The 112,312-nt window shown below is 50.1% G+C and carries 105 protein-coding genes, 39 pseudogenes and 2 riboswitches (1 of these 146 only partly in view); of the genes and pseudogenes, 76 read left to right on the top strand and 68 right to left on the bottom strand.

The window, feature by feature from the left end:
* Positions 1 to 97 precede the first annotated feature (97 nt).
* Positions 98 to 1,672, top strand: coding sequence for a peptide ABC transporter substrate-binding protein (locus ACQGXV_RS32095; RefSeq protein WP_440867758.1), 1,575 nt, complete (start codon positions 98 to 100; stop codon positions 1,670 to 1,672).
* A gap of 43 nt (positions 1,673 to 1,715) precedes the next feature.
* Here ACQGXV_RS32095 and uspF read toward each other — a convergent pair.
* Positions 1,716 to 2,150: pseudogene (gene uspF / locus ACQGXV_RS32090) on the bottom strand (universal stress protein UspF).
* Positions 2,151 to 2,404: 254 nt separating this feature from the next.
* Between uspF and zntB the strand changes: the two are divergent.
* Positions 2,405 to 3,384 (top strand): annotated as a pseudogene (zntB, locus tag ACQGXV_RS32085) (zinc transporter ZntB).
* 274 nt (positions 3,385 to 3,658) lie between these two features.
* On the opposite strand, the gene ttcA reads toward zntB, so the two are convergent.
* Both ttcA and ACQGXV_RS32075 read right to left on the bottom strand, forming a co-directional pair.
* The gene (ttcA, locus tag ACQGXV_RS32080) at positions 3,659 to 4,591 is read right to left on the bottom strand and encodes a tRNA 2-thiocytidine(32) synthetase TtcA (protein WP_440864287.1); all 933 of its coding nucleotides are present in this window, start codon (positions 4,589 to 4,591) and stop codon (positions 3,659 to 3,661) included.
* Positions 4,592 to 4,992: 401 nt separating this feature from the next.
* Positions 4,993 to 6,392, bottom strand: a pseudogene (locus tag ACQGXV_RS32075) (IS256 family transposase).
* Between the two features lie 403 nt (positions 6,393 to 6,795).
* Here ACQGXV_RS32075 and ACQGXV_RS32070 point away from each other — a divergent pair.
* Both ACQGXV_RS32070 and ACQGXV_RS32065 read left to right on the top strand, forming a co-directional pair.
* Positions 6,796 to 7,813: pseudogene (locus ACQGXV_RS32070) on the top strand (IS5 family transposase).
* Positions 7,810 to 8,947, top strand: a pseudogene (locus ACQGXV_RS32065) (IS3 family transposase). The pseudogenes ACQGXV_RS32070 and ACQGXV_RS32065 overlap by 4 nt, the downstream one beginning before the upstream one ends.
* Before the next feature lie 220 nt (positions 8,948 to 9,167).
* Here ACQGXV_RS32065 and ACQGXV_RS32060 read toward each other — a convergent pair.
* The 4 genes from ACQGXV_RS32060 to ACQGXV_RS32045 form a co-directional block, all read right to left on the bottom strand.
* Positions 9,168 to 9,428 carry a hypothetical protein gene (locus ACQGXV_RS32060; RefSeq protein ID WP_440864286.1) on the bottom strand — a complete coding sequence of 87 codons (261 nt, stop codon included), beginning with the start codon at positions 9,426 to 9,428 and terminating at the stop codon, positions 9,168 to 9,170.
* A 6-nt stretch (positions 9,429 to 9,434) separates the two neighbouring features.
* Positions 9,435 to 9,632 (bottom strand): transposase, encoded by a 198-nt coding sequence (locus ACQGXV_RS32055; protein WP_440864285.1) that lies wholly within the window; start codon positions 9,630 to 9,632, stop codon positions 9,435 to 9,437.
* Positions 9,629 to 9,916 (bottom strand): transposase, encoded by a 288-nt coding sequence (locus tag ACQGXV_RS32050; protein WP_440867757.1) that lies wholly within the window; start codon positions 9,914 to 9,916, stop codon positions 9,629 to 9,631. The genes ACQGXV_RS32055 and ACQGXV_RS32050 overlap by 4 nt, the downstream gene beginning before the upstream one ends.
* 123 nt (positions 9,917 to 10,039) lie before the next feature.
* Positions 10,040 to 10,309, bottom strand: a complete 270-nt coding sequence (locus ACQGXV_RS32045; RefSeq protein ID WP_440864284.1) for a hypothetical protein — start codon at positions 10,307 to 10,309, stop codon at positions 10,040 to 10,042.
* 86 nt (positions 10,310 to 10,395) lie between these two features.
* On the opposite strand from ACQGXV_RS32045, the gene ACQGXV_RS32040 reads away from it, so the two are divergent.
* Genes ACQGXV_RS32040 through ACQGXV_RS32030 form a run of 3 tightly spaced genes read left to right on the top strand, consistent with a single transcriptional unit; the run spans position 10,396 to position 11,389 of the window.
* On the top strand, positions 10,396 to 10,710 hold the full coding sequence (locus ACQGXV_RS32040) for a helix-turn-helix domain-containing protein (protein ID WP_440864283.1): 315 nt from the start codon (positions 10,396 to 10,398) through the stop codon (positions 10,708 to 10,710).
* Positions 10,674 to 10,802, top strand: coding sequence for a hypothetical protein (locus ACQGXV_RS32035; RefSeq protein WP_440864282.1), 129 nt, complete (start codon positions 10,674 to 10,676; stop codon positions 10,800 to 10,802). The genes ACQGXV_RS32040 and ACQGXV_RS32035 overlap by 37 nt, the downstream gene beginning before the upstream one ends.
* A complete protein-coding gene (locus tag ACQGXV_RS32030) occupies positions 10,793 to 11,389 on the top strand; it encodes a transposase family protein (protein ID WP_440864281.1) in 597 nt (198 codons plus the stop codon). Before ACQGXV_RS32035 ends, ACQGXV_RS32030 begins: the two co-directional genes overlap by 10 nt.
* A 418-nt stretch (positions 11,390 to 11,807) precedes the next feature.
* Here the strand turns inward: ACQGXV_RS32030 and ACQGXV_RS32025 are convergent.
* A pseudogene (locus tag ACQGXV_RS32025) lies at positions 11,808 to 12,826 on the bottom strand (IS110 family transposase).
* Positions 12,827 to 13,458: 632 nt separating this feature from the next.
* On the opposite strand from ACQGXV_RS32025, the gene topA reads away from it, so the two are divergent.
* From topA to ACQGXV_RS31995, 6 genes and pseudogenes are all read left to right on the top strand, one after another.
* Positions 13,459 to 16,050: a type I DNA topoisomerase gene (gene topA / locus ACQGXV_RS32020; RefSeq protein WP_440864280.1), complete on the top strand. Its 2,592-nt coding sequence runs from the start codon at positions 13,459 to 13,461 to the stop codon at positions 16,048 to 16,050.
* A 322-nt stretch (positions 16,051 to 16,372) separates the two neighbouring features.
* The gene (cysB, locus tag ACQGXV_RS32015) at positions 16,373 to 17,347 is read left to right on the top strand and encodes an HTH-type transcriptional regulator CysB (RefSeq protein ID WP_440864279.1); all 975 of its coding nucleotides are present in this window, start codon (positions 16,373 to 16,375) and stop codon (positions 17,345 to 17,347) included.
* 30 nt (positions 17,348 to 17,377) lie between these two features.
* Positions 17,378 to 18,388 (top strand): alpha/beta hydrolase family protein, encoded by a 1,011-nt coding sequence (locus tag ACQGXV_RS32010; protein ID WP_440864278.1) that lies wholly within the window; start codon positions 17,378 to 17,380, stop codon positions 18,386 to 18,388.
* Between the two features lie 80 nt (positions 18,389 to 18,468).
* A pseudogene (gene tnpA, locus ACQGXV_RS32005) lies at positions 18,469 to 19,091 on the top strand (IS66-like element accessory protein TnpA).
* Positions 19,088 to 19,435, top strand: a complete 348-nt coding sequence (tnpB, locus tag ACQGXV_RS32000) for an IS66 family insertion sequence element accessory protein TnpB (protein ID WP_440867330.1) — start codon at positions 19,088 to 19,090, stop codon at positions 19,433 to 19,435. Before tnpA ends, tnpB begins: the two are co-directional and overlap by 4 nt.
* Before the next feature lie 19 nt (positions 19,436 to 19,454).
* Positions 19,455 to 19,655: pseudogene (locus tag ACQGXV_RS31995) on the top strand (IS66 family transposase); the annotation flags it as partial.
* Positions 19,656 to 19,897: 242 nt separating this feature from the next.
* Here the strand turns inward: ACQGXV_RS31995 and ACQGXV_RS31990 are convergent.
* Positions 19,898 to 20,866, bottom strand: coding sequence for an IS3 family transposase (locus ACQGXV_RS31990; protein ID WP_440864277.1), 969 nt, complete (start codon positions 20,864 to 20,866; stop codon positions 19,898 to 19,900).
* 270 nt (positions 20,867 to 21,136) lie between these two features.
* Between ACQGXV_RS31990 and istA the strand changes: the two are divergent.
* The 7 genes and pseudogenes from istA to ACQGXV_RS31955 form a co-directional block, all read left to right on the top strand.
* A pseudogene (istA, locus tag ACQGXV_RS31985) lies at positions 21,137 to 22,024 on the top strand (IS21 family transposase); the annotation flags it as partial.
* A pseudogene (locus ACQGXV_RS31980) lies at positions 22,021 to 22,446 on the top strand (ATP-binding protein); the annotation flags it as partial. The pseudogenes istA and ACQGXV_RS31980, both read left to right, overlap by 4 nt.
* 35 nt (positions 22,447 to 22,481) lie before the next feature.
* Positions 22,482 to 22,847: an IS630 transposase-related protein gene (locus tag ACQGXV_RS31975; protein WP_440862584.1), complete on the top strand. Its 366-nt coding sequence runs from the start codon at positions 22,482 to 22,484 to the stop codon at positions 22,845 to 22,847.
* Entirely contained in the window at positions 22,771 to 23,304 is a 534-nt protein-coding gene (locus ACQGXV_RS31970; RefSeq protein WP_440867179.1) for an IS630 family transposase, read from the top strand. The genes ACQGXV_RS31975 and ACQGXV_RS31970 overlap by 77 nt, the downstream gene beginning before the upstream one ends.
* 15 nt (positions 23,305 to 23,319) lie before the next feature.
* Positions 23,320 to 23,478, top strand: coding sequence for a hypothetical protein (locus ACQGXV_RS31965; RefSeq protein ID WP_440864276.1), 159 nt, complete (start codon positions 23,320 to 23,322; stop codon positions 23,476 to 23,478).
* Between the two features lie 38 nt (positions 23,479 to 23,516).
* Positions 23,517 to 23,699, top strand: a pseudogene (locus tag ACQGXV_RS31960) (IS3 family transposase); the annotation flags it as partial.
* Positions 23,700 to 23,735: 36 nt separating this feature from the next.
* Positions 23,736 to 24,359: pseudogene (locus ACQGXV_RS31955) on the top strand (IS5 family transposase); the annotation flags it as partial.
* Between the two features lie 36 nt (positions 24,360 to 24,395).
* On the opposite strand, the gene ACQGXV_RS31950 reads toward ACQGXV_RS31955, so the two are convergent.
* Entirely contained in the window at positions 24,396 to 25,607 is a 1,212-nt protein-coding gene (locus ACQGXV_RS31950; RefSeq protein ID WP_440864275.1) for an IS256 family transposase, read from the bottom strand.
* A gap of 93 nt (positions 25,608 to 25,700) precedes the next feature.
* On the opposite strand from ACQGXV_RS31950, the pseudogene ACQGXV_RS31945 reads away from it, so the two are divergent.
* Positions 25,701 to 25,853 (top strand): annotated as a pseudogene (locus ACQGXV_RS31945) (transposase); the annotation flags it as partial.
* A 72-nt stretch (positions 25,854 to 25,925) separates the two neighbouring features.
* Here ACQGXV_RS31945 and ACQGXV_RS31940 read toward each other — a convergent pair.
* Complete coding sequence (locus ACQGXV_RS31940; RefSeq protein WP_440863224.1) at positions 25,926 to 26,849, bottom strand: IS5 family transposase; 924 nt, start codon at positions 26,847 to 26,849, stop codon at positions 25,926 to 25,928.
* 224 nt (positions 26,850 to 27,073) lie between these two features.
* Between ACQGXV_RS31940 and ACQGXV_RS31935 the strand changes: the two genes are divergently transcribed.
* The 4 genes from ACQGXV_RS31935 (at position 27,074) to ACQGXV_RS31920 (ending at position 29,912) form a co-directional block, all read left to right on the top strand.
* Entirely contained in the window at positions 27,074 to 27,421 is a 348-nt protein-coding gene (locus ACQGXV_RS31935) for a hypothetical protein (protein WP_440864274.1), read from the top strand.
* Complete coding sequence (locus ACQGXV_RS31930) at positions 27,414 to 27,953, top strand: phospholipase D family protein (RefSeq protein WP_440864273.1); 540 nt, start codon at positions 27,414 to 27,416, stop codon at positions 27,951 to 27,953. The genes ACQGXV_RS31935 and ACQGXV_RS31930 overlap by 8 nt, the downstream gene beginning before the upstream one ends.
* Before the next feature lie 291 nt (positions 27,954 to 28,244).
* Positions 28,245 to 28,961: an Rpn family recombination-promoting nuclease/putative transposase gene (locus ACQGXV_RS31925; protein WP_440864272.1), complete on the top strand. Its 717-nt coding sequence runs from the start codon at positions 28,245 to 28,247 to the stop codon at positions 28,959 to 28,961.
* A gap of 399 nt (positions 28,962 to 29,360) precedes the next feature.
* Positions 29,361 to 29,912, top strand: coding sequence for a DNA-3-methyladenine glycosylase (locus tag ACQGXV_RS31920; protein WP_440867756.1), 552 nt, complete (start codon positions 29,361 to 29,363; stop codon positions 29,910 to 29,912).
* Positions 29,913 to 29,987: 75 nt separating this feature from the next.
* On the opposite strand, the pseudogene ACQGXV_RS31915 reads toward ACQGXV_RS31920, so the two are convergent.
* The 8 genes and pseudogenes from ACQGXV_RS31915 to ACQGXV_RS31880 form a co-directional block, all read right to left on the bottom strand.
* A pseudogene (locus tag ACQGXV_RS31915) lies at positions 29,988 to 32,227 on the bottom strand (Tn3 family transposase); the annotation flags it as partial.
* 93 nt (positions 32,228 to 32,320) lie between these two features.
* Entirely contained in the window at positions 32,321 to 32,854 is a 534-nt protein-coding gene (locus tag ACQGXV_RS31910; protein WP_440862665.1) for an IS630 family transposase, read from the bottom strand.
* Complete coding sequence (locus tag ACQGXV_RS31905) at positions 32,778 to 33,143, bottom strand: IS630 transposase-related protein (RefSeq protein ID WP_440862584.1); 366 nt, start codon at positions 33,141 to 33,143, stop codon at positions 32,778 to 32,780. The genes ACQGXV_RS31910 and ACQGXV_RS31905 overlap by 77 nt, the downstream gene beginning before the upstream one ends.
* Positions 33,144 to 33,180: 37 nt before the next feature.
* Positions 33,181 to 33,836, bottom strand: a pseudogene (locus ACQGXV_RS31900) (helix-turn-helix domain-containing protein); the annotation flags it as partial.
* A gap of 154 nt (positions 33,837 to 33,990) precedes the next feature.
* Positions 33,991 to 34,725: pseudogene (locus ACQGXV_RS31895) on the bottom strand (DUF4158 domain-containing protein); the annotation flags it as partial.
* A 2-nt stretch (positions 34,726 to 34,727) separates the two neighbouring features.
* Positions 34,728 to 35,025, bottom strand: a pseudogene (locus ACQGXV_RS31890) (IS5 family transposase); the annotation flags it as partial.
* 40 nt (positions 35,026 to 35,065) lie between these two features.
* Entirely contained in the window at positions 35,066 to 36,040 is a 975-nt protein-coding gene (locus ACQGXV_RS31885) for an IS30 family transposase (RefSeq protein ID WP_440864271.1), read from the bottom strand.
* Positions 36,041 to 36,126: 86 nt separating this feature from the next.
* Positions 36,127 to 36,384 (bottom strand): annotated as a pseudogene (locus ACQGXV_RS31880) (IS5 family transposase); the annotation flags it as partial.
* 56 nt (positions 36,385 to 36,440) lie between these two features.
* On the opposite strand from ACQGXV_RS31880, the pseudogene ACQGXV_RS31875 reads away from it, so the two are divergent.
* The 3 genes and pseudogenes from ACQGXV_RS31875 to ACQGXV_RS31865 form a co-directional block, all read left to right on the top strand.
* Positions 36,441 to 36,791: pseudogene (locus tag ACQGXV_RS31875) on the top strand (transposase); the annotation flags it as partial.
* A 30-nt stretch (positions 36,792 to 36,821) separates the two neighbouring features.
* Positions 36,822 to 37,167, top strand: a pseudogene (gene msrB, locus ACQGXV_RS31870) (peptide-methionine (R)-S-oxide reductase MsrB); the annotation flags it as partial.
* A gap of 70 nt (positions 37,168 to 37,237) precedes the next feature.
* On the top strand, positions 37,238 to 37,531 hold the full coding sequence (locus tag ACQGXV_RS31865) for a YeaC family protein (protein ID WP_440864270.1): 294 nt from the start codon (positions 37,238 to 37,240) through the stop codon (positions 37,529 to 37,531).
* Positions 37,532 to 37,562: 31 nt separating this feature from the next.
* On the opposite strand, the pseudogene pncA reads toward ACQGXV_RS31865, so the two are convergent.
* From pncA to ACQGXV_RS31840, 5 genes and pseudogenes are all read right to left on the bottom strand, one after another.
* Positions 37,563 to 38,231, bottom strand: a pseudogene (gene pncA / locus ACQGXV_RS31860) (bifunctional nicotinamidase/pyrazinamidase).
* 38 nt (positions 38,232 to 38,269) lie between these two features.
* On the bottom strand, positions 38,270 to 38,554 hold the full coding sequence (locus ACQGXV_RS31855; RefSeq protein ID WP_440864269.1) for an integrase core domain-containing protein: 285 nt from the start codon (positions 38,552 to 38,554) through the stop codon (positions 38,270 to 38,272).
* A gap of 79 nt (positions 38,555 to 38,633) precedes the next feature.
* Entirely contained in the window at positions 38,634 to 39,395 is a 762-nt protein-coding gene (locus ACQGXV_RS31850) for a DDE-type integrase/transposase/recombinase (RefSeq protein ID WP_440864268.1), read from the bottom strand.
* Positions 39,392 to 39,565 (bottom strand): hypothetical protein, encoded by a 174-nt coding sequence (locus ACQGXV_RS31845; RefSeq protein ID WP_440864267.1) that lies wholly within the window; start codon positions 39,563 to 39,565, stop codon positions 39,392 to 39,394. The genes ACQGXV_RS31850 and ACQGXV_RS31845 overlap by 4 nt, the downstream gene beginning before the upstream one ends.
* Positions 39,566 to 39,655: 90 nt before the next feature.
* On the bottom strand, positions 39,656 to 39,736 hold the full coding sequence (locus ACQGXV_RS31840) for an IS3 family transposase (protein ID WP_439292210.1): 81 nt from the start codon (positions 39,734 to 39,736) through the stop codon (positions 39,656 to 39,658).
* Positions 39,737 to 39,780: 44 nt separating this feature from the next.
* Between ACQGXV_RS31840 and ACQGXV_RS31835 the strand changes: the two genes are divergently transcribed.
* Positions 39,781 to 40,314, top strand: coding sequence for an IS630 transposase-related protein (locus tag ACQGXV_RS31835; protein ID WP_440864266.1), 534 nt, complete (start codon positions 39,781 to 39,783; stop codon positions 40,312 to 40,314).
* On the opposite strand, the gene ACQGXV_RS31830 is transcribed toward ACQGXV_RS31835, so the two are convergent.
* Positions 40,266 to 41,240 (bottom strand): IS30 family transposase, encoded by a 975-nt coding sequence (locus tag ACQGXV_RS31830; protein ID WP_440862690.1) that lies wholly within the window; start codon positions 41,238 to 41,240, stop codon positions 40,266 to 40,268. The two genes, ACQGXV_RS31835 and ACQGXV_RS31830, sit on opposite strands and share 49 nt — an antisense overlap.
* A 199-nt stretch (positions 41,241 to 41,439) precedes the next feature.
* Positions 41,440 to 42,651 carry an IS256 family transposase gene (locus ACQGXV_RS31825; protein WP_440864265.1) on the bottom strand — a complete coding sequence of 404 codons (1,212 nt, stop codon included), beginning with the start codon at positions 42,649 to 42,651 and terminating at the stop codon, positions 41,440 to 41,442.
* Between the two features lie 29 nt (positions 42,652 to 42,680).
* Between ACQGXV_RS31825 and ACQGXV_RS31820 the strand changes: the two genes are divergently transcribed.
* Complete coding sequence (locus ACQGXV_RS31820) at positions 42,681 to 43,025, top strand: transposase (RefSeq protein WP_440864264.1); 345 nt, start codon at positions 42,681 to 42,683, stop codon at positions 43,023 to 43,025.
* Positions 43,026 to 43,189: 164 nt separating this feature from the next.
* Entirely contained in the window at positions 43,190 to 44,401 is a 1,212-nt protein-coding gene (locus ACQGXV_RS31815; protein ID WP_440862551.1) for an IS256 family transposase, read from the top strand.
* Between the two features lie 25 nt (positions 44,402 to 44,426).
* Here the strand turns inward: ACQGXV_RS31815 and ACQGXV_RS31810 are convergent.
* Positions 44,427 to 44,740: pseudogene (locus ACQGXV_RS31810) on the bottom strand (transposase); the annotation flags it as partial.
* A gap of 502 nt (positions 44,741 to 45,242) precedes the next feature.
* Here ACQGXV_RS31810 and sppA point away from each other — a divergent pair.
* From sppA to ACQGXV_RS31790, 4 genes are all read left to right on the top strand, one after another.
* Positions 45,243 to 47,093 (top strand): signal peptide peptidase SppA, encoded by a 1,851-nt coding sequence (gene sppA / locus ACQGXV_RS31805; protein WP_440867755.1) that lies wholly within the window; start codon positions 45,243 to 45,245, stop codon positions 47,091 to 47,093.
* 73 nt (positions 47,094 to 47,166) lie between these two features.
* Positions 47,167 to 48,186: an asparaginase gene (gene ansA / locus ACQGXV_RS31800; protein ID WP_440864263.1), complete on the top strand. Its 1,020-nt coding sequence runs from the start codon at positions 47,167 to 47,169 to the stop codon at positions 48,184 to 48,186.
* A 349-nt stretch (positions 48,187 to 48,535) separates the two neighbouring features.
* Positions 48,536 to 48,775 (top strand): transposase, encoded by a 240-nt coding sequence (locus ACQGXV_RS31795; protein WP_440864262.1) that lies wholly within the window; start codon positions 48,536 to 48,538, stop codon positions 48,773 to 48,775.
* Positions 48,772 to 49,206, top strand: a complete 435-nt coding sequence (locus tag ACQGXV_RS31790; protein WP_440864261.1) for a helix-turn-helix domain-containing protein — start codon at positions 48,772 to 48,774, stop codon at positions 49,204 to 49,206. The genes ACQGXV_RS31795 and ACQGXV_RS31790 overlap by 4 nt, the downstream gene beginning before the upstream one ends.
* Before the next feature lie 331 nt (positions 49,207 to 49,537).
* Here the strand turns inward: ACQGXV_RS31790 and ACQGXV_RS31785 are convergent, their stop codons facing one another.
* The 3 genes and pseudogenes from ACQGXV_RS31785 to ACQGXV_RS31775 all read right to left on the bottom strand — a co-directional run.
* Positions 49,538 to 49,936, bottom strand: coding sequence for a transposase family protein (locus ACQGXV_RS31785; protein ID WP_440864260.1), 399 nt, complete (start codon positions 49,934 to 49,936; stop codon positions 49,538 to 49,540).
* A complete protein-coding gene (locus ACQGXV_RS31780) occupies positions 49,888 to 50,382 on the bottom strand; it encodes a helix-turn-helix domain-containing protein (RefSeq protein ID WP_440864259.1) in 495 nt (164 codons plus the stop codon). Before ACQGXV_RS31780 ends, ACQGXV_RS31785 begins: the two co-directional genes overlap by 49 nt.
* Before the next feature lie 264 nt (positions 50,383 to 50,646).
* Positions 50,647 to 51,393, bottom strand: a pseudogene (locus ACQGXV_RS31775) (IS5 family transposase); the annotation flags it as partial.
* A 28-nt stretch (positions 51,394 to 51,421) separates the two neighbouring features.
* On the opposite strand from ACQGXV_RS31775, the gene ACQGXV_RS31770 reads away from it, so the two are divergent.
* Together ACQGXV_RS31770 and ACQGXV_RS31765 are read left to right on the top strand one after the other, a co-directional pair.
* The gene (locus ACQGXV_RS31770) at positions 51,422 to 52,243 is read left to right on the top strand and encodes an IS630 family transposase (protein WP_440864258.1); all 822 of its coding nucleotides are present in this window, start codon (positions 51,422 to 51,424) and stop codon (positions 52,241 to 52,243) included.
* Between the two features lie 25 nt (positions 52,244 to 52,268).
* Positions 52,269 to 52,808, top strand: coding sequence for an IS30 family transposase (locus tag ACQGXV_RS31765; RefSeq protein WP_440867754.1), 540 nt, complete (start codon positions 52,269 to 52,271; stop codon positions 52,806 to 52,808).
* Between the two features lie 19 nt (positions 52,809 to 52,827).
* Here the strand turns inward: ACQGXV_RS31765 and ACQGXV_RS31760 are convergent, their stop codons facing one another.
* From ACQGXV_RS31760 to ACQGXV_RS31745, 4 genes and pseudogenes are all read right to left on the bottom strand, one after another.
* Positions 52,828 to 53,361: an IS630 family transposase gene (locus ACQGXV_RS31760; RefSeq protein ID WP_440867276.1), complete on the bottom strand. Its 534-nt coding sequence runs from the start codon at positions 53,359 to 53,361 to the stop codon at positions 52,828 to 52,830.
* Positions 53,285 to 53,533, bottom strand: coding sequence for an IS630 transposase-related protein (locus tag ACQGXV_RS31755; protein WP_440867753.1), 249 nt, complete (start codon positions 53,531 to 53,533; stop codon positions 53,285 to 53,287). Before ACQGXV_RS31755 ends, ACQGXV_RS31760 begins: the two co-directional genes overlap by 77 nt.
* A 183-nt stretch (positions 53,534 to 53,716) precedes the next feature.
* Positions 53,717 to 53,848, bottom strand: coding sequence for an IS630 transposase-related protein (locus tag ACQGXV_RS31750; protein ID WP_440864257.1), 132 nt, complete (start codon positions 53,846 to 53,848; stop codon positions 53,717 to 53,719).
* 35 nt (positions 53,849 to 53,883) lie between these two features.
* Positions 53,884 to 54,069 (bottom strand): annotated as a pseudogene (locus tag ACQGXV_RS31745) (transposase); the annotation flags it as partial.
* A 187-nt stretch (positions 54,070 to 54,256) separates the two neighbouring features.
* Here ACQGXV_RS31745 and ACQGXV_RS31740 point away from each other — a divergent pair.
* The 10 genes and pseudogenes from ACQGXV_RS31740 to ACQGXV_RS31695 all read left to right on the top strand — a co-directional run bounded on the left by ACQGXV_RS31740 (position 54,257) and on the right by ACQGXV_RS31695 (position 59,797).
* Entirely contained in the window at positions 54,257 to 54,451 is a 195-nt protein-coding gene (locus tag ACQGXV_RS31740; protein ID WP_440864256.1) for a hypothetical protein, read from the top strand.
* A complete protein-coding gene (locus tag ACQGXV_RS31735; RefSeq protein WP_440864255.1) occupies positions 54,411 to 54,656 on the top strand; it encodes a helix-turn-helix domain-containing protein in 246 nt (81 codons plus the stop codon). The genes ACQGXV_RS31740 and ACQGXV_RS31735 overlap by 41 nt, the downstream gene beginning before the upstream one ends.
* Positions 54,592 to 54,747, top strand: coding sequence for a hypothetical protein (locus ACQGXV_RS31730; protein WP_440864254.1), 156 nt, complete (start codon positions 54,592 to 54,594; stop codon positions 54,745 to 54,747). The genes ACQGXV_RS31735 and ACQGXV_RS31730 overlap by 65 nt, the downstream gene beginning before the upstream one ends.
* Positions 54,748 to 54,768: 21 nt before the next feature.
* The gene (locus ACQGXV_RS31725; RefSeq protein ID WP_440864253.1) at positions 54,769 to 54,933 is read left to right on the top strand and encodes a hypothetical protein; all 165 of its coding nucleotides are present in this window, start codon (positions 54,769 to 54,771) and stop codon (positions 54,931 to 54,933) included.
* Positions 54,934 to 55,052: 119 nt separating this feature from the next.
* Positions 55,053 to 55,340 carry a transposase family protein gene (locus ACQGXV_RS31720; protein WP_440864252.1) on the top strand — a complete coding sequence of 96 codons (288 nt, stop codon included), beginning with the start codon at positions 55,053 to 55,055 and terminating at the stop codon, positions 55,338 to 55,340.
* Between the two features lie 175 nt (positions 55,341 to 55,515).
* Positions 55,516 to 56,428: pseudogene (locus ACQGXV_RS31715) on the top strand (IS5 family transposase).
* Positions 56,429 to 56,558: 130 nt separating this feature from the next.
* Positions 56,559 to 56,726, top strand: coding sequence for a hypothetical protein (locus ACQGXV_RS31710; protein ID WP_440864251.1), 168 nt, complete (start codon positions 56,559 to 56,561; stop codon positions 56,724 to 56,726).
* Between the two features lie 265 nt (positions 56,727 to 56,991).
* Positions 56,992 to 57,543 (top strand): NAD(P)H nitroreductase, encoded by a 552-nt coding sequence (locus ACQGXV_RS31705; protein ID WP_440867752.1) that lies wholly within the window; start codon positions 56,992 to 56,994, stop codon positions 57,541 to 57,543.
* Between the two features lie 2 nt (positions 57,544 to 57,545).
* Complete coding sequence (locus ACQGXV_RS31700) at positions 57,546 to 59,474, top strand: DNA topoisomerase III (RefSeq protein WP_440864250.1); 1,929 nt, start codon at positions 57,546 to 57,548, stop codon at positions 59,472 to 59,474.
* A complete protein-coding gene (locus tag ACQGXV_RS31695; RefSeq protein ID WP_440864249.1) occupies positions 59,471 to 59,797 on the top strand; it encodes a DUF1496 domain-containing protein in 327 nt (108 codons plus the stop codon). The genes ACQGXV_RS31700 and ACQGXV_RS31695 overlap by 4 nt, the downstream gene beginning before the upstream one ends.
* Before the next feature lie 37 nt (positions 59,798 to 59,834).
* Here ACQGXV_RS31695 and xthA read toward each other — a convergent pair whose 3' ends face one another.
* A complete protein-coding gene (gene xthA, locus ACQGXV_RS31690; RefSeq protein ID WP_440864248.1) occupies positions 59,835 to 60,644 on the bottom strand; it encodes an exodeoxyribonuclease III in 810 nt (269 codons plus the stop codon).
* 141 nt (positions 60,645 to 60,785) lie between these two features.
* Positions 60,786 to 60,878, top strand: a riboswitch (glycine riboswitch).
* Positions 60,879 to 60,987, top strand: a riboswitch (glycine riboswitch).
* 22 nt (positions 60,988 to 61,009) lie between these two features.
* On the opposite strand from xthA, the pseudogene ACQGXV_RS31685 reads away from it, so the two are divergent.
* From ACQGXV_RS31685 to ACQGXV_RS31675, 3 genes and pseudogenes are all read left to right on the top strand, one after another.
* Positions 61,010 to 61,141, top strand: a pseudogene (locus ACQGXV_RS31685) (TRIC cation channel family protein); the annotation flags it as partial.
* Between the two features lie 205 nt (positions 61,142 to 61,346).
* Positions 61,347 to 62,270 carry an IS5 family transposase gene (locus ACQGXV_RS31680; protein ID WP_440864247.1) on the top strand — a complete coding sequence of 308 codons (924 nt, stop codon included), beginning with the start codon at positions 61,347 to 61,349 and terminating at the stop codon, positions 62,268 to 62,270.
* Between the two features lie 180 nt (positions 62,271 to 62,450).
* Positions 62,451 to 62,720 (top strand): annotated as a pseudogene (locus ACQGXV_RS31675) (hypothetical protein).
* A gap of 72 nt (positions 62,721 to 62,792) precedes the next feature.
* On the opposite strand, the gene dsbB reads toward ACQGXV_RS31675, so the two are convergent.
* Entirely contained in the window at positions 62,793 to 63,323 is a 531-nt protein-coding gene (gene dsbB, locus ACQGXV_RS31670; protein WP_440864246.1) for a disulfide bond formation protein DsbB, read from the bottom strand.
* 219 nt (positions 63,324 to 63,542) lie between these two features.
* Complete coding sequence (gene nhaB, locus ACQGXV_RS31665) at positions 63,543 to 65,081, bottom strand: sodium/proton antiporter NhaB (RefSeq protein WP_440864245.1); 1,539 nt, start codon at positions 65,079 to 65,081, stop codon at positions 63,543 to 63,545.
* A gap of 231 nt (positions 65,082 to 65,312) precedes the next feature.
* Here nhaB and fadR point away from each other — a divergent pair.
* The 4 genes and pseudogenes from fadR to ACQGXV_RS31645 form a co-directional block, all read left to right on the top strand.
* Positions 65,313 to 65,821: pseudogene (gene fadR / locus ACQGXV_RS31660) on the top strand (fatty acid metabolism transcriptional regulator FadR); the annotation flags it as partial.
* Positions 65,822 to 66,011: 190 nt separating this feature from the next.
* Positions 66,012 to 66,620, top strand: a pseudogene (locus tag ACQGXV_RS31655) (IS3 family transposase); the annotation flags it as partial.
* Positions 66,621 to 66,923: 303 nt separating this feature from the next.
* Complete coding sequence (locus ACQGXV_RS31650; RefSeq protein WP_440864244.1) at positions 66,924 to 67,328, top strand: helix-turn-helix domain-containing protein; 405 nt, start codon at positions 66,924 to 66,926, stop codon at positions 67,326 to 67,328.
* Positions 67,280 to 67,612, top strand: coding sequence for a transposase family protein (locus ACQGXV_RS31645; RefSeq protein ID WP_440864243.1), 333 nt, complete (start codon positions 67,280 to 67,282; stop codon positions 67,610 to 67,612). The genes ACQGXV_RS31650 and ACQGXV_RS31645 overlap by 49 nt, the downstream gene beginning before the upstream one ends.
* A 13-nt stretch (positions 67,613 to 67,625) precedes the next feature.
* Here the strand turns inward: ACQGXV_RS31645 and ACQGXV_RS31640 are convergent.
* Positions 67,626 to 68,501 (bottom strand): annotated as a pseudogene (locus tag ACQGXV_RS31640) (IS256 family transposase); the annotation flags it as partial.
* 212 nt (positions 68,502 to 68,713) lie between these two features.
* Between ACQGXV_RS31640 and ACQGXV_RS31635 the strand changes: the two are divergent.
* Positions 68,714 to 69,925 (top strand): IS256 family transposase, encoded by a 1,212-nt coding sequence (locus ACQGXV_RS31635; protein ID WP_440862551.1) that lies wholly within the window; start codon positions 68,714 to 68,716, stop codon positions 69,923 to 69,925.
* Here the strand turns inward: ACQGXV_RS31635 and ACQGXV_RS31630 are convergent.
* The 10 genes and pseudogenes from ACQGXV_RS31630 to ACQGXV_RS31585 all read right to left on the bottom strand — a co-directional run bounded on the left by ACQGXV_RS31630 (position 69,922) and on the right by ACQGXV_RS31585 (position 74,368).
* On the bottom strand, positions 69,922 to 70,734 hold the full coding sequence (locus tag ACQGXV_RS31630) for a transposase family protein (protein WP_440864242.1): 813 nt from the start codon (positions 70,732 to 70,734) through the stop codon (positions 69,922 to 69,924). The genes ACQGXV_RS31635 and ACQGXV_RS31630 overlap by 4 nt on opposite strands.
* An 82-nt stretch (positions 70,735 to 70,816) precedes the next feature.
* Positions 70,817 to 71,062 (bottom strand): annotated as a pseudogene (locus ACQGXV_RS31625) (transposase); the annotation flags it as partial.
* Between the two features lie 174 nt (positions 71,063 to 71,236).
* Positions 71,237 to 71,401 carry a hypothetical protein gene (locus ACQGXV_RS31620; protein ID WP_440864241.1) on the bottom strand — a complete coding sequence of 55 codons (165 nt, stop codon included), beginning with the start codon at positions 71,399 to 71,401 and terminating at the stop codon, positions 71,237 to 71,239.
* 4 nt (positions 71,402 to 71,405) lie between these two features.
* Positions 71,406 to 71,627, bottom strand: coding sequence for a hypothetical protein (locus ACQGXV_RS31615; protein ID WP_440864240.1), 222 nt, complete (start codon positions 71,625 to 71,627; stop codon positions 71,406 to 71,408).
* 120 nt (positions 71,628 to 71,747) lie between these two features.
* On the bottom strand, positions 71,748 to 72,539 hold the full coding sequence (locus tag ACQGXV_RS31610) for an IS30 family transposase (protein ID WP_440864239.1): 792 nt from the start codon (positions 72,537 to 72,539) through the stop codon (positions 71,748 to 71,750).
* Positions 72,430 to 72,693 carry a hypothetical protein gene (locus tag ACQGXV_RS31605; protein WP_440864238.1) on the bottom strand — a complete coding sequence of 88 codons (264 nt, stop codon included), beginning with the start codon at positions 72,691 to 72,693 and terminating at the stop codon, positions 72,430 to 72,432. The genes ACQGXV_RS31610 and ACQGXV_RS31605 overlap by 110 nt, the downstream gene beginning before the upstream one ends.
* An 86-nt stretch (positions 72,694 to 72,779) precedes the next feature.
* Positions 72,780 to 73,181 (bottom strand): annotated as a pseudogene (locus tag ACQGXV_RS31600) (cob(I)yrinic acid a,c-diamide adenosyltransferase); the annotation flags it as partial.
* Positions 73,171 to 73,311 (bottom strand): hypothetical protein, encoded by a 141-nt coding sequence (locus ACQGXV_RS31595; RefSeq protein WP_440864237.1) that lies wholly within the window; start codon positions 73,309 to 73,311, stop codon positions 73,171 to 73,173. The gene ACQGXV_RS31595 and the pseudogene ACQGXV_RS31600, both read right to left, overlap by 11 nt.
* 13 nt (positions 73,312 to 73,324) lie before the next feature.
* The gene (locus ACQGXV_RS31590; protein WP_440867751.1) at positions 73,325 to 74,086 is read right to left on the bottom strand and encodes a YciK family oxidoreductase; all 762 of its coding nucleotides are present in this window, start codon (positions 74,084 to 74,086) and stop codon (positions 73,325 to 73,327) included.
* A 90-nt stretch (positions 74,087 to 74,176) separates the two neighbouring features.
* Complete coding sequence (locus ACQGXV_RS31585; RefSeq protein WP_440864236.1) at positions 74,177 to 74,368, bottom strand: hypothetical protein; 192 nt, start codon at positions 74,366 to 74,368, stop codon at positions 74,177 to 74,179.
* Between the two features lie 31 nt (positions 74,369 to 74,399).
* On the opposite strand from ACQGXV_RS31585, the gene sohB reads away from it, so the two are divergent.
* The 3 genes from sohB (at position 74,400) to mobC (ending at position 77,568) form a co-directional block, all read left to right on the top strand.
* Positions 74,400 to 75,446 carry a protease SohB gene (gene sohB / locus ACQGXV_RS31580; RefSeq protein ID WP_440864235.1) on the top strand — a complete coding sequence of 349 codons (1,047 nt, stop codon included), beginning with the start codon at positions 74,400 to 74,402 and terminating at the stop codon, positions 75,444 to 75,446.
* 97 nt (positions 75,447 to 75,543) lie between these two features.
* Complete coding sequence (locus ACQGXV_RS31575) at positions 75,544 to 76,518, top strand: IS30 family transposase (RefSeq protein WP_440862690.1); 975 nt, start codon at positions 75,544 to 75,546, stop codon at positions 76,516 to 76,518.
* A gap of 303 nt (positions 76,519 to 76,821) precedes the next feature.
* Positions 76,822 to 77,568 carry a MobC family replication-relaxation protein gene (gene mobC / locus ACQGXV_RS31570; protein WP_440864234.1) on the top strand — a complete coding sequence of 249 codons (747 nt, stop codon included), beginning with the start codon at positions 76,822 to 76,824 and terminating at the stop codon, positions 77,566 to 77,568.
* A 216-nt stretch (positions 77,569 to 77,784) separates the two neighbouring features.
* On the opposite strand, the gene ACQGXV_RS31565 is transcribed toward mobC, so the two are convergent.
* From ACQGXV_RS31565 to ACQGXV_RS31550, 4 genes and pseudogenes are all read right to left on the bottom strand, one after another.
* Positions 77,785 to 78,600: an ABC transporter permease gene (locus ACQGXV_RS31565; protein WP_440864233.1), complete on the bottom strand. Its 816-nt coding sequence runs from the start codon at positions 78,598 to 78,600 to the stop codon at positions 77,785 to 77,787.
* Positions 78,601 to 78,613: 13 nt separating this feature from the next.
* Positions 78,614 to 79,444, bottom strand: coding sequence for an ABC transporter ATP-binding protein (locus ACQGXV_RS31560; RefSeq protein ID WP_440864232.1), 831 nt, complete (start codon positions 79,442 to 79,444; stop codon positions 78,614 to 78,616).
* Positions 79,431 to 80,456 (bottom strand): ABC transporter substrate-binding protein, encoded by a 1,026-nt coding sequence (locus ACQGXV_RS31555; protein WP_440864231.1) that lies wholly within the window; start codon positions 80,454 to 80,456, stop codon positions 79,431 to 79,433. The genes ACQGXV_RS31560 and ACQGXV_RS31555 overlap by 14 nt, the downstream gene beginning before the upstream one ends.
* 187 nt (positions 80,457 to 80,643) lie before the next feature.
* A pseudogene (locus tag ACQGXV_RS31550) lies at positions 80,644 to 81,878 on the bottom strand (IS3 family transposase).
* Positions 81,879 to 81,932: 54 nt separating this feature from the next.
* Between ACQGXV_RS31550 and ACQGXV_RS31545 the strand changes: the two are divergent.
* A pseudogene (locus tag ACQGXV_RS31545) lies at positions 81,933 to 82,836 on the top strand (IS256 family transposase); the annotation flags it as partial.
* 268 nt (positions 82,837 to 83,104) lie between these two features.
* Complete coding sequence (locus ACQGXV_RS31540; protein WP_440864230.1) at positions 83,105 to 83,251, top strand: hypothetical protein; 147 nt, start codon at positions 83,105 to 83,107, stop codon at positions 83,249 to 83,251.
* A gap of 41 nt (positions 83,252 to 83,292) precedes the next feature.
* On the opposite strand, the pseudogene ACQGXV_RS31535 reads toward ACQGXV_RS31540, so the two are convergent.
* Positions 83,293 to 84,214, bottom strand: a pseudogene (locus tag ACQGXV_RS31535) (IS5 family transposase).
* Positions 84,215 to 84,290: 76 nt separating this feature from the next.
* On the opposite strand from ACQGXV_RS31535, the pseudogene ACQGXV_RS31530 reads away from it, so the two are divergent.
* The 4 genes and pseudogenes from ACQGXV_RS31530 to ACQGXV_RS31515 form a co-directional block, all read left to right on the top strand.
* Positions 84,291 to 84,617 (top strand): annotated as a pseudogene (locus tag ACQGXV_RS31530) (DDE-type integrase/transposase/recombinase); the annotation flags it as partial.
* A 159-nt stretch (positions 84,618 to 84,776) separates the two neighbouring features.
* Positions 84,777 to 85,046: an integrase core domain-containing protein gene (locus tag ACQGXV_RS31525; protein WP_440867750.1), complete on the top strand. Its 270-nt coding sequence runs from the start codon at positions 84,777 to 84,779 to the stop codon at positions 85,044 to 85,046.
* 171 nt (positions 85,047 to 85,217) lie between these two features.
* Positions 85,218 to 85,766, top strand: a complete 549-nt coding sequence (locus ACQGXV_RS31520; protein ID WP_440864229.1) for a YniB family protein — start codon at positions 85,218 to 85,220, stop codon at positions 85,764 to 85,766.
* A gap of 175 nt (positions 85,767 to 85,941) precedes the next feature.
* Positions 85,942 to 86,841 (top strand): transposase family protein, encoded by a 900-nt coding sequence (locus tag ACQGXV_RS31515; RefSeq protein WP_440864228.1) that lies wholly within the window; start codon positions 85,942 to 85,944, stop codon positions 86,839 to 86,841.
* A gap of 37 nt (positions 86,842 to 86,878) precedes the next feature.
* On the opposite strand, the gene ACQGXV_RS31510 is transcribed toward ACQGXV_RS31515, so the two are convergent.
* From ACQGXV_RS31510 to ACQGXV_RS31490, 5 genes are all read right to left on the bottom strand, one after another.
* Entirely contained in the window at positions 86,879 to 87,712 is an 834-nt protein-coding gene (locus ACQGXV_RS31510; protein ID WP_440864227.1) for a fructosamine kinase family protein, read from the bottom strand.
* Positions 87,713 to 87,880: 168 nt separating this feature from the next.
* Positions 87,881 to 88,735 (bottom strand): metal ABC transporter permease, encoded by an 855-nt coding sequence (locus tag ACQGXV_RS31505; RefSeq protein WP_440864226.1) that lies wholly within the window; start codon positions 88,733 to 88,735, stop codon positions 87,881 to 87,883.
* A complete protein-coding gene (locus ACQGXV_RS31500; protein ID WP_440864225.1) occupies positions 88,732 to 89,595 on the bottom strand; it encodes a metal ABC transporter permease in 864 nt (287 codons plus the stop codon). Before ACQGXV_RS31500 ends, ACQGXV_RS31505 begins: the two co-directional genes overlap by 4 nt.
* A 5-nt stretch (positions 89,596 to 89,600) precedes the next feature.
* On the bottom strand, positions 89,601 to 90,482 hold the full coding sequence (locus tag ACQGXV_RS31495) for a manganese/iron ABC transporter ATP-binding protein (RefSeq protein ID WP_440864224.1): 882 nt from the start codon (positions 90,480 to 90,482) through the stop codon (positions 89,601 to 89,603).
* Positions 90,479 to 91,399 carry a metal ABC transporter substrate-binding protein gene (locus ACQGXV_RS31490; protein ID WP_440867749.1) on the bottom strand — a complete coding sequence of 307 codons (921 nt, stop codon included), beginning with the start codon at positions 91,397 to 91,399 and terminating at the stop codon, positions 90,479 to 90,481. Before ACQGXV_RS31490 ends, ACQGXV_RS31495 begins: the two co-directional genes overlap by 4 nt.
* Before the next feature lie 828 nt (positions 91,400 to 92,227).
* Here ACQGXV_RS31490 and ACQGXV_RS31485 point away from each other — a divergent pair.
* The 3 genes and pseudogenes from ACQGXV_RS31485 to rlmA form a co-directional block, all read left to right on the top strand.
* Entirely contained in the window at positions 92,228 to 92,323 is a 96-nt protein-coding gene (locus ACQGXV_RS31485; RefSeq protein WP_440867748.1) for a DUF2627 domain-containing protein, read from the top strand.
* Positions 92,324 to 92,385: 62 nt separating this feature from the next.
* Entirely contained in the window at positions 92,386 to 92,595 is a 210-nt protein-coding gene (gene cspE / locus ACQGXV_RS31480; protein ID WP_440864223.1) for a transcription antiterminator/RNA stability regulator CspE, read from the top strand.
* Between the two features lie 108 nt (positions 92,596 to 92,703).
* A pseudogene (rlmA, locus tag ACQGXV_RS31475) lies at positions 92,704 to 93,324 on the top strand (23S rRNA (guanine(745)-N(1))-methyltransferase); the annotation flags it as partial.
* On the opposite strand, the gene mntP reads toward rlmA, so the two are convergent.
* The 6 genes and pseudogenes from mntP to manX all read right to left on the bottom strand — a co-directional run bounded on the left by mntP (position 93,323) and on the right by manX (position 99,189).
* On the bottom strand, positions 93,323 to 93,883 hold the full coding sequence (gene mntP, locus ACQGXV_RS31470; protein ID WP_440864222.1) for a manganese efflux pump MntP: 561 nt from the start codon (positions 93,881 to 93,883) through the stop codon (positions 93,323 to 93,325). The pseudogene rlmA and the gene mntP sit on opposite strands and share 2 nt — an antisense overlap.
* Before the next feature lie 458 nt (positions 93,884 to 94,341).
* Entirely contained in the window at positions 94,342 to 94,791 is a 450-nt protein-coding gene (locus ACQGXV_RS31465; protein ID WP_440864221.1) for a DUF986 family protein, read from the bottom strand.
* Between the two features lie 281 nt (positions 94,792 to 95,072).
* Positions 95,073 to 96,186 (bottom strand): annotated as a pseudogene (locus ACQGXV_RS31460) (IS110 family transposase).
* A gap of 287 nt (positions 96,187 to 96,473) precedes the next feature.
* Positions 96,474 to 97,316, bottom strand: coding sequence for a PTS mannose transporter subunit IID (locus ACQGXV_RS31455; RefSeq protein ID WP_440864220.1), 843 nt, complete (start codon positions 97,314 to 97,316; stop codon positions 96,474 to 96,476).
* Between the two features lie 14 nt (positions 97,317 to 97,330).
* The gene (locus ACQGXV_RS31450) at positions 97,331 to 98,131 is read right to left on the bottom strand and encodes a PTS mannose/fructose/sorbose transporter subunit IIC (RefSeq protein ID WP_440864219.1); all 801 of its coding nucleotides are present in this window, start codon (positions 98,129 to 98,131) and stop codon (positions 97,331 to 97,333) included.
* 104 nt (positions 98,132 to 98,235) lie between these two features.
* Positions 98,236 to 99,189, bottom strand: coding sequence for a PTS mannose transporter subunit IIAB (gene manX / locus ACQGXV_RS31445; RefSeq protein WP_440864218.1), 954 nt, complete (start codon positions 99,187 to 99,189; stop codon positions 98,236 to 98,238).
* Positions 99,190 to 99,791: 602 nt separating this feature from the next.
* Between manX and ACQGXV_RS31440 the strand changes: the two genes are divergently transcribed.
* A complete protein-coding gene (locus ACQGXV_RS31440) occupies positions 99,792 to 101,342 on the top strand; it encodes a TerC family protein (protein ID WP_440864217.1) in 1,551 nt (516 codons plus the stop codon).
* A gap of 83 nt (positions 101,343 to 101,425) precedes the next feature.
* Here the strand turns inward: ACQGXV_RS31440 and ACQGXV_RS31435 are convergent, their stop codons facing one another.
* Positions 101,426 to 102,790, bottom strand: coding sequence for an L-serine ammonia-lyase (locus ACQGXV_RS31435; protein ID WP_440864216.1), 1,365 nt, complete (start codon positions 102,788 to 102,790; stop codon positions 101,426 to 101,428).
* Between the two features lie 272 nt (positions 102,791 to 103,062).
* On the opposite strand from ACQGXV_RS31435, the gene ACQGXV_RS31430 reads away from it, so the two are divergent.
* Complete coding sequence (locus ACQGXV_RS31430; RefSeq protein ID WP_440864215.1) at positions 103,063 to 103,428, top strand: IS630 transposase-related protein; 366 nt, start codon at positions 103,063 to 103,065, stop codon at positions 103,426 to 103,428.
* Positions 103,352 to 103,885 (top strand): IS630 family transposase, encoded by a 534-nt coding sequence (locus tag ACQGXV_RS31425; protein ID WP_440867747.1) that lies wholly within the window; start codon positions 103,352 to 103,354, stop codon positions 103,883 to 103,885. The genes ACQGXV_RS31430 and ACQGXV_RS31425 overlap by 77 nt, the downstream gene beginning before the upstream one ends.
* A 28-nt stretch (positions 103,886 to 103,913) precedes the next feature.
* Here ACQGXV_RS31425 and ACQGXV_RS31420 read toward each other — a convergent pair whose 3' ends face one another.
* On the bottom strand, positions 103,914 to 104,531 hold the full coding sequence (locus tag ACQGXV_RS31420) for a CoA pyrophosphatase (RefSeq protein ID WP_440864214.1): 618 nt from the start codon (positions 104,529 to 104,531) through the stop codon (positions 103,914 to 103,916).
* Positions 104,482 to 105,909, bottom strand: coding sequence for an aminodeoxychorismate synthase component 1 (gene pabB, locus ACQGXV_RS31415; RefSeq protein ID WP_440864213.1), 1,428 nt, complete (start codon positions 105,907 to 105,909; stop codon positions 104,482 to 104,484). The genes ACQGXV_RS31420 and pabB overlap by 50 nt, the downstream gene beginning before the upstream one ends.
* A gap of 126 nt (positions 105,910 to 106,035) precedes the next feature.
* On the opposite strand from pabB, the gene ACQGXV_RS31410 reads away from it, so the two are divergent.
* Positions 106,036 to 106,221, top strand: coding sequence for a YoaH family protein (locus ACQGXV_RS31410; protein WP_440864212.1), 186 nt, complete (start codon positions 106,036 to 106,038; stop codon positions 106,219 to 106,221).
* Positions 106,222 to 106,273: 52 nt separating this feature from the next.
* Here the strand turns inward: ACQGXV_RS31410 and ACQGXV_RS31405 are convergent, their stop codons facing one another.
* Entirely contained in the window at positions 106,274 to 106,621 is a 348-nt protein-coding gene (locus tag ACQGXV_RS31405) for a RidA family protein (protein WP_440864211.1), read from the bottom strand.
* A gap of 193 nt (positions 106,622 to 106,814) precedes the next feature.
* On the opposite strand from ACQGXV_RS31405, the gene ACQGXV_RS31400 reads away from it, so the two are divergent.
* The 5 genes and pseudogenes from ACQGXV_RS31400 to rnd form a co-directional block, all read left to right on the top strand.
* Positions 106,815 to 108,740 carry an ATP-dependent DNA helicase gene (locus ACQGXV_RS31400; RefSeq protein WP_440867746.1) on the top strand — a complete coding sequence of 642 codons (1,926 nt, stop codon included), beginning with the start codon at positions 106,815 to 106,817 and terminating at the stop codon, positions 108,738 to 108,740.
* A gap of 72 nt (positions 108,741 to 108,812) precedes the next feature.
* A complete protein-coding gene (tsaB, locus tag ACQGXV_RS31395; RefSeq protein ID WP_440864210.1) occupies positions 108,813 to 109,514 on the top strand; it encodes a tRNA (adenosine(37)-N6)-threonylcarbamoyltransferase complex dimerization subunit type 1 TsaB in 702 nt (233 codons plus the stop codon).
* 66 nt (positions 109,515 to 109,580) lie between these two features.
* Positions 109,581 to 110,150: a Slp family lipoprotein gene (locus tag ACQGXV_RS31390; RefSeq protein WP_440864209.1), complete on the top strand. Its 570-nt coding sequence runs from the start codon at positions 109,581 to 109,583 to the stop codon at positions 110,148 to 110,150.
* 176 nt (positions 110,151 to 110,326) lie between these two features.
* Positions 110,327 to 112,020: pseudogene (gene fadD, locus ACQGXV_RS31385) on the top strand (long-chain-fatty-acid--CoA ligase FadD).
* Positions 112,021 to 112,142: 122 nt separating this feature from the next.
* Positions 112,143 to 112,312, top strand: partial view of a ribonuclease D gene (gene rnd / locus ACQGXV_RS31380; protein WP_440864208.1) — the start only. The gene runs 958 nt beyond the window's last position; the window shows 170 of its 1,128 coding nt (coding positions 1-170); it begins with the start codon at positions 112,143 to 112,145; its stop codon lies beyond the right edge, outside the window.

The raw sequence follows: 112,312 nt of genomic DNA, 5'->3' as shown, positions 1-112,312 counted from the left end.
TACCGTAACCTGATGATGGATGAGGTGAATGAAGATGCAATACCATAATAATACCGGGCTGAAACGGGGCCTGCTGGCGGTCATCTTGGGCACGACAATGGGCAGTGCCGTGGCGGCCAACGTGCCTGCTGATGCGGTATTGGCGGATAAACAGGAAATTGTTCGCCATATCAAGGATGAACCCGCCTCTTTGGACCCGATTAAAGCGGTCGGTTTGCCTGAAGCTCAGGTGTCGCGCGATCTGTTTGAAGGACTGCTGAATCAGGACGCACAAGGCCGAGCGATCCCCGGCGTTGCGTTGCGTTGGCAAACCAATGACAACCGAACCTTTCTGTTTACGCTGCGTGATGATGCGCGCTGGTCGAATGGCGATCCGGTGACCGCTCAGGATTTTGTCTACAGTTGGCGGCGTCTGGTTGATCCCGCCAATTCCTCGCCGTTTGCCTGGTTTGCCCGTCTGGCGGGGATTGTGAATGCTGAGCAGATCATTGCCGGGACTCAGCCGCCAGATCAGTTAGGCGTGACGGCGGTGGATGCGCATACGCTACGCGTGCAATTGACTAAGCCAGTACCTTATTTTATCAATCTTGTCGGCAATTTCAGCCTGTTTCCGGTGCACCAGAAAACCATTGAGCAATTTGGCAATGATTGGACTAAACCGGGCAATCTGGTGGGTAACGGCGCATTCGCGCTAAAAGAGCGCGTGGTCAACGAGAAGCTGGTGCTGACACCTAACCCTTACTACTGGGATCGTGCCAACACCCGTTTGACCAAAGTGACGTTTGTGCCCATCAATCAGGAATCCAACGCCACCAAGCGCTATCTGGCGGGGGATATCGATATCACCGAATCTTTCCCGAAACAGATGTACCAGAAGCTGCTCAAGGACGTGCCGGGACAGGTGTACACGCCAGAGCAGTTGGGAACGTACTACTACGCCTTTAACACCCAGCGTGCGCCGACCAATGATGCACGCGTACGTCGGGCGCTCTCCTATGCGATAGACCGTAAGATCATTGCCGAAAAGGTGCTGGGCACTGGAGAAAAACCGGCCTACCGCTTCACCCCTGATGTGACCGCCGGGTTTACGCCGGAGCCTAACCCATTACAGCACTACTCGCAGGAAGAGTTGGACATGCAGGCTAAAGCGCTGATGGCAGCGGCAGGGTATGGGCCCGATCGTCCCCTGACGCTCTCGCTGTTGTATAACACGGCGGAAAACCATCAGAAAATTGCTATCGCTATCGCGTCGATGTGGAAGCAAAAGCTGGGCGTTAATGTGAAGTTGACTAATCAGGAGTGGCAAACCTATATCAATAGCCGCAATAGCGGTGATTTTGATGTGATCCGCGCATCCTGGGTAGGCGATTACAATGAGGCCTCAACGTTTCTGTCCTTGCTGACGTCCACTCACAGCGGAAATATTGCGCGTTTTCACAGTGCGGATTACGATCGCGTGGTCAATGATGCCAGCATGAAAACCGATGCGGCGGCGCGCAACACGCTGTATAACCAGGCCGAAAATCTGCTGCTGGACGCCGCGCCTATCGCCCCTATCTATCAATATACCAACGGGCGTTTGATCAAACCGTGGGTAAAAGGCTATCCGATCGCCAATCCCGAAGATGTGGCATACAGCCATACCCTCTACATCCTGAAACATGGATCGTGATGGTCAGCGATTAGGCAGCCCGTTTTGCGCGGGCTGCCTACGGCTAGCGAACGACAAGCACCGAACAGGTGGTGTGTCGTACCACGGCGGCCGCGTTGGAGCCCAGTAAAAAGGTTGTGGCACTGTGACGGTGGGAGCCTATGATGATGAGGTCAGCATCGAGTGAGTCAGCAAGCTTCAGGATTTGCTACTTGGGCGTACCGGTCATGATGTGCGGCATTATCCTGTCTTCCGGCAGGTTAAAACGTTTGATGACCTCGGTAAATGCCGCGCTGGTGTTGCGTTTCATCTCCTCGATATCGGGCAGCCCGGCAGGATAGGTAACACCAAGGGTGGTGTAATAGGGGTACGAAGGGATTACGGTAAGAAAGTGCACGTAGGTGTCATGCAGCTTGGCCAACGCTTCTACGTGCGCAACAACGCGTTGCGTTAGTTCATTTTCAGATATGTCGATGGGAACGAGCACGGTCTTATACATATCACCTCCTGTTCATCATCTTATGTGGAAACAAGAGCTCATTGATACTGTAGCGGGTTTTAGCAAACCGGCAGTGATATGTGTCAAAAATGTGCTATTCAACGATAACGTAAATGCGCAACGATCGGGAGCGATTTTGTTACTGATTGAATTTGCGAAAAATCTAATTATCACTAGGCTTTAGCTGTTGTAAAACCGTTATGGTATGGCCGTCATTGTGATGGGGTAGCGTAAAGGCCGTGGGAGAGAAAAACATGAAGCCGTTTGAAGGAAAAGTATTGCAGGATTCAGAGGCGGTTCATGCCTGCCAGTTGGATGGGAAGGGCGGAATCAAGCCGATTTCGGCTTACGGGGTGGTTGATAGCGCCAATCCTTGCTGGCTGCATTTGGATTATAGCCTGCCCGGCAGTGCGCGTTGGTTAAATGAAACCCCGCTGCTACCTGATGGCATTCGTAACTTACTGGCCGGAGAAAGTGCGCGTCCACGGGTTACGAGCTTGGGCGAGGGGACGCTCATTACGCTGCGCAGCATCAATCTCAATGCCGATTCACGCCCTGACCAGTTTGTGGCCGGGTCTTTATTACGGATACGCTGATTATCTCAACGCGTCGTCGTAAAATTGCCGCCATCAATGATGTGCTAACGGATTTGCAAGAGGGCAACGGCCCAACTGACAGCGGTAGCTGGCTGGTTTCCGTGGCGGAAGCACTGACGGACCAAACCAGTGAGTTTATCGACGACTTGCATGAAAAAATCATCGATCTGGAAGACGATCTGCTGGAGCAGAAAATTCCGGCGCGCGGTATGCTGGCATTGATTCGCAAGCAACTGATTGTGCTACGGCGTTACATGACACCGCAGCGCGACGTTTTTTCCCGTCTTTCAGGCGAGCGCCTGGCCTGGATGGGCGATGGCGATCGCCGCAGGATGCAGGAAATTGCTGAACGCCTTGGGCGCGGGTTGGATGATTTGGACGCCAGCGTAGCCCGCACAACTGTACTGGCTGATGAAATTACTTCACAGATGACAGAGGCGCTGAATCGACGTACTTACAGCATGTCCTTGTTGGCCATGATATTTTTGCCAACCACTTTCTTAACCGGGCTGTTTGGGGTCAATCTGGGCGGGATCCCTGGCGGTGGTTCATCCATGGGATTTATCACCTTCTGCGTTATGTTGATCGTCTTGGTGGGGGGCGTTGCCCTGTGGTTAAAGCGCAGTAAATGGCTATGAAATTTTCCAATGTGTTACTGCGTCTGCTATCACAATATGTTGAGTGTCTTCAAAAAAAATTGAATATATTGAGAAATATCAACATTTCATGCACTCAGGTACGGCACTATCACTCTCGCAGGTGAATGCAACGTCAAGCGATGGGCGTTGCGCTCCATATTGTCTTACTTCCTTTTTTGAATTACTGCATAGCACAATTGATTCACACCATGCCGACGTTTATGTCGGCATTTTTTTTGCCTGAAGCTCAGGTGGGCACCGTAGTACCCTGGTCTTATTTGATTTCGATAACGTTGAGGCGCTCAGGTTCGGCAACGGCATCGTCTTCGGGTTGCCAACCGACCGGCTGGAGCGGAAGCGTTTCACGATCAAACGCTAAATCCCCACCGTCAATCACTTCACTGCCATGCTGGATCCCCTTGAAATCGAAAAGGTGATGGTCGGCCAAATGGGAAGGCACAACGTTTTGCATGGCCGTGAACATCGTCTCAATACGGCCGGGATGACGTTTATCCCAATCGCGCAGCATGTCTTTAATCACTTGACGTTGCAGATTAGGCTGCGATCCGCACAGGTTGCAGGGGATAATCGGAAACGCGCGCGCTTCGGCAAAACGTTCAATATCTTTTTCGCGACAGTAGGCCAGTGGGCGGATCACCACGTGTTTGCCGTCGTCACTCATCAGCTTTGGTGGCATCCCTTTTAACTTGCCGCCGTAAAACATGTTGAGAAACAGCGTTTGCAGCATATCGTCGCGGTGGTGACCCAGCGCAATTTTGGTGGCTCCCAGCTCGGTAGCCGTGCGGTAGAGAATACCGCGACGCAGTCGCGAACAGAGGGAGCAGGTGGTTTTCCCCTCAGGGATTTTTTCTTTCACAATGCCGTAGGTGTTCTCTTCGACAATCTTGTATTCAACGCCCAGGCTGTCCAGATACTGCGGCAAAACATGCTCAGGGAAACCCGGCTGTTTCTGATCGAGATTGACGGCCACCAGTGAAAAATTCACGGGGGCGCTCTGTTGCAGATTACGCAGTATTTCCAGCAGCGTGTAACTGTCTTTACCGCCGGAGAGACACACCATAATGCGGTCACCCTCTTCAATCATATTGAAGTCAGCGATCGCTTCGCCCACGTTACGACGCAAACGCTTTTGCAGTTTGTTGAGGTTGCATTGCTGTTTTTGATTAATTTTTTGATTTTCTTGCATTTAATTTCTTTTCCATGCCCTTGAGGGGCACCACAGGGGCAAATTGATTCACTGGGAAAGCCGTTTACTCGGCATTCCGACCCGATCTGCATTCAGGTCTTCTATCCATTTGCGGTAGAGTTGATACACCTATTGTGCATTTTCACGCCTCCTCTGAGTAGTGTAAACGAGGGGGAACTCTTGCACAAAGTCGCCTGCATGAATAAGTATGGCGCGTATGGTACGGATTACGGCGACGAATACCAGATCGTTTTACTGTTGAGGTCAATCATTGTGCAATCGATGAGAAGGCGTCACCGGGGTTCTACATGCAGTGATCCCAATGCTCCCTGTAAGCGCAGGTCGAATCGCCGAAAACACACGAGAGTCTGTAAAGAATTTCGTGTAAATGGCTCCATCGCTTAACCGGAAATCCGATCTCCATACATCAACATGAATTGGCTCATAGCCGGTTTCCAGTCTCTGATTGGTAGGGTCCATTTAGCCGAGATATTATGCAAGGCTAGATAGAATAATTTTAGCACCGAGTCATCCGTTGGAAATATTCGTCGCGTTTTCGTTATCTTGCGCAATGAAGCATTTAACGACTCTATCGCGTTGGTGGTGTAGATATAGCCAAGCGACATTATTTTGATAACAGCCAGCTATGCTTCTTTGCCGCATATCAGGGCATAGGATGTAATCATTTTTAAGTCGGTTGGCTATAACCTTGCGGATCTCCGGCGGAAAATCAAAAATGACGATGAGACGTTCCCAATTATTTCTCCACGATGGGCTGATCGTCGGGAACTGTTCATCCCATTTGGCCGCGAAGGCATCCAGGGCCTCTTCAGCGCCCTCTAGCGTTGCGGAACTATAGATAGTGCGGATGTCAGCAGCAACGGCTTTACGCTCTTTCCAGCCGACGTAGCGCAGCGAGTTCCGCACCTGATGCACGATGCAGAGCTGTACCCGCGCATGCGGGTAAACAGCTTCAATGGCATCAGGAAAGCCCTTCAGGCCATCGCAGCAGGCGATGAAGATGTCCTGTAGCCCACGATTTTTCAGTTCTGTCATTACAGATATAGCCAACCGACTTAAAAATGATTACATCCTATGCCCTGATATGCGGCAAAGAAGCATAGCTGGCTGTTATCAAAATAATGTCGCTTGGCTATAACCAGAACTTGGCCCCCTCGGTTTTGGCTATCCATAGCCCCAGCAGCTCTTTTTCGCCCTGGCCGTTGATGCCTATAGCCAAGTAAACAGACTTGTTGGTCACGGCTCCGCCGTCCTGGCTTTTGACCACAATACAGTCAAGGTAAACAATGGGATAAAACGCATCCAGCGGCCGTTGCTGCCAGCGCTTAACGTCATCCATCACGGCATTGGTCACTTGAGAAATGAAGCCAGCGGAAACATCGACCCCGTAGACTTCTTTAAAGTGAGCCTGAATATCACGGGTTGATAGCCCTCTGGAATAGAGAGAAATAATGCGGTCATCGAAGCCGTTAAGCTGCTTTTCGTGCTTACCGATCAGTGTAGGCTCGAAGGTACTGTTGCGGTCGCGCGGAATATCGAGCTCGAGCGCCCCATTTTGACTACGTACGCTCTTGGATGTCTTGCCATTGCGGGAGTTGCGTGAATTATTACCAGCCGGGTCATGCTTAGCATACCCAAGGTGTATCTCCATCTCAGCTTGAAGAACCCGTTCCGCCAGTCTTTTAGTCAGCTGCTTGAGTAGTCCTGATTCACCCAGAAGCTCCTGAGGGGAGTGGCAATCCTGAAGCAGTTGGTCAATAAGTTCGTTGCTGATAGGCATTTTTTGTCCTCTGAAGGTTTTCCTCAAAATGCCATTTACACAGATCTTTTTACACTCTCACACACGATGCGCTTCCATTACATCCCGACCCACCTTGAGCGCAGATGTAACGGCATTTGCTAAAATATTACTCTGTCTCGTAGTCTTTCAATTTTACCAAACAACTGGATTTGGTTTCATAGTTATAACATTTCTGTATGTAAGTGTCAGGGTTCTCCTCCAAGGGATAGGGGATACATAAACTATTTTTTGGGTGCAGCTATGAAGTTGCGTATTTTTCACTTGTTGCTTAATCTTAAGCTTCCCGGTGTCAATGTTTCTTTTGGGGGCTTTGTTGAATAAATCGAACTTTCAGGGGATCGCCGGATCAAAGCACTATCATCGCTCCCGATAGCAGCTCCCCATGGCAAAGCAAAAGTTTAAAATCACCAACTGGCCCACCTACAACAAAGCACTCAGACAACGCGGCTCCCTGACGGTCTGGCTTGATGAGTCCGCCATCGCTGCATGGACTGACAGTGCTTCGCCTGAAGGTCGTGGTCGGCCGCTTTACTACACCGATATGGCTGTTACCACGGTTTTGATGATAAAGCGCGTGTTTAACCTGTCGCTCCGGGCATTACAGGGCTTTGTCGACTCGGTTTTTACACTGATGAGCCTGCCACTGCGCTGCCCGGACTACTCTCTGGTCAGTCGGCGGGCAAAAACCGTCAGTATCAGCATAAAAACGCCAACGCGTGGTGAAATCTCGCATCTGGTCATCGACAGTACCGGTCTGAAGGTCTTTGGCGAAGGTGAATGGAAAGTCATGCAGCATGGGGCTGACAGACGAAGAGTATGGCGCAAGCTTCATCTGGCAGCAGACAGTGCGACGCATGAGATTATCTGTGCCGACTTATCGCTCAGCGGAACGACAGATGCGCAGGCACTGCCGGGCCTGATTAACCAAACCCACCGAAAAATCAGGGAAGTGTCAGCAGACGGTGCTTATGACGCCCGTTACTGCCACGATGCGTTGCTAAGAAAGAAAATCAGGCCCCTTATCCCGCCGCGAAGCGGAGCCAAATACTGGCCGGACAAGTATAGCCAACCGACTTAAAAATGATTACATCCTATGCCCTGATATGCGGCAAAGAAGCATAGCTGGCTGTTATCAAAATAATGTCGCTTGGCTATACCATGAACGTAACCATGCGGTGGCGAATCAGCGTCTGAGCGGGAGTAATGATATGTGGAAAAAGAAAGTGGGTTATCACCGGCGTTCAGTGGCAGAAACAGCGATGTTGCGCATAAAAACTTTGCTGGGTGGCCATCTGAGCCTGCGTGACTATGAGGCTCAAGTAGGTGAAGCCATAGCGATGGTCAAAGCGCTGAACCGTATGACGTTGTTGGGTATGCCACACAGCGTCAGGATAGGATAACAGGTGTAGCAGAGGGAGTCATCCTGTCGGCTAATTCTGATTTATTCAACAAAGCCGCCATGAACGTCAGTCTTTCAGCGATTAGCGGGTGGGTAAGAGCCCTTCGTTTAGAACGTCAAGGGAAAACATCGCCTGGTCTGCCATTAACACCTGAACAAATTGAGTTCAGAGAAATGAAGAAAAAATCCACCGACTGGAAATGGAGAATGCCATCTTAAAAAAGGCTACTGCGCTCTTAATGTCCGACTCACTGAAAAATTCTCGGTAGTTGAAAAGCTAAGAGCGCTTTATCCAGTGAAAGCGTTGTGTCGTATTTTTAATGTTCACCGAAGCAGTTATCGCTATTGGTGTCGACCTAAGGAGCCAGATATTGAGCGGACGATAAAACGTAGCCTGGTCAGCGAAGCGTGGAACGTTAGTGGCGGGTCTGCGGGCGCAAGGACTATCGCCACGATGGTTACCAATACGCACGACGTGAAACTTGGGCGGTGGTTAGCGGGTAAGTTGATGAAAGAATTAACCCTCGTTAGTTGCCAAACAAGAAAACATCAATACAACCGCGGTGGAAATGAACGTATTGATATTCCAAATCTGCTCAATAGGCAGTTCGCTGTTACCAAGCCTGACCAGGTTTGGTGCGGCGATGTAACCTATATTTGGACAGGCGACCGATGGGCGTATCTGGCGGTGGTATTAGATTTATTTGCCCGAAAACCCGTGGGTTGGGCAATGTCGTTTTCGCCAGATTCAGAATTAACAGCCAAAGCACTAGAAATGGCTTGGGAACTGCGTGGGCATCCCAAACAAGTCATGTTTCATAGTGACCAAGGAAGCCATTACACCAGTCGTCAGTATAGGCAGGCATTGTGGCGTTATCAGATGACCCAAAGTATGAGTCGCAGAGGAAATTGTTGGGATAATAGTCCGATGGAGCGATTCTTCCGTAGTCTGAAGACTGAATGGGTGCCAACGACTGGCTACCAAAGCTTTAGTACTGCTCAATCATCCATTATTCGCTACATAACCCATTATTATAGCGATGTCAGACCTCACTGGTATAACGGTGGGTTAACACCAAATGAATCAGAACGGCTGTTCCATCAACAGTCAGGTAGGGTGGCCAAATTTAGTTGACCACTACAATCCTGCCAGCAACGCTCGCTCAGCACGGTCCGCTTCAGAAACTCTGCCGCATACTCACCGCTTTCAGCCAGGTGCACCTCGTGACCCACGATTTTGCGGCTGAACACGTCTTCTATCAGATATAGCCAACCGACTTAAAAATGATTACATCCTATGCCCTGATATGCGGCAAAGAAGCATAGCTGGCTGTTATCAAAATAATGTCGCTTGGCTATACAGGTAGAACCAGTGCCCGGCCGTCAGCGATTTTAACCAGGTTATGTCCCATGACCACACCTGTCTGGCGGCTGTCGCCTTCCAGGTCGACAGTGGTTTGCTCTGCCGGGCCCCGGTGCGTGGTTTCACCCGCCCGCCGCAGCACCCGGTAGAACGTTGATTCGCTGGCGATATAGCGCTTCTCATCAGCCAGCACCGGAACGATTTGCGATGGCGGCAGGCTGGCGAACCGGGGTTCATGGCAGATGGCCAGCACCTGCTGTTACTCTTCAGCACTGAGCTTGTTTTTCGGTGCCGGCTGTGGCGTCGAGGTTCGCCGATCGTCCGGTATCTGCTGCCAGCGTTGCAGGGTCCGTTCACTCAGCCCAACGCAGCGACAGGCCTCGCTCAGTCGGGCCCCGCCAGCGACGGCTTCCTGTACCATCGCCATCAACTGTAGCCTGCCGGCAGTGCGCGTCATTCGGCCTCGTTTTCTTCGTCGAACAACGCCTTCAGCTTTTTTTCCAGGAGCAACAGCGCGGCAGCTTCGGCAAGCGCTTTATTCTTACGGGCAATTTCACGGTTAAGTTGTTGGTTTTCTTTTCTTAATCGTTTTATTTCGGCTTGTTCTTCACGCTGACCGGGTTGCATTAACTCGTCCTTCCACTGCTGAAGTTGCTCAGGATACAGGCCCTTACGGCGACAGTATTCAGCGGCTTTGTTGAATAATTTAACGTTTTGATTTACAACTTCTTTAGGTGGGATGCATGTACAGAAAATGTATTTTGTTAGAGCGATAAATCAAATAGTTAGCACAATAAAAAGCATTACGGTAGTAAAATTCAGTCGTTAAAATTTTATAATACCCATTTAAATCAGTATTTTAAATTATTCAACAAAGCCGTATTCAGCTACAGCGTGGGCAGAAAGCGGGGCCGTTTCAACCAGTACAGCAAAACGCGCTTCCTGAGACCACTCACCGGGAGGTGTTTTCTCTGCGGATACAGGCAGAGTGGAAATACCCGCCTCTGAGCGCCAGTGGTAAATCGTTTTTATCGGGATCGCCTCCTGGCGTGATAACTGGCTGACGGGTTGATTATGCGGTGGAAGCATTCTGGCGATCACAGCCGCTTTACGCTCAGGTGAATAGATTTTCATTAAACTAGTTGCTGAATAGAGACTTGCATTTTTTGTCAGGCTATTGAGAATAAAAAGAGGTTTAACTTAGAGAATAAAGGTTTGAAATGATCAACAAAGAGCGGTTGTTACGAGATAATCGTTTATGTAAAGCAATCATTGGATTATCAGTCGAAGAATTGAAAAATTTAGCCGCTGAATTTTCAGTTTGTTATTTGATTTATCGGAAAAAGAATCGAAAAGATCACGAGCGGCAGATGGGTGCAGGGCAGAAAGGATTTATCCCAACCCCATTAGATAAACTGCTTTTTATTTTATTGTATTTAAAATGTTATCCGACCTATGATTTGCAAGGACTTCTTTTTGGTTTAGATAGAACACGGGTATGTCGCTGGGTAAAAATATTATTGCCGGTTTTATAGCCAACCGACTTAAAAATGATTACATCCTATGCCCTGATATGCGGCAAAAAAGCATAGCTGGCTGTTATCAAAATAATGTCGCTTGGCTATAGAGATGACCTTGGGGCGAGAATGTGTTTTGCCCGCTCGTCAAATTCGCTCTGCTGAGGAATTTTTTCGCGCCTTTCCTGGAGTTAAAGACGTCTTTATTGATGGGACAGAGCGACCTGTCCAAAAGCCTAAGAATCTGCGTCGGCGAAAAAAAATGTATTCGGGAAAGAAAAGACAGACCACTCGAAAAGGGCTTATTATGACTGACGAAACAAGGCAAATTGGATTTATCCCCATGAGCAAAAATGGGCGCCGTCACGATAAACGCTTACTCGATAAAGTCGATATAATTCGCCATATTCCTCCTGAGGTAACCATCTGGGCAGATACCGGTTTTCAAGGTATAGATAAACAGCATCCTAATACACAAATCCCAAAAAAAGGAACTCGAAAAAGACCTTTATCGCCTGAACAAAAACAAGAAAATAAAATAATCTCGGGCATCCGTATTACAGTTGAACACGCCATCGCGGGTATCAAGCGCCTCGGTTGCATGACCCAAATTTTACGGAATCGTAGACCCTTTATTGATGATACCTTCTTACTCCTTAGCGCCGGTCTTTGGAATTTCCATCTCAGAACAGCGTAAAATTTACTTCAATCACCGAAACACCCTTATTTCACTATTAAGCAACACGCTTAGTGTCGTCTCCAGCCCCTCAGATTTTTTTCACTCAGAGGCTACAACTACCCTGACATGGGGGGATGGCCACGTTGTCTGACATGGTGTTACTATATGAACGCATCCCGTTTGCAAAGCATTCGTTGTGTTGACATTGACGGTAGGTTGCAGCTCTATATTCGGCCTTGTTGCAGCCGCTGCTGCGGGCCTCGATGAGATTCGCTGACTCAGACCTCATTCTCCTGGCGAGCTTTAAGCTCAACACACCATTCAGGTTTAGTGAATCACGGTCTTACCTGTCGTTGTCATCACTACGGCTGCCCTAGCAACCTTTCAGCATTCACCCTTCTATTAAAAGAGTTAATGTTTTGCCAGTATCTGTCGTTCAGAACGGCCTGACACTGACGTGTTTTTTGTCGTAAGTTCGGCTATGTGCCACCAGGGCCCACACCGTGCGCGCTATCTTGTTAGCCATCCCCACCACCGCAACGCTGGTTGTCCGTCTTTTCAGCAGCTCCGTAACCCACGGGTTCGGCTCTTTCGCCAGCAGCGTCGCAGCCCTGGCTCCGTGGATAAACAGCGTCCGCAGATAAGCATCGCCGCGTTTACTGATGCCCAGAAGCCTCACTTTGCCGCCGGTGCCTGTTTGCTTTGGCACCAAGCCGATGTAGGCTGCGAACTCCCGTCCTGATCGGAAGACTCCCGCATCTCCCATGATGGTAATTGCTGCGGTGGCAACCAGTGGGCCAACACCTGGAATGTCCATAATCCGCCGACAGACCTCATTCTGTTTCGCCCAAGTGGCAAGCTGTTTTTCGATACCCTCTATCTGCATATCCAGGTCATTGAGGCGCCGATGCTGGTCTTCAAACTGGTAGATCAGGAACGGTGGCAGTTTTTCCTTAAGTCGCTCAAGCACCTCTGGCATCGCCTTGTCCAGTGACGCCCGGCCTTTACGCACAGTTTCGCCGAACTCCAACAGCAATCCGTGCAGCGCGTTGATTTGCGCGGTGCGGAACTTCACTAACTGGCGGCGCATTTTGTGCAGCGACAGTACTGCCTGCTGTTCCTCAGTTTGACGGCAACGGCTTTAGCTGGCTGCTGGACCGCCATCCAGATAGCACGGGCATCCATCACGTCATTTTTATTGCCCATCACGAAGGACTTGACGAATTTGCCCTGGAGTAGTCTGACCTTATGCCCCAGTTTTTCCAGCTCCCGCGCCCAGTACTGGGAACCGCCGCAAGCTTCCATGCCAATCAGGCAAGGCTCCCGATTGCTGAAGTATTCCAGCAGCGCGTCGCGCTTTATCTGTTTATCGATGACTTCACCGGTATGTTCATTAATGAAGTGAACCTGCATCAGATGTTTTGCGATATCGACGCCAACAGGGGTATATTTCATGTCGTGGATCCTCCAGTTATCAGGGAGCTTTATGCATCCCGTGTTGGGCACAATGATGCCGTAAGTCTGCGAGGATCCACACCTTACCTGCCGAACCCTTCGCTGCTCTCAAATGTGTGGGATGCGTTCATCTCATTCCCCAGCTTAAACTCATGGCGCTATTCTAACGCCACCCTGACGGCATGCGCTTGCGTTTTTTTTCTGAAGCGTTGAAAACAGATTGATAAGACGACGTAATTTTTTTGAAGACTATGCCGTTTTCAGCCGATAACGATGAGCAACAGAGGTTGGCGAAAACCGCGTTTCCATGCTAATTAGGTTGCGTGGCGGCATTTATCAGGTAGAGTGTGGGATTTTGTATCGTTAAGCGGAAAAAATTCTTTACGGTGTTGCGGCAGCATGAGCGGCACCGCGGGCAGTTAACCGTCATTAAAGCAAAAAAACGTTGATGTTCATGTGGTTATGGAATGGTTTATTGACCGTTACGTACTCTTGAATCTCCACGTAGTGAAGCTGGAAGTACGCGAACAGGCGTAGCGGTAGAGAATAAATGACGTATATGCCCCTTGAAAAAGGGACCAGACGCCCTCAACAACACGTTAATATGAAGCATTCGGTAGGTAACAATACATATGGGTAAAGCTCTCGTCATAGTTGAGTCCCCGGCCAAAGCCAAAACAATCAACAAATATCTGGGCAATGACTACGTGGTGAAATCGAGCGTCGGTCATGTGCGTGATTTGCCGACCAGCGGTTCTGCGGCGGCAAAGAAGAGCGCTGAGCCTGGTAAAGCGAAAAAAGCCGGCAAAAAAGATGAGCGCACCGCGCTGGTCAATCGTATGGGCGTCGATCCGTACCACGGCTGGCAGGCTGATTACGAAATATTGCCCGGCAAAGAGAAAGTGGTCTCTGAACTGAAAACGCTGGCGGCCAATGCCGACCACGTCTATCTCGCAACCGACCTTGACCGCGAAGGTGAAGCCATTGCCTGGCACCTGCGGGAAATCATTGGTGGGGATGAAGGCCGTTTCAGCCGCGTGGTGTTCAATGAAATCACCAAGAACGCAATCAAGCAGGCATTTGAAAAACCAGATAAATTAAATATCGATAGGATCAATGCGCAGCAAGCACGGCGTTTTATGGACCGTGTCGTGGGCTACATGGTTTCTCCACTGTTGTGGAAAAAGATTGCCCGTGGGCTGTCTGCTGGCCGTGTACAGTCCGTTGCGGTACGTCTGGTGGTGGAGCGCGAACGCCAAATCAAAGCCTTCATCCCGGAAGAGTACTGGGAACTGCATGCAGATTTACAGTCATCAAATGCCGCATTGCAAATGCAGGTGACGCATTTTGATGGCAAACCGTTTAAGCCGGTCAATAAAGCGCAAACCGCAGCGGCGGTCAGTGTGCTGGAGGCCGCGCGTTATGTGGTTGCAGAACGCGAAGACAAGCCGACCAGCAGCAAACCGGGGGCTCCTTTCATCACCTCCACGCTGCAACAGGCGGCAAGCACCCGCTTGGGATTTGGCGTTAAAAAAACCATGATGATGGCGCAGCGTCTGTACGAAGCGGGCTATATCACCTATATGCGTACCGACTCAACCAACCTGAGTCAGGATGCGCTGACCATGGCGCGCGATTACATTGCGTCCAGCTTTGGTAACGCTTACTTGCCGGAGAGCGCGAACCTTTACAGTAGTAAAGAAAACTCTCAGGAAGCGCATGAAGCTATCCGCCCCTCAGATGTTGCCGTTCTGGCCGATGCGCTGAAGGATATGGAAGCGGATGCCCAGAAACTCTACCAGTTGATCTGGCGTCAATTTGTTGCTTGCCAAATGACGCCGGCCAAATATGACTCAACAACGCTGTCGGTGAATGCTGAAGGTTATCAGTTGCGTGCCAAAGGGCGCACCCTGCGTTTTGACGGCTGGACCAAAGTGATGCCGGCGCTGCGTAAAGGTGATGAAGACCGTACGCTGCCGACCGTTGAGGTAGGGGAAGTGATGACCCTGGATAAATTGCTGCCGAGCCAGCACTTTACCAAACCACCTGCACGTTATAGCGATGCCTCGCTGGTAAAAGAGCTTGAAAAACGCGGCATTGGTCGTCCGTCAACTTACGCCTCTATCATTTCAACCATTCAGGATCGTGGCTATGTGCGGGTTGAAAACCGCCGTTTCTACGCGGAAAAAATGGGTGAAATTGTCACCGACCGTCTGGAAGAAAATTTCCGTGAGTTGATGAACTACGATTTTACTGCGCGTATGGAAAGCAGCCTCGATCAGGTCGCCAACAACCAGGCGGAATGGAAAGGGGTGCTGGATGAGTTTTTTGCCGAATTCAGCCAGCAGTTAGAAAAAGCGGAAATGGATCCGGAAGTCGGGGGTATGCGCCCCAATGCCATGGTGCTGACTACCATCGATTGCCCTACCTGTGGACGTAAAATGGGGATTCGCACCGCTAGCACTGGCGTGTTCCTCGGTTGTTCCGGCTATGCGTTGACACCAAAAGAGCGTTGCAAAACCACCATCAACCTGATCCCTGAAGCCGAAGTGTTGAATGTGTTGGATGGGGATGAGGCGGAAACTAATGCCCTGCGTGCCCGTCGTCGTTGTGGTAAGTGCGGTACGGCTATGGACAGCTACCTGATCGATAACCAGCGCAAGCTGCACGTGTGCGGCAATAACCCGGCATGTGATGGCTACGAGATCGAAAACGGTGAGTTTCGAATTAAGGGCTACGACGGTCCGGTTGTGGAGTGCGATAAATGTGGTTCCGACATGCACCTGAAAATGGGGCGTTTTGGTAAATACATGGCCTGCACCAACGAAGGCTGCACCAATACCCGCAAGATTTTGCGCAATGGTGAGGTCGCGCCGCCGAAGGAAGATCCGGTTCCTTTACCCGAACTGCCTTGTGAAAAATCCGATGCATACTTTGTGCTGCGTGACGGCGCGGCTGGGGTCTTCCTGGCTGCCAATACATTCCCTAAATCGCGAGAAACCCGCGCGCCGTTAGTGGAAGAACTGGTGCGATTCCGCGATCGCCTGCCGGAAAAACTGCGTTATCTGGCCGATGCGCCAGTGGAAGATGCCGAGGGTAACAAAGCGGTGGTTCGCTTTAGTCGTAAAACCAAGCAGCAATACGTTGCGTCGGAGAAAAACGGTAAGGCGACGGGCTGGTCTGCATTCTATGTAGACGGCAAATGGACCTCTGAGAAAAAATAATTCGCTGCCATGTGAATAAAAGCCAGCCTTTTGGGCTGGCTTTTTTGATCTGGGTAGGAAGATAGCGATCTAGGTGAGAGGATCACGCCGCCGTGCGCTAGAATGAGCGCCCTCACTCAGCTCAGGTTGAGGGCGCTATTTTTATCGATGTAAAGATAATAGTTATATAAAAATATTTTTTTATGATTAAATGACCTTAATATGATGAAATAACCGTCTGCTTTTCATGGCACTGCAAATGTTGCGGCACCATGAAAAAGTAAAGCAACGATAGATAATTTATTCGTGCCTGATGCACATGCTCAATAACATGGGATGACATATGAAATTGCAACAGCTTCGTTATATCGTTGAAGTTGTTAATCATAACCTGAACGTTTCCTCAACGGCTGAGGGTTTGTATACCTCGCAGCCGGGGATCAGTAAACAGGTGAGAATGCTGGAAGATGAGCTCGGAATTCAAATCTTTGCGCGCAGTGGTAAACACCTGACTCAGGTAACGCCTGCAGGCCAGGAAGTTGTGCGAATCGCCCGGGAAGTGCTTTCCAAGGTAGATGCCATTAAGGCAGTAGCCGGAGAACACACCTATCCTGATAAAGGTTCGCTCTATGTAGCGACCACGCACACGCAGGCGCGCTACGCACTGCCGGATGTCATCAAAGGTTTTATTGAGCGCTATCCTCGCGTTTCACTGCATATGCATCAGGGGTCGCCAACGCAGATAGCCGAAGCGGTCGCGAAAGGGACGGCAGATTTTGCCATCGCCACTGAGGCGCTGCATCTGTATGACGATTTGATCATGCTGCCGTGCTACCACTGGAATCGCGCGGTAGTGGTGAAACCCGATCATCCGCTGGCAACGAGAAAAAATATCACCATTGAAGAGCTGGCAGCGTATCCGATCGTTACCTACACCTTCGGCTTTACCGGCCGTTCTGAGCTGGATACCGCATTCAACCGCGCAGGGTTGACGCCGCGCATCGTGTTTACCGCCACGGATGCCGACGTGATCAAAACATACGTGCGTCTGGGATTAGGCGTTGGTGTTATTGCCAACTTGGCCGTCGATCCGCGCACGGAGACCGATCTGGTGACCATTAACGCCAATAGCATTTTCAGCTACAGCACCACCAAGATCGGGTTTCGCCGCAGTACCTTCCTGCGCAGCTACATGTATGATTTCATTCAGTGCTTTGCGCCGCACCTCACGCGTGATGTGGTGGATTCTGCCATTGCCCTACGTTCAAATGAAGAAATTGAAGCTATGTTCAAGGATATAACGCTGCCAGTAAAATAGTTTCGATTATCCACCAAAGAGGTACATGGCATGATCAAGCTTGTGCTATCAGTGGTAGCCTTTGCACTAATAGTAATATCAGGCATCGTGTTGCATGGCCTCTCTGCTTTTGAACTCCCTGAACGCGCCCAGCAGACCTTATCGTTTTCGCTGGGCTATACCCACCTTGAAGGCACGCTGTTGCTGCCTGATAACGCACAAAATCCGCCCGTGGTGTTGCTGGTGCACGGCGACGGTGCTCAGGATCGCTGGTCTGACGGCGGTTACCTTCCGCTGGTAAATGCTCTGGTTGCCCAAGGGATTGGCGTCTTTTCCTGGGATAAACCCGGCGTAGCGGCCAGTAGCGGTGAGTGGCTGGCACAAACGTTGGGCGATCGCGCGGATGAAGCGGTTGCCGCTCTGCATGCGTTGCGTACGCGGACAGAATTGAAAGGGAGTCGTCTGGGATTTCTCGGTTTTTCTCAAGTCGTATGGGTGGTACCCAATGCCAGTCAGCGCGCTGCGGCAGATTTTATCGTGTTGATTGGCCCCGCGATAAACTGGCGCGAGCAAGGCTTCTACTACCTGCAGCAGCGTTTAGCGGCAAAAGGGGCAGAGCCGTCGGCGATTGCCGCTGCCATCGCGAGAGAACGCACGGCCTATTCGCAACGCTTTACGCCTCAAACGGTGATGCAACCTTGCACGTCGAGTTGCACGCGCGACGATTTTGAGCGGCGGAATGCGTTATCGGATGCACGTCAGGACATTGCCGCACAGCGTGTGCCGGTGATGGTGCTGATGGGGGCACAGGATCTCAATGTTTCCACGACGGAAACGTTAACGGTGTGGAGCCGATTACTGCCGGAGGCAACCTCCCGTTGCTTGCGCGAAGTCAAAGATGCCACCCACGGTTTGCTGCGCGCCAAATGGTTTAATTATCAGTTGAGCGAACAATGGCCGCGCTGGACGCAGTGGGGATTTTTAGCCGCGGGGCAGTCTGCCTACGCGCCCGGTGCCCTGGACGCGATCGCAGAATGGATTTTGGTGAGACGTTGCTGGTAAGCGTCTCATCTGAACCGTCTGTCCTGTGACCGTCCGTTCCGGGAAAATAGTGTCCATCATTTTTTAATGGACACTATCCCATGAAACACCGGACATGGATCCTTGAAGCACTCCGCCTCCATTTTGATGAAAAGCTGCCGCGTATTGAGGCAGGCAGACGGCTCGGCATTCCCAAAACCACAGTATGTGAGCTGTTCGCTCGCTTCAGTAAGGCCGGGCTGCCCTGGCCCCTGCCGGCCAGGATCAGCGCCCGGAGTCTGGAGAAGCGTCTTTACCGGCCGGCATCACGTAAAGCCGCCGTTCTGCCCGCAGCACCGGAGCCGGCTGAGACACCCGCACCCCGCAGGCGGCCACGTCGCCCCAACTTCCCCCGTGACTTCAAGATTTCCCTGGTGGAGCAGTCGATGCAGTCCGGCGTCAGCGTGGCACAGCTGGCCCGCGAAAATAACATCAATGACAACCTGCTGTTCAACTGGCGGCGTCTTTATCAGCAGGGGCTGCTCGCTGCACCATCAGGCGCTCCGGCGATGCTGCCGGTCACGCTCACTGCAGAAGGTGGCTGTCACCCTTTGCGCCCTGCCGTTCAGACCGGAGATCCTGTTGCGAGCTGGTTCTGCCCGCAGGGACGCTTCGTATCAGTGGAAAGCTGACGCCGGAGATGCTGCAGACGCTCATCCGGGAAATGCAGGGAGGATGCCGGTGATATCACTCCCTGCGGGAGCCCGCATCTGGCTGGTTGCCGGCGTCACGGACATGCGGAACGGCTTCAATGGCCTTGCTTCCAGGGTGCAGAACACGTTACGGGATGACCCGTTCAGCGGCCACCTGTTTATCTTCCGCGGCCGGCGCGGTGACATGATAAAAGTGCTGTGGGCGGACCGGGACGGTCTGTGCCTGTTCATCAAACGCCTGGAGCGGGGGCGCTTCGTGTGGCCGGTGACGCGTGACGGTAAGGTTCATCTGACGCCGGCACAGCTGTCCATGCTGCTGGAAGGCATTAACTGGAAACATCCGCAGCGGACGGAACGCCCTGGTCTGAGAATATAACCTGCTGTAAAGTGGGGTTATGGACACCTCATACACCGATGAAAATGCCCGTCTCAGGGCGCAGCTGCTGGAGCCGCAGACCACCATCCGCAAAATGGCGGAGTATAACCGCCTGCTCTCGCAGCGGGTGGCGGCCTACGCCAGCGAAATCAACCGGCTGAAGGTGCTGGTCGCGAAGCTGCAGCGCATGCAGTTCGGGGCTTTGTTGAATAATTTAAGACACTGATTTATATAAGCATTATAAAATTTCAACGACTAATTTTTCCTCTCGGAATGCTTTTTATTGTGCTAACTATTTGATTTGTCGTTCTAACAAAATACATTCTCTGTAAATGCATGCTAACTAAAGAAGATGTAAATCAAACGGTTAAATTATTCAACAAAGCCGCAGTTCGGTAAAAGCTCCGAAAAGCTGCGTGAGAAAACGGCGCGTCAGGTGCGCGAGGCCGAAGAGTGTAGTGGTCAACTAAATTTGGCCACCCTACCTGACTGTTGATGGAACAGCCGTTCTGATTCATTTGGTGCTAACCCACCGTTATACCAGTGAGGTCTGACATCGCTATAATAATGGGTTATGTAGCGAATAATGGATGATTGAGCAGTACTAAAGCTTTGGTAGCCAGTCGTTGGCACCCATTCAGTCTTCAGACTACGGAAGAATCGCTCCATCGGACTATTATCCCAACAATTTCCTCTGCGACTCATACTTTGGGTCATCTGATAACGCCACAATGCCTGCCTATACTGACCACTGGTGTAATGGCTTCCTTGGTCACTATGAAACATGACTTGTTTGGGATGCCCACGCAGTTCCCAAGCCATTTGTAGTGCTTTGGCTGTTAATTCTGAATCTGGCGAAAACGACATTGCCCAACCCACGGGTTTTCGGGCAAATAAATCTAATACCACCGCCAGATACGCCCATCGGTCGCCTGTCCAAATATAGGTTACATCGCCGCACCAAACCTGGTCAGGCTTGGTAACAGCGAACTGCCTATTGAGCAGATTTGGAATATCAATACGTTCATTTCCACCGCGGTTGTATTGATGTTTTCTTGTTTGGCAACTAACGAGGGTTAATTCTTTCATCAACTTACCCGCTAACCACCGCCCAAGTTTCACGTCGTGTGTATTGGTAACCATCGTAGCGATAGTCCTTGCGCCCGCAGACCCGCCACTAACGTTCCACGCTTCGCTGACCAGGCTACGTTTTATCGTCCGCTCAATATCTGGCTCCTTAGGTCGACACCAATAGCGATAACTGCTTCGGTGAACATTAAAAATACGACACAACGCTTTCACTGGATAAAGCGCTCTTATCGCTGAAAGACTGACGTTCATGGCTTTCGCGGCTTCCTGGTAGGTATAATTTTGGTCAAGGACTAATTTGGCGGTTTCACATTTAAATTCAGCAGTAATTATTTTACTCATTTTGGCACCTATAAAAATTATGAGGTAAGCATATCACCTCTACTTAGGTGGCCAAATTCAGTATACCACTACACTCTGGCGATGGTAGCTTGGTTGACACCTTCACCACGCCGCTTTTCGATGTAGAACCGTTCTTTCTGAGTCAGATGTTTTCCCTGCATGCAACAGGCTCTCCAGTATGGCCAGAACGGTGATTTTATCCGACTCTGGCAAGTGGGTCACTTTGTTGCGTTTCGAGTGGGAATGGGGCCACTACCGGTGGCTGACATGCGTTACAAGCCGCGTATGCCTAGAACATGCAAGCTTGACCCGTTCAAGCCGTATGTTCTCGAGCGCGTTGCTGCTGCCAGACCACAGTGGATACCGGCCAGTGTGCTGCTGCGCGAGATAGGCCAACGGGGATATGATGGCGGCTATAGCATGCTTACCGCATTTCTACACCCCATGAAGCAGCCCGTTACTGAGGCGGTCACGCGCTTTGAGACCGAACCCGGCGTACAGATGCAGGTTGATTTCACCATCGTCAGGCAGGGCCATAACCCGTTGCTGGCCTTCGTCGCTACGCTGGGCTGGAGCCGGGCGACTTTCGTCAAGTTCTACAGCAACCAGGAGTCCGCCGCCTGGTGTGACGGCATTGAGTCTGCACTTAAGTTCTTTGGCGGAACTCCGCATCAGTTGCTGTTCGACAACGCCAAGGCCATCATTATTGAGCGTGATGTCTACGGGCCCGGCAAGCATCGCTGGAACCCTCAGTTGATGCAACTGGCTGAGAAGTATGCCTTTACGCCTAAAGTTTGCCGTCCCTACCGCGCCAAGACTAAGGGCAAGGTCGAACGCTTCAACCATTACCTCAAGAACAGCTTTGTTGTGCCGCTTGCCGCCACGTTTCGCCAGGCTGGGCTGATACTGGACGTCCCCGCGGCTAATGCACGCATTGGTGAGTGGTGGATCACCGTTGCCAACACCCGTAAACATGGCACCACCGGTATTCCGCCTGAACAACGCATGCCGCGTGAGCGGGCTGCGTTGTTGCCATTGCCGAAGATAACACTGGCATTGCCTCCACCGGTACCGGCGAGTTGCTCGCGCCCCATACCCACAGAGAGTCTCCAGCACCCGTTGGCTACGTATCAGGCGCTACTGGAGGTAGAAGCATGAACCTCCAGCATGATCGTATCGCAGCGCTCTGCGAGCAGCTTAAGCTCGATAGATTACCGGCTGAGTGGCCCGCCGTTGCTCAGACGACGATCGACAGCAACGGCACTCATGCCGACTTCCTTGAAGCTGCTTTACAGCTTCAGCATGATGTGCTGAACGAACGGCGCCGGCAGACTATTTTGCGTTTATCAGGCCTACCGGTGATCAAGACGCTGGAGCAGTTTGATTTCGCCTTTGCGAGTGGCGTACCTCGCAGTCAGATCCAGGAGTTGGCCGGGCTGGCGTTTATCGAGCGTCAGGAGAACCTGGTCTTGCTGGGTCCGTCCGGGGTAGGTAAAAGGCACCTGGCGACAGCACTCGGCTACAGAGCCGCGATGGCCGGAATGAGTATTCGGTTCGTCACAGCCGCAGATCTGATGCTATAGCTAAACGACTTAATTTTGATTACATTATTTAAATGAGCTATTCAATTGATTTTAGACGTAAAGTGATATCTACACGGAAAAACGAAGGGTTGAGTATCCGAGAAACAGCGAAGCAATTTCGGATTGGCCCTGCCTCTGTATCGCGTTGGATTAATCAAATAGAGTCAAAAGCATCGACCACGCGTCAGCGAAAGATCGATAAATCCGAGTTGATAAAAGATGTTGAACAATATCCAGATGCTTACCAAAAAGAACGTGCAGAGCGTTTTGGCGTTTGTCAGAAGGCCATTTGGCAAGCGCTTAAAAAGCTGGGATTGACCTATAAAAAAAACTCTACGTCATCCGAAAGCCGACGAAAACGCCCGGCAGGGATTTCAACAAAAAAAACAACAGTATGAAAAAGAAGGTAAACCTATTGTTTTTATTGATGAAAGTGGTTTTTCACACGATACCCCACGGACTCACGGCTATTCCCCAAAAGGTCAACGGTGTTTTGGCCTGAAGAACTGGGGAGCTAGGGGAAGAACAAATGTTATCGGCGCTTTATTAGGCACAACGCTGTTTGCTATCGGATTATTTGATATCAATATTAACAGCGATGTTTTCTATGCCTGGGTCACACAAGTCCTTATCCCAGTACTCCCTAAAAACAGTGTAATCATGATGGACAATGCCACTTTTCACAAAAAACATAATATTCAACAAGTCATCATCGATGCAGGGTATATGGTGGAGTATTTGCCTACATATTCGCCAGATCTTAACCCAATTGAGCATAAATGGGCACAAGCAAAAAGCAAAAAAAGAGAGATGGGTTGCGATACAGAGAGTTTGTTCTCAGTCCATATGGTGTAATCAAAATTAAGTCGCTTGGCTATACGACGTTTTTACCCAAAGGGAACAGACTTCAGTCAGGTCAGTCATCGTAAGATTGCCGAACTCGAACACATACTCAATACAAGGGGCAGAAAATCGCTGGGCTATCGTTCCCCCAATGAGGTATTTTTAACGCACTTACTGGTGGCATAAGCCTCTACCGTTTTGTTGCGTTTCGAGTGGGAATGGGGCTCCGGTATGTCACGCCGGGCCAGCGGCACAGAGGCGAAGACAGCCAGTTGCTGGTAAAGCGAAAATCGGTGTATGAGGCAGCAAAAATGCAGAACCCGCATCGTTGGTCAGGGCCAACAAGAAACTGGGAGCGGCAGGACGAAGTGTGGCTAAATCCGGAACGGGAAAAACAGGCCGTATGAATCAACTGGGGCGACAACTACCTTTACACGCACCGTTCAGGTGCCCCATGGCGTGATTTACCTGAACGTTACGGCCCATGGAAAACCGTTTATAACCGTTTCAATAGATGGTCAAAGTCTGGAGTTATTAACATTATTTTTAATAGGTTACTTTCATTTCTTGATGCTCATGGACTTGTTGACTGGTCAGCCACTGCGCTGGATGGCAGCAATATCCGTGCGTTCAAATGTGCGGCTGGCGCTCAAAAAAACATCCCGATATTACCAACGATAACAGCCTGGGTCGCTCACGAGGTGGTTATGGCACCAAAATCCACATGGCGACTGACGGAAGCGGCATACCGCTAAATATAGCCAACCGACTTAAAAATGATTACATCCTATGCCCTGATATGCGGCAAAGAAGCATAGCTGGCTGTTATCAAAATAATGTCGCTTGGCTATATCGTACTGAGTGCTGTGCAGGCTCACGAAAGCCTGTTCGCGTTACGACTCCTGGACGGCATTGGCGTGCAACGGCAGAACGGTAGCATGAAGCGTCGTGGTCATGCGGTACTGGCTGACAAAGCCTACTCTGGCAATGCACTCCGTAACGAGTTGAAAAGAAAAGGGATAAGAGAGGTTATTCCCCGAAAATCAAATGAAAAACTGGCTTCAGAGAGTCTGTAAAGAATTTTGTGTAAATGGCTCCATTGCTTAACCGGAGATTCGTTCTCCATACATCAACATGAATTGGCTCATAGCAGGTTTCCAGTCTCTGATTGGCAAGGTCCATTTAGCAGAGATATTATGCAAGGCTAGATAGAGTAATTTTATCACCGAGTCATCCGTTGGAAATATTCGTCGCGTTTTCGTTATCTTGCGCAATGAAGCATTTAACGACTCTATCGCGTTGGTGGTGTAGATAACCTTGCGGATCTCCGGCGGAAAGTCAAAAATGACGATGAGACGTTCCCAATTATTTCTCCACGACGGGCTGATCGTCGGGAACTGCTCATCCCATTTGGCCGCGAAGGCATCCAGGGCCTCTTCAGCGCCCTCTATCGTTGCGGAACTATAGATGGTGCGCAGGTCAGCAGCAACGGCCTTACGCTCTTTCCAGCCGACGTAGCGCAGCGAGTTCCGCACCTGATGCACAATGCAAAGCTGTACCCGCGTATGCGGGTAAACAGCTTCAATGGCATCAGGAAAGCCTTTCAGGCCATCGCAGCAGGCGACGAAGATGTCCTTTAGCCCACGATTTTTCAGTTCTGTCATCACAGATAACCAGAACTTGGCCCCCTCAGTTTTGGCTATCCATAGCCCCAGCAGCTCTTTTTCGCCCTGGCCGTTGACGCCGAGGGCCACATAAACAGACTTGTTGGCCACGGCTCCGCCGTCCTGGCTTTTGACCACAATACAGTCAAGGTAAACAATGGGATAAAGCGCATCCAGCGGCCGTTGCTGCCAGCGCTTAACGTCATCCATCACAGCATTGGTCACTTGAGAAATGAAGCCAGCGGAAACATCGACCCCGTAGACTTCTTTAAAGTGTGCCTGAATATCACGGGTTGATAACCCTCTGGAATAGAGAGAAATAATGCGGTCATCGAAGCCGTTAAGCTGTTTTTCGTTCTTACCGATCAGTGTCGGCTCGAAGGTACTGTTGCGGTCGCGCGGAATATCGAGCTCGATCTCCCCATTTTGGCTACGTACGCTCTTGGATGTCTTGCCATTGCGGGAGTTGCCTGAATGATTACCTGCCGGGTCATGCTTAGCATACCCAAGGTGCATCTCCATCTCAGCTTGAAGAACCCGTTCCGCCAGTCTTTTAGTCAGCACCTTGAGTAGGCCTGATTCACCCAGCAGATCCTGAGGGGAGTGACAATCTTGAAGCAGTTGGTCAATAAGTTCGTTGCTGATAGGCATTTTGTTATCCTTTGAAGGTTTTCCTCAAAATGCCATTTACACAGATTATTTTACAGTCTCGCTTCAGATGGACGCTCACAACTTTATCGTGATGCTTATCGCCGTCGCAACGTTGTAGAAAGATGTTTTGGCCGTTTAAAGGAATATAGACGGATTGCCACACGTTATGAATAAACGGCAAGAAACTATCTAGCAATGGTGAAACTGGGCTGCATCCGCTTGTTTTACGCCCGGTTACGTAATTAAGGGACACAGCCTAGCCGGCTTTGTTGAATAAATCAGAATTAGCCGACAGGATGACTCCCTCTGCTACACCTGTTATCCTATCCTGACGCTGTGTGGCATACCCAACAACGTCATACGGTTCAGCGCTTTGACCATCGCTATGGCTTCACCTACTTGAGCCTCATAGTCACGCAGGCTCAGATGGCCACCCAGCAAAGTTTTTATGCGGAACATCGCTGTTTCTGCCACTGAACGCCGGTGATAACCCACTTTCTTTTTCCACATATCATTACTCCCGCTCAGACGCTGATTCGCCACCGCATGGTTACGTTCATGGTACTTGTCCGGCCAGTATTTGGCTCCGCTTCGCGGCGGGATAAGGGGCCTGATTTTCTTTCTTAGCAACGCATCGTGGCAGTAACGGGCGTCATAAGCACCGTCTGCTGACACTTCCCTGATTTTTCGGTGGGTTTGGTTAATCAGGCCCGGCAGTGCCTGCGCATCTGTCGTTCCGCTGAGCGATAAGTCGGCACAGATAATCTCATGCGTCGCACTGTCTGCTGCCAGATGAAGCTTGCGCCACACTCTTCGTCTGTCAGCCCCATGCTGCCTGACTTTCCATTCACCTTCGCCAAAGACCTTCAGACCGGTACTGTCGATGACCAGATGCGAGATTTCACCACGCGTTGGCGTTTTTATGCTGATACTGACGGTTTTTGCCCGCCGACTGACCAGAGAGTAGTCCGGGCAGCGCAGTGGCAGGCTCATCAGTGTAAAAACCGAGTCGACAAAGCCCTGTAATGCCCGGAGCGAAAGGTTAAACACGCGCTTTATCATCAAAACCGTGGTAACAGCCATATCGGTGTAGTAAAGCGGCCGACCACGACCTTCAGGCGAAGCACTGTCAGTCCATGCAGCGATGGCCGACTCATCAAGCCAGACCGTCAGGGAGCCGCGTTGTCTGAGTGCTTTGTTGTAGGTGGGCCAGTTGGTGATTTTAAACTTTTGCTTTGCCATGGGGAGCTGCTATCGGGAGCGATGATAGTGCTTTGATCCGGTGATCCCCTGAAAGTTCGATTTATTCAACAAAGCCAGCCTAGCCTTGCATAATATCTCGGCTAAATGGACCCTACCAATCAGAGACTGGAAACCGGCTATGAGCCAATTCATGTTGATGTATGGAGATCGGATTTCCGGTTAAGCGATGGAGCCATTTACACGAAATTCTTTACAGACTCATCATGACCGGCATTCTCTGGTTGTGGTTTGCTTTGCGAATCACACTTGCGAATATGCTGCATATAGCCACGGTCACATTCTTTTCCTTTTTACATGCGTTTAAGGGATTTATTTTTGTGATTGGCGGATTGGGTTGCATTATCATGTATTATCATCTTGATAAGCATTTTACGGCACCTGATAACTATACCATTCCCTTTTTTGTGGGGCTTTGGGTGATGGCTTGTGCAGGTGAGGCGATAACGTCAATGCTTCACTATGTGATGCCTTTTCACCGACTCCTTGCGGTTTTGCTCAGAGAAGAAGAAAATAGCGACTCTCACTATCAAGGTGCTGCTAACGATGAGTAAACCAGTAAAAGTAACCGCTGCAATTTTTTCATTATTTCTGACCTTCACATCTCCGCTTTCAGCCAGTACGAGTATTCAGGATGTGGAAGTGGGTTTTTCACCAGGGAGGACGGCAAAGGAGATAGTTTTGACTGCCATTGAAGAGGCGAAAACATCGATTGATATTGCCGCCTATTCATTTACCAGCAAGCCGATTGCATTAGCCCTTGTTGACGCCCAACAGCGAGGCGTCAATGTCCGTGTGGTTGCCGATAAGAAATCGAACGGCGGAAAGTATACCGCTGTGACCTATCTGGCAAATCACCGCGTACCAGTAAGACTCAATGACAAGTATGCGATTATGCACAACAAGTTTATGATTGTGGATGGCCATTCCATCGAAACGGGCTCGTTTAATTACACAAAAAGTGCCGCATTTCGTAACGCGGAAAATGTGATTTACCTGCGTAACCGACCAGACATTGCAGAAAAGTACACTCGAGAATTTAATCGATTATGGAGCGAAGCAATGGACACAAAACCCACATATTAATGCACGATGCAGGATATGCGTAGCGTCCCAAAATGTGCCATTTTCCGACGCTACGCCCGCCGCTACACGGGGTTCTTGGGGGTAAAAATAGTTAAACATCAAAAATACGTCACTTTTACAACAAAAAAATTAGCTGTACGTTTTTAGTACGTCATTATTACATCGTAATATGACTTTTATGTCATTTTTACACCAAAAATGCATCACTTTGAAAAGGCTGATATGAAGCGATGAAAATGCTAAGATTCAGAGTAACCGATGAGCAATATCAAGAATTAAAAACGATAGTCCATGAAAAAGGCTGTCGTAGTGCTAACTTGTGTTGTCGAACATCAGAGCAGACCTGAAAAACTGATGGCATTTAGGCTTTTAAGGTATGCGGTTGCTGCCATGCTGCGGCACCTTGAGCAGGGCAACAACACCTTGCCAGTGGTGATAGCGATGTTGTTTTATCAAGGTAAAACTTCGCCGTATCCCTACAGTACCCATTGTCTGGATTGTTTTGCTGATCCGGAACTGGCAAAGTCGGTTTATATGCAGGCATTTCCTCTGGTTGACGTGACGGCCATCCCGGACGAGGAGATTGTCACACATCGACATGTTGCCCTGATGGAACTGGTGATGAAGCATATCCGTACCCGCGATATGCTAGAGTTAAGTCATGAGATAGCATCCTTGCTCAATCAGTGGGTATTGCAGCCGGAGCTATTTCGAGGATTAATATGTTATATTGTAAAACGAGGAAATACTTCTGATGCAAAGCAATTTTTGCATCAGATTGCGGAAACAGCAACTGATTATCGGGAGGTTGTGATGACCATTGCAGAGCAGTTACGGCAAGAGGGCGAGAAACTTGGTGAACAGAGGGGTATAGAAAAAGGCATTCATCTAGGCGAACAGCGAGGCATAGAAAAGGGCATAGAAAAAGGTAGGCAAGAATCTGCCAGAACCATAGCGCGCCAGCTTCTGGCCAACGGCGTTGATCGGGCGATTGGCTTTGTTGAATAATTTAACCGTTTGATTTACATCTTCTTTAGGTAGAATGCATGTACAGAGAATGTATTTTGTTAGAACGACAAATCAAATAGTTAGCACAATAAAAAGCATTACGGCTGGAAAACTTAGTTGTTGAAGTGTTATAATAATTATGTAAATCAGCATGTTAAATTATTCAACAAAGCCCGGGCGATTGTCAAAATGTCTACTGGGGTGTCTGATGCTGAGATTAATGCACTGATGGATTAATCGATGTCGAGTAATACTATTTTAGGCTTTGTTGAATAATTTAACATGCTGATTTATATAAGCATTATAAAATTTCAACGACTAATTTTTCCTCTCGGAATGCTTTTTATTGTGCTAACTATTTGATTTGTCGTTCTAACAAAATACATTCTCTGTACATGCATTCTACCTAAAGAAGATGTAAATCAAACGGTTAAATTATTCAACAAAGCCACTATTTTACCTCGCTCATTTTATGAGCGTGCTACGCTTTGTGTAGCAAAGGATTTGTTGGGAAAAGTTTTAAAATTTGCTGACTATTACGGGGTTATCAATGAAGTCGAAGCCTATGTAGGGCAGGATGATCCGGCCTGCCATGCCGCGAGAGGTTTCACGCCAAGAACAGCGGGCATGTTTGGTGCTGCCGGGTTTTCCTATGTTTATCTTATCTACGGTATGTATCATTGCCTGAATATTGTGACCGAGCGTGAAGGATTTCCAGCGGCAGTTTTAATTCGTGGCATTGATTTATACAAACCTACAGTTCTTTCTTTTAATGGGCCGGGTAAACTCTGTAAAAAATTACATATCACGAAAAATAATAACCAGGTTGATTTAACACAATCTCATGATTTTTGTGTTTACGATTCGACGGATAAGCCAGAATATATGGCGACGCCAAGAATAGGCATAAAAGTTGGCACCGATAAATTGTGGCTCTTTAAGTCAATGTAAACACCACTAAGTATGGCCCTCAAAATACACCTACCTCTATTAGGGGTCGCCTCAGAAAACGGAAAATAAAGCACGCTAAGCAAGTTGTAGTGGTCGTAGCGGCCTGAACTTACCTGCACCGATCTTGACACTATTGCGCCACAGGTAATCCCCTGTGAGGTTAATGTGCTCCCAGCCTAGCGGCGACAGATATTGTAATAACGCATCATCGACGGCATGCCCCTTGGCTCGTAATCCATTAGTCACCCTTTCCAGATAGACGGTATTCCATAGCACGATGGCGGCAGTCACCAGGTTAAGACCACTTGCCCGGTAACGCTGTTGCTCAAAACTGCGGTCACGGATCTCCCCTAATCGATTGAAAAACACTGCACGAGCCAAGGCGTTACGAGCCTCCCCCTTATTTAGTCCAGAATGTGCGCGCCGGCGGAGCTCAACACTTTGCAGCCACTCCAGGATGAACAGTGTGCGCTCGATACGCCCCAACTCGCGCAGGGCGACCGCCAGGCCATTTTGCCGGGGGTAGCTGCCAAGCTTTCTCAGCATGAGTGAGGCCGTTACCGTACCTTGCTTTATTGAGGTAGCCAGCCGCAAAATTTCGTCCCAATGGGTGCGGATGAGCTTGATATTTAGCGTCCCGCCAATCATTGATTCCAATCCCTCGTAGGTGGCATAACTCTTTGGAATGTAGAGCCTAGTCTCACCCGGATCACGGATGCGCGGGGCGAAACGAAACCCTCAACAGGTGCATCAACGCAAAAACGTGATCAGTGAAGCCTGCCGTGTCGGTGTAATGATCTTCGATCCGTAGGTCAGATTCATGATATAGCTAAGCGACATTATTTTGATAACAGCCAGCTATGCTTCTTTGCCACATATCAGGGCATCGGCTGTAATCATTTTTAAGTCGGTTGGCTATAGAGCAGCCCTTCAAGCACGTAAGTTGAGTCGCGCACACCGACATTGACTACCTTGGTATGAAATGGTGCATACTGGTCGGAGATGTGGGTGTAAAAGGTCCGTCATGGACGACTACCATATTTCGGGTTGATGTGCCCCGTGCTCTCAGCCTTGTTGCCAGTGCGAAAATTCTGACCGTCAGACGAGGACGTGGAACCATCGCCCCAGTGCTTGGCAAACGGATACCGGTACTCGGCATTGACCAGCTCGGACAAGGCCGAACCATAGGTTTCGTCGCGGATATGCCAGGCTTGCAGCAAAGCAAGCTTGGCATAGGTCGTTCCTGGACACGATTCCGCCATCTTGGTCAGCCCCAGATTGATCGCGTCGGCCAAGATCGCAGTCAACAACAGGTTCTTGTCCTTAGCCTGGTCACCAGATTTCAGGTGCGTGAAGTGCCTGGTAAAACCTGTCCATTCGTCCACTTCAAGCAGCAATTCAGTGATCTTAACGTGCGGTAGGATCATTGCTGCCTGAGCGATAAGAAGCTGCGCAGTATCGGGTACTACTGCATCCAGCGGCGTGATCTTTAGGCCTGAGGCAGTGATGATGGCATCCGGTAACTTATTAGCTAGCGCCATGCGGTTGACAGTAGCGAGCTGCGTTTCCAACTGCGTCAACCGTTCATTCAAATACTGTTCACAGTCGGTAGCTACAGCCAGCGGCAATTCATTGACCAGCTTTAGACTGGCGAATTTCTTGGGTGGTATAAGGTAGTCCTCGAAGTCCTTGAACTGGCGCGATCCCTGTACCCAGATGTCACCAGAACGCAATGCATTCTTCATTTCCGACAGCGCACATAGCTCGTAGTAACGCCGGTCGATGCCAGTTTCGGTTATCACCAGTTTCTGCCAGCGTGGCTTGATGAAATCGGTCGGCGCATCAGCAAGTACTTTTCGGACGTTGTCATTGTTCATACTGCGCAACACTTCTATAGCTTCCAGTACACTCTTGGCAGCCGGTGCAGCCCGTAACTTAAACGCGGTAAGGAAGGCTGGTGCGTAACGGCGTAGTGTGGTGTAGCTCTCGCCGAGACGGTGCAGGAAGTCGAACTCTTCTGGCTGCGCGAGCGTTTGTGCTTCTGTAACGCTCTTGGCGAAGGCTTCCCAGGATATTACTGTCTCGATGGCAGCAAACGGATCATCACCTGCTTGCTTGGCGTTGATCAACACTTGGCCGATACGACTGAGCAGGTGTACCTTGTCATTGATCGCCTTCCCAGATGCCTGGAACTGTTTCTGATGTCGCTTTTTGGCATCATTGAACAGCTTGCCCAGGATGCGGTCATGCAGATCAATAATTTCATCTGTAACGGTGGCCATCCCATCGATGGCTAGCGCAACCAAGGTAGCATATAGCTAAACGACTTAATTTTGATTACATTATTTAAATGAGCTATTCAATTGATTTTAGACGTAAAGTGATATAGCCAAGCGACTTAATTTTGATTACACCATATGGACTGAGAACAAACTCTCTGTATCGCAACCCATCTCTCTTTTTTTGCTTTTTGCTTGTGCCCATTTATGCTCAATTGGGTTAAGATCTGGCGAATATGTAGGCAAATACTCCACCATATACCCTGCATCGATGATGACTTGTTGAATATTATGTTTTTTGTGAAAAGTGGCATTGTCCATCATGATTACACTGTTTTTAGGGAGTACTGGGATAAGGACTTGTGTGACCCAGGCATAGAAAACATCGCTGTTAATATTGATATCAAATAATCCGATAGCAAACAGCGTTGTGCCTAATAAAGCGCCGATAACATTTGTTCTTCCCCTAGCTCCCCAGTTCTTCAGGCCAAAACACCGTTGACCTTTTGGGGAATAGCCGTGAGTCCGTGGGGCATCGTGTGAAAAACCACTTTCATCAATAAAAACAATAGGTTTACCTTCTTTTTCATACTGTTGTTTTTTTTGTTGAAATCCCTGCCGGGCGTTTTCGTCGGCTTTCGGATGACGTAGAGTTTTTTTTATAGGTCAATCCCAGCTTTTTAAGCGCTTGCCAAATGGCCTTCTGACAAACGCCAAAACGCTCTGCACGTTCTTTTTGGTAAGCATCTGGATATTGTTCAACATCTTTTATCAACTCGGATTTATCGATCTTTCGCTGACGCGTGGTCGATGCTTTTGACTCTATTTGATTAATCCAACGCGATACAGAGGCAGGGCCAATCCGAAATTGCTTCGCTGTTTCTCGGATACTCAACCCTTCGTTTTTCCGTGTAGATATCACTTTACGTCTAAAATCAATTGAATAGCTCATTTAAATAATGTAATCAAAATTAAGTCGTTTAGCTATAGAACTTGACGAAAGTCGCCCGGCTCCAGCCCAGCGTAGCGACGAAGGCCAGCAACGGGTTATGGCCCTGCCTGACGATGGTGAAATCAACCTGCATCTGTACGCCGGGTTCGGTCTCAAAGCGCGTGACCGCCTCAGTAACGGGCTGCTTCATGGGGTGTAGAAATGCGGTATAGCCAAGCGACATTATTTTGATAACAGCCAGCTATGCTTCTTTGCCGCATATCAGGGCATAGGATGTAATCATTTTTAAGTCGGTTGGCTATAAGCATGCTATAGCCGCCATCATATCCCCGTTGGCCTATCTCGCGCAGCAGCACACTGGCCGGTATCCACTGTGGTCTTGCAGCAGCAAAGCGCTCGAGAACATACGGCTTGAACGGGTCAAGCTTGCATGTTCTAGGCATACGCGGCTTGTAACGCATGTCAGCCACCGGTAGTGGACTACGGATATATAGCCAAGCGACATTATTTTGATAACAGCCAGCTATGCTTCTTTGCCGCATATCAGGGCATAGGATGTAATCATTTTTAAGTCGGTTGGCTATATCGTCGAACGGTCTCGCGGGAGCATGAAAGCTGCCGCGCGATGGCGCGGATGGACATGCCTTGACGGTGTAAAACGTGAATCTCCACTCTGGTCTCCAATGTCATCATTGGCAGTGCCTTAAAACTGCCATTTTTACCCTAGGTGGGTCAGATTTATAGCCAAGCGACATTATTTTGATAACAGCCAGCTATGCTTCTTTGCCGCATATCAGGGCATAGGATGTAATCATTTTTAAGTCGGTTGGCTATACATCGGCAGGTGGGCCAGTTTTACATCGGTAGCGACATAGCGGCGTTGTGGCTCGAATTTGGCCAAATCTGCTGGGGTCATCTGTCCGCCCTCACGGGCGATCTTGAGCAATCGGTTTTGGTGAATCAGACGATCGACACCAATAGGCAGCTCAAGTGCCTGCCATACTTTGAGTCGTTCAATATGTTCCAGCACGTGCCGCGAATTGGGTTTAACTGGTGAAAGGCGAAGCCAAGCGAGAGTGGTCGTCTTGTTGTTGTCTCGAAGCTTAAGCAGATTGTCGAGGCGTTGGCGATGCGAGTCTGACAGCGGGGCGGTCAAGGTGTCGTAGATACGCCGGTTTGCACGGGTGAGAGTTTCGGCACACGCTCTCTCGACAGCATTGATGGCTGGCAGAATGATCGATCTCTGCCGCAGATTGTCGATCAAAGCATTAACCATCACAATACCTTTATCGGTTTGCATGGCCATCTCGGTCATTGTGTGGACGACCTGCCGATAGTGATTCATAGTGAACGGCTGAAAGCCGAACATCGTTTGCAATTCGACCAGGTGTTCGCGTCGGGTCTGCTCCCGAAGCCCGTACTCGTTCCAACTTTCGATACTGACCTTGAGCTGGTCGGCAACCAGCTTCAACAATGGCGGAAATGGCAACTCATCGTTGGCAAGGACGATGCCGGGAAAGCGCAGGTAACAGAGTTGCACAGCAAAACCCAAGCGGTTGGCTGAACCACGCTTCTGCCGGATTTACCACGACGCTTCATGCTACCGTTCTGCCGTTGCACGCCAATGCCGTCCAGGAGTCGTAACGCGAACAGGCTTTCGTGAGCCTGCCCAGCACTCAGTACGATATTTAGCGGGATGACGCTTCCGTCAGTCGCCATGTGGATTTTGGTGCCATAACCACCTCGTGAGCGGCCCAGGCCGTTATCGTTGGTAATTCGGGATGTTTTTTTGAGCGCCAGCCGCACATTTGAGCGCACGGATATTGCTGCCATCCAGCGCAGTGGCTGACCAGTCAATAAGTCCATGAGCATCAAGAAATGAAGCCCCATTCCCAGTCGAAACGCAACAAAACGGTAGGGCATTATGCCGCCTGTAAGTGCGTTAAAAATACCTCATTTGGAGAACGATAACCCAGCGATGTTCGGCCTCGCGTATTGAGCAGGTGTTCGAGTGCTGCAACCTTGCGATGGGTGACATAATTGAAGTCCATTCCCTTCGGGTAAAAACGCCGTATCAGCCCGTTGGTATGCTCATTCAACCCGCGTTCCCAGGAATGATATGGCCGGGCAAAGTAGACCGGTGCCCCCGTGACTTTTGTAATTTCCCCGTGCTGGGAAAATTCAGAACCGTTGTCAGCAGTCAGGGTTTTAAACTCGCAGAAGGTATTGGCAACGATGTCCCTGGAGGCCGCTACCACTGTCTCTGCTCGCTTGTTGGGCAGTTTGCGAATGATGACCAGCTTGACGGCTTTATCGACCACCGTCAGCAGGAATGATTTCTGATCTTTGCCAAAGATGGTGTCAATCTCGAAATGCCCGGGTTCCTGCTTGAGGTCAGCAACGGCCGGCCGCTGCTCAATGCCAACACGGTTGGGAATAGGACCGCGTTTGTTCTCATCGGTCTGATAGTTATACCGTTTACCCCGATGAGGGAGCTGCTGATACAGCTCACCGCCGGCCCGGCGCTCCTGCTGGATATAGCGATAGAGCGAGTTCTTGCTGACGGACAGGCCAAATTCCAGGACCAGGCGCCCACTGATGACCTCAGGTGAGGTGTGGGTAGACAGCGCCGTTCTGATAAAGTCCTGAATGTGCGGTTCAAGCTGGTTAATCACGCCGTCCGGCCGTGTTTTCTGCCGCCGCCCTCTGGCCAACGTTTCGGCCCTTCTGCAGGAATAGACCCCGTTGAAAGCGGCGTCGGTATTGCGTCTGAGTTCCCTGCTGATGGTAGAACGAGGAAGCTCCAGTTCCCGGGCGATGGTGGCCTGGTTAACCCCATCACCACGCCGCTTTTCGATGTAGAACCGTTCTTTGTGAGTCAGATGTTTTCCCTGCATGCAACGGGATCTCCAGTAGGGCCAGAACGGTGATTTTATCCGACTCTGGCCAGTGGGTCACTTTGTTGCGTTTCGAGTGGGAATGGGGCAAGTAACCTATTAAAAATAATGTTAATAACTCCAGACTTTGACCATCTATTGAAACGGTTATAAACGGTTTTCCATGGGCCGTAACGTTCAGGTAAATCACGCCATGGGGCACCTGAACACAGTATCCAGAACATGCCGTTGACGATTTTGCGATGTTCTGCCCATGGCCGGCCTGCCTGAGGAGATTTCAAAACGGTTGGTAACAAGGGCTCAATGATTGCCCATGCTTCATCAGAAAGATCGTAGCGAGCCATAATCCAAAGTGTCTTAGAAACAGATGGATACTATAGCTCAAGCAATTAAGGGACACAGCCTAGAGGGCGCTGAAGAGGCCCTGGATGCCTTCGCGGCCAAATGGGATGAGCAGTTCCCGACGATCAGCCCATCGTGGAGAAATAATTGGGAACGTCTCATCGTCATTTTTGATTTTCCGCCGGAGATTCGCAAGGTTATCTACACCACCAACGCGATAGAGTCGTTAAATGCTTCATTGCGCAAGATAACGAAAACGCGACGAATATTTCCAACGGATGACTCGGTGCTAAAATTATTCTATCTAGCCTTGCATAATATCTCGGCTAAATGGACCCTACCAATCAGAGACTGGAAACCGGCTATGAGCCAATTCATGTTGATGTATGGAGATCGGATTTCCGGTTAAGCGATGGAGCCATTTACACGAAATTCTTTACAGACTCGCACTGAGCCTGCCTATTCAGGCAAACTGTTGCATAATAAGCGCACCGGGGTGTATCACTGCCTGCTTTTGCCAAAGCGCACTGTTTTACTCTGACAACAAATATGACTCTGGATGCGGCTGGCCCAGCTTTGATCGGCCCGTGTCGAAGGGGGCAATTCGCTATCTGGAAGATTTTTCGCATAGCATACACCGTATCGAAATTCGCTGCGGTAAATGCGATGCCCATTTGGGGCATGTGTTTCCCGATGGTCCGCAAACCACCGGTGAGCGTTACTGCGTTAACTCGGCCTCGTTGAGTTTTATCGATGGCAGCGACGGTGAGAAAGTGGATGGCTGACGGTTTAGACGATAGCTCAAGCTAAAACGTTTCAGCTTGCTGGGTTCTGATTTAAAATAGCAATGACAGGATGGCAATCACGATGCTCGACAAACAGCTTGATGAGGTTGTGACGGCGCTGACGCCGGACATCTACCAACGCCTGGCAACCGCCGTGGTGCTGGGGAAATGGCCAGATGGCGTGCCGTTGACGCCGGAGCAAAAAGAAAATTGCCTGCAAATGGTGATGCTATGGCAATCGCGCCATAACGTGGAAGCGGAACACATGACCATCAATACCGACGGCGAGTTGGTGATGAAAAGCAAGCAAGAGCTGAAGCAGGCGTTTGCCATCGACAACCTGATTCAGCGAGAACGCCAGTAAGCGATGCCCCTGGAGGCACAGGGGCTCGGTGTTATGCAGGGTGGTGCGCTGAGGTCGCGCTAAAGTCAGTCAGGCTAATACGGCGCGCTCCGTGAGCCACCATATAGACCAACGCTGCTTCACTGTCACCCGGTTGGAGATTTACCCCGCGACAACCTTCTTAAACGATCTGCACGTCATACCCGAGTGCCAGTGCATCAAGCACGGTAAATTTCACGCAGTAGTCCGTTGCCAGCCCCATAATGGTCAACTGCATGATACCGCGTTGGCGTAACAGGGCATCCAGTGCGGTGGCGGCGCGTTTGCCGTTGTCGAAAAAAGCGCTGTAGCTGTCAATATCAGGCTGAGTGCCTTTCTGTATCACCGCATCAAACGCCCCACGCTCAAGGCGCGCATGAAATTCTGCGCCATGCGTGCCCTGTACGCAGTGCACTGGCCACCATGTTTGCGCTAATCCTGCCAGTTCGCCACGCTCTCCCACGACAGCGTGCGGATGGTTGGCTGCGAAGCTCAGATGATTGGCCGGGTGCCAATCCTGGCTGGCGATGACCGGCATTCCTGCACGCTGCGCCACCGCTATCGCGGCGTTGGCAACATCGATGGTGATGTCACCTTCTGCGACAGGCAGTGCGCCGTTCGGACAAAAATCATTCTGCAAATCAATCAACAGCAGGGCATGGTTTGTGACGACAGGGGCCATGGCAGGTGCGTGTCAAGGTAGTTGTCGCCCCAGTTGATTCATACGGCCTGTTTTTCCCGTTCCGGATTTAGCCACACTTCGTCCTGCCGCTCCCAGTTTCTTGTTGGCCCTGACCAACGATGCGGGTTCTGCATTTTTGCTGCCTCATACACCGATTTTCGCTTTACCAGCAACTGGCTGTCTTCGCCTCTGTGCCGCTGGCCCGGCGTGACATACCGGATACCGCTATGGCGATGTTCCTCGTTGTACCAGCCGACGAAGGTTTCCACCCAGGCTCGCGCATCTTCCAGCGTTGCAAAGCCTTTTTCAGACCATGCAGGCACGTATAGTCAAGCGACATTATTTTGATAACAGCCAGCTATGCTTCTTTGCCGCATATCAGGGCATAGGATGTAATCATTTTTAAGTCGGTTGGCTATATTTCAGCATCCTGAACAGCGATTCCACGTGGGCGTTGTCGTTGCTTACCCGCGGCCGACTGTGTGACGGGGTTATCTTCAGCTCCGCAAGCTTCACCTGCAGCACCTGTGACTTCATCGGTGCACCGTTATCCGCATGCAGTACCAGCGGCTCCTGCCAGCAGCGCTCGCTCAGCACCGTTCGCTTCAGCAGTTCTGCTGCATACTCGCCGCTTTCGACCGGGTACACCTCATAACCCACTATTTTGCGACTCAACACATCTTCTATGAGATACAGGTAGAACCAGTGACCCGCCGTCAGCGACTTCAGCCAGGTGATGTCCCACGACCACACCTGGTTCGGCGCGATCGCCTTCCATGTCGACAGCGGTTTACTTTGCGGGGCCTGCTGACGCCCGCGATGACTGACCTCTCCGGCACGGCGCAACACCCGGTAAAACGTCGATTCACTGGCAACGTAACGCCCCTCATCGGCTAGTGCCGGTACGATTTGCGCCGGCGACAGACTGGCGAATCGTGGCTCATGGCAGATGGCCAGCACCTGCTGTTCCTCTTCAGCACTGAGCCTGTTTTTCGGCATCGGCCGTGATGCCGTCGGTCGCCTGTCGTCAGGACTTAGCCTCCAGCGCTGGAACGTCCGCTCGCTAATACCTACAGACCTGCAGGCATCGCTTTGCCGGACGCCGGCAGTGGCAGCCTCCTCCAGCATCTTCATCAGCCGTAACCTGTCGGCTGTGCGCGTCATTCGACCTCGCGTTCTTCGTCGAAGAACGCCTTGAGCTTTTTTTCCAGGATGAGCAGTGCCGCCGCTTCGGCGAGGGCTTTGTCCTTGCGGGCTATTTCACGATTAAGCTGCTGAATTTCTTTTTGCTGTTTCTTTATTAAGGCTCTTTCTGCACGCTGACCTGGCTGCATAAACTCGTCCTTCCACTGCTGAATCTGTTCAGGATAGAGGCCTTTACGGCGAAAGTATTCTGATCTGGCCCAGACTTGGTGGACACGCCCTTAAGAGAGGACTTGTCGTTCAAATACCATCGGGCTGACATAGCCCAGCGTGCTATGCCGCCGTTTCTGATTGTAATCCACCTCAATGTATAGCTAAACGACTTAATTTTGATTACATTATTTAAATGAGCTATTCAATTGATTTTAGACGTAAAGTGATATCTACACGGAAAAACGAAGGGTTGAGTATCCGAGAAACAGCGAAGCAATTTCGGATTGGCCCTGCCTCTGTATCGCGTTGGATTAATCAAATAGAGTCAAAAGCATCGACCACGCGTCAGCGAAAGATCGATAAATCCGAGTTGATAAAAGATGTTGAACAATATCCAGATGCTTACCAAAAAGAACGTGCAGAGCGTTTTGGCGTTTGTCAGAAGGCCATTTGGCAAGCGCTTAAAAAGCTGGGATTGACCTATAAAAAAAACTCTACGTCATCCGAAAGCCGACGAAAACGCCCGGCAGGGATTTCAACAAAAAAACAACAGTATGAAAAAGAAGGTAAACCTATTGTTTTTATTGATGAAAGTGGTTTTTTACACGATGCCCCACGGACTCACGGCTATTCCCCAAAGCCCCATTCCCAGTCGAAACGCAACAAAACGGTAGGGCATTATGCCGCCTGTAAGTGCGTTAAAAATACCTCATTTGGAGAACGATAACCCAGCGATTTTCGGCCTCGCGTATTGAGCAGGTGTTCGAGTGCTGCAACCTTGCGATGGGTGACATAATTGAAGTCCGTTCCCTTCGGGTAAAAACGCCGTATCAGCCCGTTGGTATGCTCATTCAACCCGCGTTCCCAGGAATGATATGGCCGGGCAAAGTAGACCGGTGCCCCCGTGACTTTTGTAATTTCCCCGTGCTGGGAAAATTCAGAACCGTTGTCAGCAGTCAGGGTTTTAAACTCGCAGAAGGTATTGGCAACGATGTCCCTGAAGGCCGCTACCACTGTCTCTGCTCGCTTGTTGGGCAGTTTGCGAATGATGACCAGCTTGACGGCTTTATCGACCACCGTCAGCAGGAATGATTTCTGATCTTTGCCAAAGATGGTGTCAATCTCGAAATGCCCGGGTTCCTGCTTGAGGTCAGCAACGGCCGGCCGCTGCTCAATGCCAACACGGTTGGGAATAGGACCGCGTTTGTTCTCATCGGTCTGATAGTTATACCGTTTACCCCGATGAGGGAGCTGCTGATACAGCTCACCGCCGGCCCGGCGCTCCTGCTGGATATAGCGATAGAGCGAGTTCTTGCTGACGGACAGGCCAAATTCCAGGACCAGGCGCCCACTGATGACCTCAGGTGAGGTGTGGGTAGACAGCGCCGTTCTGATAAAGTCCTGAATGTGCGGTTCAAGCTGGTTAATCACGCTGTCCGGCCGAGTTTTCTGCCGCCGCCCTCTGGCCAACGTTTCGGCCCTTCTGCAGGAATAGACCCCGTTGAAAGCGGCGTCGGTATTGCGTCTGAGCTCCCTGCTGATGGTAGAACGAGGAAGCTCCAGTTCCCGGGCGATGGTGGCCTGGTTAACCCCATCACCACGCCGTTTTTCGATGTAGAACCGCTCTTTGTGAGTCAGATGTTTTCCCTGCATGCAACGGGATCTCCAGTAGGGCCAGAACGGTGATTTTATCCGGGTCTGGCCAGTGGGTCACTTTGTTGCATTTCGACTGGGAATGGGGCAAAAGGTCAACGGTGTTTTGGCCTGAAGAACTGGGGAGCTAGGGGAAGAACAAATGTTATCGGCGCTTTATTAGAGTCTGTAAAGAATTTTGTGTAAATGGCTCCATTGCTTAACCGGAGATTCGTTCTCCATACATCAACATGAATTGGCTCATAGCAGGTTTCCAGTCTCTGATTGGCAAGGTCCATTTAGCAGAGATATTATGCAAGGCTAGATAGAGTAATTTTATCACCGAGTCATCCGTTGGAAATATTCGTCGCGTTTTCGTTATCTTGCGCAATGAAGCATTTAACGACTCTATTGCGTTGGTGGTGTAGATAACCTTGCGGATCTCCGGCGGAAAGTCAAAAATGACGATGAGACGTTCCCAATTATTTCTCCACGACGGGCTGATCGTCGGGAACTGCTCATCCCATTTGGCCGCGAAGGCATCCAGGGCCTCTTCAGCGCCCTCTAGCGTTGCGGAACTATAGATGGTGCGCAGGTCAGCAGCAACGGCCTTACGCTCTTTCCAGCCGACGTAGCGCAGCGAGTTCCGCACCTGATGCACAATGCAGAGCTGTACCCGCGTATGCGGGTAAACAGCTTCAATGGCATCAGGAAAGCCTTTCAGGCCATCGCAGCAGGCGACGAAGATGTCCTTTAGCCCACGATTTTTCAGTTCTGTCATCACAGATAACCAGAACTTGGCCCCCTCAGTTTTGGCTATCCATAGCCCCAGCAGCTCTTTTTCGCCCTGGCCGTTGACGCCGAGGGCCAGATAAACAGACTTGTTGGCCACGGCTCCGCCGTCCTGGCTTTTGACAACAATACAGTCAAGGTAAACAATGGGATAAAGCGCATCCAGCGGCCGTTGCTGCCAGCGCTTAACTTCATCCATCACAGCATTGGTCACTTGAGAAATGAAGCCAGCGGAAACATCGACCCCGTAGACTTCTTTAAAGTGTGCCTGAATATCACGGGTTGATAACCCTCTGGAATAGAGAGAAATAATGCGGTCATCGAAGCCGTTAAGCTGTTTTTCGTTCTTACCGATCAGTGTCGGCTCGAAGGTACTGTTGCGGTCGCGCGGAATATCGAGCTCGATCTCCCCATTTTGGCTACGTACGCTCTTGGATGTCTTGCCATTGCGTGAGTTGCCTGAATGATTACCAGCCGGGTCATGCTTAGCATACCCAAGGTGCATCTCCATCTCAGCTTCAAGAACCCGTTCCGCCAGTCTTTTAGTCAGCACCTTGAGTAGGCCTGATTCACCCAGCAGATCCTGAGGGGAGTGACAATCTTGAAGCAGTTGGTCAATAAGTTCGTTGCTGATAGGCATTTTGTTATCCTTTGAAGGTTTTCCTCAAAATGCCATTTACACAGATTATTTTACAGTCTCCTTTATTAGGCACAACGCTGTTTGCTATCGGATTATTTGATATCAATATTAACAGCGATGTTTTCTATGCCTGGGTCACACAAGTCCTTATCCCAGTACTCCCTAAAAACAGTGTAATCATGATGGACAATGCCACTTTTCACAAAAAACATAATATTCAACAAGTCATCATCGATGCAGGGTATATGGTGGAGTATTTGCCTACATATTCGCCAGATCTTAACCCAATTGAGCATAAATGGGCACAAGCAAAAAGCAAAAAAAGAGAGATGGGTTGCGATACAGAGAGTTTGTTCTCAGTCCATATGGTGTAATCAAAATTAAGTCGCTTGGCTATAGCGATAACTGCTTCGGTGAACATTAAAAATACGACACAACGCTTTCACTGGATAAAGCGCTCTTAGCTTTTCAACTACCGGAGACTGTAAAATAATCTGTGTAAATGGCATTTTGAGGAAAACCTTCAAAGGATAACAAAATGCCTATCAGCAACGAACTTATTGACCAACTGCTTCAAGATTGTCACTCCCCTCAGGATCTGCTGGGTGAATCAGGCCTACTCAAGGTGCTGACTAAAAGACTGGCGGAACGGGTTCTTGAAGCTGAGATGGAGATGCACCTTGGGTATGCTAAGCATGACCCGGCTGGTAATCATTCAGGCAACTCACGCAATGGCAAGACATCCAAGAGCGTACGTAGCCAAAATGGGGAGATCGAGCTCGATATTCCGCGCGACCGCAACAGTACCTTCGAGCCGACACTGATCGGTAAGCACGAAAAACAGCTTAACGGCTTCGATGACCGCATTATTTCTCTCTATTCCAGAGGGTTATCAACCCGTGATATTCAGGCACACTTTAAAGAAGTCTACGGGGTCGATGTTTCCGCTGGCTTCATTTCTCAAGTGACCAATGCTGTGATGGATGAAGTTAAGCGCTGGCAGCAACGGCCGCTGGATGCGCTTTATCCCATTGTTTACCTTGACTGTATTGTTGTCAAAAGCCAGGACGGCGGAGCCGTGGCCAACAAGTCTGTTTATCTGGCCCTCGGCGTCAACGGCCAGGGCGAAAAAGAGCTGCTGGGGCTATGGATAGCCAAAACTGAGGGGGCCAAGTTCTGGTTATCTGTGATGACAGAACTGAAAAATCGTGGGCTAAAGGACATCTTCGTCGCCTGCTGCGATGGCCTGAAAGGCTTTCCTGATGCCATTGAAGCTGTTTACCCGCATACGCGGGTACAGCTCTGCATTGTGCATCAGGTGCGGAACTCGCTGCGCTACGTCGGCTGGAAAGAGCGTAAGGCCGTTGCTGCTGACCTGCGCACCATCTATAGTTCCGCAACGCTAGAGGGCGCTGAAGAGGCCCTGGATGCCTTCGCGGCCAAATGGGATGAACAGTTCCCGACGATCAGCCCGTCGTGGAGAAATAATTGGGAACGTCTCATCGTCATTTTTGACTTTCCGCCGGAGATCCGCAAGGTTATCTACACCACCAACGCGATAGAGTCGTTAAATGCTTCATTGCGCAAGATAACGAAAACGCGACGAATATTTCCAACGGATGACTCGGTGATAAAATTACTCTATCTAGCCTTGCATAATATCTCTGCTAAATGGACCTTGCCAATCAGAGACTGGAAACCTGCTATGAGCCAATTCATGTTGATGTATGGAGAACGAATCTCCGGTTAAGCAATGGAGCCATTTACACAAAATTCTTTACAGACTCAACTACCGAGAATTTTTCAGTGAGTCGGACATTAAGAGCGCAGTAGCCTTTTTTAAGATGGCATTCTCCATTTCCAGTCGGTGGATTTTTTTCTTCATTTCTCTGAACTCAATTTGTTCAGGTGTTAATGGCAGACCAGGCGATGTTTTCCCTTGACGTTCTAAACGAAGGGCTCTTACCCACCGGCTAATCGCTGAAAGACTGACGTTCATGGCTTTCGCGGCTTCCTGGTAGGTATAATTTTGGTCAAGGACTAATTTGGCGGTTTCACATTTAAATTCAGCAGTAATTATTTTACTCATTTTGGCACCTATAAAAATCATGAGGTAAGCATATCACCTCTACTTAGGTGGCCAAATTCAGTATGCCACTACACACAGCCGCTTTACGTTCTGGCGAATAGCTTCCCATGAACAGCTTCTCCAGCCCCCTAGATTTTTTTCACTCAGAGGCGACAACTACCCTGACATGGGGGGACACGCGTTTTCCCCCTGAAATGCCATTACCGGATTCTGCGCGTTATTATTCATCTCTAGCCCACACGCCGCTATTCCTCCTCCGGCGGTCTTCACATCACGCCCTGCGAAAAAATGTTGCCGCTCAAGCAATCGCTTTTCTTTACAAAATAGACACATTTTTATCAACGAAGGGTACTAATGAAGTTGGCATTTTCCTATACGCTCATTAGGATAGAGAGTAAGTTCGCTCTTATTAGCGTGAATGTCGCGGGGCAACCCTTTACTGCTCGCTTTGCCATCAAAAGGAACAGCGGCAGGTATTATGTTTGGCGTTTTTGGAGATAACATGCGCACACTGTGGCGAATCTTTAGCGGACTCTTCAAGTGGACTTGGCGTCTGCTCAATTTCACCCGTGAGTTTATTCTTAATTTGTTTCTGATTGTGTTGATTTTGGGGGGGGTCGGCATTTATTTGCAGTTCAAAAATGCACCAGCTCAAACACCTGAGGGCGCTCTGCTCGTTGATATCACCGGCGTTGTCGTCGATAAACCGACGGTTAATAATGAACTGCGCCAGTTAGGTAGAGAATTTTTTGGTGCTTCCAGCAATCGTAGTCAGGAAAATTCGCTGTTTGATATTGTTAATACGATTCGTCAGGCCAAAACCGACAGTAATATTACCGGTATGGTGCTCGATCTGAGCGATTTCGTCGGTGCCGACCAACCCTCTCTACAATATATCGGCAAAGCATTGCGTGAATTCCGCGACAGCGGCAAGCCCATTTTTGCTATCGGTGACAGTTACAGCCAAACGCAATACTATCTGGCCAGTTTCGCAACCAGCCTTTCACTCACCCCGCACGGTAACGTCGATCTGCGCGGTTTCGCCACCAATGGCCTCTATTACAAATCGCTGTTGGAAAACCTGGATGTGACCAGTCACGTATTCCGCGTTGGTACTTATAAGTCAGCGGTAGAGCCTTTCATGCGTGATGGTATGTCCCCTGAAGCGCGCGAAGCCGATATGCGCTGGGTGGGTGGATTGTGGCAAAACTACCTCAATACGGTTGCCGCAAACCGCCAAATTACGCCGCAACAGTTGTTCCCCGGTGCCAGCGCAATTATTGCGGGTCTTCAGGCCGTGCAAGGCGATCCGGCACGCTATGCGCTGGAAAACAAACTGGTGGACGAAGTGGCATCACGTTCGGTCATCGAACAGAAGCTGGTGAAAACCTTCGGTTGGGACACCAAAAATCAGAGTTTCAACTACACCAGCATTTACGACTACACCGAGAAACCGACCACTCAAAGCGGCGCTGAAATCGCGGTGATTTTTGCCAGTGGCGCCATTGTTGACGGTCCGGAAACCCCGGGAGTGGTCGGTGGCGATACCACGGCGGCTCAAATTCGTCAGGCCAGATTGGATCCTAAAATCAAAGCGATCGTGCTGCGCGTCAATAGCCCCGGCGGCAGCGTAACCGCCTCAGAGAAGATTCGCGCTGAGCTGATGGCGGTACGCCTGGCGGGCAAACCGATCGTGGTATCCATGGGCGGTATGGCCTCCTCCGGTGGCTACTGGATCTCCACGCCTGCGAACGCGATTATCGCCAGCCCGTGCACCTTGACCGGCTCGATTGGGATATTTGGCGTGATCACTACCTTTGAAAATACCCTTGGGTCTATTGGCGTGCATACCGATGGCGTGGCAACCTCACCGTTAGCGGATCTCAGCATCACCAAAACGCTGCCGCCCGAGTTTGCTCAGATGATGCAAATCAGCATCGAGCGTGGTTATAAAAACTTTGTCGATCTGGTTGCACAGTCACGCAAGAAAAGCCCGGAAGAGATTCATAAAATCGCCCAGGGGCACGTTTGGACCGGTGATGATGCCAAGACCAACGGGTTGGTCGATCAGTTGGGTGACTTCGACGACGCCGTCAAAAAAGCCGCTGAATTGGCAAAGCTGGGCCAATACCAGCTCAACTGGTTCGAAGAACAGCCAAGCCTGCTGGATATGATGCTAAACCGCGTCAACGCCGCCGCCCACGCATGGTTACCTGACCGACTTCAGGCCATGCTACCTGCGCCAGTAGCGCAGTTTGCTGAGGTGGTGCAAGCACAACCGGCATTGCTCAACACGTTTAACGATCCGCAGCATCGCTATGCGCTATGCATGGCCTGCGGTGAAGTAAAATAAGACATCGTCACACAGGATTCTCCCTTAGCCCGGCTTATGTCGGGCTGTTTTTCATATTTTAAATAAGAACAGCATGCAAAAGAAATCCATTTATGTCGCGTATACCGGCGGTACGATTGGTATGCAACGTTCCGCCAATGGTTACATTCCAGTCTCAGGTCACCTGCAACAGCAACTGGCCAACATGCCGGAGTTTCATCGCCCGGAAATGCCTGATTTTACCATCCATGAATATGACCCACTGATTGACTCCTCCGACATGACCCCTGCAGATTGGCAGGCTATCGCGGAGGATATTCAACAACATTATGATGAGTACGATGGCTTCGTAATTCTGCACGGCACCGATACCATGGCCTTCACAGCTTCTGCCCTCTCCTTCATTATGGAGAATCTAGCCAAGCCGCTCATTGTGACAGGGTCACAAATCCCGTTGGCAGAATTGCGTTCAGATGGGCAAACCAACCTGCTTAATGCACTGTACGTCGCGGCTAATCATCCGGTGAATGAAGTCAGCCTGTTCTTCAATAACAAGCTGCTGCGCGGTAACCGCACCACCAAAGCCCATGCCGACGGCTTCGATGCGTTCGCCTCTCCCAATTTTCCGACGCTGCTAGAGGCCGGTATTCATATACGCCGCCTGGTGCCAGCGCAGTCGGAAACCTCCAGCGCCCCGCTGATCGTTCATCCGATTACCCCGCAACCGATCGGTGTGATCACCGTCTATCCGGGGATCTCAGCGGACGTAGTGCGTAACTTCCTGCGCCAGCCGGTCAAGGCGCTGATATTGCGCTCTTATGGTGTGGGTAACGCGCCGCAAAGCCCGGCGCTGCTGGACGAGCTGCGTCAGGCATCGGCGCGCGATATTGTGGTGGTTAACCTCACCCAGTGCATTTCCGGACGGGTGAATATGGAAGGTTACGCCACCGGCAATGCGCTGGCGCAGGCTGGCGTGATCAGCGGTTTCGATATGACGGTGGAAGCCGCACTGACTAAACTGCATTATCTGCTGAGCCAACCTGGTTTAACCCCTGATACCATTCGCCAGCTAATGCAACAAGACCTGCGCGGCGAACTGACTCAGGACGCATAACCCGAATGCTGGAGCGAGCTGCCACCCCCCATGTCAGGGTAGTTGTCGCCTCTGAGTGAAAAAAATCTAGGGGGCTGGAGAAGCTGTTCATGGGAAGCTATTCGCCAGAACGTAAAGCGGCTGTGATCGCCAGAATGTTGCCGCCGCATAGTCAGTCTATTTACCAGATATCCCGCCTGGAAGGCATTCCCGCCTGGAAGGCATTCCCGCCAATACGCTTTATGGCTGGCGGTCTCAGGCTGGAATTCCGACTCAGTCGGCAGCCAGTGAGAGTAAACTCCACCTGGAGTGGTCTCAGGATGCGCGCTTCGCCGTTATCGTTGAAACCGCGCCGCTTTCTGCTCATGCTGTGGCTGAATACTGTCGCCGTAAAGGCCTCTATCCTGAACAGATTCAGCAGTGGAAGGACGAGTTTATGCAGCCAGGTCAGCGTGCAGAAAGAGCCTTAATAAAGAAACAACAAAAAGAAATTCAGCAGCTTAATCGTGAAATAGCCCGCAAGGACAAAGCCCTCGCCGAAGCGGCGGCACTGCTCATTCTGGAAAAAAAGCTCAAGGCGTTCTTCGACGAAGAACGCGAGGTCGAATGACGCGCACAGCCGACAGGTTACGGCTGATGAAGATGCTGGAGGAGGCTGCCACTGCCGGCGTCCGGCAAAGCGATGCCTGCAGGTCTGTAGGTATTAGCGAGCGGACGTTCCAGCGCTGGCGGCTAAGTCCTGACGACCGGCGACCGACGGCATCACGGCCGATGCCGAAAAACAGGCTCAGTGCTGAAGCGGAACAGCAGGTGCTGGCCATCTGCCATGAGCCACGATTCGCCAGTCTGTCGCCGGCGCAAATCGTACCGGCACTAGCCGATGAGGGGCGTTACGTTGCCAGTGAATCGACGTTTTACCGGGTGTTGCGCCGTGCCGGAGAGGTCAGTCATCGCGGGCGTCAGCAGGCCCCGCAAAGTAAGCAGCTGTCGACATGGAAGGCGATCGCGCCGAACCAGGTGTGGTCGTGGGACATCACCTAACTGAAGTCGCTGACGGCGGGTCACTGGTTCTACCTGTATCTCATAAAGCGTGTTGCTTAATAGTGAAATAAGGGTGTTTCGGTGATTGAAGTAAATTTTACGCTGTTCTGAGATGGAAATTCCAAAGACCGGCGCTAAGGAGTAAGAAGGTATCATCGGCTTTGTTGAATAATTTAAGATACTAATTTATATAAGCATTATAAAATTTCAACGACTAATTTTTCCTCTCGGAATGCTTTTTATTGTGCTAACTATTTGATTTGTCGTTCTAACAAAATACATTCTCTGTAAATGCATTCTAACTAAAGAAGATGTAAATCAAACGGTTAAATTATTCAACAAAGCCGGTATCATCAATAAAGGGTCTACGATTCCGTAAAATTTGGGTCATGCAACCGAGGCGCTTGATACCCGCGATGGCGTGTTCAACTGTAATACGGATGCCCGAGATTATTTTATTTTCTTGTTTTTGTTCAGGCGATAAAGGTCTTTTTCGAGTTCCTTTTTTTGGGATTTGTGTATTAGGATGCTGTTTATCTATACCTTGAAAACCGGTATCTGCCCAGATGGTTACCTCAGGAGGAATATGGCGAATTATATCGACTTTATCGAGTAAGCGTTTATCGTGACGGCGCCCATTTTTGCTCATGGGGATAAATCCAATTTGCCTTGTTTCGTCAGTCATAATAAGCCCTTTTCGAGTGGTCTGTCTTTTCTTTCCCGAATACATTTTTTTTGCCGACGCAGATTCTTAGGCTTTTGGACAGGTCGCTCTGTCCCATCAATAAAGACGTCTTTAACTCCAGGAAAGGCGCGAAAAAATTCCTCAGCAGAGCGAATTTGACGAGCGGGCAAAACACATTCTCGCCCCAAGGTCATCTCTAAAACCGGCAATAATATTTTTACCCAGCGACATACCCGTGTTCTATCTAAACCAAAAAGAAGTCCTTGCAAATCATAGGTCGGATAACATTTTAAATACAATAAAATAAAAAGCAGTTTATCTAATGGGGTTGGGATAAATCCTTTCTGCCCTGCACCCATCTGCCGCTCGTGATCTTTTCGATTCTTTTTCCGATAAATCAAATAACAAGCTGAAAATTCAGCGGCTAAATTTTTCAATTCTTCGACTGATAATCCAATGATTGCTTTACATAAACGATTATCTCGTAACAACCGCTCTTTGGGCTTTGTTGAATAAATCAGAATTAGCCGACAGGATGACTCCCTCTGCTACACCTGTTATCCGGCTTTGTTGAATAATTTAACATGCTGATTTACATAATTATTATAACACTTCAACAACTAAGTTTTCCAGCCGTAATGCTTTTTATTGTGCTAACTACTTGATTTGTCGTTCTAACAAAATACAGTCTCTGTACATGCATTCTACCTAAAGAAGATGTAAATCAAACGGTTAAATTATTCAACAAAGCCCTGTTATCCTATCCTGACGCTGTGTGGCATACCCAACAACGTCATACGGTTCAGCGCTTTGACCATCGCTATGGCTTCACCTACTTGAGCCTCATAGTCACGCAGGCTCAGATGGCCACCCAGCAAAGTTTTTATGCGGAACATCGCTGTTTCTGCCACTGAACGCCGGTGATAACCCACTTTCTTTTTCCACATATCATTACTCCCGCTCAGACGCTGATTCGCCACCGCATGGTTACGTTCATGGTACTTGTCCGGCCAGTATTTGGCTCCGCTTCGCGGCGGGATAAGGGGCCTGATTTTCTTTCTTAGCAACGCATCGTGGCAGTAACGGGCGTCATAAGCACCGTCTGCTGACACTTCCCTGATTTTCCGGTGAGTTTGGTTAATCAGGCCCGGCAGTGCCTGCGCATCTGTCGTTCCGCTGAGCGATAAGTCGGCACAGATAATCTCATGCGTCGCACTGTCTGCTGCCAGATGAAGCTTGCGCCACACTCTTCGTCTGTCAGCCCCATGCTGCCTGACTTTCCATTCACCTTCGCCAAAGACCTTCAGACCGGTACTGTCGATGACCAGATGCGAGATTTCACCACGCGTTGGCGTTTTTATGCTGATACTGACGGTTTTTGCCCGCCGACTGACCAGAGAGTAGTCCGGGCAGCGCAGTGGCAGGCTCATCAGTGTAAAAACCGAGTCGACAAAGCCCTGTAATGCCCGGAGCGACAGGTTAAACACGCGCTTTATAGCTAAACGACTTAATTTTGATTACATTATTTAAATGAGCTATTCAATTGATTTTAGACGTAAAGTGATATCTACACGGAAAAACGAAGGGTTGAGTATCCGAGAAACAGCGAAGCAATTTCGGATTGGCCCTGCCTCTGTATCGCGTTGGATTAATCAAATAGAGTCAAAAGCATCGACCACGCGTCAGCGAAAGATCGATAAATCCGAGTTGATAAAAGATGTTGAACAATATCCAGATGCTTACCAAAAAGAACGTGCAGAGCGTTTTGGCGTTTGTCAGAAGGCCATTTGGCAAGCGCTTAAAAAGCTGGGATTGACCTATAAAAAAACTCTACGTCATCCGAAAGCCGACGAAAACGCCCGGCAGGGATTTCAACAAAAAAAACAACAGTATGAAAAAGAAGGTAAACCTATTGTTTTTATTGATGAAAGTGGTTTTTCACACGATGCCCCACGGACTCACGGCTATTCCCCAAAAGGTCAACGGTGTTTTGGCCTGAAGAACTGGGGAGCTAGGGGAAGAACAAATGTTATCGGCGCTTTATTAGGAACAACGCTGTTTGCTATCGGATTATTTGATATCAATATTAACAGCGATGTTTTCTATGCCTGGGTCACACAAGTCCTTATCCCAGTACTCCCTAAAAACAGTGTAATCATGATGGACAATGCCACTTTTCACAAAAAACATGATATTCAACAAGTCATCATCGATGCAGGGTATATGGTGGAGTATTTGCCTACATATTCGCCAGATCTTAACCCAATTGAGCATAAATGGGCACAAGCAAAAAGCAAAAAAAGAGAGATGGGTTGCGATACAGAGAGTTTGTTCTCAGTCCATATGGTGTAATCAAAATTAAGTCGCTTGGCTATATATCCTGCAGGAGAGACAGGCTGGCGGGGAGCTATATCAGCAACTTCCTCATCGGGGAAAACGTTACAGGTACAATGCCGAAAACCTCAAATCAGGCCCTATTCCCAACCGTGTTGGTATTGAGTATCGCCCAGCTCAAGCCGAGCTTAAACAGGAGCCTGGCCACTTCGAAATTGACACTATTTTTGGCAAAGACCAGAAGTCATTCTTGTTAACCATCGTAGATAACGCATTGAAAACCGTCATCATTCGCAAACTGCCTAATAAGCGTGCGGAGACTGTGGTTGCTGCTTTCAGGGACATTGAAGCTAATACCTTTTGCAAGTTTAAGACCCTAACAGCTGATAACGGCCCTGAATTCGCTCTGCACGAGCAAATTACTCAAATCACAGGGGCGCAGGTCTACTTTGCCCATCCTTATCATTCCTGGGAGAGGGGCTTGAATGAGCACACCAACGGGCTGATACGACGTTTTTACCCAAAGGGAACAGACTTCAGTCAGGTCAGTCATCGTAAGATTGCCGAACTCGAACACATATAGCCAAGCGACTTAATTTTGATTACACCATATGGACTGAGAACAAACTCTCTGTATCGCAACCCATCTCTCTTTTTTTGCTTTTTGCTTGTGCCCATTTATGCTCAATTGGGTTAAGATCTGGCGAATATGTAGGCAAATACTCCACCATATACCCTGCATCGATGATGACTTGTTGAATATTATGTTTTTTGTGAAAAGTGGCATTGTCCATCATGATTACACTGTTTTTAGGGAGTACTGGGATAAGGACTTGTGTGACCCAGGCATAGAAAACATCGCTGTTAATATTGATATCAAATAATCCGATAGCAAACAGCGTTGTGCCTAATAAAGCGCCGATAACATTTGTTCTTCCCCTAGCTCCCCAGTTCTTCAGGCCAAAACACCGTTGACCTTTTGGGGAATAGCCGTGAGTCCGTGGGGCATCGTGTGAAAAACCACTTTCATCAATAAAAACAATAGGTTTACCTTCTTTTTCATACTGTTGTTTTTTTTGTTGAAATCCCTGCCGGGAGTTTTCGTCGGCTTTCGGATGACGTAGAGTTTTTTTTATAGGTCAATCCCAGCTTTTTAAGCGCTTGCCAAATGGCCTTCTGACAAACGCCAAAACGCTCTGCACGTTCTTTTTGGTAAGCATCTGGATATTGTTCAACATCTTTTATCAACTCGGATTTATCGATCTTTCGCTGACGCGTGGTCGATGCTTTTGACTCTATTTGATTAATCCAACGCGAGGCTTTGTTGAATAATTTAAAATACTGATTTAAATGGGTATTATAAAATTTTAACGACTAAATTTTACTACCGTAATGCTTTTTATTGTGCTAACTATTTGATTTATCGCTCTAACAAAATACATTTTCTGTACATGCATCCCACCTAAAGAATTTGTAAATCAAAACGTTAAATTATTCAACAAAGCCCCAACGCGATACAGAGGCAGGGCCAATCCGAAATTGCTTCGCTGTTTCTCGGATACTCAACCCTTCGTTTTTCCGTGTAGATATCACTTTACGTCTAAAATCAATTGAATAGCTCATTTAAATAATGTAATCAAAATTAAGTCGTTTAGCTATATCATCAAAACCGTGGTAACAGCCATATCGGTGTAGTAAAGCGGCCGACCACGACCTTCAGGCAAAGAACTGTCAGTCCATGCAGCGATGGCCGACTCATCAAGCCAGACCGTCAGGGAGCCGCGTTGTCTGAGTGCTTTGTTGTAGGTGGGCCAGTTGGTGATTTTAAACTTTTGCTTTGCCATGGGGAGCTGCTATCGGGAGCGATGATAGTGCTTTGATCCGGCGATCCCCTGAAAGTTCGATTTATTCAACAAAGCCCAGAAAGTGGCCAATCTGGCCTCATTAAACTAGTTGCTGAATAGAGACTTGCATTTTTTGTCAGGCTATTGAGAATAAAAAGAGGTTTAACTTAGAGAATAAAGGTTTGAAATGATCAACAAAGAGCGGTTGTTACGAGATAATCGTTTATGTAAAGCAATCATTGGATTATCAGTCGAAGAATTGAAAAATTTAGCCGCTGAATTTTCAGCTTGTTATTTGATTTATCGGAAAAAGAATCGAAAAGATCACGAGCGGCAGATGGTTGCAGGGCAGAAAGGATTTATCCCAACCCCCATTAGATAAACTGCTTTTTATTTTATTGTATTTAAAATGTTATCCGACCTATGATTTGCAAGGACTTCTTTTTGGTTTAGATAGAACACGGGTATGTCGCTGGGTAAAAATATTATTGCCGGTTTTAGAGATGACCTTGGGGCGAGAATGTGTTTTGCCCGCTCGTCAAATTCGCTCTGCTGAGGAATTTTTTTCGCGCCTTTCCTGGAGTTAAAGGCGTCTTTATTGATGGGACAGAGCGACCTGTCCAAAAGCCTAAGAATCTGCGTCGGCGAAAAAAAATGTATTCGGGAAAGAAAAGATAGACCACTCGAAAAGGGCTTATTATGACTGACGAAACAAGGCAAATTGGATTTATCCCCATGAGCAAAAATGGGCGCCGTCACGATAAACGCTTACTCGATAAAGTCGATATAATTCGCCATATTCCTCCTGAGGTAACCATCTGGGCAGATACCGGTTTTCAAGGTATAGATGGCTTTGTTGAATAATAGGGAATAATGCTGTTATGACACGCCTTTTTTGGATTAAAATGCTGATCGCTCCGGGATGCATCACTACGCTCTGGATGTAACATACTGATTTTACCTCAAGGGAATCCGCAGCCTTTATGGCTGCGCAGAATAATATCTATTTATTCAACAAAGCCGGTATAGATAAACAGCATCCTAATACACAAATCCCAAAAAAAGGAACTCGAAAAAGACCTTTATCGCCTGAACAAAAACAAGAAAATAAAATAATCTCGGGCATCCGTATTACAGTTGAACACGCCATCGCGGGTATCAAACGCCTCGGTTGCATGACCCAAATTTTACGGAATCGTAGACCCTTTATTGATGATACCTTCTTACTCCTTAGCGCCGGTCTTTGGAATTTCCATCTCAGAACAGCGTAAAATTTACTTCAATCACCGAAACACCCTTATTTCACTATTAAGCAACACGCTTATTGACTGAGCAGGACATCGCGTCGCCGGTATCGGGTATTCCCGTAGGGCTTTGTTGAATAAATCGAACTTTCAGGGGATCGCCGGATCAAAGCACTATCATCGCTCCCGATAGCAGCTCCCCATGGCAAAGCAAAAGTTTAAAATCACCAACTGGCCCACCTACAACAAAGCACTCAGACAACGCGGCTCCCTGACGGTCTGGCTTGATGAGTCCGCCATCGCTGCATGGACTGACAGTGCTTCGCCTGAAGGTCGTGGTCGGCCGCTTTACTACACCGATATGGCTGTTACCACGGTTTTGATGATAAAGCGCGTGTTTAACCTGTCGCTCCGGGCATTACAGGGCTTTGTCGACTCGGTTTTTACACTGATGAGCCTGCCACTGCGCTGCCCGGACTACTCTCTGGTCAGTCGGCGGGCAAAAACCGTCAGTATCAGCATAAAAACGCCAACGCGTGGTGAAATCTCGCATCTGGTCATCGACAGTACCGGTCTGAAGGTCTTTGGCGAAGGTGAATGGAAAGTCAGGCAGCATGGGGCTGACAGACGAAGAGTGTGGCGCAAGCTTCATCTGGCAGCAGACAGTGCGACGCATGAGATTATCTGTGCCGACTTATCGCTCAGCGGAACGACAGATGCGCAGGCACTGCCGGGCCTGATTAACCAAACCCACCGAAAAATCAGGGAAGTGTCAGCAGACCGCCCGTTACTGCCACGATGCGTTGCTAAGAAAGAAAATCAGGCCCCTTATCCCGCCGCGAAGCGGAGCCAAATACTGGCCGGACAAGTACCATGAACGTAACCATGCGGTGGCGAATCAGCGTCTGAGCGGGAGTAATGATATGTGGAAAAAGAAAGTGGGTTATCACCGGCGTTCAGTGGCAGAAACAGCGATGTTCCGCATAAAAACTTTGCTGGGTGGCCATCTGAGCCTGCGTGACTATGAGGCTCAAGTAGGTGAAGCCATAGCGATGGTCAAAGCGCTGAACCGTATGACGTTGTTGGGTATGCCACACAGCGTCAGGATAGGATAACAGGTGTAGCAGAGGGAGTCATCCTGTCGGCTAATTCTGATTTATTCAACAAAGCCTTCCCGTAGGCGCCTTTGCCCTGCGCGAAACGGGCGATCCAGATTTCATTTTTGCCGAAGACGGTAGGGTGAACATGCGCGGTATTGCACCTGTTAACGCACAAGAAGAAAAAGGCATTATTCGTATCGGCCACAATAAGGGCGGTGCGTTTGCCTTTCGTCGCGCAGGAAACGTTAAGTTAATTGGCCTCGACTTTTGGAATCAACTAAAGGTGTATCACTTGCGTCACGACACGAAGTGATCGCAGCGCGGCACTGAGCGTGCTCCCGGTCAGGGTTCGAATGCGCAGGCAGCCGTTCACGCTGGCCCATCACCCTACGTCAACCGTCTGAACAGTGTCGAAAACAATCAGAATCTCCCCGCATTATCACCGGCATCCGCTATGATAGGATTTGCCACAAAACCGTTACTGACGCACCGTGAGTTGTGATACCGTGGCGCGCATTAACAGGCGATGGCAACGCTTGGCGCTATTTTTCATGCAGGCCGTTAACAGGAGAAAAAGGATGTATGCACTGGACTTGTTACTCAACCGCCGTTCTGCCTCGCGTTTGGCTGCTCCGGCACCGCAAGGCGACGCGTTAGCCAACATTATTCATGCCGGTATGCGCGCGCCCGATCACGGCACCCTGCAACCGTGGCGTTTCGTGATTGCACAGGACGAGGGATTGGCCCGTTTGAGTGAGGTTTTATACGCCGCGGCCCAACAGGAAGGTCTTGACGCGGCTGCTCAAGATAAAGCCCGTCAGGCCCCGTTTCGCGCGCCAATGGTCATCACCGTGATTGCACACTGCGAAGATAATCCCAAAGTGCCCAAATGGGAGCAGGTGGTTTCCGCGGGCTGCGCGGTGCAAGCGATGCAAATGGCTGCACTGGCGCAGGGTTTCAACGGTATCTGGCGCAGCGGTCTGTGGACTGAGCACGAACAGGTCCGTGAAGCCTTTGGTTGCCGCGAACAAGATGAAATTGTCGGGTTTCTCTATTTGGGAACACCGCAACTGAAAGCGTCCACTACGGTTGTGCCGTTGGACACGGAAAAATTTGTTCGCTATTTCTGATAATGCGCCTGTTTATTGCTGAAAAACCCAGCCTCGCCAGAGCGATAGCCGATATCTTGCCTAAACCGCATCGGCGAGGTGACGGTTACATCGCCTGCGGTTCACAGGATGTTGTTACCTGGTGCGTCGGGCATCTACTCGAGCAGGCTCAGCCTGATGCCTATGATGCCCGCTACGCGCGCTGGTCGTTGGCCGATCTGCCGATTATCCCCGAAAAATGGCTGTTGATGCCGCGTCCCTCAGTGAGCAAGCAACTGAATGCCATCAAGAAGCTGTTGGGGGAGGCGACGGAGGTGATCCACGCCGGTGACCCGGATCGCGAAGGGCAACTGCTGGTGGATGAAGTGCTGGAGTATCTGGCGCTGGCGCCGGAAAAACGTCAGCAGGTGCGGCGCTGCCTGATCAACGATCTCAACCCGCAGGCGGTGACGCGAGCTGTCGAACGTCTACGCGATAACCGCGACTTTGTATCGCTGTGCGTATCGGCGCTGGCGCGTTCGCGGGCTGACTGGCTTTACGGCATCAATATGACCCGCGCCTACACGCTGTTGGGGCGCAATGCCGGTTATGACGGCGTGCTCTCCGTCGGTCGGGTGCAAACGCCGGTGCTGGGGCTGGTGGTGCGTCGCGATGAAGAGATCGAAAATTTCGTCGCCAAGGATTACTTTGAGGTCAAGGCGCATATTGTCACGCCTGCCGATGAACGTTTTGTGGCGCTGTGGCAACCGAGCGAATCTTGTGAGCCGTATCAGGATGAAGAAGGGCGCCTGTTGCACCGGTCTTTGGCTGAGCATGTGGTTAAGCGCATTGCTGGACAGCCTGCCGCCGTAACGGATTACAGCGATAAGCGCGAATCGGAAACGGCACCGCTGCCATATTCTCTCTCCGCTTTGCAGATCGAAGCTGCCAAACGCTTTGGCCTTAGCGCTCAACAAGTGCTGGACACCTGCCAGCGCTTGTATGAAACCCATAAACTGATTACCTATCCGCGTTCCGACTGCCGTTACCTGCCTGAAGAGCATTTTGCCGGGCGTCATGCGGTTATCAATGCGATTACGGTGCATGCGTCGGGGCTATTACCGCAACCGGTCGTCAACCTTGAACGTCGTAACCGCTGTTGGGATGACAGCAAAGTTGATGCGCACCATGCGATTATTCCCACCGCGCGCAGCGCCAGTGTATCGCTGAGTGAGAACGAGCGTCAGGTGTATGGGCTGATTGCCCGGCAGTATCTGATGCAGTTTTGCCCTGATGCGGTGTTTCGTAAATGCGTCATTACCCTCGATATTGCCGGGGGAAAATTTATTGCCAAAGCCCGTTTTCTTGCCGATGCAGGCTGGCGTGCGCTACTGGGCGCTAAGGAACGCGACGACGAAAACGATGGCTTGCCGCTACCGGTGGTCGCCAAAGGGGATGTACTGCTGTGTGAAAAAGGTGAAGTGGTGGAGCGGCAAACCCAGCCTCCACGTCCGTTTACCGATGCCACATTGCTTTCTGCCATGACCGGTATTGCCCGTTTTGTGCAAGACAAAACGCTGAAGAAAATATTGCGTGAAACTGATGGCCTCGGTACCGAAGCCACGCGTGCAGGCATTATTGAGCTACTCTTTAAACGAAGCTTTCTGTTTAAAAAAGGGTGTTACATTCATGCCAGCGAAGCGGGGCGTGCGCTGATTCATGCACTACCGCCTAGCGCAGCGTTGCCGGATATGACCGCCAATTGGGAAGCCACGTTGACGCTAATCAGTGAAAAACAGCGTCGTTACCAGGATTTTATGCAACCGCTCACTGAAACTTTGAGTGGATTGATAGCGCAAGCGCGACAAAACCGGTCCGCATCAGCGTTTCGCGGGCTGCAAGCACCACAAAAAACGCAGAAAAAAACACGTAAACCCACGGCGAAAAAGGCCGCGAAGGAGCAGAACGGATGAAATCATCACAGGTGATGTTGTTTGTCGGCGCGCTGGTTTCTCTGCCCGTGTGGGCGCAATCTACAGCGACGACCATGCCCTCGCGGGGCAACACGGATATTGTGGTTGGTTTACCGCCCAGTGTTATCTGGGGCGATAACAATGGTTCGACGCGGCGAGAGCCGCAAAACAACTGTATGCGTTGCTGTGTGTTTGAGAACCTTAATTACACTGAAGGCGCTGTGGTGCGAACGGAAGGGGTGTTGTTACAGTGTACGCGTGACAGGCAAATGCTGGGGACGAATAATCTGATCTGGCAAGTGCTCAAACAGCAATGGTTTTAGAGATGGGGCAGCCGTGAGCGGCTGCCCGTGCAGGGTGTCAGAGCCCGGAGAACGTGGCCCAAATTGGCGCGTGGTCAGAGGGTTTTTCCATGCCGCGGATATCGTAATCAATATCACTGGCCGTGCAGTGCGTCGCCAATGCATGACTGGCGAGAATCACATCGATGCGCAGGCCGCGATTATCGTCAAATCCGGCAGAACGGTAGTCAAACCAAGAATAGCGATCGGTACTGTCCGGCGCCAGCGCGCGGAAAGTATCGACCAATCCCCATCCCAGTAAGCGCGCCATCCATTCCCGCTCTTTGGGTAAGAATGAACACTTACCGGTGCGCAGCCAGCGCTTACGGTTTTCTTCACCAATGCCAATATCCAGATCCGTCGGGCTGATATTGATATCCCCCATGACGATCAGCGGTTGCTCCGGGGTGTGATGCTGTGTCAGATAGGTCTGCAAGTCGGCATAAAAGCGGGTTTTGGCCGGGAATTTCACCAGGTGGTCGCGACTCTCTCCCTGCGGGAAATAGCCATTGATAACGGTCAGCGTACCGGCGGACGTAGCGAAATCTGCCATAATGATGCGCCGCTGCGCATCGGGTTCATCGCTGGGAAAGCCGTAGCGCACGGCAATCGGCGTCTCTTTACACAGCAAGGCGACGCCATAATGGCCTTTTTGCCCGTAGTAGTAGACCTGATAGCCCAGCTTTCGGATCTCTTCGAAGGGAAACATATCATCGTGCACTTTTGTTTCCTGCAAGCCAATGATATCCGGCTGATGCTGGGCGATGATTGCGGCCAGTTGGTGAGGACGGGCGCGCAGCCCATTGATATTAAAAGAAACAACTTTCATCGTCACTGCCATGTCAGGAAATCGTGACGCTGATGGTATCAGAAAAAACAGGCAAAAGTCACGCCAGAGGCGCCCGGCGGATGATATCGCGGTCTGTCGAGCGAACGGAAGGTTGAAGTAGCGATAGTAAGCCTTTATACTTCGCAGCTCGCAGGAGAGAGGACCGCGCAACGAGCGACCCGCCGAAGGCGCAAACTCCCATAATCGCTCAGGCCACCTTACTGCACTTTGTTGATACGCCGACTGGAGAGCGGTGCGCGCGCGGTTTCTGCGTAGCCACCCACCGAAGGGGCAAGCGGCGTAAGCTGCATAAACTCTCAGGTAAAATGGATAGGGGGAGAGGCACATTTCACAGGAAAATTTGTGTGCTTACTTACATCTATCTAATCGCAATTACCGCAGAAGGCATGTCTGGCGCATTGGCCGCCGGACGCAGGAACATGGATATTTTCGGTGTGGCGATGATCGCCTTTATTACCGCGCTGGGTGGTGGCACCGCCCCATTCCCACTCGAAACTCAACAAAGTGACCCACTTGCCAGAGTCGGATAAAATCACCGTTCTGGCCATACTGGAGAGCCTGTTGCATGCAGGGAAAACATCTGACTCAGAAAGAACGGTTCTACAGGCTTTGTTGAATAAATCGAACTTTCAGGGGATCGCCGGATCAAAGCACTATCATCGCTCCCGATAGCAGCTCCCCATGGCAAAGCAAAAGTTTAAAATCACCAACTGGCCCACCTACAACAAAGCACTCAGACAACGCGGCTCCCTGACGGTCTGGCTTGATGAGTCGGCCATCGCTGCATGGACTGACAGTTCTTCGCCTGAAGGTCGTGGTCGGCCGCTTTACTACACCGATATGGCTGTTACCACGGTTTTGATGATAAAGCGCGTGTTTAACCTGTCGCTCCGGGCATTACAGGGCTTTGTCGACTCGGTTTTTACACTGATGAGCCTGCCACTGCGCTGCCCGGACTACTCTCTGGTCAGTCGGCGGGCAAAAACCGTCAGTATCAGCATAAAAACGCCAACGCGTGGTGAAATCTCGCATCTGGTCATCGACAGTACCGGTCTGAAGGTCTTTGGCGAAGGTGAATGGAAAGTCAGGCAGCATGGGGCTGACAGACGAAGAGTGTGGCGCAAGCTTCATCTGGCAGCAGACAGTGCGACGCATGAGATTATCTGTGCCGACTTATCGCTCAGCGGAACGACAGATGCGCAGGCACTGCCGGGCCTGATTAACCAAACCCACCTAAAAATCAGGGAAGTGTCAGCAGACGGTGCTTATGACGCCCGTTACTGCCACGATGCGTTGCTAAGAAAGAAAATCAGGCCCCTTATCCCGCCGCGAAGCGGAGCCAAATACTGGCCGGACAAGTACCATGAACGTAACCATGCGGTGGCGAATCAGCGTCTGAGCGGGAGTAATGATATGTGGAAAAAGAAAGTGGGTTATCACCGGCGTTCAGTGGCAGAAACAGCGATGTTCCGCATAAAAACTTTGCTGGGTGGCCATCTGAGCCTGCGTGACTATGAGGCTCAAGTAGGTGAAGCCATAGCGATGGTCAAAGCGCTGAACCGTATGACGTTGTTGGGTATGCCACACAGCGTCAGGATAGGATAACAGGTGTAGCAGAGGGAGTCATCCTGTCGGCTAATTCTGATTTATTCAACAAAGCCGTCAAAACCAGCAGACCTGCCCTAATGTAGCCGAAGTAGCGTTAATTTATTCTGATAAACTTGTCGGCATGCACGGACGTTAGCTACATTTTTAGTTGGTGTGATTAACGGTGAGTGAGGTCTGATGCTTTGGTTAGAACGAGGGTTATATCTGCGAAATACAGGAGTTAGACAACGGCCCCAGACCGCTACCGCTACCGCTGCAAAGCGGATTTTCGGTAGGCACCGCGTACTGGGATGCTTTAATCCTTCTGAAACCTCAGATGCCTATTACATATTGGCAAACGATCGCGATGAGATATGGTTTATTTGCAACCGGCATGTGCGCGTGGTGACATTGGACGCATCGCATAAAGCGTTCAGGTATTCGCTAGACCTCTCGCTTCACCACTGAAGTCGCGCACGGCCGACGAGGCCTTAGACGTGTATGAAGCCAGATGGCGCAGGCCATCTGGCAACAACAGGATTAGCGGCTAAACAGATCGCGACGTTTAGGCTTGAACGGCTGGGCAATCAGCACCAGTACGCCCATCACCAGAAACGCACCGAAAATCACCAGCATCCACTGTGGCATAACCAGTGACAGGAACTGCCATTGGCGCTCGGCACAGTCACCGGAAGCAACGAACACGGAGGGCAGCCACTTGTCCAGCGGCAGCCATGACGGGAAGTTGACAAAGAAGTCACACACGGCAAACGGTGAAGGATGCAGCATGACATTGGTGTGCTCCCAGGCGAGCTTTAATCCTTCGACTGCACTGTAGATCCATAGGAAAATTGCTGGATAGCGCAGCTGCGTCGCGGGTGCGATAGCCCCCAGCAACCCGGCACCCATCACGCCGAACAGTGCGCTGCGCTGGTAGATACACAGCACACAAGGTTTGAGCAACATGACATGCTGAAAATAAAGCGCGACCAATTCAAAGGCAAACGCCGTCAAAGCCATTAACAGCCAGGCACCGCGCCCACGTGAGCAGCGGTTAAGAAATCGCAACATAACGAATATTCCATGCTAAAAAAAATGATCGATTTGGCGGCAAAGACGGTACAGGCAATGACGCCATCATTTCACTGAGCAAAACGTAACAATCTATTTATTTGATACTCTTTATATATCATTTTTGCGATTGCCATCCTTTGACGCATAGCACGCTACGGTTAAGCGTTGTAACCCGTTCACTATACACGATAGTTGTGCGTAGCGATGCGTCTGTGTTTACAGTTTTGGTAGCGCTATCCACTGCCATTCAGTAAACAGTTCAGTTGCAGGCACTAACGCGAAGGCAACGCACAGCCAGCCTACCAGCGTCATTACTATCGTATAGGGCAGTGCCATGATCACCATTCTGCCATAAGAAAGTCGAATGAGCGGTGCCAGGGCCGAGGTCAGCAAAAAGAGAAAGGCGGCCTGTCCGTTGGGTGTCGCGACTGAAGGCAGGTTAGTACCGGTGTTGATCGCTACGGCTAACAGTTCAAACTGTTCCTGTGAGATGTGGCCTTGTTCAAAGGCCTGATGCGCCTCGTTGATATAAATAGAGCCGACGAACACATTGTCAGAAATAGAAGAGAGCAGGCCATTAAACAGATAAAACAGCGTAAGCTGGTTTTGCTCCGAGCCCTGAAGCACAAACTGAATCAGCGGTGTGAACAGTTGCTGGTCAATAATCACCGCAACAATGGCAAAGAACACGGTAAGCAATGCCGTAAAAGGCATCGCATCCTGAAAGGCTTTGCCGATGGAGTGTTCTTCTGTAATGCCGCAAAACGAGGTAACCAGAATAATAACGCTCAGTCCGATTAAACCGACTTCTGCCAGGTGAAATGCCAGGGCTGCAATCAACCAGATGCCAATAACGCCCTGAATCCACAGCATAGTACGCTCTTGCGGTGCCCGTTCGGCGCTGGTCTTACGCTCGTAATCTTCCAGCACCTGACGCACGGTATCCGGCAGTGCGACGCCATAGCCGCAAATTTTTACATGCTCTACCAGAATGCAGGTAGCGATACCGCACAGGAATATCGGAACGGTAACTGCCGACATACGCAAGAAGAAGCTGGCGAAATCCCAGCCAGCGGTTTTCGCAATAATCAGGTTTTGTGGCTCACCGACCATGGTCATCACGCCGCCAAGAGCTGTACCCACGCCCGCATGCATCAATAAACTGCGTAGAAAGGCGCTAAATTGTTCCAACGTTTGCGCCTGCTCGTCGGTGATCGACTGGGACTGTTGATCCAGCCCGTTGATGTACCGGTGGTAAATATCATAAAACCCGGTGGCAACGCCAATCACCACCGCAATGACGGTCAAGGCATCCAAAAAAGCAGACAGAAATGCGGCCGCCAGGCAGAAGGCGATTGAAAGCAGCGCCTTGGAACGGATGCGCAACAACAGTCGAGTCAACACGAACAGCAACAGCGGCTTCATAAAGTAGATGCCCGCAACCATAAATATCAGCAGTGTGATGACGGGAATATTGCGAGAAACCTCATGCCAGATCTGCTCTGGACTTGTCATGCCGATAAACACCGCCTGCAGAGCCAGTAGTCCGCCGGGCTGGAGCGGATAGCATTTCAGGGCCATACCCAGAGTAAAAATAAACTCTGCGGCCAGTAACCAGCCCGCTAAAAAAGGACTGACCAAAAAAAACACCAAGGGATTGAGGATGAGGAAACCCAGCAGGGTTAATTTATACCAGCCGGGGCATTGCCCCAGAAAATTATTTTGCAGTGCGCGTCTTATCGACATGTCCGTCATTATGTTTACGGTTCCCTTATTGTCTAACAGTGTGAAATCTGAGTTACCGTTCACTTACGGTAAACGACCGGGTCAATACTAAGCCCAATGCAGTGACTTTTAAATAAATGAGCGGGTGAAGTGTCACAGTTTCTGTCGGAATTCTGTTTTTGTCTCCATGCCACGCTATGTCATAGCGGACTGCTCTGGTATGATGAGTCCGCTTTTATATCGCAATGGAACATCACACACATGGTTATCAAGGCGCAAAGTCCTGCTGGATTCGCGGAAGAATATATTATCGAAAGTATTTGGAATAATCGTTTTCCTCCCGGTTCAATCTTACCTGCGGAACGTGAGTTATCGGAACTGATCGGGGTACCACGTTGCGCGAGGTGCTACAGCGCCTGGCTCGTGATGGCTGGCTGACGATTCAGCATGGTAAACCCACGAAAATCAACAATTTTTGGGAAACATCCGGGCTGAACATCCTTGAAACACTGGCGTGACTCGATCACGACAGCGTCCCGCAGTTGATTGATAATCTGCTGGCTGTGCGCACCAACATTGCCGCGATTTTTATTCGTACTGCGCTGCGTCAACATCCTGATAAGAGCCAAGAAGTATTAATACAGCGGGCCAGTGTCGAAGACAACGCCGATGCATTTACACAACTGGATTATGCAATTTTCCGTGGATTGGCGTTTGTTTCCGGTAACCCGATTTATGGATTGATTCTTAACGGGTTGAAAGGGCTGTATGGCTTTGTTGAATAATTTAAGATACTGATTTATATAAGCATTATAAAATTTCAACGACTAATTTTTCCTCTCGGAATGCTTTTTATTGTGCTAACTATTTGATTTGTCGTTCTAACAAAATACATTCTCTGTAAATGCATTCTAACTAAAGAAGATGTAAATCAAACGGTTAAATTATTCAACAAAGCCCAACGGTGCCCGCAGGCTGCGCCTGGACCTGCAGGATGCCGGTTATCATTACAATCGCAAAACCATCGCTGCCAGCCTGCGCCGGCAGGGGCTGAAGGCGAAAGCGGCAAAAAAATTCAGGGTGACAACAGATTCGAAGCATAATCGTCCGGTGGCGCCGAATCTGCTACAGCAGGATTTCACAGCATCAGCCCCGAACCAGAAATGGGTCGGTGACATCACTTACTTATGGACGGAAGCGGGTTGGGTTTATCTGGCTGTAATAATTGATTTATTTTCACGAGCCGTTGTGGGATGGTCAATGTCGGTAAGGATGAAGTCGGGCCTGGTCTGCGATGCCCTGCAGATGGCCCTGAGCCGACGGGGTTCCCCAGAGGGCGTCATCGTCCACTCGGATCGTGGCAGTCAGTACTGTTCTGATGATTATCAGAAGTTAATTAAAATCAGTAAATTAACATGTAGCATGAGTGGAAAAGGCAACTGTTATGATAACGCGTGTGCTGAAAGTTTTTTTCACAGTTTGAAGGTGGAGCTGATCCACGGCGAACACTTTCCTGACCGGGAAACCATGAAATCTGAGGTGTTTAACTACATTGAGGTGGATTACAATGGCTTTGTTGAATAATTTAACCGTTTGATTTACATCTTCTTTAGTTAGAATGCATTTACAGAGAATGTATTTTGTTAGAACGACAAATCAAATAGTTAGCACAATAAAAAGCATTCCGAGAGGAAAAATTAGTCGTTGAAATTTTATAATGCTTATATAAATCAGTATCTTAAATTATTCAACAAAGCCGATTACAATCAGAAACGGCGGCATAGCACGCTGGGCTATGTCAGCCCGATGGTATTTGAACGACAAGTCCTCTCTTAAGGGCGTGTCCACCAAGTCTGGGCCAGATCATGTTATTTGATTTATCGGAAAAAGAATCGAAAAGATCACGAGCGGCAGATGGGTGCAGGGCAGAAAGGATTTATCCCAACCCCATTAGATAAACTGCTTTTTATTTTATTGTATTTAAAATGTTATCCGACCTATGATTTGCAAGGACTTCTTTTTGGTTTAGATAGAACACGGGTATGTCGCTGGGTAAAAATATTATTGCCGGTTTTAGAGATGACCTTGGGGCGAGAATGTGTTTTGCCCGCTCGTCAAATTCGCTCTGCTGAGGAATTTTTTCGCGCCTTTCCTGGAGTTAAAGACGTCTTTATTGATGGGACAGAGCGACCTGTCCAAAAGCCTAAGAATCTGCGTCGGCGAAAAAAATGTATTCGGGAAAGAAAAGACAGACCACTCGAAAAGGGCTTATTATGACTGACGAAACAAGGCAAATTGGATTTATCCCCATGAGCAAAAATGGGCGCCGTCACGATAAACGCTTACTCGATAAAGTCGATATAATTCGCCATATTCCTCCTGAGGTAACCATCTGGGCAGATACCGGTTTTCAAGGTATAGATAAACAGCATCCTAATACACAAATCCCAAAAAAAGGAACTCGAAAAAGACCTTTATCGCCTGAACAAAAACAAGAAAATAAAATAATCTCGGGCATCCGTATTACAGTTGAACACGAGTCTGTAAAGAATTTCGTGTAAATGGCTCCATCGCTTAACCGGAAATCCGATCTCCATACATCAACATGAATTGGCTCATAGCCGGTTTCCAGTCTCTGACTGGTAGGGTCCATTTAGCCGAGATATTATGCAAGGCTAGATAGAATAATTTTAGCACCGAGTCATCCGTTGGAAATATTCGTCGCGTTTTCGTTATCTTGCGCAATGAAGCATTTAACGACTCTATCGCGTTGGTGGTGTAGATAACCTTGCGAATCTCCGGCGGAAAATCAAAAATGACGATGAGACGTTCCCAATTATTTCTCCACGATGGGCTGATCGTCGGGAACTGCTCATCCCATTTGGACGCGAAGGCATCCAGCGCCTCTTCAGCGCCCTCTAGCGTTGCGGAACTATAGATAGTGCGGAGGTCAGCAGCAACGGCTTTACGCTCTTTCCAGCCGACGTAGCGCAGCGAGTTCCGCACCTGATGCACGATGCAGAGCTGTACCCGCGTATGCGGGTAAACAGCTTCAATGGCATCAGGAAAGCCCTTCAGGCCATCGCAGCAGGCGATGAAGATGTCCTGTAGCCCACGATTTTTCAGTTCTGTCATTACAGATAACCAGAACTTGGCCCCCTCGGTTTTGGCTATCCATAGCCCCAGCAGCTCTTTTTCGCCCTGGCCGTTGATGCCTAGAGCCAAGTAAACAGACTTGTTGGTCACGGCTCCGCCGTCCTGGCTTTTGACCACAATACAGTCAAGGTAAACAATGGGATAAAACGCATCCAGCGGCCGTTGCTGCCCGCGCTTAACGTCATCCATCACGGCATTGGTCACTTGAGAAATGAAGCCAGCGGAAACATCGACCCCGTAGACTTCTTTAAAGTGAGCCTGAATATCACGGGTTGATAGCCCTCTGGAATAGAGAAAGCGTGTTGCTTAATAGTGAAATAAGGGTGTTTCGGTGATTGAAGTAAATTTTACGCTGTTCTGAGATGGAAATTCCAAAGACCGGCGCTAAGGAGTAAGAAGGTATAGCCAAGCGACTTAATTTTGATTACACCATATGGACTGAGAACGAGACTGTAAAATAATCTGTGTAAATGGCATTTTGAGGAAAACCTTCAAAGGATAACAAAATGCCTATCAGCAACGAACTTATTGACCAACTGCTTCAAGATTGTCACTCCCCTCAGGATCTGCTGGGTGAATCAGGCCTACTCAAGGTGCTGACTAAAAGACTGGCGGAACGGGTTCTTGAAGCTGAGATGGAGATGCACCTTGGGTATGCTAAGCATGACCCGGCTGGTAATCATTCAGGCAACTCACGCAATGGCAAGACATCCAAGAGCGTACGTAGCCAAAATGGGGAGATCGAGCTCGATATTCCGCGCGACCGCAACAGTACCTTCGAGCCGACACTGATCGGTAAGCACGAAAAACAGCTTAACGGCTTCGATGACCGCATTATTTCTCTCTATTCCAGAGGGTTATCAACCCGTGATATTCAGGCACACTTTAAAGAAGTCTACGGGGTCGATGTTTCCGCTGGCTTCATTTCTCAAGTGACCAATGCTGTGATGGATGAAGTTAAGCGCTGGCAGCAACGGCCGCTGGATGCGCTTTATCCCATTGTTTACCTTGACTGTATTGTTGTCAAAAGCCAGGACGGCGGAGCCGTGGCCAACAAGTCTGTTTATCTGGCCCTCGGCGTCAACGGCCAGGGCGAAAAAGAGCTGCTGGGGCTATGGATAGCCAAAACTGAGGGGGCCAAGTTCTGGTTATCTGTGATGACAGAACTGAAAAATCGTGGGCTAAAGGACATCTTCGTCGCCTGCTGCGATGGCCTGAAAGGCTTTCCTGATGCCATTGAAGCTGTTTACCCGCATACGCGGGTACAGCTCTGCATTGTGCATCAGGTGCGGAACTCGCTGCGCTACGTCGGCTGGAAAGAGCGTAAGGCCGTTGCTGCTGACCTGCGCACCATCTATAGTTCCGCAACGCTAGAGGGCGCTGAAGAGGCCCTGGATGCCTTCGCGGCCAAATGGGATGAACAGTTCCCGACGATCAGCCCGTCGTGGAGAAATAATTGGGAACGTCTCATCGTCATTTTTGACTTTCCGCCGGAGATCCGCAAGGTTATCTACACCACCAACGCAATAGAGTCGTTAAATGCTTCATTGCGCAAGATAACGAAAACGCGACGAATATTTCCAACGGATGACTCGGTGATAAAATTACTCTATCTAGCCTTGCATAATATCTCTGCTAAATGGACCTTGCCAATCAGAGACTGGAAACCTGCTATGAGCCAATTCATGTTGATGTATGGAGAACGAATCTCCGGTTAAGCAATGGAGCCATTTACACAAAATTCTTTACAGACTCTGTTCACTGTAATACGGATGCCCGAGATTATTTTATTTTCTTGTTTTTGTTCAGGCGATAAAGGTCTTTTTCGAGTTCCTTTTTTTGGGATTTGTGTATTAGGATGCTGTTTATCTATACATTGAAAACCGGTATCTGCCCAGATGGTTACCTCAGGAGGAATATGGCGAATTATATCGACTTTATCGAGTAAGCGTTTATCGTGACGGCGCCCATTTTTGCTCATGGGGATAAATCCAATTTGCCTTGTTTCGTCAGTCATAATAAGCCCTTTTCGAGTGGTCTGTCTTTTCTTTCCCGAATACATTTTTTTTCGCCGACGCAGATTCTTAGGCTTTTGGACAGGTCGCTCTGTCCCATCAATAAAGACGTCTTTAACTCCAGGAAAGGCGCGAAAAAATTCCTCAGCAGAGCGAATTTGACGAGCGGGCAAAACACATTCTCGCCCCAAGGTCATCTCTAAAACCGGCAATAATATTTTTACCCAGCGACATACCCGTGTTCTATCTAAACCAAAAAGAAGTCCTTGCAAATCATAGGTCGGATAACATTTTAAATACAATAAAATAAAAAGCAGTTTATCTAATGGGGTTGGGATAAATCCTTTCTGCCCTGCACCCATCTGCCGCTCGTGATCTTTTCGATTCTTTTTCCGATAAATCAAATAACAAGCTGAAAATTCAGCGGCTAAATTTTTCAATTCTTCGACTGATAATCCAATGATTGCTTTACATAAACGATTATCTCGTAACAACCGCTCTTTGTTGATCATTTCAAACCTTTATTCTCTAAGTTAAACCTCTTTTTATTCTCAATAGCCTGACAAAAAATGCAAGTCTCTATTCAGCAACTAGTTTTTTAAAGTGTGCCTGAATATCACGGGTTGATAACCCTCTGGAATAGAGAGAAATAATGCGGTCATCGAAGCCGTTAAGCTGTTTTTCGTTCTTACCGATCAGTGTCGGCTCGAAGGTACTGTTGCGGTCGCGCGGAATATCGAGCTCGAGCGCCCCATTTTGGCTACGTACGCTCTTGGATGTCTTGCCATTGCGGGAGTTGCCTGAATGATTACCTGCCGGGCCATGCTTAGCATACCCAAGGGCTTTGTTGAATAACTTAAGATACTGATTTATATAAGCATTATAAAATTTCAACGACTAATTTTTCCTCTCGGAATGCTTTTTATTGTGCTAACTATTTGATTTGTCGTTCTAACAAAATACATTCTCTGTAAATGCATTCTAACTAAAGAAGATGTAAATCAAACGGTTAAATTATTCAACAAAGCCATACCCAAGGTGCATCTCCATCTCAGCTTCAAGAACCCGTTCCGCCAGTCTTTTAGTCAGCACCTTGAGTAGGCCTGATTCACCCAGCAGATCCTGAGGGGAGTGACAATCTTGAAGCAGTTGGTCAATAAGTTCGTTGCTGATAGGCATTTTGTTATCCTTTGAAGGTTTTCCTCAAAATGCCATTTACACAGATTATTTTACAGTCTCTGGGGGAACGATAGCCCAGCGATTTTCTGCCCCTTGTATTGAGTATGTGTTCGAGTTCGGCAATCTTACGATGACTGACCTGACTGAAGTCTGTTCCCTTTGGGTAAAAACGGGCTTTGTTGAATAATTTAAGATACTGATTTATATAAGCATTATAAAATTTCAACGACTAATTTTTCCTCTCGGAATGCTTTTTATTGTGCTAACTATTTGATTTGTCGTTCTAACAAAATACATTCTCTGTAAATGCATTCTAACTAAAGAAGATGTAAATCAAACGGTTAAATTATTCAACAAAGCCGTAAAAACGTCGTATCAGCCCGTTGGTGTGCTCATTCAAGCCCCTCTCCCAGGAATGATAAGGATGGGCAAAGTAGACCTGCGCCCCTGTGATTTGAGTAATTTGCTCGTGCAGAGCGAATTCAGGGCCGTTATCAGCTGTTAGGGTCTTAAACTTGCAAAAGGTATTAGCTTCAATGTCCCTGAAAGCAGCAACCACAGTCTCCGCACGCTTATTAGGCAGTTTGAGAATGATGACGTTTTTCAATGCTTTATCTACGATGGTTAACAAGAATGACTTCTGGTCTTTGCCAAAAATAGTGTCAATTTCGAAGTGGCCAGGCTCCTGTTTAAGCTCGGCTTGAGCTGGGCGATACTCAATACCAACACGGTTGGGAATAGGGCCTGATTTGAGGTTTTCGGCATTGTACCTGTAACGTTTTCCCCGATGAGGAAGTTGCTGATATAGCTCCCCGCCAGCCTGTCTCTCCTGCAGGATATAGCGATATAGCGTATTCTTGCTGACAGATATACCGAATTCCAGGTGCAAACGGCCACTGATGATTTCAGGTGAAGAGTGAGTGGAAAGCGCCTGCCTGATGAAGTTCTGAATGTGTGGCTCCAACGGGTAAAAAGCATTGTTTGGCAGAGGCTTATGACGGCGTTTCCGGGCCAGAGTGTTCGCCCTTCTACAGCAGTAGACACCATTGAAAGTAGGGTCGGTATTGCGTCTGAGTTCCCTGCTGATGGTCGAGCGAGGCAGAGCAAGCTCTCTGGCGATGGTATAGCCAAGCGACATTATTTTGATAACAGCCAGCTATGCTTCTTTGCCGCATATCAGGGCATAGGATGTAATCATTTTTAAGTCGGTTGGCTATAGCTTGGTTGACACCTTCACCACGCCGCTTTTCGATGTAGAACCGTTCTTTCTGAGTCAGATGTTTTCCCTGCATGCAACAGGCTCTCCAGTATGGCCAGAACGGTGATTTTATCCGACTCTGGCAAGTGGGTCACTTTGTTGCGTTTCGAGTGGGAATGGGGCGCTCACTACCTTTTCAAGTGCCAGATAGTCATAGCTCACCATGTAGGTCAACTCATCCAGGATCACCAGATCGAGCGAGGCATCGGACAACATGCGTTTGCCGTGTTGCCAGACGGCCTGCGCTGCTAGCGTATCGCCGGTGCGATCCTGCGTATCCCAGGTAAACCCTGTTGCCATCACCTGAAATTCAACTCCGTGATCGGCGAGCAGATTACGCTCGCCGTTAGGCCATTCACCTTTGATAAATTGAATCACGCCGACGCGCAGGCCATGTCCTACCGCGCGTGTCGCGGTGCCAAAGGCCGCAGTGGTTTTTCCTTTGCCATTACCGGTGAAAACCATCAGGATGCCGCGCACCTCGTTGGCCGCCGCAATATAGCCAACCGACTTAAAAATGATTACATCCTATGCCCTGATATGCGGCAAAGAAGCATAGCTGGCTGTTATCAAAATAATGTCGCTTGGCTATACGTTCGTCAACCTGTTGTTTCAGCTTTTTCTGGCGCTGCTTGTGGCGATCGTTATCCATTGTTGAGGCTCCCTTATACGGCTGGAGCGGGCTTTCTTCCCGGCTGTGCGTCGAAACTCATCCCGGTTTTGCGTTTGCTGTCATCGCCCATTAAATAAAGGTAGAGCGGCATAATCTCAGCTGGGGTTTTGAGGCGTTGGGGATCTTCATCCGGGAACGCGCTGGCGCGCATTGCGGTGCGTGTTCCCCCCGGATTGATACAGTTAACGCGTAAATGTTGGTTGCGATACTCATCTGCTAATACCTGCATTAGCCCTTCTGTGGCGAATTTGGAAACTGCATAGGCTCCCCATTCTGCACGGCCCACGCGACCCACGCTGGAACTGGTGAATACCAAAGAGGGGCTGGTTGCTTTTAGCAACAGGGGTAACAATGCCTGCGTCAGCATAAAGGTGGCATTCACGTTAACTTGCATCACCTGATGCCAGGTCGCCGGATCCTGTCCAGCGATCGGTGCGATATCTCCGAGCAACCCCGCGTTATGCAGCACGCCGTCAAGGTGCGTTATCTGTTTTTCCAGATCAGTTGCCAGTGCAGTGCAAGCCTGTTCAGTTAGCGTCAATAAATCGCAGGGCACAATAAGCGAATGCGTCCCCGTTTCACGCAGGATTTCTGCTTGCACATCCTGTAATTTATGCTCGGTGCTCCCCAACAGGATCAGCCGGGCACCGTGGCGTGCGTAGGTGATCGCGGCTTCACGCCCGATACCATCGCCCGCGCCGGTGACCAGAATAAGGCGGTGTTTGAGAAGGTCATTCATAGGTTGATAATGCACGGTGCTTTCCTCTATACGCCGCAAATCCTAAGACGTAACGGCAGTTATGCCTCAATGCTACAGTGAATTCAATGCGCGTCGGGCGCATTCTTAGGCCTCTGCGGTAAAAAACAGCAACAGGCGTAAAAAACCATGAATAACATCGCCATATTTCACGCCATAAGTTAGGCTGTCTTTTTGCTCTCGCGCCGGTTTGATGAAAACCGTGGAGTGGCGTAAGACGAGCGGTATGATGGTGTGGTGTGTCGCAGGCAACTGCGCAGGTAACATCGGCGGCGTCATGATATGACTCAGTAAACGAGGGACGGTATTTGTGGAATTGCTTTCTCAGTACGGCTTATTTCTGGCAAAAGTAGTCACGATAGTGCTGGCCATTGGCGCACTGGTCGTGTTGACCTTTGGTGTCACGCAGCGAAAACGCCCACGAAAAGGGGAGTTGCAGGTGATGAACCTGGGTGATCAGTATCGCGAAATGCAAAATGAAATGCGCGACACTTGCATGAGTGATGCGGCACGCAAACTGGTTGCGAAGCGTAAGAAAAAAGAGGACAAGGCTGCAGCCAAAGAAGAAAAACTGCGCGCCAAACGCGGCGATGAGAAAGTGGTGAAGCCACGTTTTTACGTATTGGATTTTAACGGCAGCATGGACGCCGGTGAAGTCTCTGCGCTGCGTGAAGAGGTCTCTGCGGTGCTGGCGGTCGCTACGCCGCAGGATGAAGTGCTGTTGCGCCTGGAAAGCCCCGGTGGTGTGGTGCACGGCTACGGGTTAGCGGCTTCTCAGTTACAGCGCTTGCGTGACGGCGGTATTCGGTTGACCGTCGCGGTGGACAAGGTTGCTGCCAGCGGTGGATACATGATGGCGTGTGTGGCCGATCGTATTGTCGCAGCTCCGTTTGCCATCATCGGCTCTATCGGCGTGGTGGCTCAGATCCCCAACTTTAATCGGTTGCTGAAAAACAATGATATCGATGTGGAGCTACATACCGCCGGTGAATATAAGCGCACCCTGACGCTGTTTGGGGAGAATACGGATCAAGGGCGTAAAAAATTCCGTGAAGAACTGAACGTGACCCACGGTCTGTTTAAACAGTTTGTCAAAGAGATGCGACCCACGCTGGATATCGATAAAACGGCCACGGGCGAGCATTGGTTTGGCACACAGGCGCAAACGTTAGGGCTGGTCGATGCGATTGGCACCAGTGACGATTTACTGATTCAGGAAATAACCACGCATGAAGTGCTGAGCGTGCGCTATACACGTCGCAAGCGCCTGCTGGATAAAATCATGGGAAACGCGGGTGACTCCGCTGAGCGTCTGTTGCTGCGTTGGTGGCAGCGCGGCAGCCACCCGTTCGTTTGATGCGCTTAGCCCCATTCCCAGTCGAAATGCAACAAAGTGACCCACTGGCCAGACCCGGATAAAATCACCGTTCTGGCCCTACTGGAGATCCCGTTGCATGCAGGGAAAACATCTGACTCACAAAGAGCGGTTCTACATCGAAAAACGGCGTGGTGATGGGGTTAACCAGGCCACCATCGCCCGGGAACTGGAGCTTCCTCGTTCTACCATCAGCAGGGAGCTCAGACGCAATACCGACGCCGCTTTCAACGGGGTCTATTCCTGCAGAAGGGCCGAAACGTTGGCCAGAGGGCGGCGGCAGAAAACACGGCCGGACAGCGTGATTAACCAGCTTGAACCGCACATTCAGGACTTTATCAGAACGGCGCTGTCTACCCACACCTCACCTGAGGTCATCAGTGGGCGCCTGGTCCTGGAATTTGGCCTGTCCGTCAGCAAGAACTCGCTCTATCGCTATATCCAGCAGGAGCGCCGGGCCGGCGGTGAGCTGTATCAGCAGCTCCCTCATCGGGGTAAACGGTATAACTATCAGACCGATGAGAACAAACGCGGTCCTATTCCCAACCGTGTTGGCATTGAGCAGCGGCCGGCCGTTGCTGACCTCAAGCAGGAACCCGGGCATTTCGAGATTGACACCATCTTTGGCAAAGATCAGAAATCATTCCTGCTGACGGTGGTCGATAAAGCCGTCAAGCTGGTCATCATTCGCAAACTGCCCAACAAGCGAGCAGAGACAGTGGTAGCGGCCTTCAGGGACATCGTTGCCAATACCTTCTGCGAGTTTAAAACCCTGACTGCTGACAACGGTTCTGAATTTTCCCAGCACGGGGAAATTACAAAAGTCACGGGGGCACCGGTCTACTTTGCCCGGCCATATCATTCCTGGGAACGCGGGTTGAATGAGCATACCAACGGGCTGATACGGCGTTTTTACCCGAAGGGAACGGACTTCAATTATGTCACCCATCGCAAGGTTGCAGCACTCGAACACCTGCTCAATACGCGAGGCCGAAAATCGCTGGGTTATCGTTCTCCAAATGAGGTATTTTTAACGCACTTACAGGCGGCATAATGCCCTACCGTTTTGTTGCGTTTCGACTGGGAATGGGGCTATCCGCTACTACAACCTAGACAGGCATCATGCCGCTAACGGGGATCTGTCTCCGGTGCGTTATGAACAAATGGCTGAGAAAAAAGTGTCCTGATTTACTTGACCAGTGCATAATTTTGGTCAAGGACTAATTTGGCGGTTTCACATTTAAATTCAGCAGTAATTATTTTACTCATTTTGGCACCTATAAAAATTATGAGGTAAGCATATCACCTCTACTTAGGTGGCCAAATTCAGTATGCCACTACATTTTAAGGGGGCGTAATGCTTTTAGCCACAAACAGCGAGCGCCGCGAGCGTAACCATGAAAAGATCCGCATCCTGCTGAATTTTTTGAAGGAAGAGACTTACAGCGACTTTCAAACCCTCAATATGCTGTTTGGTTTTAAACACCACAAATCACTTTATGATTTGCTGGATAAAGTGACAAATATGGGGCTTATACAGAAGCACACCTTGGAATCACGCTCCAGCAAAATAGCGCTGTGGGGCATCACTAACGATGGTATTGCCGTTGTTCTTACACCGGAAGATAGCGTAATGCCGTCACGTTTTGAGCCATACCGCATAACAGGCTGGTCGCTGGATCATCACCTGGATAACCAGCTCGTTCGCCTCACTCTTGAGAAAAAAGGCGCTGTTAACTGGATTAACGGTGATCGCTCAACATTCCTTAACCAGTTCAACGTAAAACACCGCCCGGACGGGCTTATTTCCCTCCCTGACGGTCGCATGATAGCGGTTGAAACAGAGCGCCGCATAAAAACCAAAGCGCGGTATCAGTCCATCATGGCCAGTCACCTTGTAGCAATCAGCGAAAAGCACTGGCGTTACGTTTTTTACGTCACCCCGGATGAACAAAAAAAACGCGCCCTGCATGTCATTTTTAACAGCATCAGCAGTGTGATCGTCAAAAATCAGCACGTCACTCTGGAGGCTAAACACCGCGATGTTTTTCGCATCTACACCACGGAAGAACTCGCAACACTGGAGTTATCAAACTATGTGTAGCGACCTGCATTTATAAATGATCAGACCTGCATTTACCCCTGATTTTCAGCCCATATTAGCTGCAACCAGCCGCGGTCTCAAACCCACAATAGCAGCAAATGAGCCTGCATTTATCCGAGCCAACCTGCATTCCATTTTTGCCAACCCACATTAGCTGCAAATGAAAATTCATTCCCCGAAACAGCTTCATTGGCAAATGTTGTTCACCCGATAAAATTATTTAACTTGCCTGTATTTAAATGCATAGCGCTCAATAATATTAATCCCGGAGTCTAATAACAGAGCAAACAGGGTAAGTAACAACGTTCCGGCAAGGATAGTATTGATATCAAAACTTCCTTCCGCCTGAAGGAGTAAATATCCAATCCCCCGGTAAGAGCCTAAATATTCCCCCACAACTGAACCGACGAAAGCCAGGCCTATAGCCATATGCAAACTTGAAAATACCCATGACGTGGCGGATGGAAGGTAAATAGTCATTAGTTGTTGGCGTTTATTTGCTCCTAGCATACGGACATTGTCCAGCAAAACAGGGTTTACGTCACGAACCCCCTGCCATACGTTAAAAAAGACGACAAAAAATACCAGGGTTACAGCAAAAGCTACTTTTGACCATATACCAAGTCCAAACCACATAGCAAAGATGGGGGCGAGGATCACGCGTGGTAACGAGTTTAATGCTTTGATATAAGGTGAGAAAATTGCAGATAACAGCGGATTTATCCCCAGAAGAAGTCCCGCCACCATCCCCATCGCCGTACCAATGATAAATGCCAACAAGGTTTCAGCGAGTGTAATAATGAGATGAGGATAAATTTGCGCCGGAAAATGTAACGACCAGAGAACATGGTCACCCCAGGCGATGTCCAGAACTCCCTCACCTTCAGTAAACCATTGCCAGAGGGTGATAACCACACGCTGAGGATCACCAAAGAAAAACGCCAGCTGTGGATCCCACGATACCATTTCCCAGACAGCAAGCGCACTGCAGAATACAGACAGTTTACCCAGCACAAGCAAGGCTGGTTTCATTTCGGAATTGCTATTACTCATGATGGGATAAATTATGTTGGTAACTTTTCAGCACTTCGTCACGAAGTACATTCCAGATATTCTTATGTAGTCCGACAAAATCTGGATGGGTACGAATTTCTGTTACATCACGTGGGCGGACCAGGGGAACTGAAAATTCGCCTATTGGGTGTGTGCCTGGCCCGGCCGAAAGGACAATAACCCGATCGGCCAGGGCAATGGCTTCGTCCAGATCGTGCGTAATAAACAGCACCGCACTGCGTTTTTTTTCCCAGAGTGCGAGCAATTCATTTTCCATTAGCTGACGGGTTTGAATATCCAGTGAAGAAAAAGGTTCATCCATCAGGATAATGTCAGGATCAAGAATCAAGGTTTGCGCCAGGGCCACACGTTTACGCATGCCTCCGGACAGCTGCGAAGGATAGTAGTCTGCAACAACGCTTAACCCGACGCGGGTTAACCATGACCTGCCCAGTGAATCAGATTCAGTCGCAGGCATCCCGCTATACCCCAATCCCAACACCACATTTTCCAGAACCGTCAGCCAGGGCAGTAATACTTCATCCTGAAACATATAGCCTGAGTGTGAATTAATACCGTCCAGAGGTTTATCAAATACCGTAATATGACCGGAAGAAGGCGCGAGCAAGCCAGCGCAAAGCTTCAACAATGTGGATTTACCACATCCTGTTGGCCCGACCAGTGAGACAAACTCTCCGGCTGAAATCTTCAGGCTGGTTTCGGCCAGTACCGTTCTTTCTGTCTGTGGACGAGACTGGCCATAACAATATGAGACAGCGTGCAGTTGCAGTGCCGTCTCACTATAAAGGTCATTTCTGTTCATTGCGCTGTGCCTCAATCACGTAACGGTCAGTCCATGTTCGTGATAGATCGATATGCTCAGGCTGAATAGACGGATCGAACGTCGAAAGGGCATGTAATGCTGTTTTTGTGGCTACCGGTGTAAACAGACCATCCCGGGAGATAGCGGGACGTATATTGGTAAAAGCCATTTTATAAAGGGTTGGATCCCCGAGAAGATAATTTTCGGGTACCAAAGCAGCGACCTCTTCAGGAGAAGCGGTGTTCAGCCAGCGTAATGCTTTCAGCATCGCTGATGTTACAGCCTGAATCGTTGCCGGATTGTTCTTCAGAAATGACTCTTTGGCGTACAGTGAGCCAGCGGGCATTGGCCCGCCAAAAATGGCTTCTGTACCTGCTTTTGTCCGTGTATCAGCGACAATAATAATGTCGTTACTTTTCTCAAGCAGAGAGATAACCGGTTCCGTATTGGCGATGGCATCAATACGTCCGAAACGCAGGGCGTCCACTGCGCCAGCGGTGGTGCCGACACCAATGAAGGAAACATCACCTGGTTTCAGCCCCGCCCGGGCAAGCACCACATTTGCCACCATATTAGTGGAGGAGCCCGGTGCACTTATCCCGATTCTTTTACCTTTCAGATCGCTAATCTGATGATAATCCGGCATGGTTTTCCGTGACACAGCTACCACAATTTGCGGTGCCTGCCCGGTCATGATAAACGCGGTAATATATTGATTTTTATTCTGTAAGGTAATTGTATGCTCATAGGCTCCACTGACTACATCAGCACTTCCGCCAATCAGTGCCTGTAACGCTTTCCCACCGCCAGCGAAATCCGCAATATCAACCTGTAAACCAGCCTCTTTAAAATAGCCTTTCCGCTCTGCAATCGTCAGCGGCAGATTGTATAAAACGCTTTTCCCTCCCACTGCAATAGTGAGGCGCGGCCTTTCCAGTGGCAGGGCAGAAGATACGGCGTGAAGACTGAACAGTAATAACCCCGCCAGCATTCCCTTCAAAACAAATTTCATAGCTGTTTCCTTTCTCTATAAATGGCATCGTATAATTTATGTAAGATAATCGATTGGTTAAATATTATTCAATCATTTTTCTGAACGTCCAGTAAACGGTCGTTTTATGGAGCCTTAGCCGTGATGCCAACGATCGGCCTGCAACCCGCAGGGCAGGATTGCATTTTCTCTGCACTGGTCAAGTAAATCAGGACACTTTTTTCTCAGCCATTTGTTCATAACGCACCGGAGACAGATCCCCGTTAGCGGCATGATGCCTGTCTAGGTTGTAGTAGCGGATATACGTCGCCACATCCTGCTCCATGTAAGCCCGTGTTGGCTGGGGTACCAGCAGCAACCATTCATGTTTCAGACTGCCCCAGAAGCGCTCCATCACCGCATTATCCCAGCAGGCACCCACGTCTCCCATACTGCTCCTCAGCCTGTAGCTGCTCAGCAGCGCCTGAAAGCGTTGTCCCGTGTACTGCGCCCCCCTGTCCGTATGCACCACCAGGCCCGGGGGGGGGGAGTTCGCAGGTTATATGCCTTCATCAGGGCCCCGCAGACCAGCGATGAGGTCATCCGTCTGTCCACCTGCCAGCCCACTATCTGCCGGGAGTACAAATCCATAATAGCCGCCAGATACAGCCAGCCTTCACCGGTCTTCAGATATAGCCAACCGACTTAAAAATGATTACATCCTATGCCCTGATATGCGGCAAAGAAGCATAGCTGGCTGTTATCAAAATAATGTCGCTTGGCTATACGTGATGTCACTCGCCCACACCTGATTTGGCCCCGGCGGGTTAAAATTCTGGTTCAGCAGGTTTGGGGCCACCTCTGCACCCGGGCGGGGTTTTGTCGTGACCTTATAAGTCCGGCGCTGTCGGCAGACCAGCCCCTATTCCTGCATGAGTTTCCTCACCCGCCAGCGGCTGATTATGATGCCTTCTCCACGAAGCCTTTTGACCAGCGTCCGGCTTCCTGCTCCCTGCCTGCTGGCGGCGAACAGCGCCTTTAACCTGACCCGGACCTCCACGTCTTTTTGCAGCGGTTCGGCGAGCTTTTTTCGCCATGCATACCAGGCAGAGGCCGTCACACGCATGACCCGACAGAGTGTACGAACGCTGAAGTCAGTGGCATTGTCGAGAATGAACCGGTATCTCACGACATATGTTTCGCGAAGAAGGCACTCGCCTTTTTTAGTATCTCCTTCTCTGTACGTAACTCTTTGTTTTCCTTTTGTAACCGTTTTAACTCTGCACGTTCATCATCGCTGAGTACGCCGTTGCTCTGCTCGCGTGCCAGCGAGACCCATGTATGCAGGGTTTTGTTGCTTATGCCCAGCGATGCTGCTGCCCTGGCTATCGTATAGCCCTGCTCTGTTACCAGGGCAACGGCTTCCTTTTTAAACTCAGGGGTAAATTGTCGTTTATGGTTCACTAAACACCTCCGTTTTGGATGTAAGTTTAGTGTCCTGATTATTCAACCACTACAGTTTCCGCTGGCTTCATTTCTCAAGTGACCAATGCCGTGATGGATGACGTTAAGCGCTGGCAGCAACGGCCGCTGGATGCGTTTTATCCCATTGTTTACCTTGACTGTATTGTGGTCAAAAGCTAGGACGGCGGAGCCGTGACCAACAAGTCTGTTTACTTGGCTCTAGGCATCAACGGCCAGGGCGAAAAAGAGCTGCTGGGGCTATGGATAGCCAAAACCGAAGGGGCCAAGTTCTGGTTATCTGTAATGACAGAACTGAAAAATCGTGGGCTACAGGACATCTTCATCGCCTGCTGCGATGGCCTGAAGGGCTTTCCTGATGCCATTGAAGCTGTTTACCCGCATACGCGGGTACAGCTCTGCATCGTGCATCAGGTGCGGAACTCGCTGCGCTACGTCGGCTGGAAAGAGCGTAAAGCCGTTGCTGCTGACCTCCGCACTATCTATAGTTCCGCAACGCTAGAGGGCGCTGAAGAGGTCCTGGATGCCTTCGCGGCCAAATGGGATGAACAGTTCCCGACGATCAGCCCATCGTGGAGAAATAATTGGGAACGTCTCATCGTCATTTTTGATTTTCCGCCGGAGATTCGCAAGGTTATAGCCAAGCGACATTATTTTGATAACAGCCAGCTATGCTTCTTTGCCGCATATCAGGGCATAGGATGTAATCATTTTTAAGTCGGTTGGCTATATCTACACCACCAACGCGATAGAGTCGTTAAATGCTTCATTGCGCAAGATAACGAAAACGCGACGAATATTTCCAACGGATGACTCGGTGCTAAAATTATTCTATCTAGCCTTGCATAATATCTCGGCTAAATGGACCCTACCAATCAGAGACTGGAAACCGGCTATGAGCCAATTCATGTTGATGTATGGAGATCGGATTTCCGGTTAAGCGATGGAGCCATTTACACGAAATTCTTTACAGACTCGGCTACTGCGCTCTTAATGTCCGACTCACTGAAAAATTCTCGGTAGTTGAAAAGCTAAGAGCGCTTTATCCAGTGAAAGCGTTGTGTCGTATTTTTAATGTTCACCGAAGCAGTTATCGCTATTGGTGTCGACCTAAGGAGCCAGATATTGAGCGGACGATAAAACGTAGCCTGGTCAGCGAAGCGTGGAACGTTAGTGGCGGGTCTGCGGGCGCAAGGACTATCGCCACGATGGTTACCAATACACACGACGTGAAACTTGGGCGGTGGTTAGCGGGTAAGTTGATTAAAGAATTAACCCTCGTTAGTTGCCAAACAAGAAAACATCAATACAACCGCGGGGGAAATGAACGTATTGATATTGGCTTTGTTGAATAAATCAGAATTAGCCGACAGGATGACTCCCTCTGCTACACCTGTTATCCTATCCTGACGCTGTGTGGCATACCCAACAACGTCATACGGTTCAGCGCTTTGACCATCGCTATGGCTTCACCTACTTGAGCCTCATAGTCACGCAGGCTCAGATGGCCACCCAGCAAAGTTTTTATGCGGAACATCGCTGTTTCTGCCACTGAACGCCGGTGATAACCCACTTTCTTTTTCCACATATCATTACTCCCGCTCAGACGCTGATTCGCCACCGCATGGTTACGTTTATGGTACTTGTCCGGCCAGTATTTGGCTCCGCTTCGCGGCGGGATAAGGGGCCTGATTTTCTTTCTTAGCAACGCATCGTGGCAGTAACGGGCGTCATAAGCACCGTCTGCTGACACTTCCCTGATTTTTCGGTGGGTTTGGTTAATCAGGCCCGGCAGTGCCTGCGCATCTGTCGTTCCGCTGAGCGATAAGTCGGCACAGATAATCTCATGCGTCGCACTGTCTGCTGCCAGATGAAGCTTGCGCCACACTCTTCATCTGTCAGCCCCATGCTGCCTGACTTTCCATTCACCTTCGCCAAAGACCTTCAGACCGGTACTGTCGATGACCAGATGCGAGATTTCACCACGCGTTGGCGTTTTTATGCTGATACTGACGGTTTTTGCCCGCCGACTGACCAGAGAGTAGTCCGGGCAGCACAGTGGCAGGCTCATCAGTGTAAAAACCGAGTCGACAAAGCCCTGTAATGCCCGGAGCGACAGGTTAAACACGCGCTTTATCATCAAAACCGTGGTAAGCCATATCGGTGTAGTAAAGCGGCCGACCACGACCTTCAGGCGAAGAACTGTCAGTCCATGCAGCGATGGCCGACTCATCAAGCCAGACCGTCAGGGAGCCGCGTTGTCTGAGTGCTTTGTTGTAGGTGGGCCAGTTGGTGATTTTAAACTTTTGCTTTGCCATGGGGAGCTGCTATCGGGAGCGATGATAGTGCTTTGATCCGGCGATCCCCTGAAAGTTCGATTTATTCAACAAAGCCATTGATATTCCAAATCTGCTCAATAGGCAGTTCGCTGTTACCAAGCCTGACCAGGTTTGGTGCGGCGATGTAACCTATATTTGGACAGGCGCCCGATGGGCGTATCTGGCGGTGGTATTAGATTTATTTGCCCGAAAACCCGTGGGTTGGGCAATGTCGTTTTCGCCAGATTCAGAATTAACAGCCAAAGCACTACAAATGGCTTGGGAACTGCGTGGGCATCCCAAACAAGTCATGTTTCATAGTGACCAAGGAAGCCATTACACCAGTCTTCAGTATAGGCAGGCATTGTGGCGTTATCAGATGACCCAAAGTATGAGTCGCAGGGCTTTGTTGAATAATTTAACCGTTTGATTTACATCTTCTTTAGTTAGAATGCATTTACAGAGAATGTATTTTGTTAGAACGACAAATCAAATAGTTAGCACAATAAAAAGCATTCCGAGAGGAAAAATTAGGCGTTGAAATTTTATAATGCTTATATAAATCAGTATCTTAAATTATTCAACAAAGCCGAGTCGCAGAGGAAATTGTCGGGATAATAGTCCGATGGAGCGATTCTTCCGTAGTCTGAAGACTGAATGGGTGCCAACGACTGGCTACCAAAGCTTTAGTACTGCTCAATCATCCATTATTCGCTACATAACCCATTATTATAGCGATGTCAGACCTCACTGGTATAACGGTGGGTTAACACCAAATGAATCAGAACGGCTGTCCCATCAACAGTCAGGTAGGGTGGTCAAATTTAGTTGACCACTACATGGGACCTTGTGTAATGGTGCCTGCACTGCCTATCAACGATTATTATGTTTATAATGCAATGGGATATGTCAGCGGCTTCTGTTTCGGCGTTGCCTGCCCACTCTCCGGCGTTGAAGGTGCCGGATGAAGGCTATTTTATCGCGTCATTTATAAGGGGAACTCATGACGTACCAACAGGCGGGTCTTATTGCGATTATAAAACGCATCGCAGGATGGATCCTTTTTATCCCGGCGCTGCTCTCAACCTGCATTTCGCTGGCGAACTATGTCTATCAATATACGCAAAAAAAGCAGGGTATTGATGCGGTACTTCTGGATTTCCTGCACCTGATGATTGACATGACGCGCTTTAACACGCCGTTTCTTAACCTTTTTTGGTACAACTCGCCGATGCCGGATTTCTCCCGGCCCTTCGCTGCGGCCAGCATCATGTTCTGGATTATCTATCTACTGATTTTTGTCGGGCTGGCACTGCAAGTTAGCGGTGCGCGCATGTCGCGGCAGGTGCGCACAGTGCGTGAGGGCATTGAAGATCAGGTGATCCTGGAGAAAATGAAGGGGAGTGAGGGACGAACCCGCGAAGAGCTGGCGTCACGGGCAGAAGTGCCACACCACACCATTTTTCTGCAATATCTCCCGCTTTATATCATGCCCGTTATTACCGCCGTTGTTGGTTATCTGGTTTTGCGCTTGCTGAGCGTATCGGTGTGATAGCAGTTGCCCCCCTTGCGCCGTCATGCGCAAGGGGGGCGTGACTCACGTGGTCAACTGCTGCTCAATAGCGTGTTGCGCCGCAATAATAAACTAGTTGCTGAATAGAGACTTGCATTTTTTGTCAGGCTATTGAGAATAAAAAGAGGTTTAACTTAGAGAATAAAGGTTTGAAATGATCAACAAAGAGCGGTTGTTACGAGATAATCGTTTATGTAAAGCAATCATTGGATTATCAGTCGAAGAATTGAAAAATTTAGCCGCTGAATTTTCAGCTTGTTATTTGATTTATCGGAGAAAGAATCGAAAAGATCACGAGCGGCAGATGGGTGCAGGGCAGAAAGGATTTATCCCAACCCCATTAGATAAACTGCTTTTTATTTTATTGTATTTAAAATGTTATCCGACCTATGATTTGCAAGGACTTCTTTTTGGTTTAGATAGAACACGGGTATGTCGCTGGGTAAAAATATTATTGCCGGTTTTAGAGATGACCTTGGGGCGAGAATGTGTTTTGCCCGCTCGTCAAATTCGCTCTGCTGAGGAATTTTTTCGCGCCTTTCCTGGAGTTAAAGACGTCTTTATTGATGGGACAGAGCGACCTGTCCAAAAGCCTAAGAATCTGCGTCGGCGAAAAAAAATGTATTCGGGAAAGAAAAGACAGACCACTCGAAAAGGGCTTATTATGACTGACGAAACAAGGCAAATTGGATTTATCCCCATGAGCAAAAATGGGCGCCGTCACGATAAACGCTTACTCGATAAAGTCGATATAATTCGCCATATTCCTCCTGAGGTAACCATCTGGGCAGATACCGGTTTTCAAGGTATAGATAAACAGCATCCTAATACACAAATCCCAAAAAAAGGAACTCGAAAAAGACCTTTATCGCCTGAACAAAAACAAGAAAATAAAATAATCTCGGGCATCCGTATTACAGTTGAACACGCCATCGCGGGTATCAAGCGCCTCGGTTGCATGACCCAAATTTTACGGAATCGTAGACCCTTTATTGATGATACCTTCTTACTCCTTAGCGCCGGTCTTTGGAATTTCCATCTCAGAACAGCGTAAAATTTACTTCAATCACCGAAACACCCTTATTTCACTATTAAGCAACACGCTTAATGTGTTGCCCACCAAACAGATTTGCCCGATTAAGCAGATAATAGATTTGGTATAGCGGCTGGCGTTCGATAAAGCCTTTATCCAGCGGCCAGACGTTTTGGTAACCGTCATAGATTTGCGGCGCCAGTGAGGGGGTGAGGGGTAACATTGCCAAATCACACTCTCTGTCGCCCCAATAGCTGGCGGGATCGAACAGGAAACTGCCGTCGTGATAACTGGCACAGTTGTCGGGCCAAAGATCGCCGTGCAGCAGTGACGGTTGCGGTTGATGTCCGGCCAGACGTGATTCCACCTGTAAAATCAACGAGTCGATATCACCTAAATACATCCCTTTTTCAGCAGCCAGCTGTAACTGCCAGCCAATGCGCTGTTCGGCAAAGAAGGTCGCCCAACGTCGCTGCCAGCTATTAGGTTGTGGCGTGGTCGAGAGGTCATTGTCAAAATCCAAACCAAACTGAGGTTGGTCACTCCACTGATGCAAGTGCGCCAGCTGTTCTCCGAGGCACCAGGCACTGTGAGCATCCAGGGGTTTGGGGGCGAGGTATTCCATCAGCAGAAAACTGTGGTCGCGTGAACTGCCGACGCCATACACAGCCTGGACACGCACAGTACGACTGCGTGCCAGCAGCGCCAGTTGATCGGCTTCAGCGGTGAATTTGGGCAACATCTCACGGATATCGCTCTTTACGAAAACATCATACTCCCCGTATTTGACCTGCCAGACGGTGTGCATTTCGCCAGCTTCACACGCCTGGTACTCGAAGATATCAGCGGTTCCAAGATGTTCATCCAATAGCTTGCCGATTGCTTGCCACATAGCGCCACCCCCGTTGATGATGTTACGCAGAGATTGTTACCTTAGCGTATTCCTTATCAGTAAACCTGAAGCTGTCGCACAGCATGGGCAATCACCCGCCGCTGCGTCTGAAACCTAGAGCAGTATAACCCGAATCGTCCGCCACAGGCTAAAAAACACGCTATCGTCTTAAGACAATGCAGTCTGCGCAATATGCTGACGCCGGGTACGAACCTGATGCACGACCAAGGCCAGGGCAAAGAACAGCGCTTGCACCAACACGATACAGGGCCCGGTGGCACCATCCAGATAAAAGCTGATCAGCGTGCCGCTAACGCAGGAAAACACCGACACGCAGGTGGCGACGACCAGCATACCATCGAAGGTTTTACAGACCATAAATGCGACGATACCGGGGGCGATCAGCATGGCGATGACCAAAATAACCCCAACGGTTTGTAGCGAGGCAACGATAGTCATGGCCAACAGGCAAAGCAGACCGTAGTGGAGCCATTTGACCGGCAGACCAATCACGCGGGCATGGTGTGGATCAAAGCAATACAGCATCAGGTCACGGCGCTTGAGCATGACAATCGCCAGCGTAACAGCGGCAATCAGCAGGATTTGCGTTAATTCTTGTGTGGTGCTCCCTAACACATTACCAAAAAGAATATGCGACAGGTGTTGGTCGGTATCTACCCGGGCAAACATGACCAGCCCGAGGGCGAACATGCCTGAGAAAACGATGCCCATCACGGTATCTTCTTTGACTCGGCTATGCTCTTTCAGGTAACCGGTAGCAAGCGCGCACAGCACGCCGGAGGCAAATGCGCCCACCGCAAAAGGAATACCGAGCAAAAATGCCACAACAATGCCGGGCAGCACGGCATGGGAGATGGCATCCCCCATTAAGGACCAGCCTTTAAGCACCAGGTAGCAGGAGAGTACCGCACACACAACGCCTGTGACGACGGCAGCCAGCAGCGCGCGTTGCATGAACGGGTAGGCAAGCGGCTCCAGAATCCAATCTAACAGCAGACTCATGGCTGATCTCCTTCTGTGGCAAGGTGGCGTGCGCGCCGCGTTGCCAACAGGCCATGTTTCGGGGCAAATAGAAACGCTAGCAGAAAAATCAGCGTTTGCAACGTGACAATCACACCGCCGGTTGCGCCATCAAGATAAAAACTGAGATAGGCACCCAACGCGCTGCTGATGACACCGAGGGCAATGGCAATGATAATCAGTCTGCCAAAGCGGTCGGTTAACAGATAGGCAGTGGCACCGGGTGTGATCACCATAGCAATCACCAAAATGGCACCTACCGTTTGCAGTGCTGCGACCGTGCAGGCGCTCAGCAGGGTAAAAAACAGGATTTTAAGCTTCAGTGGCGATAAACCAATGGAGCGGGCGTGGCTTTCATCAAAAAATACCGCCAGCAGATCTTTCCACAGTACGCACATGATGATGAAGGTAATGCCGATGATAATCTCGACCTGAAGCACGTCTTCATCGGCAATGCCGAGGATGTTGCCAAAAATAATCGACTGCACGTTAACCGAGGTGGGGTTGAGGGAGATGATGAGCAACCCGGCGGCAAAAAAAGTGGAAAAGATAAAGCCGATAATGGCATCTTCACGCAAGCGTGTGATGTGACGGATAAGCGTCATTGCCAAGGCCGCTAGCATCCCGGTAAAAAAAGCGCCTGCTGCATAGGGCAACCCAAGGGCATAGGCTCCCGCGACGCCGGGCACGACAGAGTGGGAGAGCGCATCGCCCATCAACGACCAGCCCTTGAGCATCAGGTAAGCGGAAAGAAAGGCACAGACACCGCCCACGATGGCACTCACCCAAATGGCTTTCACCATGTAGTTGTAGTGGAACGGTTGCAAAAAAAGTTCAAACATCTACGTTAGTTATCCTCTGGCCGGGAGCGGAATGCCGGTGTATCGCTGGGGGTTGAACCGTAGAAGACGGCAGGGCGCTCATCGTCGGTCAAGACGGTGACAGTGCGGGCGTCGTCATCGTCGTGCAGGTGTTCGCCACCGAGGTTAATGTGGCGCAGTACGCCGCCAAAGGTTTTCTCCAGATTACTCTGGGTAAAGGTGGTCGCGGTAGGGCCGGCCGCTAGCACGGTGCGGTTAACCAGAATTACGTTGTCACAAAATTCAGGCACGCTCCCGAGGTTATGGGTCGCCACCAAAATCAGATGTCCCTCGTCGCGCAAAGTACGCAACATATCGATAATGGCGTTTTCAGTTTTCACATCAACGCCAGTAAAGGGTTCATCCAACAGCAGCACACCCCCTTGTTGTGCCAGCGCACGCGCCAGAAAAACGCGCTTTTTTTGACCACCGGAGAGTTCACCGATTTGCCGTTGACTGAGCGCGCTCATGCCGACGCGGGCCATGGCATCGTTTATCACGTCACGATCTTGTTGGCGCGGGATGCGCAAAAAATTCATTTTGCCGTAACGCCCCATCATCACCACGTCGGAAACCAGCACGGGAAAATTCCAGTCAACCTCTTCCGTTTGCGGCACATAGGCGATGAGATTTTTTTTCAATGCCTCACTAATGGCTTCACCGTTGAGACGGACGTGGCCTGAAGAGGGCTTCACCAGCCCCATAATGCTCTTGAATAAAGTCGATTTACCGCTGCCGTTGACCCCGACCAGTGCGCAGATCGTGCCGCCGCCCAGTGAAAAGGACGCGTTTAGAATCGCCTGATGGCCGTTGCTGTAAGTCACAGAGACATCGTCGACGGTGAGGGCTAGTTCGGGTGTACGACTCATTGATTGAATCCTTCGGCGATGGTGTTCACCGTGGTTTGCAGCAGATCCAGATAAGTGGGAACCGGACCCTTTTCATTAGACAATGAGTCAACATACAACACACCGCCATATTTCGCGCCGGTTTCTTTACTGACCTGCTTGGCCGGCTTATCAGAAATGGTGCTTTCACTAAACACCACGGGGATGTGTTTTTCGCGCACGGTATCGATCACGCGGCGCACTTGCTGGGGGGAACCCTGCTCATCGGCGTTGATCGGCCACAGATAGACTTCGTTGAACTGATAATCGGTGGTGAGGTAGCTAAAGGCCCCTTCGCTGGTGACAAGCCACCGTTGAGCTTCCGGAATCCTTGCCAAACGCTCACGCAGGGGAGCATCCAGTGCGGTGATTTTTTCCGCATAAGCCTTTGCGTTACGGTTATAGATCTCCGCGTTATCCGGATCGTATTGCACCAGTCCCTTACGGATGTTATCGACATAAATTAAAGCGTTGCTGGGGGACATCCAGGCATGTGGGTTTGGGTTGCCGTTATAGGCCCCTGCACGGATAGGCAATGGTGTTATCCCTTCCGTCACCGTAATGGCCGGAACATCTTTAATATTTTCAAAGAAGCGGCTAAACCAGCGCTCCAGGTTCAAACCGTTCCACAAGATAAGGTCCGCGGACTGCGCCTTAACGATATCCCGCGGTGTGGGCTGGTAGTCATGGATCTCGGCGCCCGGCTTGGTGATCGATTCCACGATAGCCGCCTCTCCCGCGATGTTATGCGCGATATCCTGAATGATGGTAAAGGTGGTGACAACCTTGAGTTTGTCTTTGGCATTCGCAGGTGAGGCGAGAGTCAATGCGGCGAGGAGCGCCAGAGGCAGGGTAAGACTTACAATTCGAGAAGGGTTGAAGGCCTGAAAGAAACGCATAGACATATCCTTACAAGTCGAGATGGTTAATTATTAGATGAAAATAATTCTCAATAGCATTTAAGTCAAGCGTCTCGTGCGATAACTGCGACGCTGATACCCTGTATTTATCCACTGCCGTGTGCTTTTGCGCGATCCTTGCATATCCTGAACGTGGCTTTGTTGTAAAATCGTGATTCTGGTTAACAAATCTTACTTAACGTAACGAATGAAGTCTAACTGTTGCTGATGTGTTTATGATGTTTTTTCGTTAGATGCTAAATGCTGTCTGATGGCACAACATGCATAAAAAAAAATGTTAATCGGCCGATATACCAAAAGGTGTGCAATGGAAGTATGCGATGTTGGGAGGGTATTCGCAATGGGAGGAAAATCAGAAAGGCGCTGGAAGATGGCCAGTATCATTCTCTTGGTGGTACTGGCGTTGTTAGTTGGTGTAATGGTTCAAGGGTATTAATGGATCCTAGTGGGAGGAACCTGTGTCATAGGATGCATTTTCCTCCCACTAGCATAATAATAAGAAATCATTCCTTTTATTTTCTTATCGTAAATAAGTTCTAAATTTATAACATTTTGCTATGGCAAATGCGCCTTAACGGTAGCAAGGATTCCCAGGGAGTTACATTTTACGGATTAATAAATAAAACCACGTATATTCAGTGGGTTATCCGTTGCCTATTTGTGATGGCAGCGGCGTGTTTAATGCTGTTGTTACAGGGGGTAAAGCCTTATTTTGTGCGGCGCGTCTGTGACTGAAGAAAAATAGCTTGCCATCGTTTTCAGAGTGTGTAATAACGCATCTGGGTGAAACGAGGTACAGTTCTGTATATGAGTGGCATTTTCAGTAAGGAAGTTAATGATACAACCTTTAGCGTTGCGCACTACTTCTCTGCCGATCCTTATCTTGGTGCCTCAAAGCAGTAACGACTTTGGTTTGTCTGTATAACGCCTTTGGGCGGTTTAAACAATTAAAGGAAATGTGTAAAATGGCAAAGATTAAAGGTCAGGTTAAGTGGTTCAATGAGTCCAAAGGTTTTGGTTTCATTACGCCTGGTGACGGCAGCAAAGACGTGTTTGTTCACTTCTCTGCAATCCAAGGTACCGGTTTTAAAACGCTGGCTGAAGGCCAGAGCGTAGAGTTCGAAATTCAAGACGGCCAGAAAGGTCCTTCTGCTGTTAACGTAACCGCGCTGTAATTACCGTTTCCGGTGCAAAACCCGCCATAGTGCGGGTTTTTTGTTGTCTGCCTTTTCCCTTGCCGTCAATCCGCTCGTGTTGTTATCGCTCTGTAGGAAAATATGTCCATGTTCTATCAATGCCCGCTCTGCCATCAGCCGCTACTGGCTAACGATCGCCAATGGTCATGCGGTATGCACCATTTCGATCGCGCCAGAGAAGGGTACGTCAATCTGCTAACGGTGCAGTTTAAGCGCTCCAAAATGCCCGGTGACAACGCAGAGATGATGCGTGCCCGTCGCCTTTTTCTTGATGCAGACCATTATCAGCAGTTACAGGCAGCGTTACTGCAACATATCCCTCGCGTGCTCGCCACACAGGCGCAGGCGTTGCTGGATATTGGCTGCGGAGAAGGGTATTACACCGGGGCATTGGTGGACGGGTTACCGGCAGCTCAGATTTTTGGACTGGATATCTCTAAAGCTGCGATTCAGCGGGCCGCAAAACGCTATACGGCGGTTGAATTTTGCGTTGCCTCAAGCCGACGTTTACCGTTCGGCGATGCGACGCTGGATGGAATACTGAAAATTTATGCGCCCTGTGACGGGGAAGAGCTGGCCAGGACCGTGTAAGCGCGAGGGTGGGTGATTACCGTTTCGCCCGGTCCGCGTCATTTGTATCAGCTTAAAGCTAAGGTCTATGATTCTGTCATGCTGCATCCGATAAAAGCAGAGGAGCTGCCCGGCTTTACAGGTGTTCGTAGAGAATATTGCTGCCAATGCCAATCAACACCACACCGCCAAAGATTTCCGCCTTTTTCCCCATTAGCGGACCGATATAGCGGCCAATCATCATACCCAGTGTCACCATGATCATGGTGGCGCAGCCGATAACCATCGCGGTATGGAAGATATTGACTTGCAATAAGGCCAAACCTACACCGATGGCCATGGCATCGAGACTGGTCGCGATGGCAGTACAAACCAGAGCAAACAGCGTGTGGCGTCGCACCGGTTCATCGTCCTCGTTATGTGCACTGCTGATGCCTTGCATAATCATGCTGCCACCCAGGATGACCAGCAGCGTGAAAGCCACCCAATGATCCCACTCAATGATATATTGGCTGGCAAAGAAACCCAGTGCCCAGCCGATAAGAGGGGTAATGGCTTCAATCAGCCCAAAGATTAAGCCGGTGCGAATCGCATCACGAAAACGGGGTTTATGCAGGACGGCACCTTTACCAATGGAAGCCGCGAAAGCATCCATGGACATGCCAAAAGCAAGAATAAGCGTAGCAGAAAGATTCATAGCAATAGCCTCGGCTGGGCGGTTCTACATATCCACATGTCGCCTTCCCAACCTAAATAGGGGACATGTGTCTATGGTCTCGCCTGCATCACTGCCGCCCGCACCACGTTTTTACTATACCTGCTGCCGTATGTCCGCTTCTGCATGAAGGAGGTACTGACAATCTTTCGGTATAAAACGAGTATGTTGATACGGGCATTTCTGAAACTGATATTCAGAAATTGGCTACTCCCCAAATGACGGCGCAACCTTACCATAATATTTACGCGTGAAACAACCGATAAAAAGCAGGGATTTCGCTATTATTGTTTCAAATGTAATTGTTTTCATTATCATGTGGGGCGCCGAGTTTACAAAATAATAACAGTGTTAACAGGGTTAAATATAACCAGTTATCGTGTGGGAACTGATTGAGTGATTTAGTTATATCAAAATACAATTTTTATATGCTATTGATTTTAAATCATAAATTTATATATTTTCTCAAGGTCGTCTAATTGTTGCACGTTGATCAGTAAACGACGCTTTTCCAAGTCGACCACCAGTATGCCGTCTTCGGATAAATTCATGTTACGAATGCGGTTATAAGGAATAAAAATGTTGGTATAGATAAAACCTGTTGCCTTGAATAATAATTTTGGTCGGCGAATATAAGAGAGATAGAGGGACATGGCCACCAGAGATATTAATAACGTGGTGGTTAATACCATACCGTTATGAATGATATTCTGATAGATAAGAATGCCGATAAGACCGACGAAAATCAGCGTGTCCAGCCGATTGGTGCGACGTAATGGCACCCGCAAAAGAGTACCGCCTTGACGCAGTGGTTGGATAAATTCATCAAAAATGGCATACGCCAACATAAGCGCAATAACGACGATCAGCACAATATCTGTTGTTGACATAGTATGCTATATGAACGCATCCCGTTTGCAAAGCATTCGTGGTGTTGACATTGACGGTAGGTTGCAGCTCTATATTCGGCCTTGTTGCAGCCGCTGCTGCGGGCATCGATGAGATTCGCTGACTCACACCTCATTCTCCTGGCGAGCTTTAAGCTCAACACCCCATTCAGGTTTAGTGAGTCACGGTCTTACCTGTCGTTGTCATCACTACGGCTGCCCTAGCAACCTTTCAGCATTCACCCTTCTATTAAAAGAGTTAATGTTTTGCCAGTATCTGTCGTTCAGAACGGCCTGACACTGACGTGTTTTTTGTCGTAAGTTCGGCTATGTGCCACCAGGGCCCACACCGTGCGCGCTATCTTGTTAGCCATCCCCACCACCGCAACGCTGGTTGTCCGTCTTTTCAGCAGCTCCGTAACCCACGGGTTCGGCTCTTTCGCCAGCAGCGTCGCAGCCCTGGCTCCGTGGATAAACAGCGTCCGCAGATAAGCATCGCCGCGTTTACTGATGCCCAGAAGCCTCACTTTGCCGCCGGTGCCTGTTTGCTTTGGCACCAAGCCGATGTAGGCTGCGAACTCCCGTCCTGATCGGAAGGCTCCCGCATCTCCCATGATGGTATAGCCAACCGACTTAAAAATGATTACATCCTATGCCCTGATATGCGGCAAAGAAGCATAGCTGGCTGTTATCAAAATAATGTCGCTTGGCTATAACTGCTGCGGTGGCAACCAGTGGGCCAACACCTGGAATGTCCATAATCCGCCGACAGACCTCATTCTGTTTCGCCCAAGTGGCAAGCTGTTTTTCGATACCCTCTATCTGCATATCCAGGTCATTGAGGCGCCGATGCTGGTCTTCAAACTGGTAGATCAGGAACGGTGGCAGTTTTTCCTTAAGTCGCGCAAGCACCTCTGGTATCGCCTTGTCCAGTGACGCCCGGCCTTTACGCACAGTTTCGCCGAACTCCAACAGCAATCCGTGCAGCGCGTTGATTTGCGCGGTGCGGAACTTCACTAACTGGCGGCGCATTTTGTGCAGCGACAGTACTGCCTGCTGTTCCTCAGTTTTGACGGCAACGGCTTTAGCTGGCTGCTGGACCGCCATCCAGATAGCACGGGCATCCATCACGTCATTTTTATTGCCCATCACGAAGGCCTTGACGAATTTGCCCTGGAGTAGTCTGACCTTATGCCCCAGTTTTTCCAGCTCCCGCGCCCAGTACTGGGAACCGCCGCAAGCTTCCATGCCAATCAGGCAAGGCTCCCGATTGCTGAAGTATTCCAGCAGCGCGTCGCGCTTTATCTGTTTATCGATGACTTCACCGGTATGTTCATTAATGAAGTGAACCTGCATCAGATGTTTTGCGATATCGACGCCAACAGGGGTATATTTCATGTCGTGGATCCTCCAGTTATCAGGGAGCTTTATGCATCCCGTGTTGGGCACAATGATGCCGTAAGTCTGCGAGGATCCACACCTTACCTGCCGAACCCTTCGCTGCTCTCAAATGTGTGGGATGCGTTCATCTCATTCTCCTGATTCTTTGCGTTGAGCGAAACTCGTTGTAGGGCGAAAAATAAAGGACGCGGCGTGAGTCACGGCGCGTCCGGTAGTTTATCACAGGCTGGCTGACGATGAGTGGCGCACGCACCGCCCATCGTCGTTGCTACGTGCTGTTGGTATTAAACGCCCAGCAGCCCAATCCAGTAGCCAAAGATACCAATGGCAAAGAAGCCGATAATCAACCACAGTGCATTCACTTTTCGGCGTAACAACCACATACAACCGAACGTCAGCAGCAACGGTACTAACCCTGGCATCAACTGATCGAGGATCGATTGCACCGTGGTGACCGTGGTCTCACCGTTCTGGTTGGTGACGCGGGAAACCACCATGGGGATGTTGACATGGGTCCACTTGTTAACTAACGCCCCCATGACAAACAGGCCGAGGATAGATGCCCCCTCGGTCATCTTTTGCAGGAAGCCGCCTCCCATATCACTGACGATATCGATGCCTTTACGGTAACCGTAGGCTACGCCGTAGTAGCGCACCAACAGACGTACCAGGTTAAACAGCACGAAGAACAAAATAGGGCCGAGCAGGCTGCCACTCATGGCGATACCTGCACCCAGTGCAGCAAACACCGGACGGGCTGTTCCCCAGAAAATCGGGTCGCCAACACCGGCCAACGGTCCCATCAGGCCCACTTTCAAACCGTTGATCGCACCGTCATCGATCGGCGCACCGTTCGCAAGCTGTTCTTCCATCGCCATGGTGACACCCAGTACTGGGGCGGCCACGAAAGGTTGCGTGTTAAAAAACTCAAGATGGCGTTTGATCGCCTGTTTGCGCTCTTCCGAGTTTTCCGGATACAGACGACGGATGACCGGCACCATGGAAAAACAGAATCCCAGTGCCTGCATACGTTCAAAGTTCCACGATCCCTGAAACAGGTTGGAGCGAATAAACACCGCACGGATATCGCTGGGCGTCAGTTTTTTCTCTTGCGTTGAATCAACCATTTCTCTCACCCCTGTTAGTCCAGTTCGTTATCAAGATCGTTGTTGCCCGATGCGGTGGCGGGTTGCCCCTGCGCCTTGTTGTATTTCGGGCTTAACTGGATGTACATGATCGCCATCACGATACCAATAACCCCCAGTGCAACCAGGTTGAACTGGGTGAAAGCGGCAGTTACGAAGCCAAGGTAGAAGAACGGCATCAGGTAACCAGCACGCATCATGTTGATAACCATCGCATAACCAACCACCACGATCATACCACCTGCAATGTTCAACCCGTTGGTCACTACCTCAGGGATGGAGTTCAGCAGTGTGTGGACGGCTTCCGTACCGACGGATACGGCCACAATCAGTGCCGGGATCGCGATACGCATTGCCTGCAACAGCAGAGCGGAGATGTGAATCCAACTGATGGCGTTTAAATTACCGCGTTCTGCTGCACTGTCAGCCGCATGCTGAAAGGCAACGGTGATGGTACGAACGATAATGGTCAATACCTGGCCTGCGGCGGCAAGCGGGATAGCCAGTGCAATACCGGCCCCAACGCCCTGACCACCTGCGATAACCAGAATATTAGAGATGATGGACGCGAGCGCAGCATCGGGTGCTACAGCAGCGCCGATATTCATCCATCCCAGTGCGATCATTTCCAGGGTCCCGCCGATGATGATCCCAGTTTGCAAATCACCGAGCACGGCACCAATCAACGTACAGGCGACCAGAGGGCGGTGAAACTGGAATTCATCAAGAATAGACCCCATCCCCGACACGCATGAGACGAGAAATATCAGCACAAGTTGAAGTGTTGTTATCTCCATTGTACTTCTCCTATGAGAAAACTGTCTGAGTAAACATGGTCAAAAAAATAGTCGAAACAGAGCATTGACCTGCCAGGGGCAGCAATGCGCCTGTCGTTGCCAGGTTAGCTATTCACCTTGGCAATCAGGTCCATCATTTTAAGTTTAGAATCGGTTGATACCTTTCTGACTTCCAGTTCAATGCCGCGCGCATCCAATGCCTTGAAGGCTTCGATATCTTTGGCATCAATGGAGACGGCGTTATTAACCTGGGTTTTACCCTGACGAAACGCCATGCCTCCGATGTTCACAGACGTGATTTCAACGCCGTTCTCAACCAGACGCTGCACGTCGGTAGGATTGGTGAACAGCAGCATCACCCGGTCATTGGCGTATTTCGGGTTTTCATACACCCGGATCGCTTTGGCAACATCCACCACGTGGGCAGTGACACTGGGAGGGGCAACCTGTGTCAGCAGCGTTTTGCGCACGTTATCGGCGGCAACTTCATCACTAATGACGATAATGCGACTTACATTGGTCTCTTTGGTCCAGCGGGTCGCTACCTGACCGTGAATCAAGCGGTCATCAATACGCGCGAGACCAATCTTCATATGCCCACCGGGGCCAACCTGTGCGGGAGCGACGGCTTTGGCCACGGGTTTGGCGACAGGCGCCGGTTCAGCGGTTTTTAGCGCTTTCACGCCAGTGCGACCCGCTTCCAGCGCGATGGCAATCAACTCCTCGAAGCTGGGGTTATCGTCGCGCGCCATAAACGTTTCTGCCAGCATTGGGATATTCACCCCGGCAATCACGTCATGGTTGGCTTTATCCGTAACCAGACGGCTGGCGGCATTGAACGGGCTGCCGCCCCAGGTATCAACAAGAAACAGCACGCCAAGCGACGTATCCAACGTTTCGAGCTTAGCCTGATATTTCTCAATTAACGTTTCCGCATTTTCACCGGGAACGAAATCAATCCAGGCAACGTTGCTTTGTTCACCCAGAATCATTTCCGCTGTTTTCAGCAGCGGCCCGGCGGTGGATCCGTGAGTGCACAACATAATTGCAATACTCACTTGCTACCTCCTCATTCTATTTAAGGTACTCAATGCATCCGGTTAAGGGGGAAGGCGATTAACCGAAGTGATATCAGTATGAACGCAAGTTTTTACTCAAGAATCATAAAAGAATAAAAAGGCTGCGCTGTAGCGTTATATGCTATGAAACGATTCAGGCTCCCCATCATGGGTGTAAAGTTCGATTTATTTTACCCACTGAAAAAATAAATAGTGTGATGCTGCTTACGTATTTGCTGGTTAAAACGCCGTTTGTTATGTGATTGAGAACAATATCACGGGCATGTTAAGAATCGTTGCGAATGGGCGTTACTTGGTAGCAAAGAAATCTTTGTAAAAATTCGAAACAACCTGCTAGAGTAGCCCTCTTTTTAATTGCTTAGGAGCACAGGGTTTCGACCCACTCTATATGGACCGTCACCGACAATCCTTTCTTACCCAGCCGGCCTGCGCCGGTGCTGTTTCTGGGGCTGACCTGATGGGTCACCCACTTATCGATAGCCGCCAGGGCGGTATTTATTCTCTCGCTGTTTCCCCTATGCTGCTTCACATCACACCGCCAGTGTTGATGCTGTCTGCTTGAACCCTTTTTGGAGTCTGACATGGAATTTTTTCTGGATCCCTCAATCTGGGCGGGCCTGTTGACGCTGGTCGTATTGGAAATCGTTCTGGGCATCGATAACCTGGTGTTTATTGCCATTCTGGCGGATAAGTTACCGCCGAAGCAGCGCGACAAGGCCCGTGTCATTGGCATCTCGCTGGCGCTCTTGATGCGCCTGGGGCTGCTGTCTCTGATTTCATGGATGGTGAAACTGACCAACCCACTGATCACTATCGCCGGTTACGGTTTCTCGGCGCGCGATATGATCTTGCTGGCGGGGGGGCTATTTTTGCTGTTCAAAGCCACCACGGAGCTGCATGAACGGCTGGAAAATCGGCCGCATGAGCATAACGGACCCAAAGTTCACGACAGTTTCTGGGCGGTTGTCGCACAGATTGTGGTGCTGGATGCCGTCTTCTCACTGGATGCAGTGATTACGGCTGTCGGTATGGTTAACCATATCGGCGTCATGATGACGGCGGTAGTAATTGCGATGGTGGTGATGTTGCTGGCCTCCAAGCCACTGATGAACTTCGTCAATGCGCATCCGACGGTGGTGGTGCTCTGCCTTAGTTTCTTACTGATGATCGGTTTGAGCTTGATGGCGGAAGGTTTCGGCTTCCATATCCCGAAAGGTTACTTGTACGCCGCGATCGGTTTCTCGATTCTGATTGAGCTGTTTAACCAGATTGCACGCCGCAATTTTATCAAGCACCAGTCGCGCCGTCCGATGCGTGAGCGGACTGCCGAAGCGATCCTGCGTTTGATGGGGGCGCGTAAAGCCACGGACGATGAAGAAGCCAAGCCGGTATCTCCCGCCATGGAAACTTTCGCAGAAGAAGAACGCTACATGATAAGCGGCGTATTGACGCTGGCATCGCGGTCGCTGCGCAGTGTGATGACGCCGCGTACCGAGATCTCCTGGGTGGACAGTGAACGCTCGATTGACGATATTCGCGTGCAACTGTTGGATACGCCGCACAGCCTGTTCCCGGTTTGCCGTGGTTCTCTGGATGAGTTGGTCGGTGTGGTACGTGCCAAAGAATTGCTGGTGGCGTTGGATAAAGGCGTGGATGTGGAGAGCTTTGCCGCAGCCACACCGCCGCTGGTGGTGCCAGATACGCTGGATGCCATCAACCTGCTGCCGGTACTGCGCCGTGCAAAAGGCAGTGTGGTTGTCGTCACCAACGAGTTTGGTGTGGTGCAGGGACTGGTGACACCGTTGGATATTCTGGAAGCGATTGCCGGTGAATTCCCGGATGAAGATGAAACACCGGATATTGTGGTCGAAGAGGGCGGCTGGTTAGTGAAAGGCGGCACCGATTTGCACACGTTGCAACAGGTGTTTGACAGTCATGAACTGGTCGATCCGAAAGAAGAGTATGCCTCGTTGGCGGGGTTGTTGCTGGCACACAGCAATGAAATTCCCAAGGTGGGCGAGGTGATTGAACTGCATCACTTCCGTTTTGAGGTCATGGCGGTATCGGAATACCGTATAGAACTGGTGCGAGTGACCCGTTTGGCCGATCCTTATGCGGATGAAGAAGAGTAATCCTGGCTACGCACCCGAAAAAAAAAAACTCTGTTGAGGGGTTTTGCTTTTGGGGCGTGACATGTTCAACCAGTCACGCGCTGTTAATCACATTGTACTTTCACGGCCAAACCGCCGCGCGAGGTTTCGCGATATTTGGCATTCATGTCTTTGCCGGTTTCGTACATGGTTTCAATCACTTTATCGAGCGATACGCGCGGTTCGCTGGTGCGACGCATGGCCATGCGTGTTGCATTGATGGCTTTAACCGAGGCGATGGCATTGCGCTCAATGCACGGCACCTGAACCTGACCCGCGACAGGATCGCAAGTGAGGCCAAGGTTGTGCTCCATACCAATTTCAGCCGCAACGCACACTTGCTCCGGGCTGGCACCGAGTAATTCCGCCAGGCCCGCTGCCGCCATGGAACATGCCACACCGACTTCGCCCTGACAGCCAACTTCCGCCCCAGAGATCGAGGCATTCATTTTATACAGGATGCCGATCGCCCCGGCGGCGAGGAAATAACGCAGGGCAATGTCAGTGGTGATCGGCTCAATAAAGTGATCGTAATAGGCCAACACCGCCGGAAGGATCCCACAAGCTCCGTTGGTTGGTGCGGTTACGACGCGGCCGCCGGCCGCGTTTTCTTCATTCACGGCTAACGCGAACATGTTAACCCAATCGACCACGTCCATCGGGTCGTTGGAGTGTTTTCCAGCGGCGCCCAGAATACGACGCAACGCCGAGGCTCGACGTGGTACTCGCAGTGGGCCGGGCAACACCCCTTCGGTATTGATGCCACGATCGATGCAGGCATGCATAGTTTGCCATACTGCGGCAAAGTAGTGCTCAATCTCATCCCGGCTGTGTAGTGCCAACTCATTGCGCATCACCAACCCGGAAAGCGACAAGCCGTGCTGTTTACAGTGCATCAGAATCTCTTTTGCTGAGTGGAACGGAAACGGCACCTGAACGTCGCTTGTGCTGCTTTGACCAAACAGGGCTTCATCAACGATAAATCCACCGCCGATTGAGTAATAGGTGTTGCGATACAGCGGGAGGTCGCCGCCAAAAGCGGTGATGGTCATGCCATTCTCGTGCAGAGAGAGGTTTTCACTGCGAAAATTCATGCCGCCGTGCAGCGGAAAATCCACTTCATGCTGACCGTTAGCCAGCATCAGGCGTTCGCGCTGTTCTACGTCGCGGATAAATCCCGGAATGGTATCGATGGCGATGGTATCGGGCATGTTACCCGCCAGTCCCATAATAATGGCGATATCAGTATGGTGTCCTTTCCCCGTCAGGGAGAGCGAGCCGTAGACGTCAACGGCAATACGGGTAACATCGCCAAGTTTACCCAGCTCAATCAAATCATCGACAAATTGCTTACCGGCTTTCATCGGTCCAACCGTATGAGAGCTCGAAGGGCCAATACCGATCTTGAACATGTCGAAAACGCTTATCACGCGGAAACTCCTCAAAAGCGCAGATTTAGAATAATACTCCTTGGATCGCGCTATTGTAGTGGGGTTTATCTGGCAGGATTGGCCTTTTCACATGAAAAGATCTTATGCGCCAGGTGAATATAACTTATAGCTGATCCGCGTCACACTTGCGTTTGCCATGAATAATCAGGGGAATAGAAATACCCCTGATTATGTATGGTTAATAGTCGTGCAAGGGAACACCAGAATAAAATGCTATAGCTAAACGACTTAATTTTGATTACATTATTTAAATGAGCTATTCAGTTGATTTTAGACGTAAAGTGATATCTACACGGAAAAACGAAGGGTTGAGTATCCGAGAAACAGCGAAGCAATTTCGGATTGGCCCTGCCTCTGTATCGCGTTGGATTAATCAAATAGAGTCAAAAGCATCGACCACGCGTCAGCGAAAGATCGATAAATCCGAGTTGATAAAAGATGTTGAACAATATCCAGATGCTTACCAAAAAGAACGTGCAGAGCGTTTTGGCGTTTGTCAGAAGGCCATTTGGCAAGCGCTTAAAAAGCTGGGATTGACCTATAAAAAAAACTCTACGTCATCCGAAAGCCGACGAAAACGCCCGGCAGGGATTTCAACAAAAAAAACAACAGTATGAAAAAGAAGGTAAACCTATTGTTTTTATTGATGAAAGTGGTTTTTCACACGATGCCCCACGGACTCACGGCTATTCCCCAAAAGGTCAATGGTGTTTTGGCCTGAAGAACTGGGGAGCTAGGGGAAGAACAAATGTTATCGGCGCTTTATTAGGCACAACGCTGTTTGCTATCGGATTATTTGATATCAATATTAACAGCGATGTTTTCTATGCCTGGGTCACACAAGTCCTTATCCCAGTACTCCCTAAAAACAGTGTAATCATGATGGACAATGCCACTTTTCACAAAAAACATAATATTCAACAAGTCATCATCGATGCAGGGTATATGGTGGAGTATTTGCCTACATATTCGCAAGATCTTAACCCAATTGAGCATAAATGGGCACAAGCAAAAAGCAAAAAAAGAGAGATGGGTTGCGATACAGAGAGTTTGTTCTCAGTCCATATGGTGTAATCAAAATTAAGTCGCTTGGCTATACATTTCAGACGGTTGAGGCAGAGACTTGAAGCGCTAACTGGCGAATGATGGCAGCTGTCAGCCCCCAGACAAACTGTTGTCGATACCAGGAGAGATAAACACGGTGCGTTTGGCGCTGGCGCTCAATATCCAGCGGATAGTAGCGCGCCAGCGAAAACGCATCGGTCAACGGCATTTCAAACAGCTCCGCAACCTCATCCGCATTGGGTGCAACACGAATATTGGCAGGCAGAAGCCCAACCACGGGCGTGACCTGAAAACCGCTGACACTGTCCAGCGGCGGCAGGGTGCCTAACACGGTCACGACCTCAGGGGCAATTGACACTTCCTCTTGAGCTTCTCGCAGCGCCGTGGCGATCAGGCTGGCGTCGCAGCTGTCTGAGGCTCCACCAGGGAAGGCGACTTGCCCGGCATGTTTGCGCAGCGTGCTGGCACGCCGGGTCAGCAACAGCATCGGGGCATGAGCGAGGCACACGATTGGCACCAGCACCGCCGCTTTACGCATTTGACGTACCGGTTTGGCCTGCGGTGCTCGCTGCAGCTGAAAGCGTGTGACGAAGTTCGCCAAATCGTCAGTCAGCGGGGGGAATGGGAAGGTAACCGGCTGAATCACTGAACTCATAACCTGTGCGCCGTGTGTAGTATAGTAGAGGAAGAATACGCCCCAGTTTATCCAAAGTTTCCTGATATTCCGCCTGTTCTTGACTATCTGCGACGATACCGCCACCCGCCCAGCAGTGAAGTTGGCCCTGTTCTGCGATCAGCGTGCGAATGGTAATGCTGGTATCCATGGTGCCACAGACACTGATATAGCCGATGCTGCCACAATAAGCGTTGCGGCGATGCGGTTCCAGCTCTTCAATAATCTCCATGGCGCGAATCTTGGGGGCACCGGTGATGGAGCCACCGGGAAAACAGGCGCGCAGCAAATCTGTGGCATGGCGGGTTTCCGGTAGCCTTGCTTCAATGGTGCTGACCAGATGGTGCACCGCGGGAAACGGCTCAACGTGAAACAGCGCTGGCACCCGCACGCTGCCGGGTACGGCAACGCGACCAATATCATTACGTAGCAGGTCGACAATCATGACATTCTCTGCCCGATCTTTCTGCGAGGCAGCAAGCGCCATGGCGCGGCGCGCATCTTCCTGTGGATCGGCTGCGCGCGGCAGCGTGCCCTTGATGGGGCGCGTTTCAATGCGCTGGTTTTGTAACTGCAAGAAACGTTCTGGCGATACGCTGATAACGCAATGCGCCGGCAAACGGATAAACGCAGAAAATGGGGCCCGATTGGCATCAGAGAGCGAGAGAAAAGCCTGCCATTCATCACCGCGGTAACCTGCGCTGAAGCGTTGTGCCAGGTTGACCTGATAGCAATCCCCCGCGCGCAGGTAGGCTTGAATGCGTTGAAAGCGCAAGCCGTACTCTTCCCGTGTCATATTGGACTGCCACGGGGTAGTCAGTTGGAAATCGTCAAGGGAGGGCGCATCTGGCGGTGCAGCTAACCAGGCGAGCCGCGCCTCATGGCCGCCATAGGTCACCAGCGTAAGCGTCTGCTGCTGGTGATCGGCGATCAGTGCCCAGTCGTAGATACCCACCTCCATGTCCGGCAGGTGGATATCCTGCTTGGCCTGAGACTGCAGCGTTTCGACGCGCCGCCCGAGATCGTAACCAAACAGTCCGAGTGCTCCGCCCTGAAAAGGCATGTCGGGATGGGTGTGTGCGGTGATCCCGGCCTGCGTCATCGCCTGGCGCAGCAACAAGAAGGGATCTTGCGCCGAGCGCTCTGTACCATCCGCACGCATGATGAGAGTCTCATCGCCGTCGGTGGTTAATGTTGCCACCGGATCGGCCACCATGATGTCGAAACGGTTGTGCTGGTGTTCGGCAAAACCGGAATGCAGCAACATAGCCCATGGCTGACGAGAGAAGCGGGCAAACAGATGCAGCAGGGTGTCCGGCTGATAAGGCAGTCTGTGAAAATCAGGTAAACGAGAATCCATCGGTGTTATGTCATCGTGCAGGTGCTGATTAATATCGTCGTTAGCGTTATGATGCGTGTTTATATAGGCCACGCGAGTGCGTCAGCCTAGCACAATTCGCCCACGGCGTATAAGGAAGCTGACTGAATGTTCAATGATATGCCCCCTTTAACCCACTCGCAGCAGCAAGACGCGGTTGAACGTATTCAATCGCTGATGGCACAAGGTATGAGCAGCGGAGAGGCCATCGCATTGGTTGCCGCTGACTTACGGCGGCAACATAGAAGTGACGCCGTCACTTATGATGAAAGTGACAGGATTAATAAGCCCTAACGCAGGCGCTTAGCGATTCGCTTATTCTTCGCTGTACTTATTCTTCACTGTACTACAGCGCGGCAATAGCTTTGATTTCCACTTTATATTTCGGGTTCATTAGACGCACTTCTACGGTACAGCGTACCTGTGCCTGGCCTGCCACTACCCAGGCATCCCAGGCGGCATTCATGGCGTTAAAATCAGCCGCATCGGCAAGGAAAATCGTCACATCCAACAGACGCGTTTTGTCTGAGCCATTCTGTTTCAGGATGGCATCAAGCAGCGCCAAGGCGTTTTCGGTCTGTGCCTCGGCATCGGCATCCAAATTTTCCGGCACGCTGGTGTAGTAAAGGGTGTTGTTGTGAATTACGGCATCGGACCAGCGGGCTTCTGGTTGAATCCTGATAATGTCTGTCATTGGTTGTCTCCCTGCATCAATCCTGTGAAGTAAAAATTGTTTTGCAGCTTAGCATGATTCTGCGGTTTGAGGCGATGCGATTGCGATGCAGGGTGGCTGCCGGGACAGACACAGGGCATAATTGGACGATAGCTTCACGGTATCCCTTGCGGTTGTGGTTGTGACCATTGGCAGTGACAAACAGAGAGCGTGTGTGACAAAACATTCCGTACAGGACGATTTTTCTCCCGAAGGCACCCTGGCGCAAGCCATTGACGGTTTTAAACCGCGTGAACTTCAGCGTGATATGGCTGCGGCGGTAGAGCGAGCCATTGTTGAACAACGTGCGCTGGTGGTGGAGGCGGGCACCGGGACCGGAAAAACCTATGCTTATCTGGTACCGGCGTTGCGTTCTGAACGCAAGGTTATCGTCTCCACCGGCTCTAAAGCCCTTCAAGACCAGCTTTTTTCACGTGATTTGCCGCGCATCGCCACCGCTTTGGGCTACACCGGACAGGTCGCGTTACTCAAAGGGCGATCGAACTATTTATGTATCGAGCGGCTTGAGCAGCAATCCCTGGCCGGCGGCGATCTGAGCGGTGAGGCGTTGAGCGAACTGGTACGTTTGCGCGGTTGGTCATCGGCCACGGTAGACGGTGACATCAGTACCTGCACCGACGTGGCGGAGGATAGTGCGGTGTGGCCGTTAGTCACCAGCACCAACGACAACTGTCTGGGGAGCGATTGCCCACATTACAAGGAGTGCTTTGTGGTGAAGGCGCGACGTAAGGCGATGGAATCTGACGTTGTGGTGGTTAACCATCACCTTTATCTGGCGGATATGGTGGTCAAAGAGAGCGGATTTGCTGAACTGATCCCCGATAGCGCCGTGGTGATTTTCGATGAAGCCCACCAGATCCCTGATATCGCCAGCCACTACTTTGGTCAGCAACTCACCAGTCGCCAACTGCTCGATCTGACGAAAGATATCATTATCGCCTATCGCACCGAAGTGCGCGATGCGGCTCAGTTGCAAAAATCCGCCGATCGTTTAGCGCAAAGTACGCAGGATTTTCGGCTGGCGCTGGGTGAGCCCTGCTTTCGTGGCAACCTGCGCGATGTGCTGGCGCAGCCCTCGTTGCAACGCGCGCTGCTGTTGCTCGATGATGCGCTTGAGCTCTGCTATGACGTTGCCAAACTTTCTCTCGGGCGCTCGACGTTGCTGGATGCCGCCTTTGAACGCGCTACCCTGTATCGCGCGCGTCTCAAGCGGCTACAGGATGTGCAACAGGCTGGTTACAGCTATTGGTATGAATGCAATGCGCGGCACTTCGTGTTGGCGTTGACCCCGCTCTCCGTGGCCGACCGTTTTAGAGAGTTGATGCATGAAAAGAAGGCCGCCTGGATCTTTACCTCAGCAACGCTGTCGGTTAACGACAGGGTCGAACACTTTACGGAACGCCTGGGATTGGACCATGCGCAATCTATGTTGCTGCCGAGTCCGTTTGATTATGCGCAGCAGACGCTGCTCTGCGTGCCACGTTTTCTGCCGGAGATGCAGCAACGCGGTGCGGCACAACGGTTGGCCACTCAGTTGCGCCCGCTCATCGAGGCGAATCGCGGACGTTGCTTCATGCTGTGCACCTCGCACCAAATGATGCGCGATCTGGCCGCGGAGTTCCGTGCCTCTTTGACGTTGCCCGTGTTGCTTCAGGGAGAAACCAGCAAGGCGCAACTGTTAGCGCAGTTTGTCTCTGCCGGGAATGCGTTGCTGGTGGCGACCAGCAGTTTCTGGGAAGGGGTGGATGTGCGCGGTGACGCGCTCTCTTGTGTGATTATCGATAAGCTGCCGTTTACCTCGCCAGATGACCCGCTGCTGAAAGCGCGTATTGAAGATTGTCGCCTGTGCGGCGGCGATCCGTTTGACGAGGTGCAACTGCCCGATGCGGTCATCACCCTGAAACAAGGGGTGGGGCGTTTGATTCGTGATGTGGACGATCGCGGTGTTATCGTTATCTGCGATAACCGTCTGGTGATGCGTCCTTACGGAAAAACCTTTCTGCAAAGCCTGCCGCCCGCTGCCCGCACGCGCGATCTGGCGCAAGCGATCCGTTTTCTTTCCCGCACCGAAGCGGTGTGATGCCTCTAAGTAATTCCATGCGCGGTGTGCTATGCTACGCCGCGTTATTTTGTTTCCCTGCCTGAGGTCGGCATGTCTACGCGAATTTTAGCGCTCGATACTGCGACGGAAGCCTGTTCCGTTGCGCTCTGGAATGATGGTCAAATTTTCTCCCTGTATGAAGTGTGTCCCCGTGAACATATCCAACGCGTGTTGCCGATGGTGCAACAGGTGCTGGCCGAAACCGGTGTGACGTTGAACAGCCTGGATGCGCTGGCATTTGGTCAAGGCCCCGGCAGCTTTACCGGTGTGCGCATTGGCATTGGTATCGCTCAAGGGTTGGCATTAGGCGCAGATTTACCGATGCTGGGTATCTCGACGCTTGCCACGATGGCGCAGGGGGCCTGGCGCCGCACAGGTGCTACGCGCGTGCTGGCGGCGATTGACGCTCGCATGGGCGAAGTCTATTGGGCCGAGTATCAGCGTGATGTTGACGGCAACTGGCAGGGCGACGAGCATGAAGCCGTGCTGACGCCACAACAGGTGCTGGAGCGCACACTGCTGCTGCGCGGTGAATGGGTGACCGTTGGTACCGGGTGGGAGACGTATCCGACACTGGCTGCCCACGCCGCGATCACGCTGACACCGGGCGATATGCTGCTGCCACAGGCACAGGATATGCTGCCGTTGGCTTGTCATCAGTGGCAGTCAGGTAACGCGGTCGCCGTTGCTGATGCCTTGCCGCGCTATCTGCGCAACAACGTCACCTGGAAAAAATTACCCGGCCGCGTCTGATAACCGCGCAACTTATTGCATTACTGCCTACTCTAATGTGTAGGTAATGGCAAAGGGATCAGTATTATGGCGATTTCTAATTGGTCAAAACAGGTGACGTTCGCGGCGCTGGCACTGTTGCTGGCAGGTTGTTCCTCGATTTCTGAATCCATCCAGAGTAGTTCGGAAAGACCGTACGACCGTTTGTCACAAATTATGTTGATGCCGCAGATGGCCTTGGGCCAGGAAGCGCGTCTCGGCGGTCGCGTTGTCGCCGTACATAACGAAAATGACAAAACCCGTCTGGTGATTGTCAGCCTGCCGTTGGATCGCTGGGCGCGGCCTCAGTTGGAGAGCGTTTCGGAAGGGCGATTCATCGCCAACGTCAAAGGTTTTCTTGAGCCCCTCGATTTTCAGGGCCGACTGGTGACCGTCGTGGGGTCCGTCGCGGAAATGGAGCAAGGTCAGATAGGCAGCAGACCTTATCGCTTTGTGGTGATCAATGTGACGGGTTATCAACGCTGGAACGAAACGCAGCAGGTCATCTTGCAGCCCGGCGCTGCTGATCCGTGGGGATGGGATTGGCGCTACCGGCGGGGTTGGGGCTTTGGCAATGACTGGGGCCCGGCTCGAATCGAGACGATTGTGACGCAATAAATGGCGTTTTTTCTCTCTTAAAAAACGCAGAATTATGATTAACAATAAGGCGTGATCGAACTCTCAACCTCGATATTGTCTCAGCAGCAACTGGCAAGCTGAGTTAAAATAATGTTAATTATACGAGCGGTGGGAGAATCATCATGCCACTAAAAAAATACCTTGGGAGTGATGCCTTGGAGAAAATCTGGTTAACGCGTTATCCGGCTAACGTGCCAGCCGAAATTAACCCGGATAGCTATACGTCGTTGGTCGATCTTTTTGAAAATGCGGTTACCCGATATGCCGACCTGCCCGCGTTTATTAACATGGGCGAGGTGATGACTTTCCGCAAGTTGGAAGAGCGTAGCCGTGCATTTGCTGCCTATTTGCAAAATCAGCTCCATCTTCAAAAAAGCGATCGCGTGGCCCTGATGATGCCGAACTTGTTGCAATATCCAGTCGCGTTGTTTGGTATTTTGCGCGCGGGCCTGGTGGTGGTTAACGTTAACCCGCTTTATACGCCGCGTGAACTGGAGCACCAGTTGAAGGACAGCGGCGCAACCGCCATTCTCATTGTGTCCAACTTTGCACATACGCTGGAAAAGGTGGTCTATAAAACTGACGTTAGACATGTGATCCTGACGCGCATGGGCGATCAGCTTTCTACCGCGAAAGGGACGCTGGTCAACTTTGTGGTTAAATACATCAAGCGTCTGGTGCCGAAATACCATCTGCCGGATGCCATCTCGTTTCGCAGCGCGCTGCAACAAGGGCTGCGTCTTCAGTACATCAAACCACAAATTGTGAATGCAGATCTGTCCTTTTTGCAATATACCGGCGGCACCACCGGGTTGTCGAAAGGGGCGATGCTCACGCACCGTAATATGCAGGCCAATCTGGCACAGGCGAAAGCCGCCTACGGTCCGGTGTTGCAAGAGCGCCATGAGCTGGTGGTTACCATGCTGCCGCTTTATCACATCTTTGCGCTGACGGTAAACTGCCTGCTGTTTGTTGAACTGGGTGGGCAGAACCTGTTGATCACCAATCCGCGGGATATTCCGGCGGTGGTGAAAGAACTCGGTAAATACCCGTTTACGGCAGTCACGGGAGTTAACACCTATTGCTGAATAACAAGGCCTTCCACGAACTGGATTTTTCTACGCTGCGTTTGTCGGTGGGCGGTGGCGCATCGGTGCAGCAATCGGTGGCCGAGCTGTGGGAAAAATTGACGGGGAAACACCTGCTGGAAGGTTATGGCCTGACGGAAAGCTCACCGCTAGTGGCAGGCAACCCCTATGATTTAAAACACTACAGCGGCAGCATCGGTTTGCCAGTGCCCTCTACCGATGTGCGTATTGTGGATGATGAGGGGCAGGATGTGGCACCGGGTGAGTCGCGGGAACTGTGGGTGAAAGGTCCGCAGGTCATGCTGGGCTACTGGCTTCAACCGGCTGCGACGCAAGAGGTGCTGAAAGCGGGGTGGCTGGCAACCTGCGATATTGTCACGGCAGATGAAGAGGGGTTTCTGCGCGTGATCGATCGCAAAAAAGACATGATTCTGGTGTCCGGATTTAACGTCTATCCGACAGAAATCGAGGAAGTGATTGCGCGCCATCCAAAAGTGTCCGAGGCCGCGGTGATCGGTGTGGAAAGCGAGCTGAGCGGTGAAGCCGTTAAAGCCTATGTTGTGGCCCGTGACAGCAGCCTGAGTAAAGATGAACTGATTACCCATTGCCGTCGTAATCTGACCGCCTACAAAGTGCCAAAACTGGTCGAGTTTGTGGAAGAGTTACCAAAATCTAACGTGGGAAAGATTTTGCGCCGCGAATTACGCGCAGACAACGCCAAGCAAAAGTCACCCGATGAAGTTGCCGCAAAGGTTTCCTGATTTATCAATAAAACGTCTGCCAGATCGCCGCATGACAGGCTATCATAGCAAAAGGTTAACAACGCCGGTTATACCGGCGTTGTTTTTGCAGTAGCCGACAGTTAAAAACAAGAGAACCCGTTTTGAATTATCAGTTAATCAGCGACAACAATGGCCTGGAACAGGTTTGTCAGCAGGCGCGTCAGCACACGCAGGTCGCGCTGGATACCGAATTTGTCCGCACTCGCACCTATTATCCGCAATTGGGTCTCATCCAGCTTTTTGACGGCGAAACCCTCTCTCTGATTGATCC

Source organism: Symbiopectobacterium purcellii, assembly GCF_052050035.1.
Classification (GTDB): Bacteria; Pseudomonadota; Gammaproteobacteria; order Enterobacterales; family Enterobacteriaceae; genus Symbiopectobacterium; species Symbiopectobacterium purcellii_A.
Note: the sequence above shows the minus strand (reverse complement) of the source record. Positions and strands in the feature narration are given on the sequence as shown.

Bases quoted from the DNA above. Each gene is read 5' to 3' on its own strand.
- ACQGXV_RS31865 (WP_440864270.1), top strand. From the start codon at position 37,238: ATGGCAATCACGATGCTCGACAAACAGCTTGATGAGGTTGTGACGGCG.
- ACQGXV_RS31680 (WP_440864247.1), top strand. From the start codon at position 61,347: ATGGCAAAGCAAAAGTTTAAAATCACCAACTGGCCCACCTACAACAAA.
- ACQGXV_RS31725 (WP_440864253.1), top strand. From the start codon at position 54,769: ATGACTGACGAAACAAGGCAAATTGGATTTATCCCCATGAGCAAAAAT.
- ACQGXV_RS31975 (WP_440862584.1), top strand. From the start codon at position 22,482: ATGAGCTATTCAATTGATTTTAGACGTAAAGTGATATCTACACGGAAA.
- ACQGXV_RS31390 (WP_440864209.1), top strand. From the start codon at position 109,581: ATGGCGATTTCTAATTGGTCAAAACAGGTGACGTTCGCGGCGCTGGCA.
- ACQGXV_RS31455 (WP_440864220.1), bottom strand. From the start codon at position 97,316: ATGGTTGATTCAACGCAAGAGAAAAAACTGACGCCCAGCGATATCCGT.
- ACQGXV_RS31500 (WP_440864225.1), bottom strand. From the start codon at position 89,595: ATGTTTGAACTTTTTTTGCAACCGTTCCACTACAACTACATGGTGAAA.
- ACQGXV_RS31440 (WP_440864217.1), top strand. From the start codon at position 99,792: ATGGAATTTTTTCTGGATCCCTCAATCTGGGCGGGCCTGTTGACGCTG.
- ACQGXV_RS31705 (WP_440867752.1), top strand. From the start codon at position 56,992: ATGTATGCACTGGACTTGTTACTCAACCGCCGTTCTGCCTCGCGTTTG.
- ACQGXV_RS31520 (WP_440864229.1), top strand. From the start codon at position 85,218: ATGACGTACCAACAGGCGGGTCTTATTGCGATTATAAAACGCATCGCA.
- ACQGXV_RS31720 (WP_440864252.1), top strand. From the start codon at position 55,053: ATGGCTGCGCAGAATAATATCTATTTATTCAACAAAGCCGGTATAGAT.
- mntP (WP_440864222.1), bottom strand. From the start codon at position 93,883: ATGAATCTTTCTGCTACGCTTATTCTTGCTTTTGGCATGTCCATGGAT.
- ACQGXV_RS31925 (WP_440864272.1), top strand. From the start codon at position 28,245: ATGAAAAAGGCTGTCGTAGTGCTAACTTGTGTTGTCGAACATCAGAGC.
- nhaB (WP_440864245.1), bottom strand. From the start codon at position 65,081: ATGACGGACATGTCGATAAGACGCGCACTGCAAAATAATTTTCTGGGG.
- ACQGXV_RS31885 (WP_440864271.1), bottom strand. From the start codon at position 36,040: ATGCAGGGAAAACATCTGACTCACAAAGAACGGTTCTACATCGAAAAG.
- ACQGXV_RS31935 (WP_440864274.1), top strand. From the start codon at position 27,074: ATGACCGGCATTCTCTGGTTGTGGTTTGCTTTGCGAATCACACTTGCG.
- tsaB (WP_440864210.1), top strand. From the start codon at position 108,813: ATGTCTACGCGAATTTTAGCGCTCGATACTGCGACGGAAGCCTGTTCC.
- ACQGXV_RS31450 (WP_440864219.1), bottom strand. From the start codon at position 98,131: ATGGAGATAACAACACTTCAACTTGTGCTGATATTTCTCGTCTCATGC.
- ACQGXV_RS31505 (WP_440864226.1), bottom strand. From the start codon at position 88,735: ATGAGTCTGCTGTTAGATTGGATTCTGGAGCCGCTTGCCTACCCGTTC.
- ACQGXV_RS32010 (WP_440864278.1), top strand. From the start codon at position 17,378: ATGATCAAGCTTGTGCTATCAGTGGTAGCCTTTGCACTAATAGTAATA.
- ttcA (WP_440864287.1), bottom strand. From the start codon at position 4,591: ATGCAAGAAAATCAAAAAATTAATCAAAAACAGCAATGCAACCTCAAC.
- ACQGXV_RS31495 (WP_440864224.1), bottom strand. From the start codon at position 90,482: ATGAGTCGTACACCCGAACTAGCCCTCACCGTCGACGATGTCTCTGTG.
- ACQGXV_RS31465 (WP_440864221.1), bottom strand. From the start codon at position 94,791: ATGTCAACAACAGATATTGTGCTGATCGTCGTTATTGCGCTTATGTTG.
- topA (WP_440864280.1), top strand. From the start codon at position 13,459: ATGGGTAAAGCTCTCGTCATAGTTGAGTCCCCGGCCAAAGCCAAAACA.
- xthA (WP_440864248.1), bottom strand. From the start codon at position 60,644: ATGAAAGTTGTTTCTTTTAATATCAATGGGCTGCGCGCCCGTCCTCAC.
- cysB (WP_440864279.1), top strand. From the start codon at position 16,373: ATGAAATTGCAACAGCTTCGTTATATCGTTGAAGTTGTTAATCATAAC.
- ACQGXV_RS31410 (WP_440864212.1), top strand. From the start codon at position 106,036: ATGTTCAATGATATGCCCCCTTTAACCCACTCGCAGCAGCAAGACGCG.
- ACQGXV_RS31950 (WP_440864275.1), bottom strand. From the start codon at position 25,607: ATGCCTATCAGCAACGAACTTATTGACCAACTGCTTCAAGATTGTCAC.
- ACQGXV_RS31620 (WP_440864241.1), bottom strand. From the start codon at position 71,401: ATGCCTATCAGCAACGAACTTATTGACCAACTGCTTCAAGATTGTCAC.
- ACQGXV_RS31555 (WP_440864231.1), bottom strand. From the start codon at position 80,456: ATGAAATTTGTTTTGAAGGGAATGCTGGCGGGGTTATTACTGTTCAGT.
- ACQGXV_RS31490 (WP_440867749.1), bottom strand. From the start codon at position 91,399: ATGCGTTTCTTTCAGGCCTTCAACCCTTCTCGAATTGTAAGTCTTACC.
- ACQGXV_RS32055 (WP_440864285.1), bottom strand. From the start codon at position 9,632: ATGACGCGCACTGCCGGCAGGCTACAGTTGATGGCGATGGTACAGGAA.
- ACQGXV_RS31785 (WP_440864260.1), bottom strand. From the start codon at position 49,936: ATGTATTCGGGAAAGAAAAGACAGACCACTCGAAAAGGGCTTATTATG.
- ACQGXV_RS31560 (WP_440864232.1), bottom strand. From the start codon at position 79,444: ATGAACAGAAATGACCTTTATAGTGAGACGGCACTGCAACTGCACGCT.
- ACQGXV_RS31815 (WP_440862551.1), top strand. From the start codon at position 43,190: ATGCCTATCAGCAACGAACTTATTGACCAACTGCTTCAAGATTGTCAC.
- ACQGXV_RS31990 (WP_440864277.1), bottom strand. From the start codon at position 20,866: ATGAGTAAAATAATTACTGCTGAATTTAAATGTGAAACCGCCAAATTA.
- ACQGXV_RS31630 (WP_440864242.1), bottom strand. From the start codon at position 70,734: ATGATCAACAAAGAGCGGTTGTTACGAGATAATCGTTTATGTAAAGCA.
- ACQGXV_RS31835 (WP_440864266.1), top strand. From the start codon at position 39,781: ATGAGCTATTCAATTGATTTTAGACGTAAAGTGATATCTACACGGAAA.
- ACQGXV_RS31405 (WP_440864211.1), bottom strand. From the start codon at position 106,621: ATGACAGACATTATCAGGATTCAACCAGAAGCCCGCTGGTCCGATGCC.
- ACQGXV_RS31485 (WP_440867748.1), top strand. From the start codon at position 92,228: ATGAGTGGCATTTTCAGTAAGGAAGTTAATGATACAACCTTTAGCGTT.
- ACQGXV_RS32040 (WP_440864283.1), top strand. From the start codon at position 10,396: ATGATCAACAAAGAGCGGTTGTTACGAGATAATCGTTTATGTAAAGCA.
- ACQGXV_RS31850 (WP_440864268.1), bottom strand. From the start codon at position 39,395: ATGACGCGCACAGCCGACAGGTTACGGCTGATGAAGATGCTGGAGGAG.
- ACQGXV_RS31575 (WP_440862690.1), top strand. From the start codon at position 75,544: ATGCAGGGAAAACATCTGACTCACAAAGAGCGGTTCTACATCGAAAAA.
- ACQGXV_RS31635 (WP_440862551.1), top strand. From the start codon at position 68,714: ATGCCTATCAGCAACGAACTTATTGACCAACTGCTTCAAGATTGTCAC.
- ACQGXV_RS31940 (WP_440863224.1), bottom strand. From the start codon at position 26,849: ATGGCAAAGCAAAAGTTTAAAATCACCAACTGGCCCACCTACAACAAA.
- ACQGXV_RS32095 (WP_440867758.1), top strand. From the start codon at position 98: ATGGGCAGTGCCGTGGCGGCCAACGTGCCTGCTGATGCGGTATTGGCG.
- ACQGXV_RS31710 (WP_440864251.1), top strand. From the start codon at position 56,559: ATGCGCGGTATTGCACCTGTTAACGCACAAGAAGAAAAAGGCATTATT.
- ACQGXV_RS31830 (WP_440862690.1), bottom strand. From the start codon at position 41,240: ATGCAGGGAAAACATCTGACTCACAAAGAGCGGTTCTACATCGAAAAA.
- ACQGXV_RS31510 (WP_440864227.1), bottom strand. From the start codon at position 87,712: ATGTGGCAAGCAATCGGCAAGCTATTGGATGAACATCTTGGAACCGCT.
- ACQGXV_RS31820 (WP_440864264.1), top strand. From the start codon at position 42,681: ATGCCATTTACACAGATTATTTTACAGTCTCCTTTATTAGGCACAACG.
- ACQGXV_RS31430 (WP_440864215.1), top strand. From the start codon at position 103,063: ATGAGCTATTCAGTTGATTTTAGACGTAAAGTGATATCTACACGGAAA.
- cspE (WP_440864223.1), top strand. From the start codon at position 92,386: ATGGCAAAGATTAAAGGTCAGGTTAAGTGGTTCAATGAGTCCAAAGGT.
- ACQGXV_RS31825 (WP_440864265.1), bottom strand. From the start codon at position 42,651: ATGCCTATCAGCAACGAACTTATTGACCAACTGCTTCAAGATTGTCAC.
- dsbB (WP_440864246.1), bottom strand. From the start codon at position 63,323: ATGTTGCGATTTCTTAACCGCTGCTCACGTGGGCGCGGTGCCTGGCTG.
- ACQGXV_RS31605 (WP_440864238.1), bottom strand. From the start codon at position 72,693: ATGCAGGGAAAACATCTGACTCAGAAAGAACGGTTCTACATCGAAAAG.
- ACQGXV_RS31565 (WP_440864233.1), bottom strand. From the start codon at position 78,600: ATGAAACCAGCCTTGCTTGTGCTGGGTAAACTGTCTGTATTCTGCAGT.
- ACQGXV_RS31595 (WP_440864237.1), bottom strand. From the start codon at position 73,311: ATGGATAACGATCGCCACAAGCAGCGCCAGAAAAAGCTGAAACAACAG.
- ACQGXV_RS31700 (WP_440864250.1), top strand. From the start codon at position 57,546: ATGCGCCTGTTTATTGCTGAAAAACCCAGCCTCGCCAGAGCGATAGCC.
- mobC (WP_440864234.1), top strand. From the start codon at position 76,822: ATGCTTTTAGCCACAAACAGCGAGCGCCGCGAGCGTAACCATGAAAAG.
- ACQGXV_RS32035 (WP_440864282.1), top strand. From the start codon at position 10,674: ATGTCGCTGGGTAAAAATATTATTGCCGGTTTTATAGCCAACCGACTT.
- pabB (WP_440864213.1), bottom strand. From the start codon at position 105,909: ATGGATTCTCGTTTACCTGATTTTCACAGACTGCCTTATCAGCCGGAC.
- ACQGXV_RS31750 (WP_440864257.1), bottom strand. From the start codon at position 53,848: ATGAGCTATTCAATTGATTTTAGACGTAAAGTGATATCTACACGGAAA.
- ACQGXV_RS31845 (WP_440864267.1), bottom strand. From the start codon at position 39,565: ATGCAGCCAGGTCAGCGTGCAGAAAGAGCCTTAATAAAGAAACAGCAA.
- ACQGXV_RS31790 (WP_440864261.1), top strand. From the start codon at position 48,772: ATGACGCGCACAGCCGACAGGTTACGGCTGATGAAGATGCTGGAGGAG.
- ACQGXV_RS31695 (WP_440864249.1), top strand. From the start codon at position 59,471: ATGAAATCATCACAGGTGATGTTGTTTGTCGGCGCGCTGGTTTCTCTG.
- ACQGXV_RS32045 (WP_440864284.1), bottom strand. From the start codon at position 10,309: ATGAAAATCTATTCACCTGAGCGTAAAGCGGCTGTGATCGCCAGAATG.
- ACQGXV_RS31645 (WP_440864243.1), top strand. From the start codon at position 67,280: ATGTATTCGGGAAAGAAAAGACAGACCACTCGAAAAGGGCTTATTATG.
- ACQGXV_RS31770 (WP_440864258.1), top strand. From the start codon at position 51,422: ATGAGCTATTCAATTGATTTTAGACGTAAAGTGATATCTACACGGAAA.
- ACQGXV_RS31515 (WP_440864228.1), top strand. From the start codon at position 85,942: ATGATCAACAAAGAGCGGTTGTTACGAGATAATCGTTTATGTAAAGCA.
- ACQGXV_RS31585 (WP_440864236.1), bottom strand. From the start codon at position 74,368: ATGACGCCGCCGATGTTACCTGCGCAGTTGCCTGCGACACACCACACC.
- ACQGXV_RS31610 (WP_440864239.1), bottom strand. From the start codon at position 72,539: ATGTCGCTTGGCTATACCATCGCCAGAGAGCTTGCTCTGCCTCGCTCG.
- sppA (WP_440867755.1), top strand. From the start codon at position 45,243: ATGCGCACACTGTGGCGAATCTTTAGCGGACTCTTCAAGTGGACTTGG.
- ACQGXV_RS31740 (WP_440864256.1), top strand. From the start codon at position 54,257: ATGATCAACAAAGAGCGGTTGTTACGAGATAATCGTTTATGTAAAGCA.
- ACQGXV_RS31420 (WP_440864214.1), bottom strand. From the start codon at position 104,531: ATGAGTTCAGTGATTCAGCCGGTTACCTTCCCATTCCCCCCGCTGACT.
- ACQGXV_RS31540 (WP_440864230.1), top strand. From the start codon at position 83,105: ATGGTTACCAATACACACGACGTGAAACTTGGGCGGTGGTTAGCGGGT.
- ansA (WP_440864263.1), top strand. From the start codon at position 47,167: ATGCAAAAGAAATCCATTTATGTCGCGTATACCGGCGGTACGATTGGT.
- ACQGXV_RS31905 (WP_440862584.1), bottom strand. From the start codon at position 33,143: ATGAGCTATTCAATTGATTTTAGACGTAAAGTGATATCTACACGGAAA.
- ACQGXV_RS31930 (WP_440864273.1), top strand. From the start codon at position 27,414: ATGAGTAAACCAGTAAAAGTAACCGCTGCAATTTTTTCATTATTTCTG.